Below are 115,343 nucleotides of genomic sequence, written 5' to 3' on the forward strand. Positions count from 1 at the left end.
CTTTAATAATGTATCATAGATTAGAAGAAAGTTTAGGAGGTAATTATTGGATAATTCCACAAACACGCATTTGAATATTTGTTTATTTCGTTAATATCCTATAATCGAGTAGAGTAATATAACTCTTTGGAGGAAAATCTCTAGTTGGTTCGGATAAACTTTATAATCATATTTGCTGCATTCGTTGCTGCTGTTTGCAAAAATCTATCAAATGAAATGGACGATTCTTTACCCGCAATGTCGGATAGTGCTCGAATGATAACAAATGGTGTACCATATTGATAGCATACTTGGGCAATAGCCGCAGCTTCCATTTCTGCAGCAATCATGGTCGGAAATTTTTTCCTTACAAATGCTACACGGTCTGGATCAGCCATAAATGAGTCACCAGTAGCTATAACCCCCTCTTTATAAGCGATATTCATCTCTTTAATTACGTTAGCAGCCTTTGCCACTAATCTTATGTCAGCATCATACATAGCTGGCATTTTTGGTACTTGACCATAGGCGTAATCAAAGGCTGTCGCGTCCACATCATGATGCACTACTTGAGTGGAAATAACTACATCTCCTACTTCTAAATCCTCAGCAAATCCACCTGCCGATCCGGTATTAATCACATATTCAGGTGAAAAACGTTCATGTAAAATAGTTGTTGCCATTGCAGCATTTACTTTACCAATACCTGATTTTAACAAAACTACTTGTTTATTAAATAAGTTACCTTGAACGAATAAGCAATTTGCTACTTCAAGTTCCTCTTTGTCATTCATCTTCTCCTTTAATAAAGCTACTTCCTCATCCATTGCTCCAATAATTCCTATCGTCATATAAAATGCCTCCATAAAGAAATAGGTTAGTTTATCATCACTTGCTTTAGTTTTTCTACTTTTGTTGGTTTCCAACCTCGTTCATCTATCCAGGTTAAATAAACTCGGTAAATTTGTGAGTTATTTGCATTCGATACAGTCGCTTCTACCTTCTGCTCTCCTCCATTACCTACCCAATGAGTAACCATTGACTGTTCCTGTAAACCTGTTACATCAGAAACCGCTTTTGCTATTTCCTTTCTATCTTGCGAGCCATCATTGTAATCAGTTGTATGTGTTCCTGACTGCTCCGTACCAATGGGTTGCCAATCTCCAATATAGGCTTCGATTACATTGTCATCAGAAGGCTGTACCTGTTCAGTTTCCACTGCTGCATTAGTTTCAGACGTTTCTCCTTCTTTGTCCTGTTGTTTTTGATTTGCGTCTTGATCAGATGCTTGTTCTTCCTTCTCTTCAATTCTAGTAAATTGGTCTCGTTCTTCATCACCATCTTGTTCTGAATTGTTTTCTTCAGATTGAGAAGCAGCGTTATTGTTCTTATCTTTAGCAGCTTCATCATCCTTGCCGCCAAATAACCAAAAACCTAGCAGAAAAACAAGTAAGACCACACCTATCACAACTAAAATTGAAATCGATTTTGAGTTTTTTCTACGTTTTTCAAATTTATCGACTCGGGAAACTCTATCAAAATCTTCCATGCCTTCAGCCCTCCTATCATTACTCTATTATAATATCATATTTATAACATAGAATTACATGCCAGGAACATAACATTTTTTTTGCTATGTTGAAACAACCTTCAACATTGTTACCCAAAGCAAATCAACGCTTTCGATATGTAGATGAAGATTTTATCGAAAGCATGCAAATCACAGTATGATTTAATTTCATGAATTATAGAGTTATACTTTCTAAAGCATCACGTAAAGAAAGTTTAGTAAATGACTTATATTGAGTACATAGGCTATCCTTACTTCCCACCAAAACTTCTAGTTAAGATCTTAAAAAACTTGGCGACAAGCCAAGTTTTTATGGCGAAAGCTATCATTTTTCTTATACGATAAAGTGAAACTTCATTCCGTGAAACGCTTTTTACACGGAATGTTAGTTGAACCAATCGGGCATTTAGGTGCTGTTTTCTCCCACTTAGGCTCTTTTGTATCAATTTAGGACTTGAAGTGGGAAACTTACGGCACCTTACATGCGGGATAAAGTGAAACTTCATTCCGTGAAACGCTTTTTACACGGAATGTTAGTTGAACCAATCGGGCATTTAGGTGCCGCTTTCTTCCACTTTGACTCTTTTGTATCAATTCAGGACTTGAAGTGGGAAACTTACGGCACCTTACATGCGGGGTAAAGCCTAAAGTTTTATACTTTCCTATAGTGGAAGAAAAAAGACAGCGGAATTCGCTGTCTTTTTAAACTACAATAACGTGAAACTTCATACGAGGAGTTTCTCCTTGAAGGGGAATCTTACAGCAGATGTGGGATAAATTTATTCCACACTAACAATTTTAACTTGAATATCTCCACCTGGTGTCGCAACAGAAACCTCTGCTCCAACCTCTTGCCCAATTAGACTCTGTGCCATTGGTGAATCATTTGATATTTTGCCTTCAAACGGATCCGCTTCTGCACTTCCAACAATCGTATACGTTTCTTTTTCTCCATCGGGAAGTTCTTGAAATGTTACCGATTTACCTAAACTGACCACATTTGGGTTTTCATTATCATTTTCAATGATGACTGAATTTCGAATCATTTTCTCAAGCTGAGCGATTCGCGATTCTACAAACGCCTGCTCATCTTTTGCTGCATCATACTCGGAGTTCTCTGAAAGATCTCCAAAATCACGAGCTATTTTAATGCGCTCAACGACTTCTTGACGACGCTCTGTTTTTAAATAATGTAATTCTTGCTCTAATTTTTCTTTCCCCTCTTGTGTCATGTAATAACTTTTCTCTATAGCCATTTCCAAACACTCCTTTTTATTACTTCAACCGTTCTGTTTAAACTAGTTTAATCATCGATATGAAGCAATCTGATACTTTTAACATGGAGCCTGTAAATTTTTCAAAATGTAAGCGCTCCATAATCTAAAAATGTACTAATCATTACTATGGCAGAATTTCAGCTAATTTTCAATACCTTTTATCAAATTAATGTTGCTGATGTTTTAAAAGTATTTTCTCAATTTTAGTAGCCATGATGTCGATAGCTACATGATTTTGACCGCCTTCCGGAATAATAATATCCGCATAGCGCTTTGTCGGTTCAATAAATTGCAAATGGGATGGTCTCACCTTTTGAATGTATTGTTCGATTACAGATTCTAAAGATCTACCACGTTCTTTAATATCACGCATCAATCTGCGAATAATTCGTAAATCAGCATCTGTATCTACATACACTTTTATATCCATTAAATTCACAAGACGTGGATCTTCCAAAATTAATATTCCTTCTAAAATAATAACATCCTTTGGATCTACATGGATGACCTCGTTTGAACGAGTATGCAGTTTATAATCATAAACAGGTTTATCTATAGACTGACCATTTAACAAACAATGCAAGTGTTCGATTAACAGATCGTTATCAAAAGCTAGCGGATGGTCATAATTTGTATTTAAACGCTGCTCAAACGGCAAATGACTTTGATCTTTATAATAATAATCTTGTTCAATGACAAGAATGGTTTGGTCAGAAAATCGTTGGCAAATAGACCGTGTAACCGAGGTTTTGCCACTACCGCTTCCTCCTGCAACGCCAATAACAACTGGTTGATCTTTCATCATGGATCTAGGCTCCCTTCTATGTTTGCTTTATGCTGATCGCTATACCATCACCTACCGGAACAATACTTGTCGTAAAACCGGGATGTTGCATGAGCCATTCATTATAAGAAATTAGTTTCTCGACCATTTTTTTATATCTTGGTGGTGTTAACTCTGGTTGAGTAACATATCCTCGGAATAACACATTATCTGTAATGATAATGCCATTTTCTGTTAATAAAGGTGAGGAGAGCTCAAAAAAACGACGATACTGCCCTTTAGCAGCATCGATCAATATTACATCAAATAATTCATCATTTTGCAAGTCTTTTAGTTCATCTAATGCATCACCAAAAATGATTTGAATTTGTTCTTGTAAGCCATATGTCCGAACATTGTTCACTGCTTCGTTGTACCGTGCTTCATCTCGTTCAATTGTAACAAGCCTTGCCTCAGGGCTGGCCTCTATCATGCGTATCGCTGAATAACCAATTGCCGTACCAATTTCTAAAATTCGTTCTGGCTTGTTTAGATAGAGCAGTTGTTGTACGAAATGGATACTGACTGGATCCATTATTGGAATACGATTCGCTTGTGCATACTCTTCCATTTGTTGAACTTTAAAATTTCGCTTTGGTATATTGCTTGATAAATAAGCTTTTACGTTGTCATTCATGAAATTACCTCTTTTTTCGATTTAAAACCGACTTCATCCCCCTATACCAGAAAAGATAGGGGGATGATAGATGCAGTTATTTTATATACTTCTGTTTGTTTTTATTATGCTGTTTTAATGTTTCAGCATAATAAATTTTTCCTTTTTCACTGTGAAGAAAGTATAAATAATTAGATTTTTCCGGTTTTAGCACTGCTTGTAAAGAACTTTCTGCAAAGTTTCCAATTGGGCCAACCGGTAATCCTTCTATATAGTACGTATTAAATGGTGATTTCACTTCTAAATCCTTATATAATACCCGGTCTTTATGCTTACCAAGTGCGTATAATACAGTAGGATCTGTCTGAAGCTTCATTCCTTTTTCCAAACGATTTAAAAATACACCAGCAATCTTCTTACGTTGGTCTTCACTGCTTGCTTCTTTTTCTACTACCGAAGCAAATGTTACAGCTTCATGTACCGTATAGCCTTGACTTTTTATCTCATCTAAATATTTGGTTAAAATTGCTTCTGTTTTTTTTATCATTTCATTAACAACAACATCTACACTTGGGTCTTCCTCATAAAATTCATACGTCGAAGCAAATAAATAGCCTTCCAACGGTGTCCTAATTTCCTTGTTTAAGATTTCTTTCGATAAAATGGAAGGATAACGATCCATTAATTCTTTAATATAGTCCTGATCGTTTACTTTTTTCAAAAACGCTTTCTTCGTAAAGTTTAATTCTTTCGCATAGATCTCGGCTATTTCATCAATTGTTTTGCCCTCAGGAATCGTTACCTTATATAATGCTTCCGCCATTAATTTCCCATTATTTAATGATTCAATAATCTCATTTAAACTCATGGACGGGGTGAATGTATATTCTCCAGCTTGAAAGTTCGTTTCGTTATTGAATTTAGTATAAAAGCGAAATACAAGTGCATTTTTAATAACGCCCTTTTCCTCCAGCATTGCTGCAATTTCAGAAGACGAAGAACCAATTGGAATGGTTATTTCAATTTCTTTTTTACTGTCTGGATCAACGGGCCCTAAAGCAGACTTGATATAAAAATAACCAAAAACAACAGTAATAATAAAAATTGTCAACAGCGCTAGAATAATGAAAGCTGCAATCTTACGAACTGTTTTAGCTTCTTCGCTACGAGCTATGAGGTTGTCCTTAAAATCATTTGTATTTTTCTGTTTGGACATATCGGTTTCCTCCTCGTTCCGCTATATTATACTAAAACTTGACAACAGATGCCATCATTTTATGTAAAAATAAAAGCTGATGCCCCATATTCAGACATCAGCTTTTATTGCCAGATCCTTTTATTATGAATCGTTTTCCTGATCTGCAAGTGTGCTGAGCATTTCTTCTACCATTTCCCATTCTTCATCCGATTCGATTGGAAACAGTGATAAATCATCTTCATCTTTTTCCTCATAGCGGAAAGCATATACTTCTACTTCCTCTTCTTCCGATTGTTCAACGGGTGTCACTGCAATGTAAGATTGATGATTTTCATCCACATCAAAAGTGAATAAAACTTCGAACAAATGTTCCTCACCGTTTTCATCCGGAATTATAATTCGTTCTTTTTCTTCAAGCGCCATTTTTCCACTCCTTTATTTCTGGTCTAAGTAGCCTTGTAAAATCATTACTGCCGCCATTTTATCGACTACTTTTTTACGTTTTTTTCTACTGACATCTGCTTCAAGTAAAACTCTTTCAGCTGCCATTGTCGTCAAACGCTCATCCCAAAGTTCCGTTGGAATTCCAAGTGTTTTTTCGATATGCTTGGCAAAAGCAATCGATGCTTCACCACGCTCGCCAATTGTACCATTCATATTTTTAGGAAGTCCAACAATAGCTTTCCCAACTTGATGCTCATTTATAATTTTTTTTAACGCATCGTCTGCAGATGTTATATCGGCTTCATTCCATTTTATTGTCGTAATGCCTTGGGCGGTCCAGCCAAAGGGATCACTGACCGCGACCCCTATCGTTTTAGACCCGACATCTAATCCCATTAGTTTCATTTGTCTATCTTCTGGCGTTCTAAATAAAATTTAACCAGCTCTTCTATCAATTCATCTCGTTCAATTTTGCGAATTAAATTACGTGCATCGTTGTATCTGGGAATATATGCAGGATCACCGGATAATAAGTAGCCGACAATCTGATTAATCGGATTATACCCTTTTTCCTTTAATGCTTCATATACTTTGTTAAGTATTTCTCTAATATCTTGGTCAAATGGCTCTTCCGAAAAATTAAATTTCATTGTTTTATCAATTGAACTCATCATGACACCTCAATCTTGGGATCATTCATCTATTAGCTTCATATCGTAACATTCTTTTATCTTATCTTACCATGTTTATAGAATTAATTATATCTCTTTTACGAAAAGATATACAATTTAGGGATTAACCTTTTCTTTTACATAATCGATAGCGGTCTGTAATGCTTGGTTTATTCTTGAAGGATCCTTTCCTCCAGCTTGTGCCATATCTGGTCGGCCACCGCCGCCGCCACCACAAGCCTCGGCAGCTTGTTTAATTAAATGACCAGCATGAAAACCTTTATCGACTAAATTCTTTGATATACCTGCCGCTAATTGTACCTTATCATTATTCTCCATTGCTAGTAGAATGATACCAGAATCCAGTTTCTGTTTTAAATCATCCACCATACTACGCAATTGCTTCATATCACGAACATCTACTTTTTGTGCCAGTACGGAAATACCAGCAACTTTTTCAACATTATCTAACATGGAAGCAGCTTCTTTATTTGCTATTTTAGCGCGGAGTGATTCCGCTTCTTTTTTCAATTGTTTCATTTCATGGAATAGACCTTCGATTTTCTCAGGAACAGCTGCTTCGTTCGCCTTTACTAATTGCGCTGCTTGCTGTAATACCTCCAATCTTCCTGACAATAGTTCATAAGCTTGTTTACTTGTTACAGCTTCAATTCGCCTTATTCCCGCTCCTATTCCACTTTCAGAAATAATTTTAAATAAGCCGATTTCTGAAGTATTGACAACATGGCAACCACCGCATAATTCCATACTGTAATCACCAACTTTAACTACTCGAACAATGTCCCCATACTTTTCTCCAAATAGGGCCATCGCTCCCATGTTTTTGGCATCCTCTAATGTCTCTTTCGTAATTTTCAATGGAATAGATTCCCAAATCTTCTCATTTACAATTTGCTCGATTTTTACCAGTTCTTGTTTCGTAACCGCGTGATAATGCGAGAAATCAAAACGGAGTCGCTCTGATGTTACTAAAGATCCCGCTTGGTTAACATGATCTCCTAACACATCTTTTAAAGCTTGATGTAATAAATGTGTAGCGGTATGGTTTTTAACAATAAATGAGCGTTTGGATTCATCCACTTCTGCCATAACCGTTTCACCTACAGACAAGTCTCCTTTCATGATGCGAACACGATGAACATGCTGCCCTTTGGGGGATTTTTGTACATCTTCAACTTGGGCAGTTGCATATTTCGTATAAATCATTCCTCTGTCAGCGATTTGTCCACCACTTTCAGCGTAAAAAGGAGTCTGGTGCAATAGTAGATATACTTCTTCATCTGCTTTTGCTTGTTTAACATGTTCGTCTCCTCTAACGATCGCTGCAATTGTCGTATTTTGTTTTGTGCTTGTGTAGCCAACGAATTCACTCTCAACGTCTATTTCTGACAGCGCACCTCCTTGCACCTGCATGGAATCTACCTTTTGTCGAGCGTTACGAGCTCGTTCTCTTTGTTTTTCCATTTCCGCTTGAAAACCCGCTTCGTCAATAGAAAAACCTTCTGCTTTCACATATTCTTCGGTTAGTTCTTTCGGGAAACCATACGTATCGTATAAGCGAAATACTTCGACACCGGGAAATACGGAATTTCCTTTCGCTTTCTCGTGGTTGATAATCGTTGTTAATATTTCTAAACCATCATGAAGTGTTTCATGGAATCTCTCTTCTTCCACTTTGATCATTTCTTTAATAAATTCCTGCTTCTTCACAACTTGATCATAGAAATCTTTCATTATATCGGCAACAACAGAAACAAGTTCATACATAAATGGTTTTTCGATGCCAATTTCTTTAGCAAACCGAACAGCGCGGCGTATTAACCTTCGTAGCACGTAACCTCTTCCTTCATTTGAAGGTACAGCGCCGTCTCCTATCGCAAAGCTAACCGTACGAACATGGTCGGCAATTACTTTATAGGCAGTATCTCCCATCTTACTTTCTCCATATTTCGTTGTAGCTAATTCCTCTGTCTTTTTTATTATCGGCATAAATAGATCAGTTTCAAAGTTTGTTGGGACATTTTGAATTACGGATACAATACGTTCTAGTCCAAGTCCTGTATCTATATTCTTTTTAGGTAGTGGCGTATATGTATCATCTGGGTTGTGATTAAATTGTGAGAAAACCAGATTCCATATTTCTAAATACCGATCATTTTCTCCACCCGGATAAAGCTCAGGATCATTGGGGTCATTGCCATATTTTTCTCCACGATCGTAAAAGATTTCCGTATTTGGTCCACTAGGCCCCTCACCAATATCCCAAAAATTTTCTTCTAAACGAATAATTCGTTCTTCTGGTAAACCAATGGTGTTGAGCCAAATATCATATGCCTCATCATCTTCCGGATGTACCGTAACGGACAACCGATTTTTATCAAAACCAATCCATTTATCACTCGTTAGAAACTCCCATGCCCACTCAATCGCTTCTTGTTTAAAATAGTCACCGATTGAGAAGTTTCCCAGCATCTCAAAAAACGTGTGATGTCTTGCCGTAAACCCTACATTTTCGATATCATTCGTACGAATCGACTTTTGTGCATTAACAATCCGTGGATTATCGGGAATGACTCGCCCATCAAAATATTTCTTTAAGGTAGCTACACCACTATTAATCCATAGTAAAGTCGGATCGTCCTTTGGAATTAGCGATGCACTAGGCTCTACACGATGCCCTTTTTCCTTAAAAAAATCAAGAAACATTTGTCTTACTTGTGCTGAAGTTAATCGTTTCATTATTCCTTCCTCCTGCAACTTTGATTTAAAGATCCTTGTTCAAAAGTCTAAGCTAACCCCAGGCCTTTTTTCTCCTTTTGAACAGGCAATGAAAAGCAACTATATTTAAGCGTAAAACGTTAAGGTTCAATTTTTATTCCGATAATTCTAATTATAATAAAGTGAATTTTCATTCAGTGGGAGTCTTACGGCACCTTACATGCGGGATACAATTAAAAAAATCCCCTCTCTGCATTTGCAGGGACGAGATTAATCGCGGTACCACCCTTATTATGAATACATTCGTATTCATCACTTATACATGATAACGGTATGTAACCGGCGGGGATGAGCCGCACTCCAGAACAGCTTCCATGATGTGAACTTTGGGGTTTCTTACAGCCATGGAATCCCCTCTCTAGAAAAAGCACGTATCATGTACTCAGAACCTTCAACGCATTATGGAATATATGCTTGTTATGCGTTATTATAAAAAACATCTATTAAAATGTCAATTATGTTGGAGCCGATGGGGTAGAAGCTTTTTGGTTTTGGCTGTAGTTTCTCCCAATTAGAACATGTTTGACTACTACCTTTAACACTGTCATCAGAGGTACAGCAATAATCATACCAATTACTCCAAACAATTGACCTCCTAGTAATAAAGCGAAGATAATCGCTGCTGGATGGATATTAATACTTTTTCCTACAATGTAAGGTGACAACAAATTGCTTTCAATTAATTGAATAACAAACACAGACAAAATCACAAAAAAAACAAGTTTACTGGAGACAGTAAAAGCAATTAATACAGCGGGAGCCGCCCCAATAATAGGACCAAAATATGGGATTAGGTTCGTTATACCCATTAAGATCGATAATAACAAGGCAAAATCCAGCCCCAAGACAAATTTGAAGATCACAAATGATGTAAGGCTCACAAATAAACAAACAATAAGCTGGCCACGAATGTAATTGCCTAAACTTTCATCAATGCCATGCAATATTTTACTAGACGTAGATCGATATTTTAATGGGATAAATCGTTTGGTATAGTCTTTAATCTGGTCATAATCCTTTAAAAAATAAAAAACAAGCACTGGTATAACAGTGATAAAAACAACGAAGTCGAATACCTTCGTAAAGCCATTTACCAATCGTTCCAATAAACGATCCAGCCCATTTTCAACGCGTATGAGTAATTGATCAAATTTATCATGCACCGTTTCAGGTAAGAACGAGGTATACTCATACATTTGATAAATCGTTTTTTCATACATCGTTACAAATTGTGGAAATTGTTCATTTAATTCTCTTACTTGCACAACAATCATTGGATAAACTCGATAAAGTAAATAAGCGGTGCCACCAAAAAAGAGCACATAGATAATTAATACTGCAACCCCTTTTGGAACATTGTATTGATGAATCATGCGGACAATCGGATATAATAAATATGCGATCAAGCAGGAGATAAGAAATGGAGCTAATACACGCCAAATAACTAAAAAAACTGCTTTATAAAAAGGAAACAGTTTAATCATTAAATAAAAGAACAGGAAAAGAGATATACCAATTAGCAGCCAATAAAGGAAGTTTAAACTCCGATTGTTTTTAAACATAGGTTTAGCCTCCCACCAGCTGCAAATATAAAAGTTTAAAAGTTACCATAGATCGTTCTTTCATCCTCATTGAACAAGTCATTTAACGAGCTTAATGAACCATCGACTTCTACCTGATGAATCGTTAATTTATTATTTTGCACTGTCATTTCAATGAAGCAATTCCAACAATAGTATTGACTCGTACCAATTTTTCCGATATCTTTTCCATGACAATTTGGGCATCGCATGATCAAGTACTCCTTTTAATTTTAATGTTCTTGTATTATTTATCCCGCATCTAAGGTGCCGTAAGACTCCCACTTCAAGAGCCTTGAGTTGATACAAAAGGGTCTAAGTGGGAGAAAACGGCACCTAAATGCCCGATTCGCTCGAGAGGCTTTAGATCATACCCCTTGCGGTACTAACAACATTCCGTGGAAAAAGCGTTCCACGGAATGTTGTTTCACTTTATCATCATGCTAACCCAAATTTTGAAAAAATATACTTCCTCACATAAAATCATATGGAGAAAGATCGACATCTTCTTTATTAACTGTTTCTCTATCCTCCTCTACTTTTTCCATGCCAACTGTCTTGTCTTCATCGCCAAGTTTAGCATGTAGATTTTCTACCAGGCTTGTATAGCGCTGATTTGTATCAACTGTAGAAATGCCGTATAAAAAAGACTGCTTTTCTCCACATATAATTAATGATTGTTTACTTCTTGTAATCGCGGTATACAATAAATTTTTTCGTAACATCCGATAATATGCTCGTACTACAGGTAAGATAACAATTGGAAATTCACTACCTTGCGACTTATGAATCGATATACAGTAAGCAAGCATGATGTTTTGATAATCTTTCCGCTCATACACTATTTCTCGATCATCATAAGCTACTACGAGCTGTTCTACTTGCTCTGTGTTCTCTTCTTCACGAAAAATAGCGACAACCTCTCCAATATCCCCATTATAAACGCCATCCTCTGGTTGATTGACAAGCTGAATGACTTTATCACCCACTCGAAACACCGCATCTGCTGTTTTCACTTCTCTTTTTTGTCTGGTTTTTGGATTAATAACTCCTTGCAACTCTTGATTAAGCTTTGTAATGCCAGCTTCCGAACGATACATCGGAGCGAGTACTTGAATATCTTTTGTGTCAAAACCTTTCTCCAAAGCTTTCGTGAAGATGGTCGTTATCACATCAACCATTTGTGATTCATGACATGGGATAAAATTAAAGTCCTTATCTTTTTCTAAGTTAATAACTTGATCATTTTTTATCTCGTGGGCAAGTTGAATAATTTTGGAACCTTCTTGCTGACGGTATACTTCCGTTAACCGAACGTATGGGATTCGCCCTGTACGTAAAAGATCGGATAGCACTTGACCTGGTCCAACAGATGGCAACTGATCTTCGTCACCGACAATCAGCACTTGCATATCATCTGGGATGGCTTTAAATAATTGATTCGCTAACCAAATATCAACCATCGAAAATTCATCAATGATTAAAAACCTGCCGGACAATGGATTGCTTTCATTTTTTTCAAAGTTATGATTGCCATCCCAACCTAATAGTCGATGAGCTGTCATCGCCGGAAGACCAGTCGATTCATTTAGCCGTTTAGCGGCTCGTCCGGTTGGAGCAGTTAAAACAAACGGAAAGTCATCATTATTTTTATAATCCTGTTTATCTAAGGAAAGCTCATGAATCGCCGCATATGCCTTTAAAATTCCTTTGATCACCGTTGTTTTCCCGGTTCCTGGCCCTCCTGTAAGAATCATTACTTTGGAGTGAATGGCCTGATTAATTGCGGTAAACTGTTCTTTTCCATAAGATAAGATTTCTTCTTCCTCAATAGCACCAATTATTTTCATTAGCTCAGCTAATGGCGTGTGATGCTCTACCCTTTTCTTAAGCACTCGTTGTAAATGTGAACTAAAACCATCTTCTGCGTAATAAAGAACAGGTAAGTATACATTTCCGTCTTGAATAATGATCTTTTTATCCTTATTTAAGGCAATCAGTTGTTCTGTAATGGTTGCTTCAGAGATCTCACCGGGAGCTAATAGGTTAAAAACAGAAGCTAAGCATACATCCATTGGTAAATAAACATGACCATCTAGGACAGAACGTTGTAAAACATAGATGCAACCTGCCCCAATACGATGGGGATGACTGGCAGGTAAGCCTATTTGTCTAGCAATTTCATCAGCTGTCCGGAAACCAAATCCTTCAATATCAAACACGAATTGATAAGGATCAGCTTCCATTAAATCAACAGCTTCATCTTTATAGTGCTCATAAATTTTCTGTGCCATCTTTAAGCCAATATTATAATTAGCTAGATAAACGGCGACACGTTCAAAGCCTTGATTCTCCAGTAACGTTTCCCGTAAAGATTTGGCAGTTTCTTTTTTAATACCTGGAATGGTAGATAATGCTTCTGGATCATCCAAAATTTTTGAAATTGCAGTATCTCCCAACGTATCAATGATCCTTTGAGCTGTTTTTTTACCAATACCATAAAATAAATCACTTGATAAATAAGCAATCAGCCCGTCCTTGGTAGTAGGAACAAACGTTTGATAAGACACTACTTTATATTGCTTGCCAAACCGAGGATGGCGTTCAAACATGCCATAGAAATAATAGCTCGTTTCCGGTTGCAAATTGGAAAAATAGCCTTTGATAACAATTGTTTTGTCTTCAAAGGCTTCATTCGTCTCGATAACTTTTATTTTTGCAATCGAAAAGTGCTCCAGTGCGTTGTGAAAGATCATATGAAGCAATTCACCACGAATATACCGCTGATTCTCAACCGCTTGGTTATCTTGATCCATTCCAAACACTCCATTATTTTACTTCGCATCATTAAGTAATGCAGTCGTTCTTTTTTTACCGTTTAGAGCTAAAACATGCTCAGGTTGAATACGTAATGCTTCGTCAAAATAATGCAATGCTTTCTCTAGTTGCTCTCTGTATAAAGCGATAACCCCTAAATTATAATATGCGTCGCTATGCTCTTTTTGTATAGCCAGTACCTTCTGAAAAATTTGCTCCGCATCGTTAATAAGTTGAATTTGTGCCAAACTTAGCCCATATTGAAATAATATTTCTGTATCTTCCGGGGCTAATTCGGTAGCTCGTAGCAAATAAGGGAGTGCTAATTTATAATGCTCCTGCTGTTGTAGCGTCATCCCTAGTAAATAGTAAACATCTGCTTCGACTAAACCAAATTCAATTGCTTTTTGAAAGTTCTCCTGAGCTTCTTTATATAAGGACTGTTCATAATAGAGATTACCTAACCCATAATAAGCAGTTGCTGCATGTGCATCAAGTTGAATCGCTTTTTCAAAAAATCGCTGTGCTCGTTCCATATCATTCATATGGAATAATAAATTACCAAAGTTAATATAGCCAACCGGATCATTTGGTTGTTCTTCAATTATTTCCATGAATAATACAGCAGCTTTTTCAAAATTACTTTCCTCTATACAAGTGATTGCTTGTTGTAGCTTAGTATTCATCGTATAACTCCTTACTTAACCTACATAGTCCAGTCGCTGATCTCTTTTAAAAATTTCGTCTATCGTTCCACCGCCAAGGCAAACCTCACCATCATAAAATACAACTGCTTGTCCTGGTGTAATAGCACGCTGCCTTTCTCCAAACGTAACTTTTACTCGTTCATCATCGATTTTCGTGACAGTTACCGGGCTGTCCTGTTGACGATAGCGAAATTTTGCTGTACACGTAAAGCTGTCCTCTATCTGGTCCGGATGAATCCAATTGATATCTGTTGCAATTAATGCATCCGAATATAAATACTCGTTTTCATCACCTTGCTCCACATAAAGGATATTTTCTTTCATATTTTTTCCCACGACAAACCATGGTTCACCCGCTCCACCAATACCAAGACCTTGACGTTGACCAATCGTATAATACATTAATCCATCGTGATGTCCTTTAATGACACCGTTCAATGTTTGCATTTCGCCCGGTTGTGCAGGTAAATATTCACTTAGAAATTCTTTAAAGTTCCGCTCACCAATAAAACATATTCCTGTACTGTCTTTTTTAGTTGCTGTAGCCAGACCATGCTCTTTTGCAATTTTTCGAACCTCTGATTTATGCATGTGACCAAGCGGAAACATCACTTTACTTAAAACATCCTCGGTTAATTGGTTTAGAAAATATGTCTGATCTTTGTTATCATCAACACCACGCAAGAGTTCATATCGGCCATTTCGCTCACGCACCCGTGCATAATGCCCGGTTGCAACATAATCTGCTCCTAGTGACAAGGCATGATCAAGGAAAGCTTTAAATTTAATTTCTTTATTGCACATGACATCAGGGTTTGGTGTTCTGCCGGCTTTGTATTCATCTAAAAAGTACGTAAACACTTTATCCCAGTATTGCTTTTCAAAATTGACGGCATAATACGGAATATCTAATTGATTACAAACACGAACAACGTCATCAAAATCCTCTGTTGCCGTGCAAACTCCAAATTCATCTGTATCGTCCCAATTTTTCATAAAGATGCCAACCACATCATAGCCTTCTTGTTTTAGAAGAAGGGCAGCAACAGAAGAGTCAACACCTCCGCTCATTCCTACTACAACTCTTATATCTTGTTTATTACTCATCCTAATCATCCTTTATTGCTTGTTAACCGATTTACAATTTTCGCTATTCGTAAGGCAGCTGTTTCTACATTTTCAGGAGTATTGCTTAAGCCAAAGCTAAATCGAATCGAATTGGTTGTACATTCATGTTCTTTGCCGTACATGGCTGTTAATACGTGAGAAGGCTCAACCGATCCAGCAGTACAAGCACTTCCACTAGAAGCTGCGACACCTTCTAAATCAAAATTTGTTAACAGCGCTTCTACATTCGTTTTTGGAAAGCTAATATTTACAATGGAAGCAACCGAATCATCTAAATCGCCATTTACACGAAACTCCACGTTTTGTTCCTGCAGTATTTGCAAAAACTGCTGTTTATAGCCTTGATATTTTTCAATTCGTTCATTTCTTTCTTTTTTCACTAGTTCTACTGCCTTTTGAAAGCCAACAATCCCAGCCAAATTTTCCGTGCCTGCACGTCGTCTTCGTTCTTGCTCACCACCAAACTGGAGGGAAGAAAGCTTTACATTTTCTTTCGCATATAAAAAGCCAACACCTTTTGGACCGTTCACTTTATGAGATGAAACGGTAAGCATATCGACTCCCAATGCAGCTACATCTATATCAATAAGACCAAATGCTTGAACTGCATCTGTATGAAAATAAGCTTGATGAGATTTTAGTTTTTTACTAATTTCCTTAATTGGTTGGATAACACCTGTTTCATTATTGACATACATGATCGAAACAAGAATGGTTCGATCTGTAAGTGCTTTACTTACAGCTTCTACAGACACCTTGCCATTTTCAGCAATTGGTAAGTATGTCACATCAAAACCTTCTTTTTCCAATTGCTCTACAGTGTGAAGCACAGCATGATGCTCTTGATGGGTTGTAATGATATGATTTCCTTTATGACGATTTGCTCTAGCAGTTCCTAGTATTGCTAAATTATCAGCTTCTGTTCCACCACTGGTGAAAATAATCTCTTTTTCTTGGGCGTTCATACTTTTAGCCAGATCATACCTAGCTTTGTCCAATAACTGCCTTGCCTTTCTTCCAAAATAGTGGACACTTGATGGATTACCAAAAACCTCTTTCTCTACAGAATAAATCGTATCCAAGACAAGAGGATGAACTGGTGTTGTGGCGGCATGATCTAAATATATTTGTTCCACATCTATCTATCCTTCCCTGGCTTAAATATAAAACATATATGCATCTTGAGGTTCATCATTATTATGATCAGCTAAATCTTTTAGTGTTGTTGTGTCTAATACATCTTTTACAGCATCACGAATACGCAACCACAAGGCTTGCTTTGCAGGCTCTTCATCTTCAATCCCTTCAACAGGAGTAATTGGGCCTTCTAAAACACGAATAATGTCTCCTGCTTTAATATCAATCGGCTCTTTAGCTAATACATAACCACCATACGCACCGCGAATACTCCGAATTAAACCCGAGTTTCGTAATGGTGATGCTAATTGTTCTAAATAATGTTCAGATAAATTATTCTCTTTTGCTATTTGTTTAAGAGAAGTAGGTCCTTTGCCATGACATTTCGCTAAATGTATCATAAGAGTAAGACCATATCTCCCTTTCGTTGAAATTTTCATATACTGACACCTCAATTTTAATTACGTTCCAATTATCTTTATACATGATATTATAGCATGGAACCCATTCTACTTGCATGATTGGAAAACCTATATCAGGTAATAACAAAGTAATCAACTTTGTAAACAGTGTATTATTATAATATAAAGGACGGTATAAATGAAACAAAAACCACTCGCAGTTCGGATGAGACCGGAGCATATTGATGAAATTATTGGTCAAGAGCATTTAGTTGGTGAAGGGAAAATTATTCGTCGGATGGTAACTGCTGAGCAGTTAGCTTCCATGATTTTATTTGGACCTCCCGGAACTGGAAAAACTTCTATGGCAATGGCACTTGCAAAAAGTCTTGGAAAACCAATAAAATTATTAAATGCAGTGACCGATAAGAAAAAGGATATGGAAATTGTTGTAGAAGAAGCAAAAATTACCGGACAGATCGTACTTATTTTAGATGAGGTTCATCGTCTTGATAAGGCAAAACAAGACTTTTTACTGCCTCATTTAGAAAATAATTTAATAATCCTGATTGGTTGTACAACGAGTAATCCTTACCACTCTATTAACCCGGCTATTCGCAGTAGATGTCATTTATTTGAATTACATCGTTTAACAGTGGATCATGTCAAACAAGCAATCTCCCGTGCAATGACAGATTCAGAAAAAGGGTTTGGCGATAAAAACATCCAGTTATCAGAGGAAGCGTTAGAGCACTTTGCGCAAAGTGCTAATGGAGATATGCGTGCTGCCTTAAATGGGATTGAACTCGCCGTATCTTCCACACCAGAGGATAAAAACGATATCATTCATATTTCTTTATCAATTGCAGAAGAATGTATGCAAAAGAAAAGTTTTTCTCATGATAAAGATGGGGATGCCCACTATGATGTTCTATCTGCTTTCCAAAAGTCAATCCGTGGTAGTGATGTAGATGCAGCACTTCACTATTTAGCAAGATTAATTGAAGCTGGTGATCTAGATAGCATTGCTCGGAGAATGATTGTTACTGCCTATGAAGATATTGGACTTGCAAATCCGCAAGCTGGTCCACGAGCACTGGCCGCAGTTCAAGCTGCAGAGCGGTTAGGTTTTCCTGAGGCTAGAATTCCGCTTAGTGTGGCGATTATCGAATTATGTCTATCACCAAAATCAAACACTGCTTATAAAGCATTGGATGCAGCGTTAGAAGATGTAAGACGCGGGAAAGGTGGAGAAGTTCCTGTTCATTTAAAGGATTCTCACTACAGTGGTGCCAAAAGATTAGGCCGAGGCGTAGACTATTTGTACCCGCATAATTATGAACATGGTTGGGTGAAGCAGCAATACTTGCCAGATTCTATAAAAAACAAACAATACTATACACCTAAAGCTACCGGGAAATTTGAACAAGCTATGAAACAAGTTTATGATAAAATCCAGAAAGATAAAAAGATTTGACGTATAAGTTCGATCTCCTGTGGTAACAATGAAGATAGAATACAAACAAATCTATTTAAAAATCATTGTAAAATTGTTACTTTAAAAGGAGTTGAACTAAATGGCAAAAGTTAGACAAGATGCCTGGTCACATGAGGATGACCTATTATTAGCAGAAACCGTACTACGTCATATTCGCGAAGGTAGTACACAATTGAATGCTTTTGAAGAGGTTGGAGATAAATTGAATCGTACCTCCGCAGCATGTGGATTTCGTTGGAATGCTGAAATTCGTAATAAATACGTAAATGCTATTGATCTTGCAAAACGACAACGAAAAGAAAAGAAACGTGCGATGGCAAAGGCTAATAAAGCGAATAAATCCGGTCTATCCTTCTCTCAAGGAGAAACAAAGGGAAATTCCAGCCACTCTATGCCTAATAATGATCCGCAGCTTACAATGGATATGGTTATTAGTTTCTTAAAAGATGTAAAAAAACAAACAATGGCTTCTCATCAGTCCCTGGCTTCTCTTGAACAGGCTGAGCGGGAAAAAGAAGCACTACAAAAGCAAGTAGATACATTGAATAAAGAATTAGAAGAAACGAAACAAAGATTAACAACGATTCAAGAAGATTACCAAGCATTTATCCAAATCATGGAAAGAGCGCGCAAAATGACGGTTTTAGAAGACCAGGGAATGATGCCTGCACCAGCTTTCCGAATGGACAAAAATGGCAACCTGCAACAATTAGCTCAAGGGTCAAACTAAAAGCATAAGAAAGAACAAAAAAGCTAAAAGTGCTCGTTTAGCGACCTTACAAACTGAAAAATCTTCGAACGAGATAAAGTGAAACTTCATTCCGTGGAACGCTTTTTACACGGAATGTTAGTACCGCAAGGGTATGACCTAAAGGCCCTGAACCAATTGGGCATTAGGTGCCGTTTTTCTATCATATTCGCTACATCATTAGCATGTTTTTGAAGTAAGAAAAATACGGCACCTTACATGCGGGAGAAAGGGAAACCTCATTCAAGGAAAGCTCATCTCCTTGAAAAACCGCGGTGTATTGCTGGCGTAGCAACCCTGTCCTTGAAAAAGAAGAACGCTTTTTCTGCGTGCGATGTCTATTCAAGAAGCTTCCCTTGTCCTGTCAACCCCAACGAATCGGGAATTTAGGTACTGTTTCTCTCATAACGTTCGCAAAATAATAAGTAGATTTTTCAAAGGCAAGGTATACGGTTCCTTACATCGTAGATAAAGAAAACATCCTCTGCAACAAGCGGTCCCTTTTTAGTCGGCCTTCCTTTAGTTTCGAACTGATGTTGGGCCTTATTGCAGAAAGAAGATTGAAGTTTACTAGCAGCACGAGCGCTTTAGTTAAACGAAGCTACATTCATAAAAGCTCCATCAAGTAAAAACGGACATCGTTTCCAAGACAACGAAAAAAGCCCTAAATTGCTAGAAGGAAGATTCCAATCTCGCAATTTAGGGCTTTCTATTGGCTCCCGATCGTGCCGTCCACTTAGAAGTTTTGATCCCGCTCTCAGCAGGTGGGTGCTCTGTTCTATACTTATTGTGTTTCCTCAGGTTAAGAGGCGTGCACGCAATATAGAAACATGCGAGCTCCCATTTTTAAAGTTGTTCGGTCAAAATACTTTTTATGGACGAACACATCAGGATTTTGCTCTTATTTGTAAATATATTTTAACATGTCATTTCTCAAAAAATCAATCCTTAAGATTCGTATATGCAAAGTGTTATAAAGTAAATCAGTCAGTGGTCTTTTTTCTGCGAAAGATGAGATGAAAGGCTAAGGTTTCAACATCCTTCTAAAAAAACAGTGAGGATACTAGCGTAGCTTTTCTTGCCCTTGAAAAACCGCTATGTATCGCTGTCGTAGTCTTTCTTGTCATCCAGAACGAGTCCGGTATTTAGGGCCGTATCTCCCACTTAAACTTCTTCTTCTTATTATCTTTAAGTAAGAGTATTTTGCGTCATCTTTACCCTATATTTTTTTCTACAGCTAATCTTTACTTCTCATCATTCATCAGTTTAATTCCCAACTCATCCAGCTGTGTTGAACCTACTTCACTTGGGGCATCTGTCAGTAAATCGGAAGCAGAAGCTGTTTTTGGAAATAGGATCGTATCACGCAAATTCGTTCTGCCTGCTAACAGCATAACAATGCGATCCAGACCTAATGCAACCCCTCCGTGTGGAGGTGCACCATATTCTAACGCCTTTAACAAGAAACCAAACTGCTCGTCTGCTTCTTCTTTAGAGAACCCTAACACCTGAAACATTTTCTGTTGCACCTCTGTTTTATGAATACGAATCGATCCCCCGCCAAGCTCATAGCCATTTAACACCAAATCATAGGCGTTAGCTTTCACTTTTTCCGGATCTGTATCTAATTTATCAATATCTGCTTCAACAGGTGAAGTAAACGGGTGGTGGGCAGCAGAATACCTACCCTCTTCTTCGTCATACTCTAACAGCGGCCAATCGGTCACCCATAAGAAGTTATAAGCAGACTCATCCATTAATTTTAATTCTTTTCCTAACTTCAAACGAAGTGCACCAAGACTATCATACACAACATTTGTCTTGTCAGCGACAAACAACAGTAAATCTCCATCCTCTGCTCGAGCGGCAGTCATTAAACCTGATTTTTCTTCTTCGGAAAGAAATTTAACAATTGGTCCTTTCAATTCAGCACCTTCCACTTTCAACCAGGCTAAACCTTTGCCGCCATATACTTTCACAAAGTCCGTCAGCTTATCAATATCCTTGCGAGAGTAATGATTCGCCTGCTGTTTGACATTTAATAAAGCAACTAGGCCACCAGCCTCAATTGCGCCTTGAAACACTTTGAAATTAGACTGCTTGACTACTTCCGATACATGGATAAGTTCCATGCCAAAGCGTGTATCCGGCTTGTCTGAGCCAAAACGTGCCATTGCTTCCTCATAAGGCATTCTCTTTAGAGGCAGTGGAATATCAATTCCTTTTACTTGTTTCATCACATATTGCATCATTTCTTCAGTGAATTTCATAATATCATCACTAGTTAAAAACGATGTTTCAATATCAATTTGTGTGAATTCAGGTTGACGATCTGCTCGTAAATCTTCATCACGGAAACAACGAGCAATTTGATAGTATTTTTCAAAGCCGCCCATCATAATTAGTTGCTTAAACAGTTGCGGTGACTGTGGTAAAGCATAAAATTCTCCACGATGCACGCGGCTTGGTACAAGATAATCTCTTGCTCCCTCTGGCGTGCTTTTCGTTAAAATTGGTGTTTCCATTTCTAAAAATCCACCATCATTCAAGTATTGACGTACAGCTTGTGTAATCTGGTGGCGTAATTTAAATGTTTCTTGTAATGGCTTGCGACGCAGATCTAGATATCGATACGTTAATCTTAGATCTTCGGACACGTCTGTTTCATCTTGAATCGAAAATGGCGGTGTTTTAGCTTTATTTAAAACGGTTATCGATTGTGCTACCACTTCAATGGTACCTGTTTGCATATTCGGATTAACAGTTCCAGCATCTCGCTTCACGACTTTCCCCTCAACCTCCACCACATACTCACTTCGAATTGTCTCAGCGATTTCCAAAGCAGAAAGTGAGCGATCTGGATTAAACACAACTTGTATCAAGCCAGATACATCACGAAGATCAATGAAAATTAAACCTCCTAAATCTCTGCGTTTTTGTACCCACCCCTTTAATAGCACTGATTTTTCAACATCCGTCTCTGTTAACGATCCCGCCATTGTACGCACATTCTCACTCATGATCCTTTCCTCCTAAAAGCTTTTCCTTTAACACAGCTATTACACTATCTAATGCAATGGTTTCCTGATTACCTGTTGCCATTTCTTTTATAACTATTGTTCTATCTTTTAATTCATTTTTCCCTAGAATCAATACGTATTTTGCTTGATACCGATCAGCAGCTTTTAATTGTCCCTTCATTTTTCTGTTTTGATAGTCCTTATCAGCTTGAATTCCTTGCTTTCTTAATTGATGTACTAAACAAACTGCTTCTTTTTCCGCTTCATTCCCAACAGCAACCACATACGTATCCAGCGAACGATCTATTGATATGTCTTGGTTTTCTGCTTTAAGCGCCATTAGCAATCTTTCCAATCCCATACCAAATCCAATTCCTGGCGTACTCGGCCCTCCAAGTTCTTCAACAAGCCCATTATATCTACCACCACCGGCAAGGGTAGTAATCGCACCAAATCCCTCTGCATCACTCATAATTTCAAAAGCCGTATGATTATAATAATCAAGACCGCGAACAAGATTTTTATCTACTTCATATTCAATTCCCATCAAGGTTAAATATGCTTTAACTTGTTCAAAATAATTTTGCGAAGCATCATTTAAATAATCCAGTATCGATGGAGCAGACTGCATGGCTGGATGCTCACGATCCTTTTTACAGTCAAGCACACGTAATGGATTAGTTTCCAAACGTTGTTGACAATCAGAGCAAAGCTCACCCTTATATGGAGTAAAATGTTCAATCAAAGCCCTTCTGTGTGTGTCTCGGCTTTCTTTGTCCCCAAGGGAATTGATCACTAACTTAATCGACTTTAGTCCTAAAGCTTGGTAACAGCTCATCGCTAAATCAATAACCTCTGCATCAACGGCTGGGTCTGCACTCCCTAATACTTCTACACCGAATTGATTTAATTGTCGCATCCGCCCTTTTTGTGGACGTTCATATCTGAACATTTCAGCAAAATAATATAATTTCGTAGGCTGGTTGGCTAATCCATATAATTTATTTTCCACAAATGCTCGAACGACGGGAGCCGTTCCTTCAGGACGTAAAGTAATGCTTCGCCCACCGCGATCTTGAAATGTATACATTTCCTTTTGTACGATATCTGTAGAATCTCCTACTCCTCGTTGAAATACTTCGGTATGCTCGAATAAAGGTGTCCGTATCTCTTCATAATGGAATCGGTGGCAAATCTGTTTTATTGTACTTTCAATAAATTGCCATTTATTGGCATCTTCTGGTAAGACATCTGCAGTACCTCTCGGCGCCTTATAATTCATCCGAAAAACCTCCTAATATTGATAATGTGTATATTATTCATGTAGTAAGTGCAATCGTAGTGAATGTTATTTATCGTCTAGAAAACAATATCTATTTTTACATTTCGTCTAGTTTTTGCTCAAGCTGTAGTAAACTTTCGATTGTTTTCCTACGATAGATTAAATCGTCTCCCCATGGACTGATTACCTACAGAAAGGCATCGTCCATCTAACCTCTGACAAGTTCTTCACATTGTTAAACATATACTTCTAAGTGAAAGAATTTTTACGATATCGAATTTAATTGCTACACTAAAATTAGATATTAAAAAACTCCCGTCCCTTATTATGAATAATAAGGGACGGGAGTTTAGCCCGCGTTGCCACCCTAATTGATGTTATGTATACATCCGCCTTTATACAGTTAACGCCTGTAATACGTTTATACCTACTATCCCTTTCGATATAAAGCCTCTGGAATGTCTTTCATTGGACCATCATGTGAAATGCTTCCAGCCTATGGCATTTCTTCTCTGGACATTTGGTTGCCAATTACTTTTTCCTTCATTGGTAATCTAACTATATATACAATTTGTTGCCACATCGCACTTACATGTAGGACATTATTAGAAAAACTTAGCTTATCGCCAAGTCTTTATGACGAAAGCTATAGTTTTACTTATACTATAAACCCCTAAAATTTTATATTTTCTTATAGTAAAATAAAATTTTTTCCGACGTAGAATATAATTCCTCCATGGCAACTACTGATTTTCATAACCATGAATGTATATTATATTAATCGTTCTACATAGTAATGTCAAGCGCGATCTAATTTTTTCTTTAACATCTTAACTTCTCCTAATGAAATCCCTAACTCTTCTGCTATCTCCATATGACTAACTTCTCCTTCAGCTAATTCCAGAAAGCGATGTAAATTAACACCAAACAATTGGCTTTCTTGATAAACATGTGACTGTTTTTCGGATGATTGCACGGAAAACTACCTCCTTTTATCCCGCATGTAAGGTGCCGTAAGACTCCCACTTCAAGATCTTGAGGCGGATACAAAAGTGTCTAAGTGGGAGAAAACAGCACCTAAATGCCCATTGGTTCAAGGGCCTTTAGGTCATACTCTTGTGGTACTAACATTTAGTAGGAGAGGGAAGAAAACTCCTACTGAATAAAGTTTCACTTTATAGGACTAGTTTGCCTAGCATTTGATTTTTTATTATGCTAAAAGAAAAAGGGGCAAGAGACAAATTTTTAAACGGGCGACTGCCGTTTGTATTTATACATAACTTAATAAATAACGGATTAACATAATTGAACCGGACTGTATATCTGATCTTTGTTTCTAATTAATATGACTCCATAAACAAAACGCATCCTCTATTCAAATTCACCCTTAATCATTTTGCTATATCTCATTTGACTATATAAGCGATTCTCAAAGGTATAACATGAACTTAAATGGAAATAACTGATAAAGAATAACTTAGCGAGCGGCAAGAGAGCGATGACGATCGCCTAACTGCACTTAACTTAAGACTTAGCTTTTTACTACGTCCAACCAACTTACTGCGTTAAAATGTAATTTTTTAACGTGTAAAGAAAACGTTGCTAATGGTGGACCTCTGTCAAAAGCTGCCTAACTGCCTCGATAGATGCATAGTGTTTCCGAATTTTTATAACAATTTATACAATTAGTACTCAAAATGAAACTTCTTTCAAGGAGCGGTTTTTATCTCAACAGAATAGATCAAAGGCTAAGATCACAACACTATAGAAAAATGCAATTATTACTGTTTCCTTCCTTTGAAAAAGAAGAACGCTTTTTCTGCGTGCTAAGGGGGCTTATGACACCCTTCAATGCAGGATAAAATTTCTTAGCTCATAACAAGGAGGCAATAAATGAAAAGGACAAAATTAATCATCGTCTTACCAATTATAATTGTATTTATGCTATTAATTACGCCCATTTCCCATGCATTGGAAGGAACTGTTACCAAAAACAGAGTAAATATTCGCAGTGGTCCAGGAACGCAATTTTCCAACATGGAACAGGCTAATAAAGGAGATAGATACAACGTTTTGCAACGAGCGGATGATTGGATTAAAGTTAAATTAAATTATAGGGAAGGTTGGATTGCGGCGGATTATATACAAATTCATTCGGAACAACATCCAGAAACGATTACCATTTCAAATAAGAAGACACATATACGCAATGGACCATCAACCGATTATTCAATTAATCACTTTGCTGATAAAGGCAGCATATACAATGTTCGAAGCGCTACTGGTGATTGGTATGAAATCGAAAACAAACATGGACGAGGCTATATATATAAACAACTAACCAAGCCAGTAAGCACACCTTCTAAGAGTAGTTTTGCAAATAAAACGATTGTGGTAGATGCTGGACATGGCGGAAGAGATGTTGGGGCGATTGGAGCAACGGAAGTATTTGAAAAAGATGTTGCGTATTTAACTGCACAGGAATTAAAAAAAGAATTGGAAATGTTAGGGGCTAACGTTAAAATGACTAGGTTAAGAGACGACTTTGTTCCACTAAACAGCAGAATCAGCTTTAGTAATACATTAAATACAGACGTATTTATTAGCCTACATTATAATAGTGTTCCGCAACTGCCAAACGTTACTGGAATCGAAGCTTATTATTATCAAGAGCGTAATCGTTCATTAGCAACCTATGTACAAGCTGAATTGATAAAATCAACTGGTGCGGATAATCGCGGAACAAGCTTTGGTGATTTTCTCGTACTTAGACAAAATTATAAGCCTGCTATTTTAGTTGAACTCGGTTTTATATCGAATAAAAACCAAGCTTCCTTGTTGCAGACAACAATGTATCAGCAACAATTGGTTTCTGGTATCATTAACGGTTTGGGTAAATATTTCGCAAATGAGTAATAAGAACAAACCTATATGGGGATTGTTCTTATTACTTTTCCTTACTGTCAATGATCAATGTAACCGGCCCTTCATTAATTAGTTGTACCTCCATCATTTCACCAAATGCACCCTTCTCCACAAAAATACCTTCTTTTTCTAATAATTGATTAAATTTAACATACAAATCATTTGCATAGTCTGGACGAGCAGCTTTCATAAAATTAGGTCTTCTTCCTTTTCTCGTATCTCCATACAATGTAAATTGAGAAATAGAAAGAATACTGCCACCAACATCTTTTAAAGATAAATTAAGTTTGTTCTGTTCATCTTCAAATACTCGTAAATGGACAATTTTATTGGCTAAATAGGCTGCATCTTCTTCTGTATCGTCATGCGTGATTCCTACTAAAACAACAAAGCCTTGTGCAATTTCTCCAATTACCTTACCGTTTACAGAAACACTGGCTTCTTTCGCTCGTTGGACTACTACTTTCATTATTATGCTCCTTTTTTCTAATTCTCTTGTTTGGAATGAAAAAGCACCCTTATTCGTTACTGGATGGTTCGCTTCACCGTATACACATCTGTAATTTGCTTAATTCTTTCTACAATTTTTCGTAAATGTCTTGTATTATGGATTAAAATCGTAATTTGAATGAACGCCATTTTGTTACGGTCAGAACGGCCGTTCACATAGGTGATGTTCGTCTTTGTCTCATTAATTGCTTGCAAGACTTCATTTACTAACCCACGTCGGTCATAGCCTGAAATTTCCAGGTCGACATGGTATTGCTTTTGTTCCGTTCGATTATTTTCCCATTCCACATGGAGAAAGCGTTCCCTCGCTTCTTCTGTCTGCACATTAGGACAATCCTTTCTGTGGACAGAAATACCTCTTCCTTTTGTAATATATCCTACTATGTCATCACCAGGAACAGGGTTACAACATTTCGATAGACGAACAAGCAGATTGTCAACACCTTCTACTTTCACACCGATATCGCGCTTATTTATTTTTTTATCCTTTTTATCTTTGACATCCGTTTTTACTTCTTCTATCGTTTGTTCAAGTTCTTGTTGTTTTTCCTTCGTTTGTCTTATTTTTTCAGTTAATCGTGTGGCAATAGAAGCTGCAGTAATTCCTTGATAGCCAACAGCCGCATACATATCATCCGCATTGGAGAAGTTATACTTTTCGTATACACGTTGTAAGTTTTCCTGCGTTAGAACATCCTTCGGTTCTATATTTAAGTTTCTAATTTCTTTATCCACAGCTTCTTTTCCTTTAAGAATGTTTTCTTCACGCCGCTGCTTTTTAAAAAACTGTTTAATCTTGTTCTTTGCTTGGGATGTTTGTGTTATTTTTAACCAATCCTGTGATGGTCCATAGGAATGCTTAGAAGTCATTACTTCAACAATGTCTCCGTTTTTCAGCTTATAATCGAGTGGCTCCATTTTTCCATTTACTTTTGCGCCAATTGTCTTATTACCGATTTCGGTATGAATTTTATACGCAAAATCCAAAGGTACGGAACCAGATGGAAGCTCAATAACATCTCCCTTAGGAGTAAATACATACACCATATCAGAAAATAAATCTACTTTTAAAGATTCCATAAATTCTTCTGCATCATGCGTATCATTTTGCCATTCCAGGATTTCACGGAACCAAGTTAACTTTTCTTCAAACGATTGCTTATCCAGATTAACCCGCTTTCCTTCTTTGTAAGCCCAATGTGCAGCAATGCCATATTCTGCGATTTCATGCATTTCCTTTGTGCGGATTTGTACTTCCAACGGATCACCTTTTGGGCCGATTACAGTAGTATGCAATGACTGATACAAGTTAGGCTTTGGCATCGCAATATAGTCCTTAAATCTGCCAGGCATTGGTTTCCAGCAAGTGTGAATAATTCCTAATACGGCATAACAATCTTTAATACTATTAACAATAATTCGAACAGCAAGCAGATCATATATTTCATTGAATTGTTTATGTTGTTTTACCATTTTTCGGTAAATACTGTACAAATGTTTTGGTCTTCCAGAAAGTTCTGCCTCAATATTCATTTCTTTCAATTGTCTGGAAACTTCCTCGATAACTTCTTTTATATAAGATTCTCGTTCCTCCCTTTTCTGCTTCATTAATTGCACAATTCGATAATATTGTTGCGGATTTAAATACCGTAGTGCTATATCCTCCAGTTCCCATTTAATTGTCGAAATCCCTAACCGATGAGCTAATGGAGCAAATATTTCTAATGTTTCATTAGCAATTCTACGCTGCTTATTAGGCGGTAAATGCTTTAAGGTGCGCATATTATGGAGCCTGTCTGCCAATTTAATTAAGATTACACGAATATCTTTCGCCATTGCAACGAACATTTTTCGATGATTTTCTGCCTGTTGGGCTTCTTTTGATTTATACTTAATCTTACCTAGTTTAGTAACACCATCTACAAGCATGGCAACTTCATGATTAAATGTCTCTTCAATCGCCTCTAACGTGACATCAGTATCTTCTACTACATCATGAAGAAAGCCGCCTGCAATGGTTTCCGCATCCATTCCCAGCTCCGTTAAAATACCGGCCACTTGAACAGGATGGATAATATATGGCTCTCCAGATTTTCTAAATTGATCCGCATGCGCTTTTTCAGCAAATTCATATGCTTTGCGAATAAAAGCAGTATCTTCTTCGGTCAGATACTGACTAGCCTTATTCAAAATGTTATCTATTGTCATAATATCGCTTTTCGCCATTAAAAATCACCTTTATTCGCTATATCAAGTCTAATTTCTTAAATAGTTTAATTATATGCTTTTCTCTTGTATGTGTCCATTATAAGAATCAGTCAAAATTAGGATGACTTTATGAAAATTTACAGTATTAGGTTGTTTAACAGTAGACATTCCCATCCACCGTTCCTATTATTTTCCATATTTTTCAAATTTATTACTATGTAATTATATTACAATAATAGGCCTAACGATTTCATATCGCCAGACCTATCTTACCGTCAATAGCTCATTAAGGATAATACATCATACCCTTGTAACTTTTCCATACCGCCCAGATAGCTCAATTCGATAATAAATGCACAACCAACAACAATTCCACCAAGCTCTTCCACCAGCTTAATAGTTGCTTGAATAGTACCACCTGTCGCTAATAAGTCATCTGTAATTAAGACGCGTTGCCCAGGTTGAATCGCATCTTTATGAATCGTTAATATGTTTTTGCCATATTCTAAGCCATAATCAATCTTTACTACTTCTCGTGGAAGCTTACCTTCCTTTCTCACCGGAACAAAACCTACTCCCAGAGCATAAGAAACTGGGCAACCAATAATAAACCCTCTTGCTTCAGGGCCAACAATCACATCAATTTCTTTTTCCTTTGCATATGTTACAATTTCATCTACAACTGAGCGAAAGGCATCACCATTAGCCATTAATGGTGTAATGTCCTTAAATTGTATTCCTTTCTTTGGCCAGTCTTCCACAATTTTAATGTAACTTTTATAATCCATAACTAGGTTCCTCCTTGGGACTTCCCAAATGATCCATATATTTTGCAAAATAGTTTTTTAGTTCTTCGTAGGTAGAATAATACAGTATCCTTTCGATCTCAGCTTGTTGCAATCGCTTTTGATATGTTTCAGAGTCCTGTAAATTTCGCTTTGCTGGATGCGGATTCAGTTTAATAATTCTATCCTCTATGTGTATAAATTGTAGTTCATAAAATACGTGAATAATAAACAGCAATTTATCTTTATTCCATCCTCGTGATTGGGCTAATGTGGGTAATTTCCTGTCGATATGAATTGATTTATAAATAAGTAACTTATGATACATCCATTTGAAATCATCTCTTGAAGGAAAAGCACGTAAATATGTACTATCCTCTATATAATAACATAGATGAATATTCTTAGGCTTGGTCGCAATAAGGATTTCCTCTAAGTCACTCCATTTTTCCGGCATTGAAAATATAAATAAAGTATCGATCTGCTTTAAATTTGACCAATCGTCCTTATACGTTCGGTGTGGAATACCTAACGATTGTGCTTGTAATTTATCTCCCACTGCAGCACAGGTTGAATTGGTATGAACAAATATTGCTAAATCAACAGCTTTTTTACCACGATGATCAAACAACTGCCAATCTGCTATACAGATGTCTTCAATCATTATTTGAGGCTTGCGGTGTCCGTTCCATTCATTAATTGATAACTCGCCGACTACATGGACGATTGTTTGAGGAGTTAAGTAATGGAAAAGTTCACCTATACCAAAACCAATCCCATCTACCATTGTCTTTTCGTTTTTAAATTGAAGCTTTAAATGATTTTTCATGCTACCAATTTGCTTTGGCTGTCTAGGAGTTTCCCGGATATGAAATAAAGGCTTTGGATTGTGCATACCAAAAGGCGCCAACCGTTGAATATCCTCGATTAGCTCTATTGTTATTTCTGAAAGTGATAATGTCTGACTGATTTGAATCTCCTGTTTAAAATCATCAGGTTGAAGTTCTTCAGAAATTTGTTTATTTAAAGCTTGCTGCAGTGACCCTATTTGCTCGATCGGAAGTGTCATCCCTGCTGCTTGTGAATGACCTCCAAAAGTATTAAATAAATGACGAACCTGCATACAATTTTCAAATAAATCGAAAGCTGAAATACTTCTTGCAGATCCTTTAGCAATTCCTTCTTTCATTTTCAACGTAAGTACAATAGCAGGCCTATCCATTTTACGAACCAATTTGGAAGCGACAATTCCAAGTACTCCCTCATTCCAGCCCTCTTTTGCAACAATAATAACATCTTGGTCTTCTTGTCCTGCAAGCATTTGTTCAGCCTCTGTTACGATCTGTTGAACAAGCAATTGTCTCTCTTCATTCAATGCTTCGATTGCATGGGCGATCTCCGTTGCAACATCAGGATCTTCTGTAAGCAATAAGTCAACAGCCATATCAGCAGACTGCAGTCTCCCTACCGCATTCAGTCTTGGACCAATAAGAAATCCGACATCTTCTTCCGTTACTGTTCCTTCCACTTTAGAAACTTGTTTTAACGCTTTTAACCCTATGTGCTTTGTATGCGTCAAAGCACGTAAACCATGATATGCTAAGATTCTATTTTCATCAATAAGAGGAACAAGATCAGCAATCGTACCAATAGCAACATAATCTAGGAATTGATGCGGAAAATAACCCAACAAGGATTGAGCAAACTTAAAAGCGACGCCTACTCCAGCCAGTTCATGAAATGGATAATTGGGTGAGCATTTTGGGTGAATGATAGCATAACAATCCGGTAATTGGTCTTGGATTTCATGATGATCCGTAATAATCAAATCCATTCCTAATTCTTTTGCTATTTCAGCCTCTTCAATTGCTGCTATTCCATTATCTACTGTAATAATTAATTGATATCCTTGTTCATAAGCATGACGAAATGCTGCTTCATTCGGACCGTACCCTTCCGTAAATCGATTCGGAATATAGTAATCACAATATGCTCCTAACTCCAGTAACGCTTTTACCAGCACTGCTGTGGCAGTTACTCCATCTGCATCATAATCACCAAAGACGAGAATCTTTTCATCTTGTTTAATTGCTTGATGAACACGCTTTGTCGCTTTATCAATGGATTGGAGATGATGGGGATTGTGTAAATCAGCAAAATCAGGTTGAAGAAATTTTGCTGCTGCTTGCTCCGTTGTAATTCCTCTTTGAAGTAAAAGTTTTTGTATAACTGGTGATAGTTGAAGTGAATCAGCCACCAAGTTTACCTCTGTTTCTTCTATTCCTACAAAATTCCATTTTGCTTTACTTTGTAGCATAATTTCACCCCTGACCAATCTATTATACATAAATATTATTAGAGGTAGCAACTAGAGATTTACTTATTTCAATTTTTCCTAACGTTCTCGCTAAAAAAGAGGATGAATAAACTTGGGGGTCGCTAAAATTGCTACAGCTTGGGCTCTTAAACTAGACAAAGCTACTTTCCAAAAAAACTATCCAAAATGCAGAAACAGATATAATTTCCTAGACAAAAACAAAGCGTACAAATTAGCCAAGTTATATGCGCTTCTAATCTAATGAAAACAGATTTTTGATTCTTAGAAAAACTTGGTTTGTTGCCAAGTCTTTATGGCAAAAGCTATCGTTTTTCTTATACGATAAAGTGAAACTTCATTCAGTAGGAGTTTTCTTCCCTCTCCTACTGAATATTAGTACCACAAGAGTATGACCTAAAGGCCCTTGAACCAATCGGGCATTTAGGTGCCGTTTTCTCCCACTTTGACCCTTTGTATCAACTAAAGGCTCTTGAAGCAGGAGTCTTACGGCACCTTACATGCGGGATAAAGTGAAACTTCATTCCGTGAAATGCTTTTTACACGGAATGTTAGTTGAACCAATCGGGCATTTAGGTGCCATTTTCTCACACTTTGACTCTTTTGTATCAATTCAGCACTTGAAGTGGGAAACTTACGGCACCTTACATGCGGGATAAAGCCTAAAGTTTTATACTTTCCTATAGTAATAAAAAACCTCTGTCCCCATTGGAACAGAGGTCACTATTATACTTGTGGTCCTTGTACTCTTTTTTTCTTCCTAAAATCAACTGGTTTTTTCTTAAGCATTTTTCCTCGCCAAATCAACCATAGTTGTGAAGCTAAGAAGAGTGATGAATAGGTACCGGCAATAAGTCCAAACGTAAGGGCAACAGCAAACCCACTAATGGATTCAGCACCAAGGAACAAAAATGCCAACACAGCAATTAGTGTCGTAAGGGTTGTATTGATACTTCGAGTAAATGTCTGTACCAGACTCCGATTAACGACTTCAGCAAGTTCCTTAAAGGTTTTGATTTTTTTCCGTTTGCGTATATTTTCTCGAATCCGATCAAATGTAACGATAGTGTCATTAATCGAATAACCGACAATGGTAAGAATTGCTGCAACGATTGTGATATCAAATTCAATTTGTGTAATACTAAAAATAGCAACCATAAAGAAAGCATCATGCAATAAAGCAATAATTGCCGTAATGGCGAAGAAAAATTCAAAGCGAATCGTCACATAAATGATCATAAAGACAGAAGCAACAGCAACGGCAAAAGCGGCATTTTTAACAAGTTCTTCACCAACAATAGGTGAAACAACACTTACACTTGGCTCATGATCATATTTATCAACGAAATAAGCTTTTACTTCAGCAATCTTATCTTTTTCAAGCACTTTGTCAAATCGAGCAACAGCCATTTCCCCATTTTCACCTGAAGATACAATCGATTTTGCTTCAATACCCAGTTTACTAAAATCTTGCTCAATTTCTTCCATAGAAATACTGTTTTCAGCTAAAATTTCAATCCTGGAACCACTTGTAAAATCAACACCCGGATTTAACTTAAACATGACTAAAGAAGCTGATCCAATTATAACCATGATGGCAGAAATCCAGAAAAATTTCTTTCGATGACCTACTATGTTAGGAGTTCGGTTAAACACAGTTGGTTCTACTTCACTTTTATCTTTTATATCTTGTATCTCTGCTTTTTTAACACCAAACCAACCTGGACGTTTTTTTAAGAATTTGGTTTTAATCCAAAGGCTTAGCAATAGACGTGTTCCAAATACTGCTGTTAAAAAGCTCACTAGGATACTAACAATTAACATTGTCGCAAATCCCTTAACCGAGCTTGTACCAAAAATAAACAACACAGAAGCCGCTATTAACGTCGTAATATTTGCATCTAAAATCGTTGATAAGGAGTTTTTGGTACCTGCTTTAAAGGAAGCAATAAGTGATTTACCGGATCGAAGCTCTTCCTTAATTCGTTCAAAGGTAATGACGTTGGCATCTACTGCCATCCCAACTCCAAGAATCAGTGCAGCAATACCTGGCAAGGTCAGGACACCATTCATTAATTCGAATACAAGTAGAATTAAATAAATATAAATCGTTAAATTAATAGAAGCAATTAATCCCGGGAACCGATAAACGAAAATCATAAACAAGAAGATCAGACCTACGCCGATAAAGCCAGAAAAAATCGTTTTATTTAAGGCTTGCTCACCAAACTGCGCTCCTACCGAAGTAGAATACTTTTCTTCCATATGCACTGGTAAAGAACCGGAATTAATAACATTTGCCAGCTGTTGTGCAGATTCTACAGTGAAATTACCACTAATCATTACATCTTTTGTATTTAATGTTTCTGTAACACGTGGTGCAGAAACATATTTCGGATCTTCTTTTGTATATTCCTCTCTAAATGAATCACCTTTTTTATAATCCATCCAGATCACTAATAAATTGTCTTCATACGGTGTTTCAGGGTCATTCATATCTTTTATTTTACTCGTAACCTCACCAAATTTGTCAGCATCCTTCAATTTCAATGTAACAATTGGTTGATTACTGTTTGGATCAAAGTCCTGTTTTGCACTATTTTCCTTTACGTCATTTCCGTTTAATAGTTCATGATCATTTACATCACGGAAAGACAATTGTGCAGTTGTGGACAATAATTCCCTTGCTTCTGTTTGATCTTCCACTCCAGCTAGCTGTACTCTTATACGGTCTTCTCCTTCAATATCGATGCTAGCTTCACTAATACCAAGACGGTTTACTCGGTCATTCAATATTTCTACTGTGGATTCCAATGACGTTCGACTGATTTTTTGTCCTTCATCTACTGGACTTACTTCGTATAAAACTTCAAATCCGCCTTGGAGATCAAGACCTAAGTTAATATCTTTCGTTATTCCTGTAACCGTTGTTCCAATTGTACCAGCAAAAATTAGTACGATTAGAAAAAAGGCAACAATTCTGCCTCTATTTTTCATTCCATTATGGCCTCCCTTGTTTATTTAGGGTAAAACTTTTATGTAAATAGATACGCTTAGTCGTTATTCATATTCGTTACAGCTTGAATGGACGCTAGTAAATCATCATTTTTATATGCATCCATGGTTAAATAACTTATATAGGTAGTCGTATTTAATTGAAATATGTCCCCCACTACCTCATAAATTCGCTTTTCTGGATCACCTTTCCATACCTTTTCCATCAGGCATTTCCAAACATCTTCTGTAGTTGCTTCTTTATATCCCATGAAATGAAATTCTTCCGCCTTACTTTTCAACACAGGCAGAACCATTCCTTTCCACTCGGACACGGTTTGTACTATTTCCAAAACTGACCCCTCCTTATGGAGTATGAAAAATTTCTGATCTTGTCATGCTTGGCCCACTTCTTAGCATATATATCATTGTATATGATATTCCATTTTTTGAGAAGGCAGGTCGTAAAAAAAATGACCAGACAAACATTTTTACAAGGGACTCTTATTTTAATAGCAGCAGGTATGATTACTCGATTTCTCGGTTTTATTAACCGGATTGTTGTTGCTCGTCTGATTGGCGAAGAAGGTGTTGGTCTCTATATGATGGCACTTCCAACCTTCTTTCTTGTTATCACCTTAACCCAACTCGGTTTACCAGTGGCTATCTCTAAACGAATTGCAGAAGCGCAAGCAAGAACGGACTATGCAAAAATTAAGCAAATATTAATTGTATCACTCGTTATTACCGGATTATCAAGTATTGTATTTACGGTATTAATGGTTATAGCTACACCCTTTGTCGCCACGAGATTACTAACAGATGAACGAACATTATATCCTCTTTTAGCCATTAGCCCAATCATCCCAATTATTGCGATTTCATCCGTACTACGTGGTTACTTTCAAGGAAAACAAAATATGAAACCGCAAAGCTATGCCCAAGTCATTGAACAAATTGTCCGCATCACCTGTGTAGCTTTTTTTGTAAAACTGCTTTTACCGTATGGTCTCGAATTTGCAGCTGCTGGCGCAATGTTCAGTATTATCATAGGAGAGTTAATGTCTTTATTATACATGCTGCAAATGTTTAAACGAAAGAAACGAATTAAATTGCGCACACGTTTTTTCTCCTATTTATCAGCCAGCAAAGACACCGTCCGGGAACTTTTTTCCATTGCTCTACCTAGTACGGGCAGTCGATTTATAGCTTCAATTTCTCATTTTCTGGAACCGATTTTGGTAGCTCAAAGTTTGGCAATAGCGGGAGTATCGAGCACTTTAGCAACGAAACAGTATGGAGAATTAACCGGTTATGTGCTGCCTTTATTATTTCTACCAACTTTCATTACAAATTCGTTGTCTATTGCATTAGTCCCTTCGATTTCTGAGGCAGAAGCAACGAAAAACACACAATTGATTCATTATCGCATCCATCAATCCATTCGTATATCTTTCGCTTCCGGAGCAATAGCTACCATTGTTCTATCTTTATTTTCCGTACCTATTTTAACATATATGTATGGAACAGCTGAAGCGAGTAAATTTGTTTTGTTAATGGCTCCATTTTTCATTTTACTTTATATTCAATCTCCTTTACAAGCAGCTTTACAAGCATTGGACTTGGCTAAAGCCGCTATGTGGAACAGTCTAATCGGGGCATTTTGTAAGCTTGGAGCCTTAGTTTTTCTTGCGTCTAACCCAAACTTTGGAATTATGGGTGTTGCAATTGCGATTTCCTTAAGTGTTGTCTTGATCACTCTTCTTCATCTAGCTTCACTGTATAAATCTATTGGCTTCGGTATACCATTTAAGGACATCCTAAAAATGATTGCGCTCATTCTCTTGACTTGGGGGACTGGCCAATTAATTAAAGGAATCTATGAGCAAACAAATGCAGGACTTATTCTGTTTATCATTTTATTAGGTCTCCTCGTGTTTATTTATATTCTATTTCTGTTCTTACTTCGTTTTATCACGAAAGAAGAGCTAAAACAAATCCCTTTTTTGCAAAAATGGGTGGACCTATAGGTAGGATGCAACTTTTCTAGTCCCAGAACCTATCGAAAAGGCGAAACGATCCGATCGTTTAGAACTTAATAATCAAGTAGACAGGGTTATAATAACGAGACTGGGGCATAAGCAAATACGAAATAGCACAAACCGAACAATTCATTTATAATTGTTCGGTTTGTTTGTGTTTAGAAAAACTTGGCTTGTCGCCAAGTCTTTAGCAAATGCCATCGTTTTTCTTATACGATAAAGTGAAACTTCATTCAGTAGGAGTTTGCTTCCCTCTCCTACTGAATGTTAGTACCTCAGGGGGTATGACCTAAAGGCCCTTAAACGAATCGGGCATTTGGGTGCCGTTTTCTCACACTTAACCCCTTTTGTATCAACTCAAGGCTCTTGAAGTAGGAATCTTACGGCACCTTACATGCGGGATAAAGTGAAACTTCATTCCGTGAAATGCTTTTTACACGGAATGTTAGTTGAACCAATCGGGCATTTAGGTGCCGTTCTCTTACACTTTGACCCTTGTATCAACTAAAGATTTTGAAGTGAGAGTCTTACGGCACCTTACATGCGGGATAAACCATAAAATTTTATACTTTCCTATAGTACAAGGACGATTTATCGTTCGTTTTTTTTTATCAGCTGTTTTAGTTATATCCCAGCCTCGTTTACTTTTTCTTGGGATCTATCATGATTATAAAAAGTTATGTCATCATTGATCGTTTTATAGAGTTCAGTCAAATGTCTCACATTTGTTTAAAAGGATTCTATCGTTCCATTATCAATACATTCCTACCTCAAGGCATACTGTGTGTCATTACTTTATCTAACCTACGTTTAAAGCTATAAGAAGGCTGGAATCCTTTATTCATGGATAAGCTAGTGCTTATCTTCGTTTAGTTTGTCTGTAGCAAGTTCCAATGTCTTACAGACAAGCCGTATTATTCCTTTCCTATGCCCTAACCAAAATACAATTTTGTACATAATTCTTTTATTCAATAGCCTATATGCCAATAACACTTCGTACTTAAACTAAACTTATTGGACATAAATATCTCCTCCTAAGGAAAAAAACAGATTTTATTTTTTAATCTGTTTTTCCTTAGGAGGAGCATGTCAAAAAAACGGAGGCATTCTTTTACATTTACCAGGTGTATGGAACTAAATACCTTGTATAGATATAGAGCGTAGAAACGATTAAAGAAATAATAACAAGCGGCAGGCCATAAAGCAAAAAACGAATAAAAGGAATTTTTTGTTTTGCACCTTCTGCCAATCCTGCTACTACCACATTTGCAGAAGCGCCAATCAACGTTGCATTCCCTCCTAAGCAAGCGCCTATTGCCAACGCCCACCATATTGAATCCAAATAAATCATCCCGTAGCTTTCAAACTCTTGAATAACTGGAATCATGGCAGCAACAAACGGAATGTTATCAACAATACCAGAAAGCAACCCGGATACCCATAAGATTAGGATTGCCGTTTTCACATAGTCGCCATCCGTTATAACAACAATTGCTCTAGCTAGTTCTTCAATAACTCCTACCTCTTCCAAACCGCCAACTAATGCAAACAAACCAATAAAGAAAAATAATGTTACCCACTCTACGATTGCAAAAATTCGTTCTGTTTGTAATTCTTTTTCAGTTAACAGCAACAATAAAATCGCACCTGACAAGGCAACGGTTGTTAATTCTATATGCAAAAAAGCATGTAAGATAAAACCAATAATTGTAAAAGAGAGCACAGCTACTGATTGATAAAGCATCGGTGTCTTTTTCAAATAAACTTTCGCCTCTATTTCTAGCAATTCTGCATGATCTCTTTTTGCTTGTTGGAATGATTTACGAAACAATATCCATACAAACAGCAACATTAATACTAAACATAATACCGGCAATAGGAGCCATATGGACTAAGAAAGAAGAGAAAGTGAAATGTTCAACGGCTTGTCCAATCATAATATTGGGAGGGTCGCCAATCAGTGTTGCAGCTCCCCCAATATTAGAACTAAAAATAATAACCAAAAGGTAAGGAAAAGCAGGCAACTTTAATAACTTTGTTATTTTAAGCATTACTGGAACGAATATTAAAACGGTAGTTACATTGTCTAATAAAGCGGAACCTACCCCTGTTAATATACCCGCTCCTATTAATAGGGGTATCGGTTTTCCTTTTACCTGTTGAGCAAAACGAATAGCAATATAAGAGAATAAGCCTGTTTTCTCTGTAATTGCTATCAATACCATCATAGAGAACAATAAAGCAATTGTTTTCCAATCAATATAGCGGAGTAACATTTACTCTGTGCCTGTTAATAATAATAGGACTCCACCTGTCAATGTTATCACTGCTCGATTTATCCGTTCAGTCATAATAAAAAAATAACAGCAAATAAAAATTAGTGAAGCAATTACAATTTCCACTTCATACCTACTTTCACGCGGGAGCTTTATTTTATATGGCTTACTTCACTATATGTGATAAAAAAAGAAAATATTTTCTTCTATTATTTCTCCTAATGAATAGAATGAAGTAAGTGGACAATCTTAAAAGGGGGTTCAGTGAATTGCAAAAAAGACATTGGATTGCGTTATTATATGGATGGATTGTTGTTTTAGGTTTAATAATGGTGGCGAGCTTTGTTTTAACTCTATTGCTTCGGTTTACTACGTTTAGTGATCCCGCTTTATCATGGGTCACCTTTGTTATTGGTCTTATCTCTCTATTTCTTGGAGGATTCGTAGCAGGAGCTAAGGGAAGAGCAAAAGGGTGGATCGTTGGTACACTCACTGGAGCAGGTTTCACATTATTTATTTTCTCCGTGCAGTACTTAGGGTATCAGCAAGGTTTCTCACTGGAACAAAGTTTACACCACCTTGGTTACATTGCAGTGGCTTTATTTGGCGGTACAATAGGCGTTAATCTTAGTGGTGGACCAATAAATGACAACTAAATTCGAAAAAAACGAAGTGAAAAGCGTTCATCTAGAGACGGACAAACTGGAGAACTTCTGACGAGATAAAGAAAACATGCCCCTCAACTGAGATATTGCTGACACCTGAACGACATGCCCGCTTTTAGTCGGCCTTCCTTTAGATTCAAGCCGATGTTGACTTATCGTAGGAAGAAGATCGAAGTTTGCTAGTCGCTCGAGTGCTTAAACTAGACGACGGAGCTATTTTCAAAAAAGATATCCTAGGAAAACAGATATAGGTTCTTCCTAGAATAAAATAAAATTTATATCTAGATTTTATTTTATTTATTGCTTTCTTTTAATTTTTACCAAGACAAAAAACAACACAGGAGAAAATCTCTCTGTGTTGTTTTTTTATGTAGCGTCTTTCCATTCGCGTGGTAGAAGCAACAGACTTTAGTCTATTGCTTACTCCGATAGCGCGAAAAACTTTTTACTGTTGTTTAACTTCACGAATCGCAGAACGATCATATGTCAGCTTCGATCCATCACCTGCTTGAATAACGACTGTGTCTTCATCCATAGCATGAATCACACCGTGGAAACCGCCAATCGTAATAACTGTATCTCCTTTTTGCAAGTCTGCTTGCATTTGTCTTACTTGCTTTTGTCGCTTTTGCTGCGGGCGAATAAGGATGAAATACAAAAGCACAAACATCAAAATTAACGGCAGTAATGATGCTAACATTTCCATAATACTATTCCTCCCTTCCATAAGCTAGAAATTCTTTGCGTTCGGTTTATTAAATCCGTACTGCTCAAAGAATTCTTCCCTAAATGAGCCAAGACGATCTTCGCTAATAGCTATTCGTACTTGCTCCATTAATTTTAACAGAAAATATAGGTTATGATAAGTAGTAAGTCTAAATCCAAACGTTTCATTACATTTAATTAAATGGCGGATATAAGCTCTTGTATAATTATTACACACATGACAATCACAATTTTCATCAATTGGAGAAAAATCACGTGCGTACTTTGCATTTCTTACCACTAATCGGCCATTTGAAGTCATGCAAGTCCCATTTCTGGCAATTCTCGTAGGAAGAACACAGTCAAACATATCTATACCTCGAATTGCCCCATCTATTAATGAATCCGGTGAGCCAACTCCCATTAAATATCTAGGTTTATTGGTTGGCATTAATGGTGTAGTAAATTCAAGTACATGATTCATCACTTCCTTTGGTTCACCAACGGAAAGTCCTCCTATTGCGTATCCAGGAAAGTCTAAGGACACAAGATCGCTAGCGCTTTGCTTCCGTAAATCCTCATATTCCCCACCTTGAATAATACCAAATAAGCCTTGTTCTTCCTTTCTTTGATGAGCATTTAAACACCTCTCAGCCCATCTCGATGTTCGTTCTACGGAATCTCTCATATATTGATGATCCGCCGGATATGGCGGACATTCATCAAATGCCATCATAATATCTGACCCTAGAGCATTTTGGATATTCGTCGCTTTTTCTGGTGACAAAAATAGTTTCTCTCCATTTAAATGATTGCGAAAATGCACCCCTTCTTCTGTAATTTCTCGCATTTCACTAAGGCTAAAAACTTGAAAACCACCAGAATCAGTAAGTATTGCACCATCCCAGTTCATAAACTGATGTAGACCGCCAGCCTCTTTAATAATATCTTCTCCAGGTCGAAGCCAAAGATGGTACGTATTTGACAAAATGATATTTGCTCCGATTTCCTTTAATTCCTCTGGACTCATTGTTTTCACTGTCGCCAGCGTGCCTACTGGCATAAATGCTGGTGTATCAAATGATCCATGTGGTGTGTGTACCCGTCCAAGCCTGGCACCGGTTTGTTTACATGTTTTTATTAACTCATAAGTAATTGGTATCATAAACCACGCTTCCTTTTATCTATAGATTGTCCATTTATTTCTGCTATTTTTATTTAAGAGGGTAAAATCATCATGGCATCCCCAAAACTAAAGAAGCGATACCGCTGTTCTACTGCTTCTTTATACGCTTTCATGACCATATCTTTCCCAGCAAATGCACTTATTAGCATAATTAATGTGGATTTCGGCAGATGGAAGTTTGTGATCAAGCCATCAATTGCTTTAAATTGATAAGGAGGGTAGATGAAAATATCTGTCCATCCACCTGCTTCGACAAATTTTCCAGCTTGATCACGAGCAATTGTTTCTAATGTTCGTGTCGAGGTCGTTCCCACAGAAATAATTCTGCCCTCATTTTGCTTTACGCGGTTTAGGGTTCGAGCTGTTTCACTACTCATATGATAAAATTCCGCATGCATCTCATGTTCTTCAATCGTATCTGCACTTACCGGACGAAACGTACCTAAACCGACATGTAATGTAATAAAGGTAATGATGACTCCTATTTCTTTTAATTCATCCAATAGCTTATTTGTAAAATGAAGTCCTGCAGTTGGTGCAGCTGCCGACCCTTCCTCTTTAGCATAAACCGTTTGATATCGTTCTCTTTCAGGTAACTGCTCTTTAATATAAGGAGGTAATGGCATTTCACCCAGTTTATCAAGTACCTCATAAAAAATCCCATCATAAGCAAATTGAACGATGCGACCGCCATGATCCTTTATTTTAATACACGTTGCTTGTAATCGCCCATCTCCGAACTTGATAACGGTTCCCTCTTTTACTTTTTTAGCAGGTTTAGCGAGGACCTCCCAATTATCCCCTTCTACTTGATGTAATAGCAAAATTTCTATCCGTGCACCGGTTTCCTCTTTCACTCCGTGTAATCTTGCAGGGAGAACACGAGTATCATTCAATACAAGACAATCACCTTTTTTTAAGTATTTTTTAATATCGGTAAAATGTCGATGTTCGATGGAACCTTCTTGTTTGTTTAATACGAGTAGTCTTGAGGATGATCGCTCCTTTAATGGAGTTTGTGCAATTAATTCTTCAGGTAAATCAAAATCAAATTCTTTAATATTCATCATGAATCTCCTTACTTGTTTAGCGAAACTTTCCTAGAATGTAAAATAGGATTGTTAGAATCAGACTGACTACAATAGATGTAACAATGGGAAAATGAAATACAACATTTCCTTTTTTCCATGTTATATCTCCAGGTAATTTTCCGATAAAGCTCCATAGAATGCCGATGATAAGGAAAACGAATCCTAATAAAATAAATAATCTACCTAGATTCATCGTCACCCAAATCCTTCCATCCAAAATGTTCATAAGCTTGTGTAGTTACTATTCTCCCTCGAGGAGTTCGTTGAATAAAACCTATTTGCAATAAATACGGTTCATAGACATCTTCAATCGTTTGTGATTCCTCACCGATTGTAGCAGCGATTGTATCTAAACCAACCGGCCCGCCTTGGAAGTTCGTAATCATTGTTTTTAATAACTTATGATCAAGATGATCCAAACCATGTTTATCGACTTGCAGCATTTCTAATGCTTCATTTGTCGTAGTCAGACTAATTTCATCTTCTCCTTTTACCTGTGATATATCACGAATTCGTTTCAATAAACGGTTGGCAATTCTTGGGGTTCCTCTGGAACGACGAGCAACTTCTATGGCGGCTTTTTTTGTAATAGCTGTGTTAAAAATATCTGCCGTGCGTTCAACGATCATACATAGATCCTCTGCATTATAAAAATCAAGCCTACTCAAGACACCAAAACGGTCGCGTAACGGTGCAGATAATAATCCTGCTCTTGTTGTAGCTCCAACTAATGTAAAGGGCGGTAAATCAATTCGAACGGATCTAGCACTAGGGCCTGTCCCAATTACAATATCAAGATAGAAATCCTCCATAGCCGGGTATAATACTTCTTCCACTGCCCTTGGAAGGCGATGTATCTCATCAATAAACAGCACATCACCTGGTTCAAGTGAAGAAAGAATAGCCGCTAAATCGCCTGCCCTTTCAATTGCAGGACCTGAAGTTGAACGAAACTGCACTCCCATCTCATTGGCAATAATAGCTGCCAACGTTGTTTTTCCTAATCCTGGAGGTCCGTATAGGAGAACATGATCTAATGGTTCTTCACGCATTTTGGCTGCTTGGATAAAGATGTCTAAATTCTCTTTCACCTTATGTTGACCAATATATTGATTCAATGTTGTTGGCCGTAGGCTGAGCTCAGCGGAAGCATCCTCTGCTTGAAGCTCACCAGTTACCATCCGTTCTTCCATTTATAGTCCCCCCTTTCCTATTTTTTCATGAGTAAACTAAGTGCTTTACGTATTAATTCATCTGTATTTAATGATGCGTCTGATTGTAGTTTCGGTACAACACTTTTAATCTCTCTGTCGGTGTAGCCTAACGCTTTTAATGCTTCTTGCGCTTCTTTTAACGTTACCTGGTTCGTTGAGCCTGCTTCTTCCACTTGTCCATCTTGAACGGATGGAACAGCTAAAGCTAATTTTCCTTTTAGATCAAGAATAATTTGTCTCGCTGTTTTCTTACCGATGCCAGGAAAACTTTTTAAAAACGCCTCATCTTCTCGTTCTATTGCTGCTACAAATTCTGCAACATCAATACTAGCCATAATTGCAAGAGCGCCTTTTGGACCGATTCCCGATACGGAGATTAATTTAGTAAATAAATATTTTTCTTCTTCCGTTTTAAAGCCATATAGCAATTGGGCGTCTTCACGTACATGCAAGTAGGTGTAAACAAATACTTTCTCATTTTCCAAAGCTTGAAATGCATATGGATTGGGACAAATAATTTCATAACCAACCCCTTCTACATCAACTATAATCGTATCACTTTGTATATATGTAAGCATTCCTCTAATATAAGCTATCATCTCATCTGCTCCTTTGCCTCATTCATTTATTTTATCATAAGTAGTCATAAATGAATAAACTTCTATTTCTTCGTAAAGAAATAGAAGTTAAGAGCATTAATCCGTCAACTCAAGATTATGATGTATGTCTTGTACATCTTCATTTTCTTCTAGTGTTTCAATTAATTTTAACATTTTTTCTACATCGTTCTCTGATACAGTAGTCGTTGTTTGTGGTATTAGTGTGACCTCTGAGTCGGCAATCTCGTAACCTGCTGATTTCAAGTGGTCAACAACTGCTGCTAATTCTTCAGGAGCAGTGAATATTTCATACGCACCGTCTTGAGACTGAATATCTTCGGCACCTGCTTCTAGTGCTTCCAAAGTTAATTCATCTTCATCTATAGTATGATTTTCATCGGTTATTACAATATAGCCGCGCCGATCAAACATAAAGGAGACACTACCATTTTCTCCTAAGTTCCCATTGTTTTTCTTAAATGCATGCCGAATATCCGCTGCAGTTCTATTTTTATTATCTGTTAATACGTGAACGATAACAGCTACACCACCAGGACCGTATCCTTCATAGGTAAGCTCTTCATAGCTAACGCCATCTAGTGTCCCTGTTGCCTTCTTAATTGCTCTATCTATATTATCATTTGGCATATTATCTGCCTTTGCTTTTTCAACAGCTAAACGAAGGCTCGGATTTGTTGTCATATCACCGCCTCCTTGCTTAGCAGCAGTGTAAATGTCTTTTGCATGGCGCATAAAGATTTTTCCTTTTTTTGCGTCTTGTGCATTTTTCCTTCTTTGAATATTTTTCCATTTAGAATGACCAGCCATGAGGACATTCTCCTCTCTAGAAATTTCCTTTATTACTATATCAAAAAAAGTCTAATTCTTAAAGAGTTAGTGCATAGAAGTGCTTTAAAGTAATCGGACACGTAAAACTTTAGACAAAAATTCAAGTAATATTGATGTGGGTTGGCATTTCATGAAGGATGTTTTTGAAATGCCACATTTAATTATCAGAAAATTATATTTAATTTTAAAACATACTGTCTTACGGAGTGAGAAATTCCTCCAATTTTTCGCCGTTATATTTTGGCTTCAATCTGTTGTCTAAATTTTTCATTTTATTCCAATGTTCTTCATCGGTATAGACTATTATTTCTTTATTCGAATTTGGAACAAGTTTCTTAACCTCTTGCTTAATTTCATTCCCAATGTCCTGTCTTACATCATCTTTTAACATGACACCTACGATAATTCGGTCTTCCGTTGCTGCCACTTGTGCTTGTACAATTTGTGTTTTATTTTTTAATGCACGGGTTATCATTTCAGCTTCTTCATTTGTAAAAGGGTCAGAGTAACCAGTTTTAAAATTGGCATCCGTTCCTTTTTTCTGTTCACGTTGTGGATATTCCTTTTTATCGTTTTCCGCAATGGTACCTAGACGCTCTCTTTTCTCTTGTTCTGTTTCATAATGAATCGGTTGCGTAGACTGCTGATTGTCATTTTCAGCTTTGTCTGTTGGCTCATTTGTACAAGCTGTTGCTGCGCCAAGCATAAGAATGATAAATCCTAATTTTATCCGCATAAATAATACCTCCCTTTATGAATAGTTTGGATAAGAGAGGTATTTTTACACAGTAAATATAAGGCAATTTTTAATTTTTTCGTGAAAAATGCGGTAATGCTTCTCGCTTATGAGCAGAACGTTTATGCATCGCTTCAATTTTTTCTTGATCTTCTTTTGGTATAGCTTTTCCTTTCAAGTAAGCATCTATTGTTGCATAGCTTATACCCATTTCTTGCTCATCACTTTGCCCTTCCCAAAGATCTGCACTAGGCTGTTTAGTTCTAACAGATGATGGTATATCTAAATACGCTGCCATTTTTCTTACTTCCCCCTTTGTGAATTCCACAATTGGTAAGATATCGACACCGCCATCACCATATTTTGTAAAATAGCCTGTATACCATTCAGCAGCATTATCTGTACCGACAACAAGATAATTATAATTTGTTGCTATCGTATATAAAGTACTCATTCGTAGCCTTGCACGTAAGTTTGCTTGTGCTAATTGTGTATTTTGTTCCTCGTATACATGTTTATTTTCTAATTGGGTTTTAATCATTTGATACATGCTAGCATGTACTTCTGTTAAGTCAATCGTCATATAATCAATACCCGTTGCATCAGTAACAGCTTTCGCATCTTGCATCGTTGCATCACTCGTATTAATCGGCATAATAACACCTAGTGAATGATCAGGACATGCTCGTTTGATTAAAGCAGCAACAACTGCAGAATCAATCCCCCCACTAATACCTACCATTAATCCATTTACACCTGTTTTTTCCACTTGGGTTTGTAACCAACTAACGATTTCATCTACTTCTTGTTTCATGCTATCGCTCCTCATCTCAGTTAGTAGTTTTTTCCACAGTAATTACATGATTAAAATTCCGTCAAATGGCGATTTTTTATTAATATTTATTTTAACATTAAATACTAGAAATTGAAAAATGGTTGTCCGAGATCAATATTAAAATAGGATAAAGGGAAGCTGCTTTTTCACGATTTTGTCAAGGTCCGTCAGAGTTCTCCAGTTTGTACGTCGCTAAATGAACGTTACGCTTTTGTTCTTTATAGGTGATAGAAAAAGAGACGAGGATCATTTCGTCTCTTTTCAACAACCTATTCACTTTGTTGTTCATTATCTGATTGTTGCTCACTATTTGAATGAGACGAGGATGTAAAGCCAGGTGGCATTGGATAGGTTGCCCCATAAGCAAATGGTGGATACATATGAGTTGGTGTTTGCCACTCATATCCAACCGGTTGTGCTGAAGCTTCTTCTTCTTGGCTACGATACATTGACGGTGAACCCCATTGCATCGTATCATCACACCCGCAGTCATCATCCCAATCCATCATACTGCCATGATGATCGACATGAGAACCATAGTCATGGTGGTGCTCATAATGATGGTCATGCAACCCGTGATGCATATGGTGATGGTGATGTCCATGATGATCGTAATGCGGCATTGGATACATACCTACACTATGATATGGTAAAGGTGCCATCATTTGAAAAGGAATCTGCGGGTAACAAGGGTCCATTACATAACAACATAGCGGCACCATAGGTACGTGTGGCATTGGCATTGGTTTCGGCATTGGTTTCTCCTTAACCTTTTCTTTTTTTGGCTTTTCCTTTTTGACATGCTTCACTTTATGCTCGGGTTTTGCTGGCATTTGCGGAAAATTAATTGTCGTGTAGTTTTGAAATTCCTGCTCCATCACTGGCATCTGCATAATGGGCTGAACAGGCATTGCCGGCATAGATGGCATTGGCATTTTTGGTTTTGGCATTTTTGGTTTTTTCTTATCATCTTCTTTAATCACTGGCATCGGCTTTGTTTTCATTTCTTTATACGGATGCATCGGCTTTTCTTTCGGTTTCATTTGTTGTTTTTGCTTCACAGCTTTTGATGAACCTGGTATTTTAATTTTCATTCCCGGCATAATCATATCTGGACTAGAAATTTGGCTATTCAATTGCTTTAGCTCTTCAAAATCCACACCATATTGTTGAGCTATTTCCCACATAGTGTCCCCTTTTTGTACAATGTGTATCTTCAAAATTAATCAAACTCCTCTCTTGTCATATCTGGGCTAATTTCTCTATACCAACATATGCAAGGAAAGATTAAATGTTGATTAATTTAAGTCCACAGCCAAGCTATATAAATGGAATAGCTGTTATATTTATTTTTGACGTTTATTTACAATACTTAACGTGCATGTCAAAAAGATAAAAAAGCCTAAGGTCAACTAAGTCCGCGACGTGGAGAAAGAAGGACAGTTTTTCTGTATGCGTGTGTTCCTACTAAAGCTTTCCCTGTTCACTCGGATCGTTTTCTCTCATAATATTGTCAAAGTTAGTACAAGATGTTTGTAAAGAGAGGTACGGTCCCTTACATGGGGTTATATATGTTAACTTCGTTGGATAACCTCAAGCTAAAAATTTTTTACAGATTCTCACCAAATCCGCTATGTTTTTTTGCACCAATCTGTTTAACATTCTCTTAAAGCTTATCTAATTGATAGACGGGATACGTTCCAAGGATTGTAACCTGACATCCTAATGCTTCTAATTCCCCTTTCACACCGGGAAATAGAACATCATCATAAGGTTGATCTACATCCACAATAAAAAAATAATTGCCTAATCCTGTTTTCATTGGCCGTGATTCAATTTTTGATAGGTTCATTTTTCTCCAAGCAAAGGCAGATAACACTTGGTGAAGTGCTCCAGCAAAGTCACTTGGAAGTGTAATCAGTAAAGTTGTTTTTTCAGATTGTACAGGATGATTTATGTTCACACACTCTTTATTCTTACTCAACACGACAAATCGTGTGTGGTTATTTGGAAAATCGTGAATATTTTTTCGTATCATCTTCAGTTCATATAAATGTGCAGCCAACTGATTACCAATCGCTGCAATCGGTCCTTTTCGTTCACTAATCATTTCTGCTGCTTTTCCGGTTGATGATGAATAATGAATGGAAGCGTTCGGTAAATACTGATGTATAAATTGATGACATTGGGCGATAGCATGGCTATGAGAATGGACCTCCTTAATATCAACCAATTCACCTGAGAATTCTGGATGAACTAAAAGATGTTGCTGGATTGGTACAACAATTTCTGCCATGATGGGCAACCGCACTTGGTGGACTAAATAATCGACAGTTAATTGTACAGTCCCCTCAATCGCATTTTCCAGCGGCACAACACCAATATCTATTTTTTCTGCTTCTACAGCATCAATACACTCCGGTATGGTAGCAAAACTGTGCTTTCTATCTCCGTTAAATGCTTTATCTACTGCTAACTTTGTAAATGTTCCTTTTGGCCCTAAATAGCCAATCGTTGTTGCCACTGCTATATCCCCCTTATTTTTTCAATCATTATCTGAAGTATGAATTTTCTTACAACATATAGTTCGAGTAGCTAAACCGCTTGGAAGCGAACCAAGACGATTTGCTACCCCATGTTAACTGACGCTTTTTTATTTAAATAATCCTTAACCGCTAATCCATAAATTCAAACTCAAAATCTAAAATCCGCACTGTGTCCCCATCTTTTGCACCGCGTTTCCGCAGCGCTTCATCTACACCCATTCTTCTAAGCTGACGAGCAAAGCGCTGCACGGCTTGGTCATGATTAAAGTCAGTCATCTTAAACAGCTTTTCTAATTTTTGACCTGTTAACACATAAGCTCCATCATCATCTCTAGTAATCGTAAATGGTGTCTCTTCTTTATGGTATCGGTAAATTACTTTTTCTTTTTCCTCTGTATCTTCGTCGATCGCCTCTTTTGGAATTTCCTCAAGCTTATCCGCAATAGCAAATAATATATCGCGAAGCCCTTCCTTTGTTAGCGCGGATATTTCATATATTGGGTATTTACCTTGCAATTTTTCTTTGAACTTCGTAATATTCTCTTTTGCGCTCGGCATATCCATCTTGTTGGCTGCAATGATTTGCGGACGTTTCATTAACTTTTCATCATACTTCTCTAACTCCTGATTTATTTTCACAAAATCTTCATAAGGGTCTCTACCTTCCATAGCTGCCATATCAATCACATGAACAAGTACCCTTGTTCTTTCCACATGGCGTAAAAACTGATAGCCTAATCCAATCCCTTCATGAGCGCCTTCAATTAATCCAGGTAAATCTGCCATTACAAAACTGCGCTGGTCATTTGTGTCCACAACTCCAAGATTTGGCGTAAGCGTTGTGAAATGATAATCCGCAATTTTTGGTTTAGCAGCACTCACAACCGATAGAAAAGTTGACTTTCCAACACTAGGGAAACCGATTAATCCGACATCAGCAATTAATTTTAGTTCTACCTTAACCATTCGCTCCTGTCCCGGTTCGCCATTTTCTGCAATATCTGGAGCAGGATTTCTCGGTGTTGCAAAACGAGTATTACCTCTACCGCCACGTCCGCCTTTTGCGATAACCGCTTGCTGACCATGCGTTGTCAAATCAGCAATTACTTCATTCGTGTCTTCATCTATGACAGTAGTTCCCGGCGGTACAGAAACGATTAATGGACTAGCATTTTTTCCATGTTGATTTTTACTCATGCCATTTTCTCCACGTTTTCCTTTAAAATGACGATTATATCGAAAATCCATTAGCGTATTCAATCCTTCATCTACTTGAAAGATAACGTCAGCACCGTTACCGCCATCTCCACCAGCTGGTCCTCCTTTAGGAACATATTTCTCACGGCGGTAAGCAACTAACCCATTACCGCCATCTCCTCCTTTAACATAGACACTAACCTGATCTATAAACATACATTCACCTCTTTTCATCACAAGGAACTAGAAAGGAACATGCTATACTGTCTGCCTCATTTATTAAGGATATGGAAAAAGGAAAGCTTGTTCTTTCAAGCTGTGTTTTTAGCTGTTGCTTATTTTCCAAACCATAAACAGCTAAATAAAACCTCAGCATGTGATGTATTTCATTACTTACTTTCAGTTGAATATTTACCAGAACATCTTCATCTTTTATATCTTGAATAAGTCGCATCAGTTGTTTACATTGATTTGTTATGTGTATATCTGAACGAGCAATGGAGCTTTTTTCTGTATGTATATCGTATTCTAATCGTAAATCTTCATACATGTATGGAAATTCAAGCACCCATATAAAAAATTCAACTGCTTGTAAATACATTAATTTACGTTCTTCGTCATACGAAGAAATTATCTCTGTTACCTTTTCTTCTACTTTGTTGATGTTTCCCATGGAAGCATAACCATGAATAATTTGTAAGTGATTCAATAAATCATGCCGGTAATGTTGAATAAGTTGAACAACATCTTCCGCTTTCATATAACGTCCTCCCACCATGTCAAAAAGTATAACAGAAAAACTCCAAAAGTTCATTCATCATCTGCTGGAAGAAAACGTTCCATCAAGGAATTAATTATATTTATTCTAAAAAATTGAAAGATCTTTTTAAAAAACTGTGTTCGCACTAAGCTTTTGAGCACAACGAAAAATTTTTTCATCATACTAAGCGTAACACCTAATTTTCATAACATGGAATGGGTTTTTACGCTAAATTCTTCATGTGTAAAAAACTCCAGCCAACATGTGGCTGGAGTTTTTATTCCTTATGCTTCTTTTGCAACAGGATAAACACTTACTTTTTTGCGATCACGACCGTAACGTTCGAATTTTACAACACCGTCAACTTTTGCATATAGTGTATCATCTCCACCGCGACCAACATTGACACCAGGGTAAATTTTTGTACCACGTTGGCGATAAAGAATAGATCCACCAGTAACAAACTGACCATCAGCTCGCTTGGAACCTAGTCGTTTAGCTTCCGAATCGCGACCGTTTTTTGTGCTACCCGCCCCTTTTTTCGTTGCGAAAAATTGAAGATCAAGACGTAGCATAACCATGCACCTCCTTAGTTCGTTTGAATATGAATAAACTCATTATATTCTTGTTCAATAGAAGTTAGTGATACTAGCATCCCTTCAAATAACAGTTGTATCTGCTCCATCTTTTGCTTGGAGATATAATCTGGTATCGTTACATGAAGATAACCACCATCACCGCCTTGTTCAATAACAAGATCTACTTCACATAGAGTCATAACTGCATTTACACAACCGATTGAAACGGCAGATACTCCAGCACATACTAAATCGTATCCATACGGACCGCTTCCAGCATGTCCTGAAAGTTCAAATGCTTTAATTTGTCCACCTTCACGAAATACAGTTACTTGAATCATAGGCTAATCCTTTAAGCATTAATTTTCTCGATAACTAACTTTGTATAAGGTTGACGATGACCTTGTTTACGATGATAGTTCTTTTTTGGTTTATATTTGAAAACAGTCACTTTCTTTTGACGTCCATGTTTAGCAATTTTTGCAGTTACAGATGCCCCATCAACATAAGGAGCTCCAACTTTCACATCATCTCCACCTACGAAAAGAACTTTCTCAAATGTAACAGCTTCATCTTGGTCTGCAGCAATTTTTTCAACGTAGATTTCTTGTCCTTCTTCTACTTTGATTTGCTTGCCACCTGTTTCAATAATAGCATACATACGTTTTGCACCTCCTATTTTACTCAGACTCGCCATACAGGTACCCACAAACGGGATTTTAAACCTATTCTGTGCGGTTGTAGCACTGGTGCTACTTTTGAATAACGTATTTATGCTACCATGTATGTTTATAATTTGTCAAGATTGTTGTGTAATATTATTACAATAAAACTTTTGGACTAATAGGTAGCACACAGAAAAAATAGCTCCGTTCCCTAAAATTTAACTTTTTTTAGGAGTACGTGAAACTTATCCGTTACCGAAAAAGTAAATCTTATTAACTATTAATAACTTTGTTTTATTCATTTAACTGTTAAAGTTGAACAAAGTGACGTATTATTTTACCTCCCCGGCAGATAGATTTATTAACGATATAGGAGTATGACTAAATCCCGTATCTAAGGTTCCGAAGACTCCCATTTCAAAAGTGGTAGAGGTCTAGCGCGGGAGATAACGACATCTAAAAGCCTAATTCATTCAGGTCGGCAAAAAACAAAGAAGACCTCGGAAATAGACAATGCATGCAGTGAAGCGCACTTTTCTTTTTCGAGGATATGGAAAACTACGATTTGGGACACATCTCGCTTTTTCCAGGGCGCTCGAGATAATAGCCTTTCATCTAATTATCAGCTTTAGGGAATGAAGGAAGCCCTCGGAATAAAGTTTCACTTCATTTTATCTGCTACCTCCCCAATTGTTTGAATATAACCCTTTCTAGAAAAAAAATGGTGCAAACATACAGATTCATGCAAAACTTGAGTTGTATGATTAGGATATTTAATATAGATCGTATGGTTTCTTTCTCGGTAAAAATTTGAAAACACATCCATTAAAGAGTCACTAGCCATAACTTGAATTGGACTCGTTTGTTTTCTAAGCTTATTATGCTTTTCATAACGTTTAAGTAAAAATCGGATAAATGCATACGTTCGCCGTTTCCATTCCATTCTATTTTCCATAAATAAAAAAATAAACAGAAAGAAGGTACTTAATGTAAATGAAAATACTGCAATCTGTAATACAAGCAATAAAAGACATACTACCATGGAAAAGAAAACTGTAAAATAATAGGCTTTTTTGTATGGGATATATTTTGATATAAATAACTGGACTAATTTCCCCCCATCTAAAGGAAAAATAGGTAATAAATTAAATAAAAAGATGACAGTATTATAATAAAAAAGCAAATCCAAAATGGACTGCGAAAATAAATGGGCTTCTGAGACGATGACAATGATAAACTGAAGAATCAAATGCTGAAATGGCCCTGCACAAATAACTAACATTTCTTCATAAATCGGTCTTGTTCCGTGTTCTTCAGTATCCATTACACCACCAAATATCCATAGCATTATTTTCCGTATTCGCCAGTTAAACTTAACAGCCATTAAATAATGACCAAGTTCATGAAACAGAACGATAGAGAATAAAATAAACAGTTCTACAAATGTACCAGTAAGAACAGAAATGATAATAAACAATAGTAGTACCGGATGAAAATGAATTTTTGGGAATAGATTATTATTCCACATCGTCAACTTGAATCACCTGTACTGGATCGATATATTGGTTGTCCATTTCGATAGAAAAGTAAACGGATTTATTTTCTTCGCTAGGATGAAATTGACCAATTGCTTGATTGGCAGATACATGCTGGTACAAATGAACATCAATATTACTTAGAAAACCATACGTCGTTTGACTATCATCAGGATGTTGCACAATAATTGTCTGCTTCGTTTTTTGATCATTTCCTGCAAAAATAACTACACCTTGTTTTAATGCTGTAACAGCTGTTTTTCCTTCTGGTGTTATTTTTATTCCTGTTCCATTCATTTGGAATGATTCAGACACGCTTCCATTCACCGGCATTGCTTGTTTATCATTTGATTTGACCTCTGAATCACTTTCAGGTAAAAGTGCTAGAGGGTTTCCAAACGTTTCTTGATACCACGCATTTACTTTGGCAAACGGAAATTCCTCTGTCAAGGCATTCGTTAACCAAGCTTTAGGTTCTTCTAACTGAGGTAAATTAATTTTCCAAATAATAGCAATAGATAAAAACAGCAGAACAGAAAGGATTGCTTTCAATAAAAAATTACTTACTACTTTACTTTTCATCGTGCTAGGTGATCCTGAATCATCATAGATAGGCGAATAACCGTGCTTTTCTTCTTCTTGTACAAAAGGAGAAAACATCTGCTGCTGCGCCATTCCGTTTGTTTGAATACCACGGACTTTTTTTCTTTGTTCAATCGATCGGCGTACCTGCTTAATTCTTTTGCTCATCATCTTCACATTCCTTCTGACGCTTTTGTACAAGTCTATGAAGTAGCTTGAGAATATATGTTAGAAATGAGAAAATCATTTTTTATAAAAACCAGAAGTAATCCAAGTTTGCTCGTCAGCTTTAGCCTTAAGCTAGACAGTAACACTCCTTTTTTAAAAAATATTCACAATGTAAGCAGTAGATATAATTTCCTAGAATTGAAAAAAACTTGGCCTGTCGCCAAGTCTTTAGGTGAAAGCTATCGTTTTTCTTATACGATAAAGCCTAAAGTTTTAACTTTCCTATAGTGAAATAAAAAATGCAGGGGTTCCCCTACATTCTACAGTAGCATTCATTGTGTGAACTATCTAACAGATGCGCACATGCAAATTAAGCGCGTATTCCAAAAAACTCTTTTACCTTTTGCATCATTCCTTTATGAGTATCTAAACTTTGTAAAGGTACCGTTTCCCCTAGTATTCTTCTTGCAATATTACGATAAGCAATCGATGCTTTCGAGCTTGGTTTAAAAGCTACTGGCTCTCCTTTATTAGATGCTTTAATTACCTCGTCATCATCAATGACAATGCCAATTAAGTCAATGGATAAAATTTGCAGTACATCGTCAATATCAAGCATATCTCCATTTTTCATCATATGATTCCGTATACGATTGATAATTAAACGCGGCGGTTCTACCACTTCCTCTTTTTCTAATAACCCAATAATTCGGTCTGCATCCCGGACACTAGATTTCTCTGGTGTTGTAATAACAATTGCTTTATCTGCGCCTGCAATCGCATTTTGAAATCCTTGTTCAATACCTGCAGGACAGTCAATAAGAATATAATCATATTCTTGTTTGAGTTCTGATATAATTCGTTTCATTCCATCTGTTGTTACAGAAGTCTTATCACTTGTTTGAGCAGCCGGTAATAATGTTAAATAATCGAATCGTTTATCTTTGATTAATGCCTGCTTTAACTTACATCTTTCTTCAATTACATCGACAATGTCATAAATAATTCTGTTTTCAAGCCCCATGACAACATCTAGGTTTCTTAAACCAATATCTGTGTCAATTAAACACACTTTTTTCTCCATTAAAGCCAAAGCTGTACCTATATTCGCTGTAGTCGTTGTTTTTCCGACTCCACCTTTTCCAGATGTAATAACGATCGCTTCACCCATTTTGCATTCTCCTTTCGAATCTGTTCATTTCTTTACGCTTTTGTGGAAGAACCTGGAGTCGATCAATAATTATCTTATCTTGCTCTTCATCAACCAGCCCACATTCCATATATACACCATCAGATTCATAATCCGGAGCACGACTTATATAATGTGCAATCCTTAATTGACTAGGGTTCATATAAGATGCTGCTATAAATGCTTGCGTATCCCCGTCGATCCCTGCATGCGCAATACCACGCAAGTTTCCCATTATGTAGATATTACCAGTAGCCATTACCTTTCCACCTGGATTCACATCACCAATAAGCAATAAATCACCTGTAACATGAAGGACTTGGCCAGAACGGACAATTCGGTTGACCGCTTTAATTTCACTATTTGCTTGCCATTGGCGAGCTTCCTCTCGTAATACAACATCAGATTCAATAGAATGAATGGTGAAGCGATTTTCATTTGTTATGATCTGTCTTAATTCCGATATTTGCTCTTCTCGCAGATAACGAGCGCCCAATTTCACTCGTACAGCTACAACGGGCCCTGTAGTTGTAGGTTTACTTTCCTTCATTTTATATTTTAACTCCTGCAACGCATGATTTAACGAACAGGAATCATCGATAAATAAAGTTAGTCCATCTTTTGTACCTTTCATAGTGATTAATTGTCTCTTCTCCTGTGCCACACGTTCACCTCATTTTATCCATTAGAAAATTTGGCTAAGCATTGAGAACTGCTCTCTATACATTTAGAAAATCTACCTTATAGCATACTGTCTTTGTTTATTTGCTCTTTTCTCCAATTCATAAGCCTATTAGCAAGAAATGGATATGAAACGAGCAGAAAGAGTAAGTTGGACAATACGGTTGGTAAGAGACGACTAGATAAGTAATCGACCCAAACAGTATCTGTTAATCCAACAACCATATAAATAAGATAAATCATAATATCACTAAGTACTAATCCACCCGTACCTAATAAAACTGTTACAAAAATATTACCGTGTAATAGTTTTTTCATACTATGAATGGCGTAAATGGTTAGGGCATATGAAAACATATATACACCTAATACATCCGTATAAACAATATCAACTAACAAGCCAAATATTAATGCATACATTACTGAAAAGTACGTACTATCATAATCATAAAAAATCGTCAAAAACACAAGAATAACCAATACCCAATGTGGAACGATCAATAGATCTGTTCTTAATAAATTGCCAGGCAGCAACTCCAATGCCACGCCTTCAAGAGCAAGGACTAGAAAAAGGATGAGGGGCAAGTATACACGTTTCATTACTCACCCTCCTTTTCACTTTCTATATTATTCGTTTGAAGAGAACGATCCACAACAATAACATGATTAATCTCATAAATATCTGCGGATGGATCTACTAAAGCAGTTTTTGTCAACCCATATTTGTCTGGAACGACTTCTTTCACTTTCCCAATAGGTAACCCAGCAGGAAAGACACCTCCCATTCCTGATGAAACTACCAATTCGCCTTTTTTAACATCTTTTTTAGACTCTTCAATAATCCGAAAGATCAAATGCTTGCTTTCTTTATCAAACCCTTCAATCATTCCGAAAATATTATTTTTTTCTTCTTCCCGGGAAATCATTCCGGAAATACGATTAAATTGGTCAAACCCAGTAAGTAATTGTACGGTAGCCGTATTTTTAGACGGCGTCATAACCTTGCCAACCATTCCTTCTGGTGTAATGACAGCCATGTTTTCTTTTACACCATCGTCTTTCCCTTTATTAATCGTTATCTGCTCTAACCAACGCTCTGGTGACCTCGAAATAACCGCTGCTTGAATTGGCTTAAAATGCCGTATCGAATCCGACTCTGTAAGCTCCAATGTATTCCGCAAATCTTCATTTTCCTTTTTAAGCTCTTGAACTTCATAAATAAGTCCTTTATATTCAGCTAATTTTTCTTTTAAAATACGATTTTCATTATACGTATCTTTAAAGTCATCTATATTCGTAATGATATTTGTTACAAAATTAATTGGAGCATGAATAATCGTTTGCCCCCAACCAACTGTGTCATTGACAATTTCCTCTACTATTGTCAGGTCCTCCCGATCCCTCAAAGAAAAACCAATTAACGCTACAATTAATATGAAGGCGATTAAAAAGATAAATAATTTCTTTTTTCGTAAAAAAGACATAAGTTACACCAACTTATTCCATAGTAGAGCGAGAGGATACATTCGCTTGGGATCGGAAATGCTGAATGTATTCTAAGGATTTCCCAGTACCAATCGCTACACTTTCTAATGGATTCTCCGTCACAAATACGGGCATTTTTGTCTCTTCACTAATGACCTTATCTATATTTTTTAGTAAGGAACCTCCGCCAGACAACACGATGCCCCGATCCATTATATCTGCAGCAAGCTCTGGTGGTGTTTTTTCCAAAGTGTTCTTCACAGCATCAACAATGGAATCCACCGTATCCTTTAACGCCTTGGAAATTTCTTCCGCAGTGATAGTAATTGTTTTTGGTAAGCCAGTTAAAAGGTCACGACCTCGTATATCAATTTCTTCATTCGTTATCACTTCTCCAGCTACACCGATCTGTAATTTTATCGACTCAGCGGTTCTTTCACCTATCATCAAATTATAATACTTGCGAATATAGTTCGTAATTGCTTCATCCATATTATCTCCAGCAGTTCGTATCGACCGGCTAGTAACTACGCCTCCTAAAGAAATCACGGCTACTTCTGTCGTTCCACCACCAATATCTACAATCATACTTCCCGTCGGCTCCCAAACCGGAAGCCCAGCTCCAATAGCCGCTGCAAAAGGTTCAGAGATTGGAAAAGCCTCTTTAGCTCCAGCTTGTTTTGTTGCATCAATAACCGCTCTTTCTTCAACCATGGTAATTCCAGAGGGTACACAAACCATGATATTTGGTTTTTTAACAAAGTACGAACGGTTTTTCATTGCCTTATTAATATAATATTTCATCATAATTGATGTCGTATCATAATCAGCAATTACCCCGTCTTTCATTGGCCGAATAACGGTAATATTTCCCGGCGTACGTCCAATCATATTGCGTGCAGAGCTACCAACAGCTTCAATTTCTCCTGTTCGGTTATTTTTTGCCACTACAGAAGGTTCACTTACAACTACACCTTTGCCCTTTACAAATACAAGCGTATTTGCTGTACCTAAATCTATACCTAAATCCTGAGAAAAATTAAATAATCCCAAAAAAATCTCCCTTTCCAGTAACATACATGTGAGTGAATATTATGTAGTTATTTCCATAGTTAACTTTTATTATCTCGTTTTCTTAACAAAAAGTAAAACAATTCTTATATGCTTATATATCCCTACTCCGATCTTGGGATACACTTACTCCTCTAAATATAAGCTCAACAAGCGCCACTTTCCATAACTAATTGAAAAATGGCGCTTTACTAATGACTCGTCTATATTATTATACGAAAAAAAATATAAAATAGATAGTGTTTATCGTAGTTTTTTATTTATCTTAAATCGGATACTTCTTTCTTTATAAAGGATGTATAAAAAATCCAGTAAAAAATGACGCAGCTAATTTTTTCAAAGCCTATTGTTAACTGCATACACTTCGGTTACTCGAAACTGCACCACGCTTCCAACTGAACTTCTACATACAAGACGTGCTCATACCGGGATTTGTAAAAAAACAAGGAATACATCGACAAGAAAAAGTTTTTTGAGGTTGTTTGTAATTATCACCAATCTTGAGCTTTTTCATCCTCTTTTGAGCACATACTTTATACAGTTGGTTTCCAAAAAACTTAATGGATTAGTGAATATATCCTTTTTCTCTTAAAGAAGTAAATGTACAATCGCCAATAATAATATGGTCCAAAAGTTCAATACCGATCATTTTTCCAGATTCGGTCAATCTTCTCGTAACATGGATGTCTTCTTGAGAAGGAGTTGGATCACCAGAAGGATGATTATGGATTACAATAATCGAGGCTGCTGAGCGCTTTATGGCTTCACGGTAAACTTCTCTGGGGTGAACGATAGAGGCGTTAAGGCTACCAATAAAAATCGTTTGCCGATGGATAATTTGGTTTTTTGTGTTTAAAAAAAGAGCAACAAAATGCTCTTGCTTTAATGAACGCATTTCTTCCATTACGTAGTCCGCTCCGTCTTTAGGAGAACGAATGACAAACCGCTCCTTCGAGACTAAATTCTGCATTCGCTTGCCCAACTCAATAGCCGCTAAAATACAAACTCCTTTTGCTGTACCTATCCCTTTAATGGTCATTAATTCTTCAATGGTTGCATCACGTAATAGTTTTAGTCCCTCAAAATGCATCAATACCCGATTGGCAAGTGAAATAACAGATTCTTCCTTTGTACCACTAACTAAAATAATAGCGAGCAATTCAGCATTGGACAATTGTTTTGGACCAATGTTTAATAATCTTTCTCTTGGCCGGTCAAGCTTTGGTACGTCTTTCATCATAATTGGCAACATCACTATTACATCTCCTCCTTTGTCAGATATAACTAATATCTTACAAAGGAAAAATGTCATAGACAAACAGCTATTTTAATAAAATAGGTGGGCAATTTAACTTTAAAATTCCTTTATCCTTTAGGGAAAAAGTAAAATTGACAATCACTCGTTAAACAAGATCAATTATTTTGCTTCCAGTGAAACAAATAGTGTATGCCACAACTTTAACAATTGCGTGCCTGTTTCTAAAGGATCAACTTGATTTTCAATCTTGATGTACTGCTTCATTAAAGCTGATAAATCTTGGAATTTTTTGGAACCTTCTGGAACCGTTTTTTGTAAAGAAGCCCAAGTATCGTTATCAAATGTCTGTTGCTCCATACTTTTTTTCCACGTGTTTATAAAACTCTCAAGCCATTTGCTTTCTTCCTTTGTTAAAGCAAGCTCTTTTTTATCCGTTTCCCATTCTTTCACATACACATCCATTTTTGACAAAGCAGCTTGATTCTTGAGCTCTTTCGCTTTATTTTTAGTAGGGGCAGCAGCTAACAATAAGTAATACTGATGATCCTTTTCCCAGACAATCGTAGGAAAACCAATGTCTTGATATGTTGCTTGCCACCTTTTAGCATTTTCTTCGGTTGAAAATACTCCTGCTTGTATGACAAAAGCTTGGAGCGGTTCAATGCTAGTAGTTAAAGTTGCATGAGTTTGTTTTTCATCATTGTTAATCGCCGTTACCTCGTTAATTTCTCCACTTGCATTACCGTTATCATCAATAGTTACAAACATTTTTAATAACATTACACCTAGAAATGAACCAATAAGTAAGGCAGAAACAACTGCAACGATAGCAGGCTTAAACTTTATTAACATCTTCAAAAAGGGATTGGGCTCGGGTTCCTCATTTATTGTTATTCTCGTATACGTTGGAATTGGTTCTTCGTCCATATCGGATAATGTAGCAGCTTGCTCTTTCTTTCCAGAAGCATAGTCATTACTGCTTGGTTGGTGCATCGACAGTTTTACTTGTTTTCCGTTCTTCCATACAGTTATTTTACGCTTGTCCTTATTCACTGTCTTTCCTCCCTACTCGTAGAGTTCCTCCCAACTCTAGCATAGCAGGACTAAAAAGTAAGACGAAGCTTGTCAGCGATTTAAGAAAATGTTCTACATAATCTTATTTGTTTCGCTGTTTTAGATAAGCGCGAACTAAAGATATAAAATGGATCGATCCAGTAATAAAATAAACAGCTTCTTGACACTTCATTTGCTTTACTGCTTTTATCCATGAAGGATGAATTTGAATCTTATTTTTAACTTCAAACTTCTGTAATTCACCAATACTTGCTGCCCGCGGATGATCAAATGTTGTAAGATGAATAGATGCAAATGTATGTTGCAGTTGCCCGATCATCCTATCCATATCCTTGTCTTTAAATACTGCAAATAATAGATGACGTTCTCGATTTGGAAAATAGCTTTCTACCGTGTCTTTAAAAGCTTTTATACCTTCAGGATTATGTGCCCCATCAACAATGACCAGTGGTTGTTGAGAAACCAACTCAAACCTTCCTTCTAATTTCGCTTTTTTAAACGCTGATTGGACGCAAACGAATTCCAATGCTAACCCTTTCTGTCTTAGAAGATGTAAAGCCATCAATGCAAGTGAGGCATTCGCTAATTGATGCTTTCCATACATGGATAATGCAAGCTGTATTGGTTTTTCACCAGCTAGGTTCCACTCCATGTTTTGCTGGTTATCTGAACAAGGAAGTTGGCGAAAATAGAATTGCTTTCCTAACTGATAGATGGGTGCCTGTTTACTTACTCCTTCGTCTTTCACAACAGCGTTCGCTTCTTGTGGCAATTCTCCGATAATAACAGGTGTTTTTCGTTTAATAATACCAGCTTTATGGGAAGCGATATCTGTAATTGTATCTCCAAGGAAGGCAGTATGATCTTTCGCAATCGTTGTTATGATCGATATTATGGGGTGAAGACAATTCGTTGTATCCTCTCTCCCACCCATTCCTGCTTCGATGACTGCAATTTCTGCATGTCTTGAAAAAAAGAGAAATGCAATGGCAGTTAAGATTTCAAACTCCGTTGGGTGCATTCCTTTTTCATCTAGTGACTCGATAGCCGGGTAAACTTCTTCCCAACTGACTAAAAAGGATTTTTCAGAAATAGGTTCATTTTCAAAAACAATATGGCCACGTAACCCTGTTAAACTAGGCGACGTAAACACCCCCACCTTATAGCCGTTTGCTTGGAGTCCCTGCTTGATATATTCAGAGGTAGACCCTTTTCCATTCGTTCCAGCAATATGAATAGCAGTTAGTTGACGCTCCGGATGTTGAAGCAACTTGAGCAATAGCTCCATTCGCTCTAATCCAGGCTTTATTCCTAACTTTTTTCGTTTTGTTAAAAATGCTTCTATTTGCTTCATTGCTTGCAATTATGTACAATCCTCTCATAAATGTTTTTTAGATGTGTCCAGTAAAAACGGATTTCCTATACATTCAAACATTACTAAGTATTGGTTCCATCCATGCTAATTCTGTCGATGTTTATCAGTATATCAGAAAGGAACGAAAACATGCACAAAAATGGTTGGATTATATATAATGATAGTTTACCAGGAAATAAATTTATTGACTTTGCTGAATGGATTCAATCAGCGGCAGAACAGAAAGGAAGCAAGGCTACTATTTTTTCAAATAGGGATGTGCTCGCTTATATAGCAAAAAATAATTCGCAAATTTTAGTAGACCATTTACAGATGCTACCGGATTATGTTGTCTTTACGGATAAAGATATTTACTTAGCAAAACAGCTGGAGTTGCTTGGCATACCTGTATTTAATCAATCAGAGGCGATTCGAATCAGTGATGATAAAATTGCTACCTATCAAAAACTAGCGGCAGTCAACTTGCCTATTCCAAGAACGATTATTTATCCAAAGACATTTTTTGCAACTGAGGTTAAAAAAACGATTATTCAATCAGCCGTCGAGGCGTTTGGCTTCCCTATGATTGTTAAAGAAGCATTTGGTTCTTTTGGTGAACAGGTATATCTTGTACATACAGATCAGGAATTGTCGACAAAAATAGAGACGTTAGGGACAAATCCTTTTATGTTGCAAGAATTTATTACTTCCAGCTATGGTGTAGATTTACGGCTGCATGTCGTAGGCGACCAAGTTGTTGCAGCAATGAAACGTCAATCGGCAAATGATTTTCGGGCCAATGTTACAGCAGGTGGAACGATGGAAGCTTATCAACCAAATGATATCGAGCAAGAATTGGCAATTAAAGCAACGAAGGCAATTGGTGCTGATTTTGCTGGTGTAGATTTATTATTAGGTCCTGATCAGAACCCCATTGTCTGTGAAGTTAACTCCAATGCACATATTCATAATTTGTACGACTGTACCGGAATAAATGTAGCAGACTTTATGATAGACTATATTTTGCATACAATCAGCGGCAGTGACTGAATGAAAGGAGTGTACAATGCTTAAAGGGTGGTTAATCTATAGTAAAAAAGATATTGGTATTAATCGGGCCTACATCGATTGGTTCATTACAGAAGCTGCTTTACAATCGATCGAGCTTGAACTTATCCATCGAGAAAATCTAACTATCGGTGTTCTGAATAATAAACATACTGTGTTATTAAATAAAACCCATCCTGTCTTACCAGATTTTGCTGTTGTCCGTACGATAGATCCAATGCTTAGCCTGCATCTGGAAACATGTGGAGTGGTGGTATGTAACAATGCACGAATAGCAACGATTTGTAATCATAAAGCATTGACACATCACTACGTTCATTCATTAGGTATCCCCATGGTTGATACGGTCTATTGTAAAAAATTAGACTTACCAGCAAATCCGCCATTTCCGTACCCCTTTGTTATGAAAGAGGTAGGCGGACGAGGCGGACAACAAGTTTATTTCATCAAAAATGATCAGGAATATGCAGCTTATAAGAAATCACTACCGACAACCGATTTCGTCCTTCAGTCCAGTCAGGTATGGCACGGACAAGATGTCCGGGTATTTGTAATCGGAAAACATATTATCGCTGCTGTTTTACGAAAAAGTCACACAGATTTTCGAGCAAACTATAAGCTGGGAGGGAGTGCAAGCTTATATCACTTAACGAAAAAGGAATACCGTATGGTGCAAAAAATCGTGGACCATTTCCCATTTGACATGGTGGGAATTGATTTTTTAGTTGGCTTAAATGGAGAATTACTTTTTAATGAAATTGAAGATGTGGTTGGTTCTCGTACATTAAGTGCTGTCAGTGATATCAATCTTCTGCGCTTATATGTAAAACATATAAACGAACAATTAATGAACAGGCAGGGATTATAGGCCCCCAGCCTGTTCATTTTCCTTTGCCTTTGTGGAACGAATCAAGAGCTAATTTATCCTTTCAGTTCATTCAGTCTTGCTTGCACTTTCGCTTGTTTATCAAGATAATCTTTTTCTTTTTGTTTTTCTTCTTCAACAATTGCTTCTGGTGCTTTATTAATAAACCCTTGATTGGCAAGTTTTTTTTGCACCCGTTCTACTTCTTTTGTCCATTTTGCAAGTTCTTTCTCGAGCCTAGCAATTTCCTTATCGAAATCAATTAAACCTTCTAACGGTAAGAATAATTCTACACCCGTTACGACACTGGTCATCGCTTTTTCTGGAGCTGTAACATTTACCGAAATAATTAGTTCACTCGTATTACAAAAACGCTCTAAATAATGACGGTTACTTTCTAATTCTTGAACAATTTGGTCACTTTCTGCCTGAATTATAAGTTGAATCGGCTTCGATATTGGTGTATCGACTTCTGCACGTATACTACGGACGGACTTAATAATGGCAACTAGTCGTTTCATTTCTTTCGCAGCTTTTTCATCGTGAAGTTCTTCTCGTTTCTCTGGCCATTTAGCTACCGTTATCGACTCGCCTCGGTGTGGTAATTGTTGCCAAATTTCTTCCGTAATAAATGGCATAAATGGATGAAGCATGCGCATTGTTTGATCTAAAACATAGACGAGGATAGAGCGAGTTGTCTGTTTTTCTTCCTCATCATCACCATATAATGGTAATTTTGCCATTTCGATATACCAGTCACATAATTCATCCCAAATGAAATTATAAAGATGACGTCCGGCTTCACCGAACTCATACTTGTCCGTGTTTTTTGTAACATGTTCAATGGTTTCGTTTAAGCGAGTCAAAATCCATTTATCAGCAAGCGATTTTTCTCCTGATAAGTCAATATCTTCATAAGTGAATCCTTCCAAATTCATTAGTGAAAAACGGGATGCATTCCAAACTTTATTGGCAAAATTCCAAGTTGATTCTACTTTTTCCCAATGAAATCGCAAATCCTGACCGGGAGTTGACCCTGTTAATAAGAAATACCGCAATGAGTCGGCACCATATTTATCAATGACATCCATTGGATCAACACCATTCCCTAATGACTTACTCATTTTTCTTCCTTCTGCGTCACGGATTAATCCATGGATTAGCACATCATTAAACGGCTTCTGCTTCGTAAAATGCTTCGATTGAAAAATCATTCTAGCAACCCAGAAAAAGATAATATCATAGCCTGTAACAAGAACACCAGTCGGAAAATAACGTTTGAAGTCCTCTGCATCCGTATTTGGCCATCCCATTGTAGAAAACGGCCATAATGCTGATGAAAACCATGTATCTAAAACATCTTCATCTTGCTCCCAATTTTCAATATCAACTGGAGGTTCTTTACCAACATAAATTTCATTTGTTTCTTTATGATACCAAGCAGGAATTCTGTGTCCCCACCATAATTGACGGGAAATACACCAGTCGCGTATATTTTCCATCCAATTTAAATACGTTCGTTCAAAACGTTTGGGAACAAAGTTAACCTTTTCTTCTCCCTGTTGCAATTTAATCGCCGCATCTGCCAACGGCTGCATTTTAACAAACCATTGTGTAGAAAGATACGGTTCTACAACAGCTCCGCTCCGCTCTGAATGACCGACTTGGTGAACATGGTCTTCAATTTTAAACAATATCCCTTGTTCTTGAAGATCTTTGACAATTTGTTTTCTACAAGCAAACCGATCTAAACCTTCATATTTTCCAGCGTTTTCGTTCATGGATCCATCTTCATTCATAACTAATATACGTTCCAAATTATGACGGTTACCAATTTCAAAGTCATTTGGATCATGGGCAGGGGTTATTTTTACTGCTCCGGAACCAAATTCCATATCAACATATTCATCAGCGATAATTTCAATTTCACGGCCAACAATCGGTAAAATTACCTTTTTACCAATTAAATGCTTGTATCTTTCATCATTTGGATGTACAGCTACAGCCGTATCTCCCAGCATCGTTTCAGGACGTGTTGTCGCAATTTCAATCGTTTCTTCACCATCCTTCAACGGGTAGCGCATATGATAGAATTTCCCCTGAACTTCCTCATAAATTACTTCGATATCAGATAAAGCCGTTTTCGTTTCCGGATCCCAGTTGATAATATATTCGCCCCGGTAAATCAACCCTTCTTCGTACAGTTTAACGAATACTTCTTTTACTGCATCCGACAAACCTTCATCTAAAGTAAATCGCTCTCTGGAGTAATCTAAGCTAAGACCTAACTTTCCCCACTGTTTGCGGATAAACTTAGCATATTCTTCCTTCCATTCCCAAGCTTTTTCAAGGAATTTTTTTCTTCCTAATTCATAACGATTCGTCCCCTCTTCCTTTAATTTAGCTTCTACTTTTGCCTGTGTAGCAATACCGGCATGATCCATTCCCGGCAGCCACAGTACATCATAGCCTTGCATTCGCTTCATCCGTGAAATCGTATCTTGCATCGTTGTATCCCAAGCGTGACCTAGATGTAAGCGACCAGTAACGTTTGGTGGTGGTATAACAATAGAAAACGGCTCCTTTTCTTTATCATTTGTTGCTTCAAAATACTTTCCTTCTAACCAAAACTGATAACGCCCTTTTTCTACTTCGTGTGGATTATATTTAGCAGAAAGTGATGGTTTTTGTTCTTCACTCATCATAATTCCTCCTTAATTGATAAAGTAATTTTTTCCTATGTTCCAGCTGGAAACTTAGAACATTATAGACGAATATTTGCATTTTTCTCAATTTAACTAACCGCTGGTAGAGATAATATGCAAGTTGTACCTAAGAAACATACGGCATTGAATCAACTTCTATATAATTTTATAGCGTATAATTAATCAGTTGACGATAAGTTTTAGTCAAGCAGCAGCCCAGCCTCACTTCATCTTAGGATATTCCCTAAGCCGTATTATTCTTTAGCACTAAAGTTTCTCCTTTCTAACATTAGAAAAACTTAGCTTGTCGCCAATCTTTATGGCAAAAGCTATCGTTTTCTTATACGATAAAGTCCAAACTTCATTCAGTAGGAGTTTTCTTCCCTCTCCTGCTGAATGTTAGTACCACAAGGGTATGACCTAAAGGCCCTTGAACCACTCGGGCATTTAGGTGCCGTTTTTTTGCCACTTAGACTCTTTTGTATCAATTCAGGACTTGAAGTGGGAAACTTACGGCACCTTACATGCGGGATAAAGCCTAATATTTTATACTTTCCATAGTATAAAAAAACCCTTTTCATCCTTAAAGAAAGGACGAAAAGGGTATGCTTTCCGTGGTACCACCTTTATTTGTATACTTTTTTGGCCTCTCACAAATCATCTTTGACAATAAGAAAAAATGCAGTATACACACTTCATTGGTTGATAACGGTATACAAACCGGCTCCTTCTACTAAAGCCTTAGACAAACCCGCAAAGCTTTGTTCAAAGAAGCTGTTCATGGGCGACCTTCCAGATCATCCGTCAAGGAAACTTTCAGCCTTTGATTTCCCTTTCTTTGTGACAATTTTTCTGTACTCTTCCCACTCTACACATTTAGACGAAATTATATTAGGAATAAATTTATTTTATATGTAATCTATAGTTCCGTCAACTCTTTCTATTAGTTGGTATGAACAAGAGCTAGAAAGAGAAACTGCATTCAAGGAAAACTTTTTCTCCTTGAAACAGTAGATCAAAGGCTCAGTTCGCAGACGTTCTTGAAAAACCTCGGTGTATTACTATCGTAGTCCTGCTTGTTCTTGAAAAATCGCGATGTATAGCTGCCGTAGCTCCTCTGCCTTTCGCCCCAAACGAAGCAGGGTTTTAGCAGCCGATGTTACTTATTATAGGAAAAAGAGCGAAATTGGCTCGTTCGTTCGGAAGCTTAAACTAGACGACGAAGCTACTTTTTCAAAAAAGTTGTCCACTATGTGGGAACAGATATCGTTTCCTAAACAACAAAAGATGGGGGTATGCCAGCGGGAATTCTTTGTTTTTGACCTGATTTTTTGAACATCCTTATAAGGTTTGCACAACTAACCTGTTTCTATACATATAGTATATTACATATTCAAAATCACGTGAAAGCGAGGCGAATAAAAATGGCACGCTATTATCGGTACCGACTTCCGCCTTGGGCGAGAAACTGTATTATCATCATTGAAAGGGTAACCTTACCGATATTAATTTTTCAATTAATTCGTACACTGTTTTTTCCGACTACGCTTGATGTGTTTTTATTAGGCATCCTTGTTGGTCTATTTATTGCGTTTTACTTGGAATGGATTTAATCTTCCTCATCATCTAAATCATCCAAATCCAATGTGTCGTATTTATTCTCAACATAAGCAGAAAAATGCAACCCAAATAATATCCGGCGAAATTCGTATTGCAATTCAACGATTTGCTCAATCATTGTTTTTTTAGATCTGGCATGCATTTCTAATTGATTTAAGTATGGTTGTGCATCTAACAATTGGATAATAAGTAAATAAAGCTCTTTTTTAGATAATTTATTTTCATTCATATAAGATTCAAATGCTTGTAAAAATGTATCCGTAGGCGTATCATAATGGTTTGTTTCGTGTTTGAAAAAGTCAGCTAAATCATAAACAGGATAATCAAACCTTGCTTTTTCCCAATTTATCAAGTAGAGCTGCTCTTTGTTTTTCAGGATATGTGATGCGTATATGTTCCCATGACAGAGACTGTAATTCCAATCTTTTTCCGTCTCCTGTTCATAAATGAGTTGATCGATTCGCCGGATGCTCTCCTGTAAGCAAAAATCAATATCTCTGTATTGGGTACAAATAAGTAATTCCAATGGGGACATATAACGGTTCTTTTCGTATTGTTCAACAAAACCGAGCAGTTGTTGTTTCAACTGTTTACAATGGTCTCTATATTGTTGAAAGGTTGCTGAAAAGTCCTCTGTCTCAATCAAATGTGACTGTTTTGTTTTAGCATGCACCCTGCCAATGTTGTGAAAGAATCTTTCCGCTGTTAGCTTATCAAATGTAGTTACCGCTTCGCCTCTCCAAGGTGTTAAATAATAGATACTACCTTTATAGTACTGATAAATATTTCCCTGTCTCGTTAAATATACAGGTAAAACAGCGTATAGATTTTGTTCATATGCTTCTCTGTATACCTTTTCCCACATCGGTATCAGCTCAAGAGTTAAGTGACTCTGCTTTAATGCATATTGCTGCTGATGATCCTGTACCCAATAGAGGTGGTCTGTTTTCTTTTCAATGTAAAATGGCTGAACCGAATATGCTTGCAAAACTGTTTTTATGTCCTCCACATTTGTCACCACCTAATTCCAATGCTTATGTTAGACATGAGAATTCCTTTTTCATTGTTTGTTTACTTGACCCAATTTGATTTTTTTAAAAATGTGCACGATGTAAAGAGAACTTAATACGATGGCAATACTTTGCTGTATCCACAAACTATTATTTGTGTTCTAACCTGTCACGAAAATAAGAGAACGCAACAATTTTCTCACGTAGGTGTTTAGCTACAGCACTTATATGAATCATAAAATTTTATGTTTGAATTAATTCTACTAACTTCATACCCTTTCTATCACAGAAATAGAAAGGGCATGAGATAAAGTGAAACTTCATTTCTTGGAATGCCTTTCCCAAGAAATGTTAGTTGAACCAATCGGGCATTTAGGTGCCGTTTCTTCCACTTACACCCAGTTATATCAACTCAAGCTCTTGTAGTGGGAGGCTTACGGCACCTTACATGCGGGATAAACAAAAATTCAATAAACCATCCGTAGGAATTTCCATTATTCCGACGGATGGACGATTTTATTTTTTCTTATGCGGTATATATAATAATTGTCCTTCTTTCACATCATAATCTTCATCTAATCGATTTAGTTTAATTAGCTGCAGTGCAGAAACCTGATACCGTTCAGCAATGGAATCAATCGTGTCCTGTTCTTGCACTATACAAAGCCGCATCCTTGTAAAACTTTCCTCTTCTGAATCACTAAACATATCCGACAAATAACTAACAGCTCGTACTCGTTCGTTATCTTCCTGATTATCACTATTTTCTCTTATCTCTGGTGAAACATCTTTTGCTTTTTTTCTTTCTATATCATGATCATCATCGTGTAAGTCTTCATCATCGTACACTTCATCTTCGTCATGTAAATCTTCCTCATCATATTCATCTTCTTCGTCATCTACCTCTTCCGCTTTATCCTTAGAAGTGTTGGCAAAAAATTCTTTTAATGATTTAGTCTCTTTATATTTCCATCTTCCAGTCTCGTCGGTTTCTTTATCGTCTTTGCTCGTAGATTCTTTTTCTTCCTGATTTTCTTTCCGTTTCGTCTCTTCTTGTACGATGTCTTTTGCTTCCTCTTTCGTTGTTTCTTCAACAATTGCATCATTCAAATTACTATTTCTATCGGTCTCCTGATCCTGTTCTTCATCCGTAGAAAACATTGGCAAATCCACTGCTTCTTTTGGCTGCTCCTCCATCATTTCTTCATCTGGACGCTTTAATTCAAATTGGAATTGCTCCTCCTCTACATCTGTGTTACTCTCCGTTTCTCTATCCATATCCGAAAGTACAGAATCTAATTCACTATTATTTTCGGATTGGCTGATTTCACCGTATCTATTGAGACCATGGATTTCAATCGTGGAATATAAGCGGAACATAGACGGTTCTGGGATTTCGTAATCAAAACTTTGAATATAAACGCTGACGTCGTTTAGATCAGCTACTCGGTTTACTGGTACAGAAATTTCTACCGGAAAACGATGGGAAAAAATGGCAAGATCGTTATCCATTTCTTCCACTGCTTCTACATACCGCTTAGCATGAAAATCATCCGTTTCTATATCTCCTTCCACTTGAAAACGATCGCTTTTTTCATACTCTCCTTTCAACTCAATAATCCCTTTGATTGTAATATAATCGTGAAAGGAATGAATGGAAATGTCCGGTTCTAAAGAAACACCTCTCATTTCATTTACTTCCTGTCCTTTTTCAAAGTAGAGCGTTTCATTCAATTCAAAACGAAATACCGAACTATCGTTTGTCACGTGCTTTTCCCCCTCTCCATCATATGGTGGCATATATGATGTAAATACCTAATTCCATTTATATGAATTAGATCATTCGGATATGCCTTTCAATCCAATCTATAACGTACAAAAGAGAAATGCTAACATTCGAAATAGAACATCTGCTTTCTCATATGGAAGATGTGTTTAAACAGCCGATCAAAAATAACACCTCACATTATTTCTTGGTACGTTACATACTGAAAATCAGACAAAGCAGTAGCGATTTTAATATTCAATGACAAGTGCAACTAGGCTAACACTTAAGCCACTGACGTGTTGCAAATACAAATTAAAGAAGGATAGAATTTTTAAGGAGATATCTCAATGGTATGAAAAAATTCAGATTTTAAGTGTAAGCTAACTAGGGCTATCATCTACGTTACACTTACCATAGCCATGTTTTTCTTTATTGCCATTTCTTACGGTTCTGTTGTTAATACATGCTCTAAACTAGAAGAGAATACGGTTATAAAATAAAAATCCTCCTAAGCAATCAGATTTTTTAATTTAATCTGTCTACCTAAGGAGGAAAAAGAATTATGAATGAAAATCCTGTTTAATTTGTGTCATTTAATTTTGAAAAAGCAAAATCAATCGCTTGAACAGTATGTTCGATATCCTCATCTGTATGTGCAGTAGATAAGAATAGACCTTCAAATTGTGATGGCGGTAAGAAGACACCTTGTTCGATCATGAGACGGTAATATTTTGCAAAATGATCGAGATTAGCAGTTTGAGCAGTTGCAAAATTAATTACTTCTTTATTAGTAAAAAAGACACCCATCATTGAACCAGCACGATTTATATGAAGTGGAATATCATACTTTTCACTAGCTTCCTTATAACCTGCCACTAATCGGTCTACCTTTTGATTAATTTTTTCATAAGCGGATTTATCTAACGCCTTTAATGTTTCAAGACCTGCTGTCATAGCCAATGGATTTCCAGATAACGTACCTGCTTGGTAGATTGGACCGGTTGGTGCTACCTTTTCCATTATTTCCCGTTTACCGCCAAATGCACCCACTGGCAAACCGCCACCAATTACTTTACCAAGACAAGTCATATCCGGTGTAACCCCAAAATGCCCTTGAGCACAATTATAGTCAACCCGAAAACCTGTCATTACTTCATCAAAGATTAACAATGTACCATGTTGTTGCGTAATCTCTCTTAAACCTTGTAAAAAGCCGGCTTTTGGTGGTACGACCCCCATATTACCACAAACAGGCTCAAGGATGACAGCAGCAATATCATCTCCATAATTTTTAAAAGCATCGCGTACACCGTCTAAATCATTGTACGGTACAGTAATCGTATTTTGTGCGATGGATTTTGGTACACCAGGACTATCAGGAAGCCCAAGTGTTGCTACACCCGAACCTGCTTTAATCAAAAGCGAATCTCCATGTCCATGATAACTTCCTTCAAACTTAACAATTTTATCTCTACCCGTGTAGCCCCTAGCAACCCGTAAGGCACTCATCGTGGCCTCTGTTCCCGAGTTGACCATTCGCACAACTTCGACTGACGGCACACGTTCAATTACTAATTGTGCAAGTTCATTTTCCAGTAAAGTTGGCGCACCGAAGCTTGTCCCTTTTTCTGCTATTTCTTTTAGCTTTGTTACGACACGTTCATCCGCATGACCTAAAATCAATGGACCCCAGCTCAATACATAATCAATGTATTCATTACCGTCAATATCCGTGATTTTAGAGCCCTTTCCTGAATCCATAAAAATAGGTGACATCCCAACGGACTTAAATGCACGTACAGGTGAGTTTACACCACCAGGCATCAAATTTACTGCTTCTTTATAAGCATCTACTGATTTCGTAAAATTAGCCATCCATAAATCCCCCTATTTCTTATTTTTCAACCATCTTGCTGCATCTTTTGCAAAATAGGTAATGATAAGATCTGCTCCAGCACGCTTCATCGACACCAGCTTTTCCATGACAAGCGCTTGTTCATCAATCCAGCCATTCTGTGCTGCAGCTTTAACCATCGCATATTCACCACTAACATTATAAGCTACTATAGGTACATCAAAATTATTTCTTACTTCTCTAACGATGTCTAAATAGGCTAAAGCCGGCTTCACGATTAAAAAGTCTGCACCTTCAGCGACATCTGATTTTGCTTCTCGAATTGCTTCTAATCGATTAGCTGGATCCATTTGATATGTTTTTCTGTCACCAAACTGTGGTGTGCTATCTGCTGCATCACGAAATGGACCATAAAATGAAGAAGCATATTTAACGGCATACGACATAATCGGAATTTCTGTATAGCCAGCCTCGTCCAATGCTTTTCTAATAACTGCTACAAATCCATCCATCATATTAGATGGTGCGATAATATCCGCTCCAGCCTTTGCTTGTGAAACTGCTGTTTTTGCCAATAATTTTAATGATGCATCATTATCCACATCTTGATTATGAATTACACCGCAATGACCATGTGATGTATATTCACATAAACATGTATCTGCAAGTACAAGCATCGTCGGGAATTCCTTCTTAATTAATCTCGTTGCTTCTTGTACAATACCGTCTTCTACAAAAGCGCCCGTACCTTGCTCATCTTTTTCCTTAGGTACACCAAATAGAATTAAAGCCTTTATATCTAGTTGTTCAAGTTCTTCTACTTCTTCAGCTAATAAATCTATTGAAACCTGATATACCCCTGGCATAGATGGGACCTCTCGTTTGATGTTTTCTCCGTCTACAACAAACATTGGATAAATAAAATCATCAACATGTAAATGTGTTTCTCTTACTAAATCTCGCATCGCTTGAGAATTTCTTAATCTCCGATGACGAGCAAATTCCGGCGTTTTAATCACGATTATCTTCCTTTCTGCTTAAGATCTTTCAGCATGCAATGAATCATGCCATCAATCGTAAATTCGCTTGATGTGAGCACGGGCCAAAAGCCAAGCTCCCTTGCCCGTTGTTCCGTTGTCGTACCGATGCAAACGCATGGTGCTTTGTTTCGAATTGGCGTCATCTCTGCAAAGGCTTCTACAGTAGATGGACTGGTAAACGTAATATAATCAATTATTGAATTTCCGATAGCAGTCTTTAATAAAGGTTCCATGTGCCTATTTATATGTGTCTCATACACTTCAAGCGAAGCAAATGTTTTGTTAGCTTTTGTAAAGCATTTCGGTAATACATCTCGTGAGCGATTTCCTCGAATAAGCAATAGATTATCAGCTAATGGATATTCTTGTAAAAATTCAGCTGCCATCGTATCAGCATTAAAACAGGTTGGAATAAAATCAACCTCATCATTGATCCATTTTGCTAGAGCATTGGCAGTTTTTTTACCAACGACAGCTATCTTAACATTTCTAATCCAGTTTAAACTAATATGATAATGCTCAGCAAGCCGAAAAAAACAATCGACCCCATTAGCACTGGTAAAAAAAATCCAGCTGTAATCCTTTACTCCTTTAAGATAATAAAAAGTGTCCTTTGTATCTTTACATGCAATCGTTAAGAGGGGGATTTGTATTGGTTCCCCTCCTAAACTGCGAATTTTTTCTGCAAACACAGCAGCTTTATTTTTTTCCCGGGTTATCAGAATCCGCTGTCCTTTAAAAGGCAATTCCATTACTGGTCAAGCTCCTCTTTTACCTGTTTAATTATTTGATCAGCACCTCGTTGTTTTAATAAATCAGCAGCTTCTTTTCCGACAGTCTCTGGGTCCTTTCCTCGTACCACTTCTTTTAAAATCGTCTTACCATCTGGAGTCCCCACTAATGCCGTAAGAATGATCGTATCTTCTTCTAAGTAAGCATAGCCACCAATTGGAACTTGGCACCCTCCTTCAAGTAAATGAAGAAAAGTCCGCTCGGCTTGGACAGTACGAGCAGTCGGTTCATCATTTATTTTTGCCAAGATCTCTCGTAATTCCTGATCGTCCTCCCGACATTCAATTGCAAGCGCACCTTGACCCACTGCTGGCACACAGATGTCCGGAGCCAAATATTCTGTTATCAAGGATTCGCTTAATCCAACTCGCTTTAAACCCGATACTGCTAAAATAATTGCGTCATAATCTTCTTCTTTTAGCTTCCGGATTCGTGTTTCGATATTTCCGCGTATCCATTTTATCTTGATATCAGGTCGAGCAGCTAACAATTGAGCTGCTCGGCGCAAACTGCTTGTGCCGATAATTGCCCCCTTTGGCAAATCTTCAAATCGAATATTTTGTTTAGAAATAAGTGCGTCACGATGATCTTCTCGGACAGGAATAGAAGTAATAATAAGACCCTCTGGCATCGCAGCCGGCATATCTTTCATGCTATGTACTGCTAGATCAATTTGTTTATCGTACATTGCTTGTTCAATTTCTTTGACGAATAGTCCCTTACCACCTACTTTAGATAACGTAACATCAAGTATTTGATCCCCTTTTGTAACAATTTTTTTAACTTCAAAGTCGTTTGATATCCCCGCTTGCTTTAATTGGTCTATTACCCAATTTGTTTGTGTTACCGCCAGATTACTTTTTCGTGAACCAACAACAATTTTTCGCAAATGAATCCTCCTCTATAATCTAAAAATGAAAATTTGATAATGTACTAAACAAAAAGAAATTAATTATTAATAGAAGAAAGGCTGCTGTGTTATATATTGCAATAGACCTCCCTTTATACTTTTTAATGATCCGTATGGCCAAATATACAATATAAACAGCTAGTACAACGAACGAACCAATTGTTTTTAAGTCAACCCAATAAAATACGGAATTGGACACATAAGCCCAAACTATCCCTAAAATGATAGCAATCAACAATAAAGGCACACCAATTGTAACGGTTTTAAAAGCATAGTCATCCAACTGCTTTAGATCACCGAAGCGCCACATCCATTTAAAACCTTGTTTCCTTTTTAACAGCCGGTATTGAATTAAATACATAAAGGAAAGTAAAAAGGACAGCGTAAAAAATCCATATGAAATAATTGCAATGATAATATGGGCCATTAGTATTTCATGAACGAGTTGCAGGCCATGTGTTTCTAAGTTTTTTTGTGCATCAGATAATAAATATAATAATAGAATAAAAAAACTGAATGTATTTGTAAAAAACACGATAAAATGTACTGGAAATAACTTGTTGGCAGCTAAAGAGATGGTTACTAATACCCAAGAATAAAAAAATAAACTATCATTTAATGTAACGATGGGAAAATTCTTTTCAAAAAACATTTCATAGAATAAAAAAATGGTTTGAATAATCCAAACCAAACCAAGCAACCAGAAGGCTGCTTGGTTTACCCTCCGGTTGTGCTGAATAAAATCAATAAAGTATCCCATCAAGCTTAACCCATGAATAATTAATATAAATTCATAAAGCCATTTTAATTCTACCATATGTGAAATCCTCTCATTATATGGTTGTTATCTTATCCATTAACGGAAAGGATACTTGTTTATCATTCATTGATGTGATTATCTGATTTTTTTTTGTTTGTTTTTCCAATTCTTCCTGCACTTCTCTTTCAATGCCAAAGATATCCATAAACAGCTTTAAAGCTTCTCCTGAACGATCCTTTGCTGCCAATTCCTTTGCTTGGTTGATCGGCTCTTTAAGCAATTGATTGACAATGCTCTTCGTATGCTTATTGATCACTTTTTTCTCACGTTCCGTTAAATCCGGCATTTTTCTGCCAATACTTTTTACCGTCTCTGCTTGAATTGATAACGCCTTTTGCCTTAATGCAGAAATAATTGGTACTACTCCTAGCGTTTTAACCCATTCTTTAAAAGTTACAATTTCATTTTCTAGCATGAACTCTACTTGTTGTGCAGCTTTTTTTCGTGCTTCTAAATTTTCATCTACAATATGCTGTAAATCATCGATATCATATAAGAAAACATTGTCTAATTTACTAATTGATGGATCTATATCTCTTGGAACGGCAATATCTACAAGAAATAATGGACTTCCTTTTCGGTGTTTCTGTACCGATTCCATCATCATTTTTGTTAAGACAACGGAGGATGAGCCTGTTGAGGTAAGTAAAATATCCACTTTCTGTAATATATTTGGTAAATTTTCAATTGGTTCTACATTAGCTGTGAATTTCATTGCTAAAGATTCTGCTCTTTCTTTCGTGCGATTCATTACAGTAATCTGTCTTACACCTGAACCTTGAAAGTTTTTTACTGCGAGTTCACCCATTTTCCCCGCACCTAATATAGCAACTTTCTTGTCCGTTAAGTTGCCAAATATTTTTTTTGCTAATTCAACTGCAGCATAACTGACAGATACCGCATGTTCACCTATTGCCGTATCCTTCTGTACACGCTTTCCAAAAGTGATTGCTTGCTTAAATAATTCATTGAAAATCGTTCCAGTTGTTTCCGTTTTTTGAGCGGTTAAAAATGCCTGTCTAACTTGTCCTAAAATTTGTGTCTCTCCAAGTACCATGGAGTCGAGTCCAGTAACAACACGAAATAAATGTTCTATCGCTTCATCATTTTCAGCAATCTGTAAAAAAGAGGTAAATGTAGCCATTTCTTCATGAAACCAATCAGCGAGGAATTGTTTAATATAGTAGCGCCCTGTGTGCACCTGATCAACGACTGCATAAATTTCCGTACGATTACATGTGGATACAATAACATTTTCCAAAATGCTCTTTCTCTCTTTTAATGCTTTCATTGCTTGGTCGACATCATCTTCTGAAAATGCAAGTTTTTCCCTTATTTCAACAGGGGCTGTCTTATAATTGAATCCAACCTTTAAAATATGCATTGTACCTACCCCCAAATAATCCTGCTCTCATTCCCCTATTATCTCTATTATAAATATAAATTTTTACTTAATAATAAATATAAAGTAAACCGCTTGTTATTTTCCATTATAACATGTATATTTCGTTACAAATTAATAAAATGTGAACATAATTTGAAACAATATGATAGCATTAAACGTATAAGTCGTTACCATCCAACACGACTGTACTTTAACATAATAGCAGTAAAGAAGCAAGAATTCGATTTGTAATGACATGAGGTGAAAGAATGAAAAAGCAGCATACGTTGACAGCCTATTTATTAATTGGAATTGGCGTGTTTTTTTTACTTCGTCAATTAAACATTCCTATTATTAATAATTTCCATTCTTGGCAGACAATCATCATTTTAATTGGACTAGTTCTAATCGTACATAGTTATGCAACAAAAAACAATCAGAATTTATTCAGTGGTACCATTGTTTTAGGGTTAGGCATTCATTTTTATGGACTAGCATATTACTCATTTTGGATTGATCATTGGGGAATGTATCTCCTTATTGTCGGCATTGCGTTTGTAATTCGCTTTTTTCAAACGAAGAAAGGTCTCGTGCCTGGATTAATACTGGTTGCTATTGCGGTTATCATGATCTTTTCTGTAAGGCTTCCAAGCTGGTTCAATTGGATTTATATCCTCATTGATTACATGGAAAAGTTCTGGCCGATTTTATTAATCATTGTCGGTATCTATTTATTAAAAAAACGGAAATAAAAAATTTATATCTTAGAGACACAAAAGATAGCAGGCTTTGGTCAGCCCCTGATAAGGGAAGAAATTCAAACAAGAGACTGTTTGCAGAAAGAGTGAAGCGACACCTTGAGGAACTGGGTGTGGATAATTAATACAAAAAATTGATAATTTCCTAGGTTAGAAAAACTTAGCTTGTCGCGAAAGCTGTAGTTTTTCTTATATGATAAACCTTAAAATTTTATACTTTCCTATAGTGCAATAATAAACGAGACAATCTTCTTTCGTAGGCGATTGTCTCGTTTATTATACGTATATAATTTCTTAACTATCCTTTATTTAGAGCTCTAAATAATGACGAATACTAGACCATGCCCCATCTTTATTCTCTCCAGTTTCAGCGGAAAATGGTATGAGCATATCTCCCGCTTCTAACTGAAAACTGACTTCTGTTCGCTTTACATGATAAGCACGTTTATTTTTTGGTACCTTGTCTAATTTTGTACCAATGATAATTACTGGAAGCTTATAATACTTCAAAAAACCATACATTTGTAAATCATCGTCCGTTGGTTCATGACGAATATCCGTTATCAGCAAGACCGCTTTTAAAGAGGATCGTTTTGTAAAATAGTCCTCCATCATCTTTCCCCATTTTTGCCGTTCTTTTTTAGACACCTTCGCATAACCGTAACCCGGTACATCGACAAAGTAAAACGCATCGTTAATTTTGTAAAAGTTCAATGTTTGTGTCTTTCCAGGCTTTGAGGAAGTCCTGGCTAAGTTTTTACGGTTAATTAATGTATTAATAAAAGAAGATTTGCCAACGTTCGAGCGACCAGCTAAAGCAATTTCCGGAAGCTGGTCATTTGGATATTGCTGTTGACTCACAGCACTTATAACAATTTCAGCTTTGGTTACCTTCATTTTTACCTCCTGCCAATGCATGTTCTAATACCTGATCCAAGTGGCGAACAGGAATAAAGGTTAAGTCCTTTCGTACACTCTCTGGGATGGATTCTATATCTTTTTCGTTTAACTCTGGAATAATGATCGTTGTAATTCCAGCTCGATGTGCACTTAACGCTTTTTCTTTTAATCCGCCTATTGGCAGAACGCGCCCTCTCAGGGTAATTTCTCCAGTCATTGCAACTTCCTTCTTAACAGCACGACCTGTTAATGAAGAAACTAATGCAGTGGCTATTGTTATTCCAGCAGAAGGACCATCTTTTGGCGTAGCACCTTCAGGGACATGAATATGAATATCATATTTTTCATGGAATAGTGGGTCAATTTTCAAATCATCTGCACGTGAACGAATATAGCTGAATGCTGCTTGAGCAGATTCTTGCATCACATCTCCAAGCTTTCCGGTAAGGGTTAATTTTCCTTTTCCTGGATAATGAGAGGCTTCGATCGTTAATGTATCTCCACCTACAGCTGTATAGGCTAACCCAGTTGCAGCTCCAACCTGATCTTCCTGCTCCATCCGTCCATAGCGATATACTGGCTTTCCTAAAAGCTCCTCAAGGCTTTTTTCCGTAACAACTACTCGTTTTTTTGTTCCTGAAATAATTATCTTTGCTGCTTTACGACACAACGTTGCTAACTTTCTTTCTAAATTACGAACTCCAGCTTCCCGTGTATACATTCGGATCAGTTTTTTCAGTGCCTGATCGCGAATTTGCAGTTGGCCTTTACTCAAGCCATTCTCCTTTAATTGCTTTGGCAATAGATGCCGTTTACCAATGTGCAGCTTCTCCACTTCGGTATAACCAGAAATAGAAATAACTTCCATGCGATCTAGTAAAGGTTGAGGTATATTATTTATATAATTAGCAGTTGCTATAAATAACACTTTTGATAGGTCATATGTTTCTTCGATAAAATGGTCACTAAATTGATTATTTTGCTCCGGATCAAGCACTTCCAAAAGTGCAGAAGCAGGGTCTCCCCTAAAATCATGTGCCATCTTATCAATTTCATCCAATAAGAATACAGGGTTAATCGTTCTAACCTTTTTCATTCCTTGAATGATTCGTCCTGGCATCGCCCCAATGTACGTCCTCCTGTGCCCACGAATTTCCGCTTCATCTCGCACACCACCTAACGACATACGAATAAATTTTCGATTAATCGCATTTGCAATTGATTTGGCCAACGATGTCTTCCCCACGCCTGGCGGTCCAACAAGACAAAGAATTGGTCCTTTAATCGAATTGGTTAATTTTTGGACAGCTAAATATTCTAAAACGCGCTCTTTCACTTTATCAAGCCCGTAATGATCCTTATTTAAAATTTCCTCTGCACGTTTTATTTCAATGGTATCATTCGTCTTTTCTGTCCACGGTAATGCAAGTAACCATTCAATATAATTGCGAATAACAGAGCTTTCCGCTGAGCTTTGTGGTACTTTTTCATACCGGTCTAATTCCTTAAGCGCTACGGCTCGAATACGATCCGGCATCGTTGACTGATCGATCTTTTCCTTTAATTCGCCAACCTCTCCGGTTTTTCCGTCACTTTCTCCTAATTCCCTTTGAATTGCTTTCAACTGTTCACGTAAATAATATTCCTTTTGTGTTTTCTCCATTGACGTCTTTACACGCTGACCAATTTTCTTTTCCAAATCTAAGACTTTTTGTTCATTGGAAATATACCGAATCAACTTTTGCAGACGTTTCTTAATATTTTGTATTTCTAGTAATGTTTGCTTTTCTGTTATTTTTAATGATAAATGAGAAGTGATAATATCCGCTACTCTGCCGGGTTCGTCTATATCTGCTACCGTTTCGAAAGTCTCATTCGTAATTTTTTGTGAAACCTGGCTATAATGTTTGAATTGATTTAATAAAGATCGCTTCAGTGCTTCTTGCTCATGATGATCTGCTTCAACATCCGGCAGTTTATCAACGTCAACGATAAATTCCTGATCCTGTTCCACATAACGAACGATTTCTCCACGATAGATGCCCTCTACTAGTACCCTCATCGTGCCATTTGGCAGCTTGATCATTTGCTTAATCACAGATACGGTACCAACTCGATAAATATCCTTTGGCTCCGGATCTTTCAAACGCACTTTCTTTTGTGCAGCCAAAAATATGTAATGGTCATTCATCATTGCCTTTTCTAATGCAGCAATCGATTTTTCTCGTCCTACATCAAGATGTAATACCATTGATGGAAATACGATTAATCCACGTAAAGGAAGGAGGGGAAGCTGCCTGTTATCATTTGTCATGGTATGTACCTCCAAAAAATATGTAATGTGTATTATTATACGTTCTTAAATTTTATATAAAAGTGCTTCATTTGTAAACGTAAAAATTTTTTCCTTCAATTAAAAAGCATAATTGCGATTCTAGGAAAAATCAATGAAAACTAACTTATGTACTTATTATATCCAAAAAACAGAAGTAGCTATGCAATGAACTGTGAAACTTCACTCGTAGTGCTTTTCCTTATCCCTACCGATAAGAAGTAGAATAAAGGCAATCATCTCAGGCATCCCAATATGATGGTAACCCTGCCGAAGCCTTCCTTGTCCTCGAAAAAGAAGAGCGCTTTTTCTTCGTGCGATGGATTCCTGCCGAAGTCTTTCTTATCCTCGAAAAAGAAGAGCACTTTTTCTTCGTGCGATGGATTCCTATCGAAGTCTTTCTTATCCTCGAAAAAGAAGAGCACTTTTTCTTCGTGCGATGGATTCCTATCGAAGTCTTTCTTATCCTCGAAAGAAGAGCACTTTTTCTTCGTGCGATGGATTCCTGCCGAAGCCTTCCTTGTCCTCGAAAAAGAAGAGCGCTTTTTCTTCGTGCGATGGATACCTACCGAAGCCTTCCTTGTCCTGTCATCCGAACAAATCGGGGATTTAAGTACGGTTATCTCCCACTTAGAGTTCTTCGCGTTCTTTATAGCTCTTGAAGAGAAATCTTGCTGCATCAGATGCTGGATAAAAAGAGACTGACTTGTTACAAAAGCTGTGTAATAAAGTCAGTCTCCCATGTATCCATATTTAACTGGTGTTCAATAATTATGCACTTTCTTTTGGATGTTTTTCAATACCCTCGGTTACTGTTCCATCGCGATATACAAGTGTTGGCGTACCATTGTTCTCTACCGTTTTTTTCGTAATAATACATTTTTCTATATCTTCTCTAGAAGGTAGTTCAAACATAACATCAAGCATGATCCCTTCAATAATAGAACGAAGTCCCCGTGCACCTGTCTTACGTTCAATAGCTTTTGCAGCAATTTCTTTAAGTGCATCTTCTTCAAACTCTAATTCAACATTATCCATCAGGAACAACTTTTGATATTGCTTTACAAGCGCATTCTTCGGTTTTGTCAAAATTTGTACAAGCGCTTCTTCATCCAATGGAGTCAGGCTGCCAATTACTGGAATTCTCCCTATAAATTCCGGGATAAGACCATAGCGTAAAAGGTCTTCAGGTAACACCTTTTCTAATAGCTCTCCCATGTCTAGATCTTGTTGTTTTTCATGAGAACCAAAGCCAATTACCTTTTTACCAAGACGGCGTTTAATTACCTGGTCAATACCGTCAAATGCTCCCCCCACAATAAATAAAATATTTGTGGTATCGATTTGAATAAATTCTTGATGTGGGTGCTTTCTTCCCCCTTGTGGAGGAACACTTGCTACTGTACCTTCCAAAATTTTCAATAATGCTTGTTGTACGCCCTCACCCGAAACATCTCTAGTGATCGACGGATTTTCAGATTTTCGGGCAACTTTATCAATTTCATCGATGTAAATAATTCCTTTCTCGGCTTTTTCCACATCATAGTCCGCTGCTTGAATAAGTTTAAGCAAAATATTTTCCACATCTTCACCAACGTATCCCGCTTCCGTTAGGGAAGTTGCATCAGCCATCGCAAAAGGGACATTGATAATTCGAGCTAGTGTTTGTGCGAGCAACGTTTTTCCGCTACCTGTAGGTCCAATCATGGCAATGTTACTTTTGGATAGTTCCACATCATCCGTACTGTTCTTTGGTGAGTTAATCCGCTTATAATGATTATAAACAGCTACAGATAGATTTTTCTTTGCTTTATCTTGACCAATTACGTAATCGTCTAAGATAGCACAGATTTCCCGTGGTTTTGGTATCTCTTTTAGCTCTGTTTCTTCTTCTGTTCCAAGTTCTTCTTCTACTATTTCAGTACATAATTCAATACATTCATCGCATATATAAACGCCTGGTCCAGCCACCAGCTTACGGACTTGGTCCTGGCCTTTACCACAGAACGAACATTTTAATTGTCCTTTTTCTTCGTTAAACTTAAACATCCATTTTCACCCCTAAAAGTTTAAATCTCTTATCATTCATTTGCTTCTCAGGTTTCAACTTTATAGTCATCATATCAGATCGAATTTAAAATACAAAATAATAAACCTTTTTTTGCATTTAATCTAAGTAAAATGACTAAACAATTACTAATACTTCCTCTTTTAATTACCACCATCTAATTTGCCAATAAGATACCCAGAAAATAAGTATACAACGTCAGGCTTTATTTATCCATTTTTAAGTGTACTCGTAATACTATATGTTAAAAACATAATTTAAGTCTATGGAAAAATACGGTTGGGTTACAAATTAGCGAGAGAACCCACTATATGTAATTGTTTACAAGGCTTGTCTAGCTTTCAACTGGTTAAACTTGCTAACGTTTTTCCAGGATAAAATTCATCTCAGAGCAAAAACGAGGCTTACCAATCACTCACTCGATTTTCATATTTCACAAAAACAATCCAGATACGGAAAAACAAGGTGTGGTCACACACCTTGTTTTAATCGTTGCCTGATTATCTATGCTCTATACCTCATTTGAAAACATTAAACAGCTTTGCTTTGTTCAACTAAGAAATCAATTGCTTTTCTTTTCCTCAAATCTTTTTTGATGGCATCTGTATTTGCACCAAGCATTTTGCGGATCTGCTCCTTATCTGTGCCGTACATTTCCGCCATTTTATCAAGTTCTTTTTCCACATCTTCATCAGATGCTTCCAGACCCTCTGCTTCTACAATTGCATCTAGAGTAAGGCTCGTTTTAACACGTTTCTCAGCATCTTCTCTCATCTGTTCTTTTAGCTCATCTTTATCTTGACCAGAGAATTGAGAATACATTTCTAATGTCATACCTTGCATTTGCAGACGCTGTTCGAATTCTTGTACCATTTGATCAAGTTCATTTTCTATCATTACTTCAGGAATATCTACTTCAGCATTTTCACTTGCTTTTTCGATTAATGTTTCCCGCTTTTTATTTTTAGCATTTTGTTTTCTTTGCTCTAGCAATTGCTCTTTTGTTTTATTTTTTAGTTCCTCAAGTGTTTCCACTTCATCATCTATATCTTTTGCAAACTCATCATCAAGTTCTGGTAATTCTTTAGATTTAACTTCATGAATGTTAACCTTAAATGTAGCATCTTTACTTGCAAATTCTTTTGCATGGTAATCTTCTGGGAAGGTAACATTTATTTCTAGTTCTTCGCCCGATTTCTTACCAATTAATTGGTCTTCAAAACCAGGAATAAACTGTCCAGATCCAATTTCTAAAGAATGGTTCTCTGCTTTTCCACCTTCAAAAGGTTCTCCATCAATAAAGCCCTCGAAATCAATAACCGCCGTGTCGCCTTCTTCAATTTCCCCTTCTTCTTTAATCACTAATTCTGCATGGCGTTCACGTTGATGTTCAAGATCATGCATTACATCTTCATCGGTTACTTCTACTTCTTCGTTCTCTACTTCTAATCCTTTATATTCTCCAAGTCTTACTTCAGGCTTTACCATTACTTTAGCAGTAAAAATTAACGGTTTTCCTTTTTCAATTTGATCGATATCGATTTCCGGCTGATCTATCGGCTCAATATCAGCTTCTTCTACTGCTTTCATATAGGCAGTAGGTAATACAAAATCAACTGCATCTTGATAGAGTGCTTCTACTCCAAAACGCTTTTCAAACAATCCGCGTGGTATCTTTCCTTTACGGAATCCAGGGATTTGTACATCCTTAACAACTTTTTTAAATGCTTTGTCTAATGCCTTATTAAATTCTTCGGCACTTACCTGAAATGTAAGTACCCCCTCATTTCCTTCTTGTTTTTCCCAATTGACTGACATATAATTCCCTCCAAAATCTATTGTGTCCTTCATTTTTCACACGTTCAATTGCATTAATGATCAAAATTTACAACCATTTTATTATAACATAATTGCTATGCCTTTCAAGCATTTTCGATTCATTCTAGCTTTCTTCAATCACACTGGAATACAGCGTTTCACACTGTTCAATTTCCTCTATGTAATCATTTATATTCTGCTGTTCTTTACCAAGCCTATCATGAATATTTAAATACTTAGTGCCAATGGCTTTTAAAGCTGTGGCAATACTTTCTGCTTCCTTATTGGCTGGTAATATCGGAAACCTAACATAAATATAATGATATAACAACTGCTTCAACAGCTCATGCAAGGTAGGATTTTTTTGTTCTAAATCACTAATAAGTAACAATATTTCCCTTGCAAGTGCATGATTATGTATATCACCAATAGCTTGTGGTTTCAGTTGAATATTTTTTCCCCATTTATGTATTTCTACAGTTTCTTCATATTCAATGTCCTGAAGCCAAACGATAATAGCTGTTTTAATTACCGGATGTATATTATCTGCTGCCAAGAGAGCCAGTACATTTCTAGTAGGCTCACTTTTTGTTCTTCTTAATTCCTCTATCAAGCGCCACTGCTTTTGATAATCTTTAGCGGCAATCGCTTGTTCCAGATCATCTAAGTATGCTGTAGTGTGTTCGACAACGACATCAGCTTTCATTTTGCTACTCATTTCGTATAACTGATCAAATTGTTCCTTTAACACTGCTGGCAATTCTTGTTTTTCAAATTCTTCTTCGACCTGTTCCATCAGCAAATCATATTGGTTTGTTTGAAATAGAACTGTTAAATAAATATGTAAATAATGATAATAATATTTATCTTTTTGCTGCAGTACGTCTTCACATATTTCTTGAGCTTCTTTATACCGACCCAATTCAATTAAACAAATAAGCTTGCCGCTAATAATCTCATAGCTATTTACCTGATAGCTTAATAATTTATTTAATTTTTCAAGCGCTTCCTCGAACCTTCTTGCTTTAAGTGCTGCTAAGCTTTCTTCCTCTAAAACGTTGCGCCATTTCGGAAAAAGAATTACATTTTCCGGTTGCTGCATACTGTCCCTCCTTTCTATATTTATCATAACAGAATTTTAACTACTACGTACTAAATATTCTTTCCCTAAGCAAAGAAATTCGAAACCTTAATTCGATAATTTTTGAACCAATTTGGCTTAAAGTGCATATTCAAATGGAGTTAAAAGATCTGAGAAATTCACACATTTCGACAAGTAGAAGGTATACATTTAATAACATAACGGTAGATAATTAAGCAAATAACAAAAACGCAATCGCTCCAGAGATCTTCTAACGGATTAAGTTGAAACATCATCAAAGAGTGTTTTTTAGATCAAAGCCTAAGATCGGGGACGTTTTAAAAAATCATTATGTGTCGAATCTCGAAGCCTCCCTTGTCCGTGAAAAACATGCTGTACGCTGCCGATGCTTCTCCGTCCTTAAAAAACTGGGAAGTATGCTGTCGTACCAACTCTGTCCTTGAAAAATCGCGATGCCTATTCGAGAAGTCTTACTTGTCCTGTCGACCTAAAATAATCGGGGATGAGGAACCATTTCTCTCGCAATATCGTCGATCTAATATAAGATGTTTAAAGAAGGAGAAATACCAATCCTTACATAGGGAGTTTAACTTGCCACTCATGTCGTCTTATTTTCAGCTTAAAAATTTGATAATCTTTTGTACAAAGAAATTCTTTTCATCCTTCATTTATTAATACGTTTGCACTTGCTAGATAGATTCAAAAAAATCACAACTAATAAATAGAATGATATAATATATTTTATCATTTACAGTATAAACGAAAAACATTTGCTCTTCGTTAGTAAAATGGCTTATCCCTAACTGTTACAAAGGTTTTTTAATTACTCTAATACGTATAAGTGTGGGTTCAAAAAAGGTCGAGGTCAGCTAAGATCGCAGGTATCATTGAAAGATCGCAAAGTGTCGCTGCGATGTTTTCCTCCGTGAGGTATCCTGTCGAAGCTTTTCTAGGTTTTGTGAGCATGAAAATGTGCTTTTAGCATGGGGTGCTAAGAACAAGAAAGGAAAAAAGATAATGTGTTATAGGTAAGCTTTTTTCAATATCCACCTATACAGTTAACCTACTCTAATTTTTATACTTCTTACGTGTAATCAACCATTTAAATTATTTAGGAGGCAGGAAAGGAGAGAGAACGGATGCAAGAACAAATGGAGCGTATTTATCAACTAATTAAACTAAGTGAAAAGCTTAAGATGGAATTGCGACACAGCTGGTTATCCAATGGACGACAGGAAAGTGTAGCAGAACACACATGGCGACTATCCCTAATGGCGATTGTATTACAACCTTATTTAGAAAAAGACATACATATGGAAAAACTATTAAAAATGCTCATCATTCATGATTTAGTAGAAGCAGAGGCAAAGGATATTCCGGCCTTCGAAACGCTACATAACGAAGCACTCCGTTTACAAAAACAACAAAATGAACGCAAAGCCATAGAAAATATAAGAAGCATGCTACAGGATAAAGCTGGTGAGGAAATCTATCAGCTTTGGCTTGAGTTTGAAACGAAAGAGACATATGAGGCGAAAGTTGCTAATGCTTTAGATAAACTTGAAGTTCAAATTCAACATCTAGAAGCGGATATTCGTACATGGAAAGATATAGAATATGAAATGTGTTTTATGCTTGAAAAGCACACTAGTTTTAGCCCTATATTAAGCGAATTAAAAAGCCTTATCGAACAAGAAGCCAGAGAGAAAATATCGCAAGCAAAAGGACAGTATTTAACATAGGTCTTATGTTTAGATGGAAAATAGTCACTATAAGCAACTATATTAATGAAGTTTTTATGTTAATGCTAACTCTGATGAAATAGAAAGACATCTAAAACAACGTTGGTACAAGGGAAAATTTACTTTAACTTGTTAGAAAGTCATTGTAACCCAATTTTCCAGAAATCGTTATCCTGGAAAATTGGGTTCTTTTTCTATTGGATACTATAGGTAGCACGTTTTATCCTACTAATTGCCCCTCCTAATTAATATCTTGTGTTTTCATTTTATTCAATTCTTTTCTACTGCGTTCTTGTGTCTCTTTTTTCGCTTTTTGTGTTTGTTCTGCCAAAAAAAGTAATCCGATAATCGTAAGAATCAATGTAGCAATAAAATGTTCCATTTCCCCATGCACATTACTGCATCGCTGAAAGTACCAGTTTCCCATACTATTACGTCTTAAGGAAAGGAAACATTACAGTTACCAGCGCAAATAAACACAAGATCAATTTTATTCATTATATTTCTTTCTTCTTTATAATTTTCTATAATCTGTTTTGCGTCTTCGATCCGAATATGATTACCCATTAATAACTGCTTAATAAACTTAATAAAGGCTTCCTGATCCGCTGTTTCTGTTACTTTAATTTTTTCAATTCATCGATCCAATCTAATTCTTAAGTTGGATAGGATAGTTTTAAGAAGCCATTTAAAACAAACTTCTTAATACATTCAAGGTCTTCACTTTCTAGTTCTGCTATCCAATCCGGTAAGTCTTTCATCATCTCTCCACCACCTCTTTTTCTTGAACCACATCATATTTTTTTAAACTAAAATAATATACATTTTATCTACCGAGATATGTTTAAATTTTAGTTAACTATTTAGTTACTAGAACCGATAATAATAAAGTAAGACTTTGAAGTACCCGGAATATTCTTTCAATAACGAAATATAACGACCCAGTTTTGGGCTATGTTTAATCGCACCAATTGGATAAGAAACAAAAAAATCCTTAAACCTTAATCAAGACCATATAAGGAGGCTTATTCATGATAGAAACGATGTCAATATCCGATCTTATCAACGGCTACAGAAATAAAGAATTTTCGCCAACCGAGATTACAATGGAACAGCTAAAGAGAATAGATGAGGTCAACAAAACGGTTAATGCATTTATTACCGTTTCTCATGAGCAAGCTTTAGCTCAAGCTCGCATTGCTGAAAAAAACTGGCTGAATGGAGTGCAATTAAATGTGCTTCAAGGGGTACCGATATCGTTTAAAGATTTAATTTTTACAAAAGGAATAAAAACGACAAGCGGTTCGTACATTTTTAAAGATTTCATCCCAAAGGAGGATGCCTCTATTGTGAATAAAATCACAAGAGCGAGTGCAATTAATTTAGGGAAAACAAATTTACATGAATTTGCTTTTGGCATCACTTCAAACAATCCATTTTATGGTGCAGTAAAAAATCCATGGAAACTCGATCACATCCCGGGAGGGTCTAGTGGTGGGTCAGCTGCTGCTGTCGCTGCTGGCTTAGGCTTTGCTTCCATTGGTACTGATACAGGAGGTTCAATCCGCATTCCTGCTTCTGCTTGTGGAATAGTCGGGCTCAAGCCTACTAGACAAAAGATAAAAACAAATGGAGTACAGGGAATATCATGGACATTAGACCATGTTGGCCCTATGACACAAAACATCACAGATTTAGCCATTGTTATGTACGGATTAACAGATAGATTGTATCTTGAACATTGTCAAACCGATATTAAAGGGATGCGCATCGGTGTTTCTACTAAATATTTTACCGAATATTTAGAGCCAGAAATCCGTACTTCCTATCAAAAAGCCCTCCAAAAACTAGAAAATCTCGGTGCGATTCTTATGGAAATAGGGCTGCCATCTGTGCAAGAAGCTAGCGACCAAGTATTTCCGATCGCACTAGTTGAAGGAGCATATACACATGAAAAAAATCTTATTGGTAAGTTGAATCAATTCGGCGAAGATGTAAAAACACATCTACAACGAGGTAAAGCCATCCCTGCAGTAAATTATCTAAAAGCCCTAGATTGGCAAAAGATAGCAACGAGTGAAGTTGACGAAGTTCTCATGGAGGTCGATATTATCGCAACACCTACTTTGCCTGCTAGCCCTAAACCAATTCATACAGAATCCATTGAAATCGATGGTTTAGAAGAAGATATCTTCACATCTCTAACTAGATTTACTCGCTTATTTAGCTTAACTGGTCATCCCGCATTATCGCTTCCTATGGGGTTAACGGATGATGGATTACCAATCGGACTTCAACTTGTAAGTAAATATAACTATGAATCCCTATTAATTCGTGCAGGATTTGCTTTTGAGCAAGCATATTTACAAGATTTTTACGACAAGCGATCTGCTGTTGCTAAAAGTCTTTAGAATGGAGTAAACAATATGAAGAATACGGAACAAATTAATTCTGCTGTACTGCGTAATGTAGTTGAGACTGCACCATTCATGACAGAGTTGTTACAAAACGAGAATATACTTGTTGGTGTTGTAGATTTAGAAAAATACTTATATTATGCACCAGGTAAAACACTTGATGCGAAAGTAAATACCGGAGATCCATTTTATGATCATGATTTATTTGGACAAGTAATTCACAACCGAAAACGCACGATTATTAAAACTCCACCAGAATACGGAGAACCATTTAAAGGTGTTGGCATTCCAATATTCGATAACAGTGAACTGGTAGGCTGTCTAGGTATTGGAATCAGTTTAGATCAAGAGTACCAATTCCTTGAAATTATACATTCTTTGGAAGGTCTGTCCGATCATATCCAAGGAAGAGCACATAATATGCTCTCCCAAACGGAAGAACTATCAGCAACTGTTCAGGAGATTGCTGCACATTCCGAAAGCGTCAAACAGAATTCCGGGGAAATTAATGAAGTGACTCAATTTATCAATAATGTTTCCGAACAATCGAATTTGCTTGGTCTTAATGCAGCGATTGAAGCAGCTAGAGCTGGAGAACAGGGACGCACTTTTTCAGTCGTTGCTAAAGAAATCCGGAAGATGGCAAAAGACTCTTCTCACGCAACAGATAAAATTAAAACTGTTATTGACGATATTATGCAAAATATTGAACAGACATCTGAACAATTAACAGACATAGCCCAAGCCGTTCAAAGCCAAGAAGCCGAAGCCGAGATCTTTTCACAAATGACCGAAGAATTAAATGAGATGACAAATAAATTAAAAACCCATATTGAAGTACTAACCAATGAAATTAATTAACATATATTTTTTTAAAGAGCACTAAAGCTTAATTTAAGCTTTAGTGCTCTTTTCGATTGCGTATCTATTTTCACATTTTTACTAAAATAACAAATATAATTATTCTACCGGTAAGTGTTGACAAATCTGATGTAAGTTTATATAATGATTCTTGTCGGTAAAAAACGGCAGTCATTCAAACTTAATACTATTTCAATGCGGGTGTAGTTTAATGGTAAAACCTCAGCCTTCCAAGCTGATGACGAGGGTTCGATTCCCTTCACCCGCTCCATATATTATTTGTCCCAGTAGCTCAGCTGGATAGAGCAACAGCCTTCTAAGCTGTGGGTCGGGAGTTCGAATCTCTCCTGGGACGTATTGAGGAACCCTTGTGAGCACTATGTTTACAAGGGTTTTTATTTTGTTAAGTGAGGTACGTAAATTCTAAAAAGATACCAATAGGATACCGATTTGCTCATGATTTAAAAACACTTCCTTAAACTTCCTTATTATAGACCTTAGACAAACAAATACATCTAGCTTGATGATTAGGTCACGTTAATTTCAGAGATTTTTTTAACAGTTTTAAAACCGGAAAAAGCTTGTCATATCAAGCATCTATAGCTTTCTGTTTGTTTTATGGTTTGTAGAATAATATATTCTCCCCCGCTCATTTTAGGGGAGGTTTTTTATAAAGTGTGGATAGTCGTATCGTATCTTAATTTTAAACGCCCAAAAAGAAAAGGCATTTAAAACCTTCTCTTAATTTATCAACACTACGATAATACATACGCATATTTATCTCCATCTCCAGTAAACATCCCTTCAGGATAAACTGCTGGTATAACTATTCCTTTTTTTCCTTGAATTTCTTTATATTCTTATTAAGTAATATCTTCCATTTACCTTACACACCAATTATCAAACGTGTTGCGTTCACCCTCAGCAAAATGTTGCCCATAAAGTCCGGGTAGCTGATCCAGTGAAATCTATGAATTTGAAGAAGGCAACACCGAACCTTACGCTTATAGCTTCACACTGAAATACAATAATTAAGATGTATAGTTACCTTCATAAATACTACTATTGTCACGCCTTGTTATGTATAAATTTAACAACTAAACAAATTCCTTTAACCATGATTATGATAAGGATTATATTTTCCTCTATATTTTTACGACAAAAATAACCAAAAGGTAATTAGTCCCTTTATAAAACTTAATAACGTTCTCCATAGATGTGAGAAAAAAAGTTAAACTGAACTAAAGCTAGATAGCGTAAGGAGAGTTACCTTTTACAAATAAAATTTAACCAAAGTATATAAATTTTACTGTAAGACATATTATTTTTGAACCTTCACCTTAATCATTCTCTTTTTCTACGTATAGCTATTCAACAAAAAGACATATTCTTGTGAATTTTATAAACGCTACAATGGAGCAAAAAAATAACAAGCGCCATTTCAAAAGTACCCTATAGATTATCTTCATCATTGTCGTTCTCTTGTTGTTGTTCAGATGGTTCTTACGTTGGATCTGGCTCATTTTTAGTCTACACCATCACATCCAAATAAAAAAGCTATAGACACAATAGCTGAAAAAAGTCCAAGTAAATATTTTTTATTCCTCACATAAATTCTCCTTTCAAATTTAATCATAAATTAGGCTAACCAAAATTTTTAGCTTTAATCATCAAGTTAAAAAGTGGAAGACCGTTTCAGTATAATTTTGATGAATTTATTAAAACTATTACTGTTTGTATTATTTTTAGGACTAAAAAACAAAATAATAAAAAAGGTGGTGAGTTTTGATGAATAACAATAGAAGTATAATGACTTCTTTAGTTACTGTAGGTGCAATTGGTGCAGTTATATATGGTGTTTCAAGAGGTATACAAAACGGAACTTTTCAACGGTGGCAACAAACCCTTTCTAATGCAATGAACAATCCACAAGTCCAACAATTAATGCAACCTTTAAATAACATGACAAATAACCAAGGTATGCAACAAACGACATCTAACTTACAAAGCGGAATAAATAACGGACAACAACAATAGCAACAATTTAAATTGATTTAAAGTAAAGGATGGTTAACAATTACATGACCATCCTTTACAAGAGCTTCCAAACAGATTGTAGGATTTACTTTATTTATTGCACATCATTTTTATACACCCACCAAAGAGTATCTCCTTTTTTTACTGTATAGATGCCTTTGCCTTTACCTGGGTTAGGAACCGCCTTTCTTAAGCTTAAGTTTAAATAATCAGCCATACCGTCAGCTATAGCCCGCCCAGCTTTTTTTCAACACTTCTTTGTTACGCAGCTTCTTAATGCTGATCGCGGAATCCGTATAGCCCGCCCACTGTCAGAATAGCGTGCATCTTAGATTCACATAACACATGAAAATTAGCCTTTTTAAGATCTCTATCTCTTAAATCATAAGCCTTAACAATACGTTTATGCATTTTACTGGCAAGATTTTCGGTGCTTGGATGATTACCTCAATAAGTATATGTTTCTGTACTTGTCCAAGAACCCCATTTACCTGTATTAGCGTTATAACATAAATTAGCACCCCAAGCATTTGCCTTGTTAGTTCGCTCAGTAAAGGTAAATCACGCTTCCTGTTGGGTCGTCTAAACAAGAACCTCTACATTCTCTTAGTTTCATCTGCCCAAGTATCTCTCTTAGCTCACCACCAACAATATTAATATCTTTGACCTCTTCAATTGTCATTCCTTCTTCAAGTTTATTAAAAGCTTCTTGGTAATTTTCACCGTTTTTTCTTCATCATCTGAACAAGCAACCAAAGCAAAAGTTATCATACCCATTTCTTTTCATTCTCTTCCCCTCCATCAATATGTATACACTTATTATGATAAGATAAAGTTGGAAAAGTTAAAGACATCCCTTATACAAATTCTTTATATATTAATTAACTATTGAATCTCACCATTAATATTAACTCGGCCTGCATTCATTGCTCCAGTCACCCCAACCACCTATTTCCAACTCATCTACTGCATCCGAATCATTGTCTTGTATCGCTGTAAATACCGCCATCCATGCTGTTGATGGATCTAGGTATTTGTCAGTAAAGTTCGTCGCTTCGTATAATTCTTTTAATCTACGATCTAGCTCAGCATATTTCTCTTTCCTTTTCTTCTATTTCAGTCGTACCCCCTACTTCTTCTCTTACCCTCAATTGAGGTAATTTTTTAAAGAAGATAGAAAACCATATAAAAAATATGGGATAAAGCCTTAATTAAGCATAAAATTTTATAAGGAGAAACATTGCGGAGAAATAAAATATTAATTCGAAGAACAAATTAGAATGGGCATGGCATATGAAGAATCACATTTAGGTTTACTTATCTTATTTCTAACAATCTGATAACTATTACCAAGAAATATTGCTAATTATGCAATTACGTGATAACATAATTGCATAATTACAATATATTACAATTGCGTAATTACTAAAAGCATATAAAATCTAAAGGTGGGATAATATGATTGATATGAGAAGTGATACCATAACAAGGCCAACAGGAGAAATGCGTGAAATAATTAAAAGAGCTAAAGTGGGAGATGATTGCTACCTTGAGGATACCAGTGTTAACAATTTAGAGGACTATTGTAAAGATGTTTTTAAGGTGGAAGGAGCACTATTTGTTCCTAGTGGAACAATGGCTAATCAAATAGCTATTAAAGCTATAGTTGATGAGGGTAATGAAATTATTACGGAAGCAAATTATCACATTAACTTTTATGAAAGTGCTTCAACAGCAATTCTAAGTAGAGCTGTATTAAATTGCATTAGAAAAGCTGATGGAATAATTACAAGAGAAGATGTGGAAGTTTTAATAAAATCTAAACCAAGAGGTCCTAATTATTCAAAACCTCAGCTAGTTACAATCGAAAACACGATTAATAATTATCAAGGGAAGATTTTTCCTTTAGAGGAAATCACGTCCTTACATAATTTTACACAAGACCTAGGATTAACACTACATATGGATGGTGCCAGATTATTTAATGCGCATGTGGCAACAGGAATACCTTTGTGGGAATACGCAAGTAATGTTGATACCTTAACTGTTTGTTTCTCAAAAGGTCTTGGAGCGCCTTTTGGTTCGATGTTAATGGGAAGCAATAGTTTTATAGAATCGGCAAGAAAAGTCAGGAAACAATTTGGTGGTGGTTTACATCAAATAGGCATGTTTGCGGCTGCTGCAAAATATGCTATGGAAAATTATCTAAAGAAAATTAAATTTGATCATCAATTAACCAAAGAAATGGCTATATTATTAAATGATATCCCCCTTATAAAAATAGATTTAAAGAGCATAGAAACAAATATGATTTTCTTTAGTATAAGTGAAATAACAAATAACATGAATAAATTTGTGGAATTATGTAAGGATAATGGATTGTTAATTTTTCCATGGTTGCCGGAAGTTGTGAGGATTGTAATCAATAAACATATATCAAGGGAAGACATATATGAAGCTGTAAAGATAATTAAATTTGTCGTAGAGGAACTCTCTGGGGTACGTTCCTATGCGTAAGTTATTTAACAATGAAAGTTTTATAAGTTTCTTAATACGAGTTTTTAATTCGGTCGGATTTTTTATGTTTATCCCTTTATTATCCCTTTGGCTCATGGATGCAAAAACTATTGGTATAGGAAAGGCTAGTATAATTGTGGCTTCTTTTACTTTTGTATCTAAAGCTGGAAATGCTTTGGTTGGTGGGGTGATAAATAAGGTAGGTTTGAAGCTGAGCTTGATTATTGGCTTATTTGGTTCCTCAATTATCCTGTTATTAGTTACAATAAGTGAAATGTATATATTAATATTTATTTTAATGTTAACTTTAGGTTTGTTTATTTCATTATATAACATATCACTTAAAACACATATCTCATTAATGGAGGAATCTGAAAGAATCAATGCTTATGCCTTATTAAATATTGCGGTAAATGTTGGAGCGTCTCTTGGTCCTTTATTAGGTGGATTAATATTAGATTGGAATCCGAAGTATTTGTTATTAGCAAGCATGTTTAATTATATACTAGCAGGTTTTATAACGCTGTTTTTACCTGAAGTCAAATTAGAAATAAATAAAAATTCGAATGATGGAAAATACACTTTAGAGAATAGAAATAAGGGAATTAATAATTTTATAAAATTCGCCTTATTTTCTTCTGTTTTTTGGCTCTTGTATACTCAATTAATGACAACTTTTCCTGTTGTTTTTTCGCATTATTTTACAGGTAAAACTATAGGATTTTTCTTAACTATAAATGCTATTACAATAATCCTTATTCAAGGTTTCTATCCAAGAATACAACCATATTTTAAAAATGAATTATGGTATTCATTGGCCTTTGTATTAATAAGTATTTCATTTTTTTTATTATGGTTAAAACCAACTTTTCCATTAGTACTGTTAGCTATTATAATATTTAGTGTTAGCGAAGTTATTTGGGTGCCGATGTTAGATAGTGAACTAGTAAAAAATAAAGGTAGTCTAAGTGCACCGTGGGCATTTGGCTTTGCTGGGATCTTTTGGGGGATTGGTGAATCACTAGGAAGTTTCTTAGGATTGAATATTTATCATTACTTTTATAGAGATGCCTTTTTAATCCTGACATTTTTATCATTGCTGATCTTTGTTATATATATAATTAATGTAAAAGTAAAAAATAATAAATCCCAAAATGGTAGGGGAGGAGAAGAAAAACATGAAAAGCCTTTTATTTCTTGAAACTAATAGCACAGGAACAGGATCAAAGGCGATGAAGATTGCAAAAGAATTTGGTTTTAAAGTTCACTTTTGGACTATTGGTTTTGAACAGTATTCCTCTATGAACGAAGAGGAACATCCGAAAAATATTTGTGACGAATTTTTGGTTATTGACACTTATGATGTTAAAAAAATGATAAAAATAATCAAAGATAGGGGACTGAATTTTTCTGGGGTTTTGGCATTTGATGATTATCATCTATATTCTGCAGCTGCAATTGCAAAGGAGTTCAGTTTACCTGGACACTCTTTACAATCTTTAGAGCGTGTGCGTAATAAAGGAATAATGCGGGAGTATCTTTCTAACAGTCAGTTTGAATTAATTTTGCAACCAAAGTATTATATTATTTCTTCCTTAGAAGATCTCAAAATGAAGGAAATATCATTTCCTTGTATTATCAAGCCTGTAGATGATAGTGGCAGTAACGGAGTGTCAATATGTGCTAATAAAAAACAGTTAAAAAAAGCGTTAATTGAAGAGATGAAGCGAAAAGTGAATGAGCGAGGATATCATTTAAAAAACGAATGGATAGTTGAAGAACTCTTAAAGGGCAATGAGTATTCTGCTGAAATGATATATTCTAATGGTAAATGGAAATTAATCTCCATTACAGAGAAGGAAACTTTTGGTAATCATTCAGTAGAATGTGGTCATGTAACTGGATTATTAGATTTTTCATTTGATGATTTAGAGTATAGAATATCAATGTTATTAAATTTATTTGGGCTTGACTATGGAGCCGCACATGTTGAGTTCTTTATAAACGATGAAATTTTATATCTTGTAGAGATAAACCCTAGGTTAGCTGGAGATTTAATACCAGAATTGGTGGAAATAGCCACCGGAATTAATATGGTAAAAGAAACAGTAGCTCAATCTGTAAAAGAATATACATGTATAGAACATACAAAGATGAAATTTGCTGCTATACAGTTTTTTCTACCCACTCGGATAGGTAAATATAAAAGTGTAAATAAAATAGATGAATTGAAACAAATCGATGGTTTTGTAAGGATTAGTTTAAACCAATTACCTTATATATCAAATGGTGTTAAAAGTAGTTATGATAGGCTAGGGTATGTCATTACTAGTGGCGAGACAAAAGAAAAAGCGGTTAACAGTGCAAAAAAGGCAATTAACATGTTAGAGTGGAGTGTTATAGATGAATAGAATTTTAGTTTTATTGGGTGCAAGTAAACTTGGCATAACTAATGGGATAAAATTAGGTTTTAAAGTAATTATTATAAGTGATCGTGATAAATATATTTCATCTGAAATCACAAAATTAGTAGAAGAAATATATTTCGTAAAAAGTCTGGATAATGAAGGTGAAGTATTTCAGAAGGTTAGACATATAATGAATCTTTATAAAAGGATTGATCTTATACTAAGTTTTACAGAGCTGGGTTTAAGGACTGCTTCTTATATTAGTTATGAATTAAATTTACCAACAAATCCTACTAAGATTATTGATTATACAAGAAATAAAGCACTTATGAGAGAAAAATTTTTAAAAAATGATGAATTGAAACTAGATTACAATGTAGGGTATATCCACGAATTTAAAGTTGATAAATTACCTATGTGTCTTCCTTTTATAGTTAAACCTCTTGACGGTTTTGGTAGCAAGAATGTTTTCCTTATAAATCATATTGATGAATGGAAAGAATGGTATGTAAAAGGCAATAGAGATTATCCTAATATAAAATGGATATTAGAACCATTTATAGATGGTCCTGAATATAGTGTGGAAACAGTATCCTCAAATGGTAATCATTTTATTTTAGGGGTTACAAAAAAAGAAACAACAGGGAGTCCTAATTTTATTGAAATAGGCCATTCTGTACCTGGGATAACTAGTTGGGATTTTTATAAAAAAGCTTTAGACATAACAGAAACATCTTTGAATGTTATGGGGATTCAATATGGACCAGGTCATATAGAAATAAAATGGGATAACAAAGAAAGTAAATTTGTAATTATAGAAATGCATACAAGACCAGGTGGTGATTATATACCTTACTTACACACATTATCATCCGGAATTGATCAATATGAAATGGGAATACGATCATACTATGATTCTTCAGTTTTAGAAACAACATTACCTACTAGTAAAAAACATAGTATGGTTAAATTTTTAACATTTCCAGAGGGGGTTTTGCTAGGAAAAGGTTTTGTTAAAGAAAAAAAAGATGTTGGAATAAAAGATTGGGATATATATTATAAAATAGGAGATAGAATTATTAAGACAATTGATTCTTACAGTCGAGCTGGACATATTATCGTTAGTACCGATTCTAAACAAAATAGTGCAAACTTATTACAGGCTTTCGAGGAAAATTTGATTGTTAAAATTGGCTCTTCGTCAAAATCTAATGCTGACATTGAAGAGTAAGTATCAATAAATGAAAAAACACCTGAAACCCTGCTATAGTGAAAGTAGAAAACAAACCCACATAGCGAGGTGTTACAAGTGCATTTTTATTAATGAATAAATTATTAAATATTCCAGAGATCGCGTTCATAATATGACATTTGATGATCAAGACAAAATCGTTGATTGTAATATAGCTTACATGCAAGACATTGCTTAATTACGTTAACATAGATTTTGGTGTTGAACCTTAAAATAATATAGGAAAGTATGTGTTTTAAATGGCAGTTTTTACAGTAGGTATTGTAAATAAAGAACCTAAAATAGAAATACAAGTTTCACCTCTATTTGAAATGATGGCTTGTTTAAGATATTGTCATTTGAATAAAGGAGGTAAACAAGAAGATTTAAAAAAATTCTATAATAATCATCAAAAATTATTATTCAAGTTCTATGGCAATTTTGAATATGGAGCGCAATTAGCTGAATGTATATTGGGTTTAAAAAATGAAGAACATACATTTGAAAATTTGATGAAGTATCTTAAAAGTGTAAAAAGGGAGGAATTTTTATATTACTTATTAGGAAGGTATTTGAGTATTAATGAAATTAAAAAAATATTGGATAATGAGAAATCTCCAAGCGACATAATACAGCAAAAAATTAGAAATCTTAAAGGAAATATTAATAAAGAACAATTAGATTTCGTAAAAAACTATGAAGATGAGTTTAGTGATTTGTTTAAACTTTGGAATAATTTCTATAAAAATGTATTTAGGGATATAGAACTAGACCTAGAGAGTAAATGGATCCAGAGCAATAACTTACTTATGAAGGATTTATTGGAGTCGGATTTGAATCAACTTATATCAAAGTTATTATATGGAAACCAAATGCCAAAGCAATTCCCGGATAGTGATATTAAATTAATTCGTTTTATTCCTTCATTTTTTGTTACACCTAGATTTATTACAATATGGGGATTTGGCGAACTAAATATAGTATATGATATGTCTTTATATTTAAATAAAAAGAATATAACATATAATCAAAAAAAAGATGAGGAAAAATCACTTAAACAAATGTCTGAAATTGGAAAATCACTTTCTGAGTTAGGCAGGTTAAAAATTCTTTCTTTAATTTCTAGTAAACCTAAAATAAAATCACAAGAAATAGCTCAAAGAATGGGAATCACTACTGCGACAGTTTCAAGACATTTATCTATACTTAAAAATAATAATTTAATAATTGAAAGAAAAGAAAATGGGTATAATATTTACAATGTAAATATAGATGAGTTTGAAAAGTATTTCAATAATATAAGAAGAAAAATTTTAAAGTAGTCCCTCTATATTAGAGGTATATAATTGATTAAATTATATTAAAAGTGGATGCAGTACACTAGCGTTACAGTTTTTATGGTATTATTGTCCATGTAATGCTCTCCTTATAATTAGGATTTGGACAGGTCTATCATACCCTAATTATAAGGTTTTTTTATGTTTTTTTAGTTAAAATTTCCATCATTCATAAAATCGATATAACTTTTTTAATTCACCTTTTGCTTAGAGACTTTTTGCAATGCTAGTGAGCCAGTCTATTGGATTTCCTAATGTTATTGTTTTCAGGAGCTACATTGCCGTACGAAGCAATGCCTGTGGTCCTCTCAAAAATTCTCAAATATTTCACCACTTACACAAGGAATAATGCTATTAAAAGCTAATATCATTAGGTTTACTTATCAACAGTATTCAGGTATCAATTATAATTATGAGCTTACTTGTAATAATTTGTATAAACATTTCAATAAAATATTTTAATTGGTGAAAAAAGCAAATTATCACCCATAGTTAACTGTTATATTGCCGGGTAATTTGTTTACCCCCATAAGAATTTCTTCATAAAAGCAACGATTTTGAATCTACTATTGAGGTTGATGCGAATGAGTTGATTTTACATACCTAGTGATTATTTAAGAATATATTTATGCTTAACAGCAATATTATTTGTTCAAAGTTATTTTCATTCGGCCTTTCTAACAGTTATAATGTGTAGTGTCATTAAACTGAAAGTCTCTTTATTCCTATCCCAAAAGTTTTTTAAACTTTTGGGATAGGATTTCTATCTATTATTTTCATCGTTATTGTTCTCCTGCTGCTGTTCAGACGGTTCTTCTGTTGGATCCGGTTCATCTTCATCGACTCCGTCACATCCAAACAATAAAGCTAACGACATAACGCTCGATAAAAACCCAAGAAAAAATTTTTTATTCTTCAAGCTAATTCTCCTTTCAAAATTGATCATGTTTAGCTTAACCAATTTTCATAAGAATACGCACAATCTAGAGATAGGGAAAATTATTCCTGAATATTATAAGAGAATGTATTAATAATATCACTGTTACAATTACAACATTCTAGGAAATTTTTTAAAACAAGGTTGTGATTTCAAAAATAATCGTAGAAAGAGGTGTTCGAAACGGAACATTTCAACGCTGGCAGCAAACTATTTCTAATGCAATGAACCTCCGCAAATTCAACAAATGATGCAGCCTTTAAAGAACAGGATAAATAATCAAGGAATGCAACAAATGTCCACTAACTTACAAAGTGGAATAACGAACGAGCAACAAGCAAATAGTAACAATGCAAATTGAATTAACGTAAAGGATGGCTGATTCATGATCATCCTTTATTATCCCATATCTAACTTTCCCTAGAGTCCCACTTTAAATAATAAAAAAACCCGAGAAATGCGCCAAAATGTCCTATTCGTTCTATTGTCAAAAAAAGAAAGACTTCCTGATTAGATGATTAGACATCGCTCCATAAAAATGTTCTTTCTTCAAGGGGAGGAAGAAAGTTTCGGTACGAATATATCATTTTTTCAAAACAAGGAAAACGCCCCACCCTTACACATTGCGCGAAGAAAATGTCTTCTTTTTCAAGTACACCTGAGATTTTGCCCTTTATTCCACTACAAAAGGAAAAACTCCAATAAACGAACTTTCTCTTTGCCCTTTTTCCCTTGCCTATCCCTAGAAAAACTCCACTAATATCACCCTCTCCTAATCAAATATCTTACACTGCATCAAGTTATTTTTTCTTCACGCCAGATATAAAAATTCTAAATTTACTGATAATAAACACGACGAAAAAGCTCACCTATCTTCCAACAAGATAAATAAGCTTTTACTTTTTTTGTATATACTTAAATAACTACAGCGAAGCAGTATAATCCATTTCTTTTAAGCGGTCCCCATCGGTCGTGTAAAAATAAACGTGTATATTTTCTTTTACATCCCATTCCAAAATAACATATGTTTTTTCTTTTCTTCCACGTGGCAAGCGAATACTACCGGGGTTAATAAACAATTGCTTACCGTGTTGCTCTGCAAAAGCGACATGTGTATGACCAAAACATATGATTTGTGCCCCTAATTCTTCCGCACGATAAGCAACCTGCAATAAATTACTTTTAACGGAGTGTAAATGACCATGAACTATTAAGAAACCAAGTCCATCAACTGTCAACGTTTGCTCCTCAGGATAGCGCGTATCTACATCGCAATTACCCATAACGGAATAAAAGTCAGACATTTCCTTATCATCAAGTCCCAATTCTGAATCGCCGCAATGAACCATATAATCCACTTGATGTCGATCCTTAATGATCTCAAGTTCTTTTTTTAATCCATGACTATCACTCAATATAAGTACTTTTGGCATTGACCTTCATCCTATCTTTCAAAAAATTATATCCTGTTCTTTAAGACTCGTTTCTAGTTGTTGAAGTGCATGATGACGGTGGCTAATGGCATTCTTTTCTTCTTGAGTCAACTGAGCCATCGTTAACTGACTGGCATGTGGTATAAAAATTGGATCATAACCGAAACCGTTTGTTCCTATTGGCGAGTTGGCAATTCTGCCATGACAATATCCTTTGTACAACATTGTTTCCATACCAGGCTTTGCAAAAGCTAGCACACAAACAAACTTTGCTGTTCTCTTATTTTCAGGAATATCTTTTAGTTCTGACAAAACCTTGTCTATATTAGCCTGATCATTCTTTTCTTCACCGGCATACCTTGCTGAATAAACACCAGGCCTACCGTCTAAAGCATCAATTACTAAACCTGAATCATCTGCAATAACAGGTAAAGATAAAAGGGAAGCAATTGTTTCTGCTTTTAAAGTGGCATTTTCTTCAAATGTAGAGCCTGTTTCTTCCACATCAGGCAACTCTTTTAAGTCGTTTAATGAAACGGCCTGAATCTGATAAGCTCTAAAAAGCTCCTTAAATTCTGTTGCTTTTCCTTCATTTTTCGTAGCAATAATCACACGTTTCATTCTGTTTCTCCTTTTTGGGAAATGCGTTGATCAATTAGTTCAGCAACACTTCCCAATGCTTCACGTTGTTTGTCGAACAGTGTGCGTAATCCTTCTTCGGCTAATTGCAACATAACATTCAACTGTTTACCTGTAAAAGTTGCTTCTTCTCCTGTACCCTGAATTTCTACAAATTCACCGGAGCCAGTCATTACAATATTCATATCAACATGTGCTTTGGAATCTTCCACATAATTCAAGTCCAAAATTTCCTGACCGTCCGGCATGACACCTACGGAAGTGGCAGCGAGAAAATCCGTGATTGGCATGTTCGGTATCACTTTATCATTTACCAGCTTTGCCAAAGCCAAGGCAACGGCAACAAACGCTCCAGTTATGGAAGCAGTCCTTGTTCCTCCATCTGCCTGAATAACATCACAATCGACCCAAACCGTCCGTTCACCAATGCTATCCAAATCAACGACGGAGCGAAGTGCTCTGCCAATTAACCGTTGGATTTCCATTGTTCTCCCACTTACTTTTCCCTTGGACGATTCTCTAATATTTCTTTGCTCCGTTGCTCGAGGTAGCATCGCATATTCCGCAGTAATCCAGCCCTTCCCTTGTCCACGCATAAACGGAGGAACCCTGTCTTCAATACTAGCGTTACATATCACCTTTGTATTACCTATCTGAATCAGCACAGAACCTTCCGGATGCTGAAGAAAATCGGTTATAATTGTTATTGGTCGTAAACTATTTACATTACGTTGATCACTTCTCATTATTATTCCTCCTTGTACAATCCTTAGCTTAACATATTTTTTATCAAAAGCACTATAGAAATACATGATCTTTAGTAGGGTGACCTATATAAAATTTAAAGACAAGAAAAAAGAGGCCTAATCGATAAGCCTCCCTTGAGTTATAATTTTTCTGTCGGTGTGAATTGTTCTTTTGTTACCGGCTTTGTATAAGCTTCACCATTTTCATTTACTAGCTTTTCTACATTTTCTACGCCAACTTGTACAGCATCTACCCCATTTATTTCCGTCATTGTTCGTACAATCGTTTCCATCACTTCATCAGAAATAACTGATTTTTTACCATCCATCAATATTTCATCATTAAACTCTAAATGTAAAATACCATCTTTTAAGGAAGGTTTATTTGTTAATGTTGTTTTAGGGTCAAATACTTGTGTAACATTCTTTTCCAGCCCTGGTCCCTCAATAAGCTTTTCAACAACTGCGCGTAATTCATCAATATCTTCCTTTTGCTCCACATATTGAGTTACAGGTACATAATAGCGATTTTCGTTATGTTCAGCTGGGTAGAACATCGTAACTGTTTGACTTTCAATTAGATTTGTTACTCCTTCGTCGCTTACATTAATACCATTAGCTCGTGAATATCCTTTACCAATTGGGGTACCATCCACTGGCATTTCCTTTAGCGCCTTTCCTTGCATCTGTAACTGAACGCTTTTTACATTTTCAAATTGTGTTAGGGAGTATGTGATGGCCTCAAGAATTTTTTTCTCATCTTCTGCTTCATAGTTAGCAAACTCTTTTGATAAATCAACAACAATCGTACCATCCTCTTGCAAATCTACTCCCAGTATCTCTGTTCCTGCCGGCAATACAGCTTGAAAGCCATTGGGCAGCAGTTGAGAAACAGGACCATCCTTTACTAAATATTGTAATACTTGTGAAGCTACCGTATATGAATCTGGAGTCGGTAATTCCAAAGTTTGTGAAGCTACCATTCCATTGGCATCTAATAAATATAATTCACGTGCAACCGTTTCACTTGCTGTTTTTTTACCTTCTTCTCCCTGCTTCTTGTCGTTTTTAGATTCATCCAATTTATCAACGGGCTTTGCATTTTGTGGTGGATCCATTTCTTCCTCTAAAGACTGTTCCCCTTGAAAGCACCCGGTTAAAATCATGGAAAAAGTGACCATACCAGCTATTAGTATTCCGCGCTTATGCATGTATTCCCCTCCTACGATAGTTTGTACTATATATATACAAGCACACAGTAAAATAGACCAAGCATATTAGAAAACTTGTCTGAAACGAAGTCTTTGACGCAGAATTCGCTAGTAAAGGGAAACTTATTCCAGAAGCATTTTTCTCTTGAATGGAATAAAGGCAAAATCTCAGACGTGCCTTAACCTAACCACGATGTACTGCTGCCTAAGCTTTTTCCCTTGAAAAAAAGCGATGTACCGATGATAAAACTTTACTTGTCCGAAAAATCGAATGTATCGCTGTCGTAGCGTTCCATGTCCTAATAAATGGAACGAATTAGACATTTAGGAGTTTCTTACATAGACATCTAAGATAATAAGGTGTTTGAAGTAAAGGAAATACGAATCTCTATACATGCAGGATTAAAAATTTCAGTACGATAAGCAAGTTTAAAGCGAAAAAATGCAAGATTCCGGTTAAGAATCTTGCATTTGGGGTAGCGTTGCTTTTTTTATGGTAATCATTTGCAAATTCGGCTCTTTAAAAATCCGTTCCGAAATTTGAATAAACATATCCAGCGCTCCTGTCGTATAAAATTGGTGAACCGGGAATACCTCATCATGGTTTAGAAGGTTATGCACTTCTAAAATAGTACTTGTCTCTCTTGCAGTTTCCTCACTGGAAGAAATAATTGTCACCTGTTCACCAACAACAGATTGAATGGTATCTTTCAACAGCGGGTAATGCGTACATCCTAAAATAAGCGTATCCATCAGATTATACTCCATTAATGGTTCCAGAGCATCCGCTACTACTTGTTTTGCTCTAGGTCCTTCCAAAATGCCCTGCTCTACCATCGGTACAAACATGGGACAAGCTTGTGCACGTATCTCCAGCTCTTTTTTAATATTTTTTAAAGCTATCGTGTAAGCATTACTGCGAATCGTTCCTTCTGTACCAATAACCCCAATTCGGTTATTTTTAGTAAATTTAATCGCCGCTCTAGCACCTGGCTGAATCACACCAATAACAGGAATACTTAAATGTTCTTTCAAAGAAGCTAGCGTAAATGCAGTTGCTGTATTACAAGCAACGACTAACATCTTAATGTCTTTTTCTAATAAAAAATCAACCATTTCCCATGTGAATTGTTTTACTTCTTCTGCTGATCTTGGGCCATACGGGCATCTTGCTTGATCCCCTACATAAATCAATTTTTCTTTAGGGAGCTGACGCATTAGTTCATATGCTACTGTTAAGCCACCTACCCCCGAGTCAATGACTCCTATTGCTTGCTTCACAATATCGCCTCTTCTTGAAGTTTATTTTTTCTCTACTTCCTTCATTTGTTCATGTAAATAGGAAAGTAAATCATAAAGTTGCTCTATTTGTTCTTCCGAAAAGTTTTCCAATACTTCCCCAAGATATTGTTGTCGCTTTCCGATAACTTCGTGAATAATTGTCTTTCCTTTGTTGAGTACATGAATACGAACAACTCGCCGATCATTAGTGTCTCTGACTCTTTCCACAAGCCCATTTTTTTCCATTCGATCGACTAAATCCGTTGTCGTACTAAAAGCTAAACTAATCCGATTAGAAAGCTCGCCGATCGTTAAATCTCCCTCTTCCAAAAGCCACTGTAACGCAACGAATTGTGGAGATGTAATTGGATAGTTATTTAGAATTTTTCTACCTTTTTGTTTAATAATTCCAGATATATAGCGCATGCGCTTTTCTATCCTGTCAATTGTAGCTTTTGTCTCATTCGTTTTCAACAAAGTTACCTCCTACACTCCCATATATACTTGTTATTTTACATAACGAAACAGTGCTACGTAAAGTATTATTATATTACAACTATGATTATATTTTATATTAGCCTAATCAACCATCTTTGTTTTTGTTCTTTTAGAGGTGTTTCAAAAGCACGGTAAAAATGATGAAACAGTGAATTTCAACGATAGGATGGGCTAATCTCACCGCTCAACAGGACAAAAATAACCTCGGGGCAATGATACTTTCCCAAAGGAAAAGCGTCCTTCTTTTTCGAGGACAAAAACCGTAGAAAGCAATAAACCTCGATTTTGATATTCTCTTCGTTTTTTGACCCTCTATTTTGAATAAGCCCTTTGTTTATTATGCCTTCCTTGCTGCTTCATTTAACTGCTCAGCAGCAGCGACAACACTCGAAGTAGCTCGTTCCATTTCTTGAATCACTTGTTTTAAATCTTCCCCCTTATCTGGTCAGTTATGACTAACACTTTTCCTTTCCGGTACCAATCTTAAAAGAACATTCCTTGCCCCTTGTTATTCCTATTATAAAAGAACCTAGGTTAAAAATACTAGGAAAATTGTACTATTATATACAATTCATAGACAAAATAACAAAAATAGAAGTGCTCATTAGCGGCGTACAATCCGGAGAGCTTCTGACCATGATAAAGTGAAAATTCAATCAAGAGTACTTTTCTCCTAGAATTAGTACCATAAGAGGTATAACCTAAGTCCTTTGAACGAAAGGAACTTTAGGAGTTGTTTGTCTCATTATGTTCGCAAAACATAAACAGATTTTAGAAATAAAAAAAGTACGTCCTTACATTCGAGATAAAGGAAACATGCTTCTAAAACAAAGGTTGCTAATGCCTTAGCGGCAAGCTCGCTTTTCATCGGCCTTCCTTTAGATTCGAGCCGATGTTAACTGCTTGTCATTGACTAGATAACACATTACTTTAAATCAGTTATCCGCCATGAAACAGGTGCAATAACTCACCTCCAACACTAGTAAATTAGAGGTGAGTTGTTGTCCGTATATATTATAAAAACTAATTTATTTCTAGTTGTAATTTTGCTTTCATACTAGCTAATACGGGAGATTTTTGTAATGCAGCCTCTGCAATTTCCTTCACTTGCTCTTTTGGTGCAGAAGTTTTTGCTTTTAAGCGGATGGTTGGTTGTAATATTCCACCATCTCCTTCTTCTAATCCTAAAAATACGGCAGCATTTAGATCTGCTTCTACATCCACTTCAACTACTTCCAATGTAATTCCTTGTTGACTGGCAAGTACTTCAAACGTAATGGCAAAGCAGCTGCCTGCAGTTCCGATTAACATCTCTACTGGATTAGCACCTTCATCCGTGCCACCTAATGGTACAGGCTCATCCATCGTGATTGGCTTAAAATTACGAATTTGTACGTTGTTCTTCACTCCTGATTCCCAAGTTACCTTTGCATGCCAATGACGCATTTTTTGTGATGGATCCTCTTTAATCGCCTTTGTTGTTTGTTTTACTGCTTCAAAATTTATTCCATTCATGATTTATTCCTCCAATGTAGTAGTTTCATCTACATACATCTTACAAGGTTAGCTTAGAAATGAATGTAAGCTTCCTTACATTATCCATCTTTTTTTATCTAACATCTAAGGTTCTGGTAGACTCCACTTCAAGAGTTACAAAGAAATATGCTGAAGTCTAAGTGAGAGATACCGAAAAGCCTAATTCGTTCAGATTAACAGGACAAGGAAAACTTCTTGAATAGACATCGCACGCAGAAAAAGCGTTCTTCTTTTTCAAGGACAAGGAAAACTTCTTGAATAGACATCGCGATTTTTTTAAGGACAGAGAAGCTTTGGTAGCGCGACATTAGCATGATTTTTCAAAACGATTAAAATTTTAGTTCTACTTCTATCAGTAAGGGATGAAAGAAAAGCCTCACGAAATGAAGCTTCACTTTATCCAAATCTGTTGTTTATCGTTTTTTATCATCCCTTGTTGCACCCATTTATTGATTAAGAACGTGACCGTTTCTCTAGTTGACGCAATCATTCCGGCCATATCTTTATGGGTGAGATATTTGGGAAGAGGATACCAGCCGCCTTTCTCTTCCTTTTCATTTTTCCATTTATATGTAAGGAGTTCCATAAACGTTCTTCTACCTTATCATAAGCGACTTGTTATAAAATACGAACAACTTCATGTAATTGATTAGAAAAATGCTTTAATAATGCTAAAGACAGCTCTGGAGTATGGGCGACGGCATCCAGTATTTCTTCCTTTTCTACTTTTACAACGGAAACAGTCGTTAGCGCGATAATATATGCATCACTTTCTTTGGTGGTGAAAATGCTAGCTAAATCGATAAAATCACCAGCAGTTAAAATGCCTAACACACATTCCTTTCCGTCTCGATGTAGGTGAAAAATTCGTATGTCGCCTTCCATAATTAAATAAATATGGTCTGTTAATTTATATGGATGAGTAACTTGTTCCCCTTTTTTAAATGTATATTTCTTACGCTTTTTCCATTCTCCTTTTAACTCTTGGTCAAATAGGTGAATAACTCTATTCGGTTGGAGTGGGTTTTTTTCTATCATTGAAAATTACTCCTTTACAGTACAGTAAGTTTTTATCGTTTCATAATCCATTAATAAAATTATTATAGGTAGAATAAAACTAATTATCTAGTTACTTTTAACACCTATACATGTCACTAATAAAAATAAGGGAAACCCCCTATAGTATTTTATAGCATCCCTATCATACAATAGATGTATATGTGTACAAACTATACCATTTAAAATCAAGGGGGATTTATATGGCAACACATTATCGAGTTGTTATTGTTGGAGGCGGTACTGCAGGGATTACAGTTGCTGCTCAACTCCTTCGATATTCAAAAGGATTTGAACAAGCAATCGTGATTATAGATCCTGCAGAAGATCATTATTATCAACCACTATGGACTCTAGTTGGGGCTGGAGTCGCTAAAAAAGAAGTAACAAAGCGTCCCATGCGTAGCGTTATACCAGATGGTGCGGATTGGCTTCAACAAGCGGTAACTAATTTTGATCCAGAAAATAATTCTGTATACACAAACGAAGGAACTGAAATCCATTATGATTATCTTATCGTTGGGGCAGGAATTGAAGTCAATTGGGATGCAATTAAAGGATTAAAAGAGACACTAGGAAAAAATCAAGTGTGTAGTAATTACTCCTATGAACATGTCGAATATACATGGGAAGTCATTCGTAATTTTTCTGGTGGTAATGCCATCTTCACTCACCCAAACTCACCTGTAAAATGTGGTGGTGCACCACAAAAAATTATGTATCTTGCAGACGACGCTTTCAGAAAAGCAAGAATTCGTGACAAAGCGGAAATGCTTTTTATTTCTGCAAACCCTGCTATATTTGATGTTAAAAAATACCGTAAAGCCTTAGAAAAAGTGTTATCCAGGAAGCAAATTGAAACATATTTTCTCCATCATTTAATTGAGGTGCGGGGAGATACAAAAGAAGCGGTCTTAGAAAATTTAGATACGAGGGAACAGCAAACAATGCCTTTCTCCATGTTGCATGTTACCCCGCCAATGCAAGCGCCAACATTTATTAAAGACAGCCCACTTGCAGATGATAACGGCTGGGTGAATGTGCACCCACATACGTTACAACATGTACATTATGCGAATGTCTTTGGTATTGGAGATTGCAGTAATTTACCTACTTCTAAAACGGGAGCTGCAATACGTAAACAAGCGCCGGTAGTCGTAAATAACCTCATAGCAGCAATCAAGGAAAAACCATTTGAAGCGACTTATGACGGGTACAGTTCTTGCCCACTGGTAACCGGTTATAACCGTTTAATTTTAGCTGAATTTGATTATGACAAAAATCCACAAGAGTCTATGCCATTTGACCAAGCAGTTGAACGTAGAAGTATGTATCTAATGAAAAAGGACTTTCTTCCAATTATGTATTGGGACGGCATGCTTAAAGGAATCATGTAACGATCAAAAAAGGGGTGAGGTAATGACGAATACTGCTGCAAATTTGCAGGCAAATCATGAGTGGATGGATGAACTGAAACGTCCGGAAATACAGAGTGCATTAACAAACTTGATTCGACAGTTGCCTGAAATAGAGCGCACTTTTCATTCAATGGATCAAATAACCCAATTTTCTAAATATATTTTTGAGGATACAGCCACTATGAAAGCTTTTGAACAACGCTTTCAGCTATCAAGAATAAATGAGGAATCTTTTGAAGCACTAATTACTCTTTTAGGAAAGCATCCTATCCTTCTACAAATAATTGAACTTATGGAACAAATTACATTATTTATAAAAAACGTAGTAGCAGATGAACCGTCCATGGAACAACTTAAGGCATCGCTCTTGGAACTACCACTAATTAACCAAAGAAAAGAAGCAAAAGAACTGATAGCAGCTATTCAAGAAAGAAAAAATTCCATGGATCATTCTATTTCCATTTTTACAATCATGAAATGGATAAAGGATCCAAACGTGCAAAACTACCTTAAATATATACAAGCTACATTAGATGTTATGCAACAAAAACACGACGAGTAAACGAAAATCAAAACTAGCTATTCACCAAGATTCTACAACCAATAAATAAAATTGGAAACGACGCGAAGAAATGTTTTTTCGTGGATTGTATCAAAATGAAAAAAATCTTTTGTCGGTGTAATAACGGATTATCATCCTGAAAGAAGCAGACTACTTTTCCTAGGTATGCTTATTTATAACCTATTAGCTGACTCCTTTAAACTGCTGTCTTTCGCTTCTTGTATTCATTAGATATCTCAAGATAGGTTATCGTTCAACTTCGATGCCTTACGTTTGTTTTGTATATAAACAGTACATTTTTTTTTATAAAAAGGAGTTGTAAAACAATGCTTTTAAAATATTTTTATGATGAACAGTTAGCACAAGCCTCTTACTTAGTAGGTTGTCAAATAAAAGGGGAAGCTGTAGTTATTGACCCGGCCAGAAATATTGAGCCTTATCTTTCCGCTTCTGAAAAAGAGGGAATGAAAATTGTTGGTGCATTGGAAACACATATTCACGCCGATTATGTTTCTGGAGGTAGAGAAATCGCCAATCGATTAGGAGCTAAGTTATATGTATCAGATGAAGGAAATGACGATTGGAAATACAAAAATATAGAGCATTTATCGCATACGCTGCTAAAAGATGGAGATACCATTACATTAGGCAACTTAACCTTTGAAGTAATGCATACTCCTGGGCATACACCCGAGAGCATCTCCTTTTTGCTCACGGACGGGGGCGCCAATGCAAATGAACCAATTGGTATTTTTACAGGAGATTTTGTCTTTGTCGGAGATGTTGGTCGACCAGATTTACTAGAAAAAGCAGCAGGTGAAGCAGGAACAAGCGTGTCTGGAGCGAAGGATATGTTTCATTCTTTACA

99 protein-coding genes, 2 tRNA genes, 1 other RNA gene, 1 pseudogene and 4 other annotated features (1 of these 107 cut by a window edge) are annotated in these 115,343 nt (G+C 36.3%); of the genes and pseudogenes, 23 read left to right on the plus strand and 80 right to left on the minus strand.

Annotated elements, in window-relative coordinates:
* Window positions 1–140: 140 nt before the first annotated feature.
* The 17 genes from mtnN to cymR form a co-directional block, all read right to left on the minus strand.
* Window positions 141–830, minus strand: coding sequence for a 5'-methylthioadenosine/S-adenosylhomocysteine nucleosidase (gene mtnN, locus BN1066_RS18180; RefSeq protein WP_077321044.1), 690 nt, complete (start codon window positions 828–830; stop codon window positions 141–143).
* A 26-nt stretch (window positions 831–856) separates the two neighbouring features.
* On the minus strand, window positions 857–1,528 hold the full coding sequence (locus tag BN1066_RS18185; RefSeq protein ID WP_077321045.1) for a YrrS family protein: 672 nt from the start codon (window positions 1,526–1,528) through the stop codon (window positions 857–859).
* Window positions 1,529–2,328: 800 nt separating this feature from the next.
* Window positions 2,329–2,805: a transcription elongation factor GreA gene (gene greA, locus BN1066_RS18190; protein WP_077321047.1), complete on the minus strand. Its 477-nt coding sequence runs from the start codon at window positions 2,803–2,805 to the stop codon at window positions 2,329–2,331.
* Window positions 2,806–2,992: 187 nt separating this feature from the next.
* Window positions 2,993–3,628 (minus strand): uridine kinase, encoded by a 636-nt coding sequence (gene udk, locus BN1066_RS18195; RefSeq protein WP_077321544.1) that lies wholly within the window; start codon window positions 3,626–3,628, stop codon window positions 2,993–2,995.
* 19 nt (window positions 3,629–3,647) lie between these two features.
* Window positions 3,648–4,286 carry an O-methyltransferase gene (locus BN1066_RS18200; RefSeq protein ID WP_077321049.1) on the minus strand — a complete coding sequence of 213 codons (639 nt, stop codon included), beginning with the start codon at window positions 4,284–4,286 and terminating at the stop codon, window positions 3,648–3,650.
* Between the two features lie 76 nt (window positions 4,287–4,362).
* A complete protein-coding gene (gene mltG, locus BN1066_RS18205) occupies window positions 4,363–5,481 on the minus strand; it encodes an endolytic transglycosylase MltG (RefSeq protein ID WP_077321051.1) in 1,119 nt (372 codons plus the stop codon).
* A 123-nt stretch (window positions 5,482–5,604) separates the two neighbouring features.
* Window positions 5,605–5,886, minus strand: coding sequence for a DUF1292 domain-containing protein (locus BN1066_RS18210; RefSeq protein WP_077321052.1), 282 nt, complete (start codon window positions 5,884–5,886; stop codon window positions 5,605–5,607).
* 12 nt (window positions 5,887–5,898) lie between these two features.
* A complete protein-coding gene (ruvX, locus tag BN1066_RS18215; protein ID WP_077321054.1) occupies window positions 5,899–6,312 on the minus strand; it encodes a Holliday junction resolvase RuvX in 414 nt (137 codons plus the stop codon).
* Window positions 6,309–6,578, minus strand: coding sequence for an IreB family regulatory phosphoprotein (locus BN1066_RS18220; RefSeq protein ID WP_077321056.1), 270 nt, complete (start codon window positions 6,576–6,578; stop codon window positions 6,309–6,311). Before BN1066_RS18220 ends, ruvX begins: the two co-directional genes overlap by 4 nt.
* A 117-nt stretch (window positions 6,579–6,695) precedes the next feature.
* The gene (alaS, locus tag BN1066_RS18225) at window positions 6,696–9,338 is read right to left on the minus strand and encodes an alanine--tRNA ligase (protein WP_077321058.1); all 2,643 of its coding nucleotides are present in this window, start codon (window positions 9,336–9,338) and stop codon (window positions 6,696–6,698) included.
* 236 nt (window positions 9,339–9,574) lie between these two features.
* Window positions 9,575–9,781, minus strand: a binding site (T-box leader).
* A gap of 51 nt (window positions 9,782–9,832) precedes the next feature.
* Window positions 9,833–10,939: an AI-2E family transporter gene (locus BN1066_RS18230; protein WP_077321060.1), complete on the minus strand. Its 1,107-nt coding sequence runs from the start codon at window positions 10,937–10,939 to the stop codon at window positions 9,833–9,835.
* A gap of 35 nt (window positions 10,940–10,974) precedes the next feature.
* Window positions 10,975–11,172 carry a DUF2797 domain-containing protein gene (locus BN1066_RS18235; protein ID WP_143695925.1) on the minus strand — a complete coding sequence of 66 codons (198 nt, stop codon included), beginning with the start codon at window positions 11,170–11,172 and terminating at the stop codon, window positions 10,975–10,977.
* 258 nt (window positions 11,173–11,430) lie between these two features.
* On the minus strand, window positions 11,431–13,773 hold the full coding sequence (recD2, locus tag BN1066_RS18240) for an SF1B family DNA helicase RecD2 (RefSeq protein ID WP_077321064.1): 2,343 nt from the start codon (window positions 13,771–13,773) through the stop codon (window positions 11,431–11,433).
* A gap of 18 nt (window positions 13,774–13,791) precedes the next feature.
* Window positions 13,792–14,460 carry a tetratricopeptide repeat protein gene (locus BN1066_RS18245; RefSeq protein WP_077321066.1) on the minus strand — a complete coding sequence of 223 codons (669 nt, stop codon included), beginning with the start codon at window positions 14,458–14,460 and terminating at the stop codon, window positions 13,792–13,794.
* A 15-nt stretch (window positions 14,461–14,475) separates the two neighbouring features.
* A complete protein-coding gene (gene mnmA, locus BN1066_RS18250; RefSeq protein WP_077321068.1) occupies window positions 14,476–15,588 on the minus strand; it encodes a tRNA 2-thiouridine(34) synthase MnmA in 1,113 nt (370 codons plus the stop codon).
* A gap of 5 nt (window positions 15,589–15,593) precedes the next feature.
* Complete coding sequence (locus BN1066_RS18255) at window positions 15,594–16,745, minus strand: cysteine desulfurase family protein (RefSeq protein WP_077321069.1); 1,152 nt, start codon at window positions 16,743–16,745, stop codon at window positions 15,594–15,596.
* Window positions 16,746–16,766: 21 nt separating this feature from the next.
* Window positions 16,767–17,186, minus strand: coding sequence for a cysteine metabolism transcriptional regulator CymR (gene cymR, locus BN1066_RS18260; protein ID WP_077321070.1), 420 nt, complete (start codon window positions 17,184–17,186; stop codon window positions 16,767–16,769).
* 160 nt (window positions 17,187–17,346) lie between these two features.
* Between cymR and BN1066_RS18265 the strand changes: the two genes are divergently transcribed.
* Together BN1066_RS18265 and BN1066_RS18270 are read left to right on the plus strand one after the other, a co-directional pair.
* A complete protein-coding gene (locus tag BN1066_RS18265; protein WP_077321072.1) occupies window positions 17,347–18,624 on the plus strand; it encodes a replication-associated recombination protein A in 1,278 nt (425 codons plus the stop codon).
* 100 nt (window positions 18,625–18,724) lie between these two features.
* A complete protein-coding gene (locus tag BN1066_RS18270; protein ID WP_077321074.1) occupies window positions 18,725–19,375 on the plus strand; it encodes an RsfA family transcriptional regulator in 651 nt (216 codons plus the stop codon).
* A gap of 730 nt (window positions 19,376–20,105) precedes the next feature.
* On the opposite strand, the gene ssrS is transcribed toward BN1066_RS18270, so the two are convergent.
* The 4 genes from ssrS to BN1066_RS20390 form a co-directional block, all read right to left on the minus strand.
* Window positions 20,106–20,290, minus strand: a non-coding RNA gene (gene ssrS / locus BN1066_RS18275) — 6S RNA.
* A gap of 347 nt (window positions 20,291–20,637) precedes the next feature.
* Window positions 20,638–22,413, minus strand: coding sequence for an aspartate--tRNA ligase (aspS, locus tag BN1066_RS18280; RefSeq protein WP_077321076.1), 1,776 nt, complete (start codon window positions 22,411–22,413; stop codon window positions 20,638–20,640).
* Window positions 22,406–23,695 carry a histidine--tRNA ligase gene (hisS, locus tag BN1066_RS18285; protein WP_077321078.1) on the minus strand — a complete coding sequence of 430 codons (1,290 nt, stop codon included), beginning with the start codon at window positions 23,693–23,695 and terminating at the stop codon, window positions 22,406–22,408. Before hisS ends, aspS begins: the two co-directional genes overlap by 8 nt.
* Before the next feature lie 334 nt (window positions 23,696–24,029).
* Window positions 24,030–24,251 (minus strand) — a binding site (T-box leader).
* Between the two features lie 243 nt (window positions 24,252–24,494).
* Complete coding sequence (locus BN1066_RS20390) at window positions 24,495–24,671, minus strand: hypothetical protein (RefSeq protein WP_179104429.1); 177 nt, start codon at window positions 24,669–24,671, stop codon at window positions 24,495–24,497.
* Window positions 24,672–25,588: 917 nt separating this feature from the next.
* Between BN1066_RS20390 and BN1066_RS18290 the strand changes: the two genes are divergently transcribed.
* Window positions 25,589–26,611, plus strand: a complete 1,023-nt coding sequence (locus BN1066_RS18290) for an N-acetylmuramoyl-L-alanine amidase family protein (protein WP_077321080.1) — start codon at window positions 25,589–25,591, stop codon at window positions 26,609–26,611.
* 31 nt (window positions 26,612–26,642) lie between these two features.
* Here the strand turns inward: BN1066_RS18290 and dtd are convergent, their stop codons facing one another.
* From dtd to BN1066_RS18320, 6 genes are all read right to left on the minus strand, one after another.
* On the minus strand, window positions 26,643–27,089 hold the full coding sequence (gene dtd, locus BN1066_RS18295) for a D-aminoacyl-tRNA deacylase (RefSeq protein WP_077321082.1): 447 nt from the start codon (window positions 27,087–27,089) through the stop codon (window positions 26,643–26,645).
* Window positions 27,090–27,145: 56 nt separating this feature from the next.
* Window positions 27,146–29,356, minus strand: a complete 2,211-nt coding sequence (locus BN1066_RS18300) for a RelA/SpoT family protein (RefSeq protein ID WP_077321084.1) — start codon at window positions 29,354–29,356, stop codon at window positions 27,146–27,148.
* Between the two features lie 257 nt (window positions 29,357–29,613).
* Window positions 29,614–30,126, minus strand: a complete 513-nt coding sequence (locus BN1066_RS18305) for an adenine phosphoribosyltransferase (protein ID WP_077321086.1) — start codon at window positions 30,124–30,126, stop codon at window positions 29,614–29,616.
* Window positions 30,116–32,440, minus strand: a complete 2,325-nt coding sequence (recJ, locus tag BN1066_RS18310) for a single-stranded-DNA-specific exonuclease RecJ (protein ID WP_077321088.1) — start codon at window positions 32,438–32,440, stop codon at window positions 30,116–30,118. Before recJ ends, BN1066_RS18305 begins: the two co-directional genes overlap by 11 nt.
* Before the next feature lie 744 nt (window positions 32,441–33,184).
* On the minus strand, window positions 33,185–35,455 hold the full coding sequence (gene secDF, locus BN1066_RS18315; RefSeq protein ID WP_077321090.1) for a protein translocase subunit SecDF: 2,271 nt from the start codon (window positions 35,453–35,455) through the stop codon (window positions 33,185–33,187).
* 56 nt (window positions 35,456–35,511) lie between these two features.
* The gene (locus tag BN1066_RS18320; protein ID WP_077321092.1) at window positions 35,512–35,805 is read right to left on the minus strand and encodes a post-transcriptional regulator; all 294 of its coding nucleotides are present in this window, start codon (window positions 35,803–35,805) and stop codon (window positions 35,512–35,514) included.
* Between the two features lie 120 nt (window positions 35,806–35,925).
* Between BN1066_RS18320 and spoVB the strand changes: the two genes are divergently transcribed.
* Entirely contained in the window at window positions 35,926–37,482 is a 1,557-nt protein-coding gene (gene spoVB, locus BN1066_RS18325) for a stage V sporulation protein B (RefSeq protein ID WP_077321094.1), read from the plus strand.
* A 1,129-nt stretch (window positions 37,483–38,611) separates the two neighbouring features.
* On the opposite strand, the pseudogene BN1066_RS18330 reads toward spoVB, so the two are convergent.
* Both BN1066_RS18330 and BN1066_RS21365 read right to left on the minus strand, forming a co-directional pair.
* Window positions 38,612–39,770 (minus strand): annotated as a pseudogene (locus BN1066_RS18330) (ArsB/NhaD family transporter).
* Window positions 39,771–39,896, minus strand: coding sequence for a hypothetical protein (locus tag BN1066_RS21365; protein ID WP_425445287.1), 126 nt, complete (start codon window positions 39,894–39,896; stop codon window positions 39,771–39,773).
* Between the two features lie 143 nt (window positions 39,897–40,039).
* Between BN1066_RS21365 and BN1066_RS18335 the strand changes: the two genes are divergently transcribed.
* Window positions 40,040–40,426, plus strand: coding sequence for a TIGR04086 family membrane protein (locus BN1066_RS18335; protein ID WP_077321096.1), 387 nt, complete (start codon window positions 40,040–40,042; stop codon window positions 40,424–40,426).
* A gap of 454 nt (window positions 40,427–40,880) precedes the next feature.
* On the opposite strand, the gene yajC is transcribed toward BN1066_RS18335, so the two are convergent.
* From yajC to BN1066_RS18465, 26 genes are all read right to left on the minus strand, one after another.
* Window positions 40,881–41,141: a preprotein translocase subunit YajC gene (gene yajC / locus BN1066_RS18340; RefSeq protein ID WP_077321098.1), complete on the minus strand. Its 261-nt coding sequence runs from the start codon at window positions 41,139–41,141 to the stop codon at window positions 40,881–40,883.
* Between the two features lie 24 nt (window positions 41,142–41,165).
* Window positions 41,166–42,305 carry a tRNA guanosine(34) transglycosylase Tgt gene (tgt, locus tag BN1066_RS18345; protein WP_077321100.1) on the minus strand — a complete coding sequence of 380 codons (1,140 nt, stop codon included), beginning with the start codon at window positions 42,303–42,305 and terminating at the stop codon, window positions 41,166–41,168.
* A gap of 53 nt (window positions 42,306–42,358) precedes the next feature.
* Window positions 42,359–43,393: a tRNA preQ1(34) S-adenosylmethionine ribosyltransferase-isomerase QueA gene (queA, locus tag BN1066_RS18350; protein WP_077321102.1), complete on the minus strand. Its 1,035-nt coding sequence runs from the start codon at window positions 43,391–43,393 to the stop codon at window positions 42,359–42,361.
* A gap of 19 nt (window positions 43,394–43,412) precedes the next feature.
* The gene (locus BN1066_RS18355) at window positions 43,413–43,643 is read right to left on the minus strand and encodes a DUF2905 domain-containing protein (RefSeq protein WP_342745621.1); all 231 of its coding nucleotides are present in this window, start codon (window positions 43,641–43,643) and stop codon (window positions 43,413–43,415) included.
* Window positions 43,597–44,610: a Holliday junction branch migration DNA helicase RuvB gene (ruvB, locus tag BN1066_RS18360; protein ID WP_077321106.1), complete on the minus strand. Its 1,014-nt coding sequence runs from the start codon at window positions 44,608–44,610 to the stop codon at window positions 43,597–43,599. The genes BN1066_RS18355 and ruvB overlap by 47 nt, the downstream gene beginning before the upstream one ends.
* 17 nt (window positions 44,611–44,627) lie before the next feature.
* On the minus strand, window positions 44,628–45,230 hold the full coding sequence (gene ruvA, locus BN1066_RS18365; RefSeq protein WP_077321108.1) for a Holliday junction branch migration protein RuvA: 603 nt from the start codon (window positions 45,228–45,230) through the stop codon (window positions 44,628–44,630).
* 96 nt (window positions 45,231–45,326) lie between these two features.
* On the minus strand, window positions 45,327–46,058 hold the full coding sequence (locus tag BN1066_RS18370; protein WP_077321110.1) for a YebC/PmpR family DNA-binding transcriptional regulator: 732 nt from the start codon (window positions 46,056–46,058) through the stop codon (window positions 45,327–45,329).
* A 220-nt stretch (window positions 46,059–46,278) separates the two neighbouring features.
* The gene (locus tag BN1066_RS18375) at window positions 46,279–46,815 is read right to left on the minus strand and encodes a YhcN/YlaJ family sporulation lipoprotein (protein WP_077321112.1); all 537 of its coding nucleotides are present in this window, start codon (window positions 46,813–46,815) and stop codon (window positions 46,279–46,281) included.
* Window positions 46,816–46,885: 70 nt separating this feature from the next.
* Window positions 46,886–47,629: an NAD(+) synthase gene (gene nadE, locus BN1066_RS18380; protein WP_077321114.1), complete on the minus strand. Its 744-nt coding sequence runs from the start codon at window positions 47,627–47,629 to the stop codon at window positions 46,886–46,888.
* A gap of 290 nt (window positions 47,630–47,919) precedes the next feature.
* The gene (safA, locus tag BN1066_RS18385) at window positions 47,920–48,870 is read right to left on the minus strand and encodes a SafA/ExsA family spore coat assembly protein (protein ID WP_143695877.1); all 951 of its coding nucleotides are present in this window, start codon (window positions 48,868–48,870) and stop codon (window positions 47,920–47,922) included.
* A gap of 446 nt (window positions 48,871–49,316) precedes the next feature.
* Entirely contained in the window at window positions 49,317–50,174 is an 858-nt protein-coding gene (gene pheA / locus BN1066_RS18390; protein WP_077321118.1) for a prephenate dehydratase, read from the minus strand.
* Between the two features lie 151 nt (window positions 50,175–50,325).
* On the minus strand, window positions 50,326–51,609 hold the full coding sequence (gene obgE, locus BN1066_RS18395) for a GTPase ObgE (RefSeq protein WP_077321120.1): 1,284 nt from the start codon (window positions 51,607–51,609) through the stop codon (window positions 50,326–50,328).
* Window positions 51,610–51,613: 4 nt separating this feature from the next.
* Window positions 51,614–52,153, minus strand: a complete 540-nt coding sequence (locus BN1066_RS18400; protein ID WP_179104430.1) for a Spo0B domain-containing protein — start codon at window positions 52,151–52,153, stop codon at window positions 51,614–51,616.
* 284 nt (window positions 52,154–52,437) lie between these two features.
* On the minus strand, window positions 52,438–52,728 hold the full coding sequence (gene rpmA, locus BN1066_RS18405) for a 50S ribosomal protein L27 (RefSeq protein ID WP_077321124.1): 291 nt from the start codon (window positions 52,726–52,728) through the stop codon (window positions 52,438–52,440).
* Window positions 52,729–52,742: 14 nt separating this feature from the next.
* Window positions 52,743–53,072 carry a ribosomal-processing cysteine protease Prp gene (locus tag BN1066_RS18410; RefSeq protein ID WP_077321126.1) on the minus strand — a complete coding sequence of 110 codons (330 nt, stop codon included), beginning with the start codon at window positions 53,070–53,072 and terminating at the stop codon, window positions 52,743–52,745.
* Window positions 53,073–53,083: 11 nt separating this feature from the next.
* Window positions 53,084–53,392 carry a 50S ribosomal protein L21 gene (rplU, locus tag BN1066_RS18415; protein ID WP_077321128.1) on the minus strand — a complete coding sequence of 103 codons (309 nt, stop codon included), beginning with the start codon at window positions 53,390–53,392 and terminating at the stop codon, window positions 53,084–53,086.
* Window positions 53,393–53,407: 15 nt separating this feature from the next.
* Window positions 53,408–53,481, minus strand: a sequence feature (ribosomal protein L21 leader region).
* A 576-nt stretch (window positions 53,482–54,057) separates the two neighbouring features.
* Window positions 54,058–54,924: a M50 family metallopeptidase gene (locus BN1066_RS18420; protein ID WP_077321130.1), complete on the minus strand. Its 867-nt coding sequence runs from the start codon at window positions 54,922–54,924 to the stop codon at window positions 54,058–54,060.
* Window positions 54,914–55,681 (minus strand): M23 family metallopeptidase, encoded by a 768-nt coding sequence (locus BN1066_RS18425; RefSeq protein WP_077321545.1) that lies wholly within the window; start codon window positions 55,679–55,681, stop codon window positions 54,914–54,916. The genes BN1066_RS18420 and BN1066_RS18425 overlap by 11 nt, the downstream gene beginning before the upstream one ends.
* 370 nt (window positions 55,682–56,051) lie before the next feature.
* Window positions 56,052–56,852, minus strand: coding sequence for a septum site-determining protein MinD (minD, locus tag BN1066_RS18430; protein ID WP_077321132.1), 801 nt, complete (start codon window positions 56,850–56,852; stop codon window positions 56,052–56,054).
* A complete protein-coding gene (gene minC / locus BN1066_RS18435; protein ID WP_143695878.1) occupies window positions 56,845–57,534 on the minus strand; it encodes a septum site-determining protein MinC in 690 nt (229 codons plus the stop codon). Before minC ends, minD begins: the two co-directional genes overlap by 8 nt.
* A 77-nt stretch (window positions 57,535–57,611) precedes the next feature.
* Window positions 57,612–58,151: a rod shape-determining protein MreD gene (gene mreD, locus BN1066_RS18440; protein WP_077321134.1), complete on the minus strand. Its 540-nt coding sequence runs from the start codon at window positions 58,149–58,151 to the stop codon at window positions 57,612–57,614.
* Window positions 58,151–59,035, minus strand: coding sequence for a rod shape-determining protein MreC (gene mreC, locus BN1066_RS18445; protein ID WP_077321136.1), 885 nt, complete (start codon window positions 59,033–59,035; stop codon window positions 58,151–58,153). The genes mreD and mreC overlap by 1 nt, the downstream gene beginning before the upstream one ends.
* Window positions 59,036–59,048: 13 nt before the next feature.
* The gene (locus BN1066_RS18450; protein WP_077321138.1) at window positions 59,049–60,089 is read right to left on the minus strand and encodes a rod shape-determining protein; all 1,041 of its coding nucleotides are present in this window, start codon (window positions 60,087–60,089) and stop codon (window positions 59,049–59,051) included.
* A 583-nt stretch (window positions 60,090–60,672) separates the two neighbouring features.
* Entirely contained in the window at window positions 60,673–61,359 is a 687-nt protein-coding gene (gene radC, locus BN1066_RS18455) for a RadC family protein (protein WP_077321547.1), read from the minus strand.
* 165 nt (window positions 61,360–61,524) lie between these two features.
* A complete protein-coding gene (locus tag BN1066_RS18460; RefSeq protein WP_077321140.1) occupies window positions 61,525–62,418 on the minus strand; it encodes an SPOR domain-containing protein in 894 nt (297 codons plus the stop codon).
* Between the two features lie 103 nt (window positions 62,419–62,521).
* Window positions 62,522–63,793 carry a bifunctional folylpolyglutamate synthase/dihydrofolate synthase gene (locus tag BN1066_RS18465; protein WP_077321548.1) on the minus strand — a complete coding sequence of 424 codons (1,272 nt, stop codon included), beginning with the start codon at window positions 63,791–63,793 and terminating at the stop codon, window positions 62,522–62,524.
* Between the two features lie 150 nt (window positions 63,794–63,943).
* Here BN1066_RS18465 and BN1066_RS18470 point away from each other — a divergent pair, with 150 nt between their 5' ends.
* Together BN1066_RS18470 and BN1066_RS18475 are read left to right on the plus strand one after the other, a co-directional pair.
* Complete coding sequence (locus tag BN1066_RS18470) at window positions 63,944–64,843, plus strand: ATP-grasp domain-containing protein (RefSeq protein WP_077321142.1); 900 nt, start codon at window positions 63,944–63,946, stop codon at window positions 64,841–64,843.
* A gap of 16 nt (window positions 64,844–64,859) precedes the next feature.
* Window positions 64,860–65,729, plus strand: coding sequence for an ATP-grasp domain-containing protein (locus BN1066_RS18475; protein WP_077321144.1), 870 nt, complete (start codon window positions 64,860–64,862; stop codon window positions 65,727–65,729).
* A 53-nt stretch (window positions 65,730–65,782) separates the two neighbouring features.
* On the opposite strand, the gene BN1066_RS18480 is transcribed toward BN1066_RS18475, so the two are convergent.
* Window positions 65,783–68,428, minus strand: a complete 2,646-nt coding sequence (locus BN1066_RS18480) for a valine--tRNA ligase (RefSeq protein ID WP_077321146.1) — start codon at window positions 68,426–68,428, stop codon at window positions 65,783–65,785.
* 590 nt (window positions 68,429–69,018) lie between these two features.
* Window positions 69,019–69,311: a binding site (T-box leader), on the minus strand.
* 544 nt (window positions 69,312–69,855) lie between these two features.
* Between BN1066_RS18480 and BN1066_RS18485 the strand changes: the two genes are divergently transcribed.
* Window positions 69,856–70,044: a hypothetical protein gene (locus BN1066_RS18485; protein ID WP_077321147.1), complete on the plus strand. Its 189-nt coding sequence runs from the start codon at window positions 69,856–69,858 to the stop codon at window positions 70,042–70,044.
* On the opposite strand, the gene BN1066_RS18490 is transcribed toward BN1066_RS18485, so the two are convergent.
* From BN1066_RS18490 to hemA, 8 genes are all read right to left on the minus strand, one after another.
* Window positions 70,041–71,060, minus strand: a complete 1,020-nt coding sequence (locus tag BN1066_RS18490; RefSeq protein ID WP_179104431.1) for a phosphotransferase — start codon at window positions 71,058–71,060, stop codon at window positions 70,041–70,043. The two genes, BN1066_RS18485 and BN1066_RS18490, sit on opposite strands and share 4 nt — an antisense overlap.
* Window positions 71,061–71,577: 517 nt before the next feature.
* Window positions 71,578–72,828: a LysM peptidoglycan-binding domain-containing protein gene (locus tag BN1066_RS20395; RefSeq protein WP_179104432.1), complete on the minus strand. Its 1,251-nt coding sequence runs from the start codon at window positions 72,826–72,828 to the stop codon at window positions 71,578–71,580.
* Between the two features lie 580 nt (window positions 72,829–73,408).
* Window positions 73,409–74,704, minus strand: coding sequence for a glutamate-1-semialdehyde 2,1-aminomutase (gene hemL / locus BN1066_RS18500; RefSeq protein ID WP_077321153.1), 1,296 nt, complete (start codon window positions 74,702–74,704; stop codon window positions 73,409–73,411).
* A 12-nt stretch (window positions 74,705–74,716) separates the two neighbouring features.
* The gene (gene hemB, locus BN1066_RS18505; RefSeq protein WP_425445288.1) at window positions 74,717–75,703 is read right to left on the minus strand and encodes a porphobilinogen synthase; all 987 of its coding nucleotides are present in this window, start codon (window positions 75,701–75,703) and stop codon (window positions 74,717–74,719) included.
* 2 nt (window positions 75,704–75,705) lie between these two features.
* Window positions 75,706–76,476 carry a uroporphyrinogen-III synthase gene (locus BN1066_RS18510; protein ID WP_077321155.1) on the minus strand — a complete coding sequence of 257 codons (771 nt, stop codon included), beginning with the start codon at window positions 76,474–76,476 and terminating at the stop codon, window positions 75,706–75,708.
* Window positions 76,476–77,405, minus strand: a complete 930-nt coding sequence (gene hemC, locus BN1066_RS18515; RefSeq protein ID WP_077321157.1) for a hydroxymethylbilane synthase — start codon at window positions 77,403–77,405, stop codon at window positions 76,476–76,478. The genes BN1066_RS18510 and hemC overlap by 1 nt, the downstream gene beginning before the upstream one ends.
* Window positions 77,406–77,424: 19 nt before the next feature.
* Complete coding sequence (locus tag BN1066_RS18520) at window positions 77,425–78,243, minus strand: cytochrome c biogenesis protein (protein ID WP_077321159.1); 819 nt, start codon at window positions 78,241–78,243, stop codon at window positions 77,425–77,427.
* 16 nt (window positions 78,244–78,259) lie between these two features.
* On the minus strand, window positions 78,260–79,630 hold the full coding sequence (hemA, locus tag BN1066_RS18525; protein ID WP_077321161.1) for a glutamyl-tRNA reductase: 1,371 nt from the start codon (window positions 79,628–79,630) through the stop codon (window positions 78,260–78,262).
* Between the two features lie 269 nt (window positions 79,631–79,899).
* On the opposite strand from hemA, the gene BN1066_RS18530 reads away from it, so the two are divergent.
* Window positions 79,900–80,382, plus strand: coding sequence for a LiaI-LiaF-like domain-containing protein (locus BN1066_RS18530; protein ID WP_077321163.1), 483 nt, complete (start codon window positions 79,900–79,902; stop codon window positions 80,380–80,382).
* Between the two features lie 315 nt (window positions 80,383–80,697).
* Here BN1066_RS18530 and yihA read toward each other — a convergent pair whose 3' ends face one another.
* The 5 genes from yihA to BN1066_RS18560 all read right to left on the minus strand — a co-directional run bounded on the left by yihA (window position 80,698) and on the right by BN1066_RS18560 (window position 88,608).
* Window positions 80,698–81,285, minus strand: coding sequence for a ribosome biogenesis GTP-binding protein YihA/YsxC (yihA, locus tag BN1066_RS18535; protein WP_077321165.1), 588 nt, complete (start codon window positions 81,283–81,285; stop codon window positions 80,698–80,700).
* Window positions 81,266–83,602: an endopeptidase La gene (gene lon / locus BN1066_RS18540; RefSeq protein WP_077321167.1), complete on the minus strand. Its 2,337-nt coding sequence runs from the start codon at window positions 83,600–83,602 to the stop codon at window positions 81,266–81,268. The genes yihA and lon overlap by 20 nt, the downstream gene beginning before the upstream one ends.
* Before the next feature lie 789 nt (window positions 83,603–84,391).
* Window positions 84,392–85,669, minus strand: coding sequence for an ATP-dependent protease ATP-binding subunit ClpX (gene clpX / locus BN1066_RS18550; protein WP_077321171.1), 1,278 nt, complete (start codon window positions 85,667–85,669; stop codon window positions 84,392–84,394).
* 550 nt (window positions 85,670–86,219) lie between these two features.
* Entirely contained in the window at window positions 86,220–87,506 is a 1,287-nt protein-coding gene (gene tig, locus BN1066_RS18555; RefSeq protein WP_077321173.1) for a trigger factor, read from the minus strand.
* A gap of 124 nt (window positions 87,507–87,630) precedes the next feature.
* Window positions 87,631–88,608: a tetratricopeptide repeat protein gene (locus BN1066_RS18560; RefSeq protein ID WP_077321175.1), complete on the minus strand. Its 978-nt coding sequence runs from the start codon at window positions 88,606–88,608 to the stop codon at window positions 87,631–87,633.
* 1,139 nt (window positions 88,609–89,747) lie between these two features.
* Between BN1066_RS18560 and BN1066_RS18565 the strand changes: the two genes are divergently transcribed.
* Complete coding sequence (locus BN1066_RS18565; RefSeq protein ID WP_425445289.1) at window positions 89,748–90,350, plus strand: HD domain-containing protein; 603 nt, start codon at window positions 89,748–89,750, stop codon at window positions 90,348–90,350.
* A gap of 241 nt (window positions 90,351–90,591) precedes the next feature.
* Here the strand turns inward: BN1066_RS18565 and BN1066_RS18570 are convergent, their stop codons facing one another.
* Window positions 90,592–90,777 carry a hypothetical protein gene (locus tag BN1066_RS18570; protein ID WP_077321177.1) on the minus strand — a complete coding sequence of 62 codons (186 nt, stop codon included), beginning with the start codon at window positions 90,775–90,777 and terminating at the stop codon, window positions 90,592–90,594.
* Window positions 90,778–91,381: 604 nt separating this feature from the next.
* Between BN1066_RS18570 and BN1066_RS18580 the strand changes: the two genes are divergently transcribed.
* The 10 genes from BN1066_RS18580 to BN1066_RS18625 all read left to right on the plus strand — a co-directional run bounded on the left by BN1066_RS18580 (window position 91,382) and on the right by BN1066_RS18625 (window position 103,143).
* Complete coding sequence (locus BN1066_RS18580; protein ID WP_077321179.1) at window positions 91,382–92,761, plus strand: amidase; 1,380 nt, start codon at window positions 91,382–91,384, stop codon at window positions 92,759–92,761.
* A 15-nt stretch (window positions 92,762–92,776) separates the two neighbouring features.
* A complete protein-coding gene (locus BN1066_RS18585) occupies window positions 92,777–93,628 on the plus strand; it encodes a methyl-accepting chemotaxis protein (protein WP_077321181.1) in 852 nt (283 codons plus the stop codon).
* A gap of 197 nt (window positions 93,629–93,825) precedes the next feature.
* Window positions 93,826–93,899 (plus strand) — tRNA-Gly (locus BN1066_RS18590).
* Between the two features lie 10 nt (window positions 93,900–93,909).
* Window positions 93,910–93,983, plus strand: a tRNA-Arg gene (locus BN1066_RS18595).
* 1,433 nt (window positions 93,984–95,416) lie between these two features.
* The gene (locus tag BN1066_RS18600; protein ID WP_077321182.1) at window positions 95,417–95,665 is read left to right on the plus strand and encodes a hypothetical protein; all 249 of its coding nucleotides are present in this window, start codon (window positions 95,417–95,419) and stop codon (window positions 95,663–95,665) included.
* Window positions 95,666–97,123: 1,458 nt separating this feature from the next.
* Entirely contained in the window at window positions 97,124–98,182 is a 1,059-nt protein-coding gene (locus BN1066_RS18605; RefSeq protein WP_077321184.1) for a threonine aldolase family protein, read from the plus strand.
* On the plus strand, window positions 98,175–99,383 hold the full coding sequence (locus tag BN1066_RS18610) for an MFS transporter (RefSeq protein WP_077321186.1): 1,209 nt from the start codon (window positions 98,175–98,177) through the stop codon (window positions 99,381–99,383). Before BN1066_RS18605 ends, BN1066_RS18610 begins: the two co-directional genes overlap by 8 nt.
* Window positions 99,361–100,593: an ATP-grasp domain-containing protein gene (locus BN1066_RS18615; protein ID WP_077321187.1), complete on the plus strand. Its 1,233-nt coding sequence runs from the start codon at window positions 99,361–99,363 to the stop codon at window positions 100,591–100,593. Before BN1066_RS18610 ends, BN1066_RS18615 begins: the two co-directional genes overlap by 23 nt.
* On the plus strand, window positions 100,586–101,821 hold the full coding sequence (locus BN1066_RS18620; protein WP_077321189.1) for an ATP-grasp domain-containing protein: 1,236 nt from the start codon (window positions 100,586–100,588) through the stop codon (window positions 101,819–101,821). The genes BN1066_RS18615 and BN1066_RS18620 overlap by 8 nt, the downstream gene beginning before the upstream one ends.
* Window positions 101,822–102,081: 260 nt before the next feature.
* On the plus strand, window positions 102,082–103,143 hold the full coding sequence (locus tag BN1066_RS18625; RefSeq protein WP_077321191.1) for an ArsR/SmtB family transcription factor: 1,062 nt from the start codon (window positions 102,082–102,084) through the stop codon (window positions 103,141–103,143).
* 778 nt (window positions 103,144–103,921) lie between these two features.
* Here BN1066_RS18625 and BN1066_RS20400 read toward each other — a convergent pair.
* From BN1066_RS20400 to BN1066_RS18675, 10 genes are all read right to left on the minus strand, one after another.
* Window positions 103,922–104,077: a hypothetical protein gene (locus BN1066_RS20400; protein ID WP_179104433.1), complete on the minus strand. Its 156-nt coding sequence runs from the start codon at window positions 104,075–104,077 to the stop codon at window positions 103,922–103,924.
* Window positions 104,078–105,018: 941 nt separating this feature from the next.
* Entirely contained in the window at window positions 105,019–105,528 is a 510-nt protein-coding gene (locus tag BN1066_RS18635) for a metallophosphoesterase family protein (protein ID WP_077321193.1), read from the minus strand.
* A gap of 18 nt (window positions 105,529–105,546) precedes the next feature.
* A complete protein-coding gene (locus BN1066_RS18640) occupies window positions 105,547–106,149 on the minus strand; it encodes an XTP/dITP diphosphatase (protein WP_077321195.1) in 603 nt (200 codons plus the stop codon).
* Window positions 106,146–106,913, minus strand: a complete 768-nt coding sequence (rph, locus tag BN1066_RS18645) for a ribonuclease PH (RefSeq protein WP_077321197.1) — start codon at window positions 106,911–106,913, stop codon at window positions 106,146–106,148. The genes BN1066_RS18640 and rph overlap by 4 nt, the downstream gene beginning before the upstream one ends.
* A gap of 140 nt (window positions 106,914–107,053) precedes the next feature.
* The gene (locus BN1066_RS18650; RefSeq protein ID WP_077321199.1) at window positions 107,054–108,124 is read right to left on the minus strand and encodes a GerMN domain-containing protein; all 1,071 of its coding nucleotides are present in this window, start codon (window positions 108,122–108,124) and stop codon (window positions 107,054–107,056) included.
* Window positions 108,125–108,580: 456 nt separating this feature from the next.
* The gene (gene racE / locus BN1066_RS18655) at window positions 108,581–109,405 is read right to left on the minus strand and encodes a glutamate racemase (RefSeq protein WP_077321201.1); all 825 of its coding nucleotides are present in this window, start codon (window positions 109,403–109,405) and stop codon (window positions 108,581–108,583) included.
* 21 nt (window positions 109,406–109,426) lie between these two features.
* Entirely contained in the window at window positions 109,427–109,879 is a 453-nt protein-coding gene (locus BN1066_RS18660) for a MarR family winged helix-turn-helix transcriptional regulator (RefSeq protein WP_077321203.1), read from the minus strand.
* A 1,047-nt stretch (window positions 109,880–110,926) separates the two neighbouring features.
* Window positions 110,927–111,418 (minus strand): OsmC family protein, encoded by a 492-nt coding sequence (locus tag BN1066_RS18665; RefSeq protein WP_077321205.1) that lies wholly within the window; start codon window positions 111,416–111,418, stop codon window positions 110,927–110,929.
* A 412-nt stretch (window positions 111,419–111,830) separates the two neighbouring features.
* Window positions 111,831–112,025, minus strand: a complete 195-nt coding sequence (locus BN1066_RS18670; RefSeq protein ID WP_077321207.1) for a helix-turn-helix domain-containing protein — start codon at window positions 112,023–112,025, stop codon at window positions 111,831–111,833.
* 32 nt (window positions 112,026–112,057) lie between these two features.
* Window positions 112,058–112,477 carry a Crp/Fnr family transcriptional regulator gene (locus tag BN1066_RS18675; protein ID WP_077321208.1) on the minus strand — a complete coding sequence of 140 codons (420 nt, stop codon included), beginning with the start codon at window positions 112,475–112,477 and terminating at the stop codon, window positions 112,058–112,060.
* Window positions 112,478–112,698: 221 nt separating this feature from the next.
* On the opposite strand from BN1066_RS18675, the gene BN1066_RS18680 reads away from it, so the two are divergent.
* From BN1066_RS18680 to BN1066_RS18690, 3 genes are all read left to right on the plus strand, one after another.
* On the plus strand, window positions 112,699–113,892 hold the full coding sequence (locus BN1066_RS18680) for an FAD/NAD(P)-binding oxidoreductase (protein ID WP_077321210.1): 1,194 nt from the start codon (window positions 112,699–112,701) through the stop codon (window positions 113,890–113,892).
* A gap of 22 nt (window positions 113,893–113,914) precedes the next feature.
* Window positions 113,915–114,475, plus strand: coding sequence for a hypothetical protein (locus tag BN1066_RS18685; protein WP_077321212.1), 561 nt, complete (start codon window positions 113,915–113,917; stop codon window positions 114,473–114,475).
* A gap of 326 nt (window positions 114,476–114,801) precedes the next feature.
* On the plus strand, window positions 114,802–115,343 hold the start of the coding sequence (locus BN1066_RS18690; protein ID WP_077321214.1) for an MBL fold metallo-hydrolase. The gene runs 868 nt beyond the window's last position; the window shows 542 of its 1,410 coding nt (coding positions 1–542); its start codon is at window positions 114,802–114,804; the stop codon falls past the right edge of the window.

The organism is Virgibacillus proomii, from assembly GCF_900162615.1.
Taxonomy (GTDB): Bacteria; Bacillota; Bacilli; order Bacillales; family Amphibacillaceae; genus Virgibacillus; species Virgibacillus proomii.

Bases quoted from the DNA above. Each gene is read 5' to 3' on its own strand.
- BN1066_RS18530 (WP_077321163.1), top strand. From the start codon at position 79,900: ATGAAAAAGCAGCATACGTTGACAGCCTATTTATTAATTGGAATTGGC.
- hemL (WP_077321153.1), bottom strand. From the start codon at position 74,704: ATGGCTAATTTTACGAAATCAGTAGATGCTTATAAAGAAGCAGTAAAT.
- BN1066_RS18625 (WP_077321191.1), top strand. From the start codon at position 102,082: ATGGCAGTTTTTACAGTAGGTATTGTAAATAAAGAACCTAAAATAGAA.
- BN1066_RS18480 (WP_077321146.1), bottom strand. From the start codon at position 68,428: ATGAGTGAAGAACAAAAACCATCACTTTCTGCTAAATATAATCCACAC.
- aspS (WP_077321076.1), bottom strand. From the start codon at position 22,413: ATGAGTGAGAATGTGCGTACAATGGCGGGATCGTTAACAGAGACGGAT.
- BN1066_RS18420 (WP_077321130.1), bottom strand. From the start codon at position 54,924: ATGTGGAATAATAATCTATTCCCAAAAATTCATTTTCATCCGGTACTA.
- BN1066_RS18665 (WP_077321205.1), bottom strand. From the start codon at position 111,418: ATGAATGGAATAAATTTTGAAGCAGTAAAACAAACAACAAAGGCGATT.
- mtnN (WP_077321044.1), bottom strand. From the start codon at position 830: ATGACGATAGGAATTATTGGAGCAATGGATGAGGAAGTAGCTTTATTA.
- udk (WP_077321544.1), bottom strand. From the start codon at position 3,628: ATGAAAGATCAACCAGTTGTTATTGGCGTTGCAGGAGGAAGCGGTAGT.
- ruvX (WP_077321054.1), bottom strand. From the start codon at position 6,312: ATGAAACTAATGGGATTAGATGTCGGGTCTAAAACGATAGGGGTCGCG.
- BN1066_RS18680 (WP_077321210.1), top strand. From the start codon at position 112,699: ATGGCAACACATTATCGAGTTGTTATTGTTGGAGGCGGTACTGCAGGG.
- BN1066_RS18220 (WP_077321056.1), bottom strand. From the start codon at position 6,578: ATGAGTTCAATTGATAAAACAATGAAATTTAATTTTTCGGAAGAGCCA.
- mreD (WP_077321134.1), bottom strand. From the start codon at position 58,151: ATGAAACGTGTATACTTGCCCCTCATCCTTTTTCTAGTCCTTGCTCTT.
- hisS (WP_077321078.1), bottom strand. From the start codon at position 23,695: ATGAATTATAAGGCGCCGAGAGGTACTGCAGATGTCTTACCAGAAGAT.
- BN1066_RS18400 (WP_179104430.1), bottom strand. From the start codon at position 52,153: ATGAAAGCGGAAGATGTTGTTCAACTTATTCAACATTACCGGCATGAT.
- radC (WP_077321547.1), bottom strand. From the start codon at position 61,359: ATGTTGCCAATTATGATGAAAGACGTACCAAAGCTTGACCGGCCAAGA.
- BN1066_RS18245 (WP_077321066.1), bottom strand. From the start codon at position 14,460: ATGAATACTAAGCTACAACAAGCAATCACTTGTATAGAGGAAAGTAAT.
- BN1066_RS18410 (WP_077321126.1), bottom strand. From the start codon at position 53,072: ATGATTCAAGTAACTGTATTTCGTGAAGGTGGACAAATTAAAGCATTT.
- BN1066_RS18185 (WP_077321045.1), bottom strand. From the start codon at position 1,528: ATGGAAGATTTTGATAGAGTTTCCCGAGTCGATAAATTTGAAAAACGT.
- BN1066_RS18520 (WP_077321159.1), bottom strand. From the start codon at position 78,243: ATGGTAGAATTAAAATGGCTTTATGAATTTATATTAATTATTCATGGG.
- BN1066_RS18470 (WP_077321142.1), top strand. From the start codon at position 63,944: ATGCACAAAAATGGTTGGATTATATATAATGATAGTTTACCAGGAAAT.
- BN1066_RS18510 (WP_077321155.1), bottom strand. From the start codon at position 76,476: ATGGAATTGCCTTTTAAAGGACAGCGGATTCTGATAACCCGGGAAAAA.
- BN1066_RS18600 (WP_077321182.1), top strand. From the start codon at position 95,417: ATGAATAACAATAGAAGTATAATGACTTCTTTAGTTACTGTAGGTGCA.
- clpX (WP_077321171.1), bottom strand. From the start codon at position 85,669: ATGTTTAAGTTTAACGAAGAAAAAGGACAATTAAAATGTTCGTTCTGT.
- hemA (WP_077321161.1), bottom strand. From the start codon at position 79,630: ATGCATATTTTAAAGGTTGGATTCAATTATAAGACAGCCCCTGTTGAA.
- BN1066_RS18465 (WP_077321548.1), bottom strand. From the start codon at position 63,793: ATGAAGCAAATAGAAGCATTTTTAACAAAACGAAAAAAGTTAGGAATA.
- BN1066_RS18290 (WP_077321080.1), top strand. From the start codon at position 25,589: ATGAAAAGGACAAAATTAATCATCGTCTTACCAATTATAATTGTATTT.
- spoVB (WP_077321094.1), top strand. From the start codon at position 35,926: ATGACCAGACAAACATTTTTACAAGGGACTCTTATTTTAATAGCAGCA.
- BN1066_RS18270 (WP_077321074.1), top strand. From the start codon at position 18,725: ATGGCAAAAGTTAGACAAGATGCCTGGTCACATGAGGATGACCTATTA.
- alaS (WP_077321058.1), bottom strand. From the start codon at position 9,338: ATGAAACGATTAACTTCAGCACAAGTAAGACAAATGTTTCTTGATTTT.
- yihA (WP_077321165.1), bottom strand. From the start codon at position 81,285: ATGAAGGTAACCAAAGCTGAAATTGTTATAAGTGCTGTGAGTCAACAG.
- lon (WP_077321167.1), bottom strand. From the start codon at position 83,602: ATGACAAATGATAACAGGCAGCTTCCCCTCCTTCCTTTACGTGGATTA.
- BN1066_RS18650 (WP_077321199.1), bottom strand. From the start codon at position 108,124: ATGCATAAGCGCGGAATACTAATAGCTGGTATGGTCACTTTTTCCATG.
- ruvA (WP_077321108.1), bottom strand. From the start codon at position 45,230: ATGATAGCTTATATTAGAGGAATGCTTACATATATACAAAGTGATACG.
- tig (WP_077321173.1), bottom strand. From the start codon at position 87,506: ATGTCAGTCAATTGGGAAAAACAAGAAGGAAATGAGGGGGTACTTACA.
- recJ (WP_077321088.1), bottom strand. From the start codon at position 32,440: ATGCTACAAAGTAAAGCAAAATGGAATTTTGTAGGAATAGAAGAAACA.
- BN1066_RS18300 (WP_077321084.1), bottom strand. From the start codon at position 29,356: ATGGCGAAAAGCGATATTATGACAATAGATAACATTTTGAATAAGGCT.
- recD2 (WP_077321064.1), bottom strand. From the start codon at position 13,773: ATGGATCAAGATAACCAAGCGGTTGAGAATCAGCGGTATATTCGTGGT.
- rpmA (WP_077321124.1), bottom strand. From the start codon at position 52,728: ATGCTACGTCTTGATCTTCAATTTTTCGCAACGAAAAAAGGGGCGGGT.
- obgE (WP_077321120.1), bottom strand. From the start codon at position 51,609: ATGTTTATAGATCAGGTTAGTGTCTATGTTAAAGGAGGAGATGGCGGT.
- BN1066_RS18305 (WP_077321086.1), bottom strand. From the start codon at position 30,126: ATGGATTATAAAAGTTACATTAAAATTGTGGAAGACTGGCCAAAGAAA.
- cymR (WP_077321070.1), bottom strand. From the start codon at position 17,186: ATGAAAATTTCAACGAAAGGGAGATATGGTCTTACTCTTATGATACAT.
- queA (WP_077321102.1), bottom strand. From the start codon at position 43,393: ATGAATATTAAAGAATTTGATTTTGATTTACCTGAAGAATTAATTGCA.
- BN1066_RS18670 (WP_077321207.1), bottom strand. From the start codon at position 112,025: ATGGAACTCCTTACATATAAATGGAAAAATGAAAAGGAAGAGAAAGGC.
- tgt (WP_077321100.1), bottom strand. From the start codon at position 42,305: ATGATACCAATTACTTATGAGTTAATAAAAACATGTAAACAAACCGGT.
- BN1066_RS18615 (WP_077321187.1), top strand. From the start codon at position 99,361: ATGAAAAGCCTTTTATTTCTTGAAACTAATAGCACAGGAACAGGATCA.
- BN1066_RS18635 (WP_077321193.1), bottom strand. From the start codon at position 105,528: ATGCCAAAAGTACTTATATTGAGTGATAGTCATGGATTAAAAAAAGAA.
- dtd (WP_077321082.1), bottom strand. From the start codon at position 27,089: ATGAAAGTAGTAGTCCAACGAGCGAAAGAAGCCAGTGTTTCTGTAAAC.
- mreC (WP_077321136.1), bottom strand. From the start codon at position 59,035: ATGTCTTTTTTACGAAAAAAGAAATTATTTATCTTTTTAATCGCCTTC.
- BN1066_RS18565 (WP_425445289.1), top strand. From the start codon at position 89,748: ATGCAAGAACAAATGGAGCGTATTTATCAACTAATTAAACTAAGTGAA.
- minD (WP_077321132.1), bottom strand. From the start codon at position 56,852: ATGGGTGAAGCGATCGTTATTACATCTGGAAAAGGTGGAGTCGGAAAA.
- BN1066_RS18580 (WP_077321179.1), top strand. From the start codon at position 91,382: ATGATAGAAACGATGTCAATATCCGATCTTATCAACGGCTACAGAAAT.
- BN1066_RS18675 (WP_077321208.1), bottom strand. From the start codon at position 112,477: ATGATAGAAAAAAACCCACTCCAACCGAATAGAGTTATTCACCTATTT.
- BN1066_RS18200 (WP_077321049.1), bottom strand. From the start codon at position 4,286: ATGAATGACAACGTAAAAGCTTATTTATCAAGCAATATACCAAAGCGA.
- BN1066_RS18685 (WP_077321212.1), top strand. From the start codon at position 113,915: ATGACGAATACTGCTGCAAATTTGCAGGCAAATCATGAGTGGATGGAT.
- secDF (WP_077321090.1), bottom strand. From the start codon at position 35,455: ATGAAAAATAGAGGCAGAATTGTTGCCTTTTTTCTAATCGTACTAATT.
- BN1066_RS18265 (WP_077321072.1), top strand. From the start codon at position 17,347: ATGAAACAAAAACCACTCGCAGTTCGGATGAGACCGGAGCATATTGAT.
- BN1066_RS18475 (WP_077321144.1), top strand. From the start codon at position 64,860: ATGCTTAAAGGGTGGTTAATCTATAGTAAAAAAGATATTGGTATTAAT.
- BN1066_RS18640 (WP_077321195.1), bottom strand. From the start codon at position 106,149: ATGAAACGTGTGATTATTGCTACGAAAAATGAAGGAAAAGCAACAGAA.
- yajC (WP_077321098.1), bottom strand. From the start codon at position 41,141: ATGGAAATGTTAGCATCATTACTGCCGTTAATTTTGATGTTTGTGCTT.
- BN1066_RS18585 (WP_077321181.1), top strand. From the start codon at position 92,777: ATGAAGAATACGGAACAAATTAATTCTGCTGTACTGCGTAATGTAGTT.
- mltG (WP_077321051.1), bottom strand. From the start codon at position 5,481: ATGTCCAAACAGAAAAATACAAATGATTTTAAGGACAACCTCATAGCT.
- BN1066_RS18210 (WP_077321052.1), bottom strand. From the start codon at position 5,886: ATGGCGCTTGAAGAAAAAGAACGAATTATAATTCCGGATGAAAACGGT.
- greA (WP_077321047.1), bottom strand. From the start codon at position 2,805: ATGGCTATAGAGAAAAGTTATTACATGACACAAGAGGGGAAAGAAAAA.
- rplU (WP_077321128.1), bottom strand. From the start codon at position 53,392: ATGTATGCTATTATTGAAACAGGTGGCAAGCAAATCAAAGTAGAAGAA.
- BN1066_RS18375 (WP_077321112.1), bottom strand. From the start codon at position 46,815: ATGCGGATAAAATTAGGATTTATCATTCTTATGCTTGGCGCAGCAACA.
- BN1066_RS18425 (WP_077321545.1), bottom strand. From the start codon at position 55,681: ATGAGCAAAAGAATTAAGCAGGTACGCCGATCGATTGAACAAAGAAAA.
- BN1066_RS18605 (WP_077321184.1), top strand. From the start codon at position 97,124: ATGATTGATATGAGAAGTGATACCATAACAAGGCCAACAGGAGAAATG.
- rph (WP_077321197.1), bottom strand. From the start codon at position 106,913: ATGAGAAGTGATCAACGTAATGTAAATAGTTTACGACCAATAACAATT.
- BN1066_RS18560 (WP_077321175.1), bottom strand. From the start codon at position 88,608: ATGCAGCAACCGGAAAATGTAATTCTTTTTCCGAAATGGCGCAACGTT.
- BN1066_RS18570 (WP_077321177.1), bottom strand. From the start codon at position 90,777: ATGGGAAACTGGTACTTTCAGCGATGCAGTAATGTGCATGGGGAAATG.
- ruvB (WP_077321106.1), bottom strand. From the start codon at position 44,610: ATGGAAGAACGGATGGTAACTGGTGAGCTTCAAGCAGAGGATGCTTCC.
- BN1066_RS18610 (WP_077321186.1), top strand. From the start codon at position 98,175: ATGCGTAAGTTATTTAACAATGAAAGTTTTATAAGTTTCTTAATACGA.
- nadE (WP_077321114.1), bottom strand. From the start codon at position 47,629: ATGAAACAAGAAGTAGATGAAATCGTTAGTTGGTTACAAACCCAAGTG.
- mnmA (WP_077321068.1), bottom strand. From the start codon at position 15,588: ATGAGTAATAAACAAGATATAAGAGTTGTAGTAGGAATGAGCGGAGGT.
- BN1066_RS18485 (WP_077321147.1), top strand. From the start codon at position 69,856: ATGGCACGCTATTATCGGTACCGACTTCCGCCTTGGGCGAGAAACTGT.
- BN1066_RS18620 (WP_077321189.1), top strand. From the start codon at position 100,586: ATGAATAGAATTTTAGTTTTATTGGGTGCAAGTAAACTTGGCATAACT.
- BN1066_RS18370 (WP_077321110.1), bottom strand. From the start codon at position 46,058: ATGGCTGGTCATTCTAAATGGAAAAATATTCAAAGAAGGAAAAATGCA.
- BN1066_RS18230 (WP_077321060.1), bottom strand. From the start codon at position 10,939: ATGTTTAAAAACAATCGGAGTTTAAACTTCCTTTATTGGCTGCTAATT.
- BN1066_RS18355 (WP_342745621.1), bottom strand. From the start codon at position 43,643: ATGAACATTTTGGATGGAAGGATTTGGGTGACGATGAATCTAGGTAGA.